The 115,343-nt window shown below is 64.8% G+C and carries 93 protein-coding genes (2 of these 93 only partly in view); 44 read left to right on the top strand and 49 right to left on the bottom strand.

The annotated features are described in order from the left end of the window. Nucleotides 1-245 carry the 5' end (the start) of a LysR substrate-binding domain-containing protein gene (locus ACFZAI_RS19185; RefSeq protein ID WP_391568436.1) on the bottom strand. It extends 655 nt beyond the left edge of the window, so 245 of the gene's 900 nt are visible here — the first part of the coding sequence; its start codon is at nt 243-245; its stop codon lies off the left edge, out of view. Between the two features lie 96 nt (nt 246-341). Here ACFZAI_RS19185 and ACFZAI_RS19180 point away from each other — a divergent pair, with 96 nt between their 5' ends. Both ACFZAI_RS19180 and ACFZAI_RS19175 read left to right on the top strand, forming a co-directional pair. Then, nucleotides 342-1,202: an alpha/beta hydrolase gene (locus ACFZAI_RS19180; RefSeq protein ID WP_391568435.1), complete on the top strand. Its 861-nt coding sequence runs from the start codon at nt 342-344 to the stop codon at nt 1,200-1,202. A 107-nt stretch (nt 1,203-1,309) separates the two neighbouring features. Continuing rightward, on the top strand, nt 1,310-2,275 hold the full coding sequence (locus ACFZAI_RS19175) for a Bug family tripartite tricarboxylate transporter substrate binding protein (protein WP_391568434.1): 966 nt from the start codon (nt 1,310-1,312) through the stop codon (nt 2,273-2,275). 185 nt (nt 2,276-2,460) lie between these two features. Here ACFZAI_RS19175 and ACFZAI_RS19170 read toward each other — a convergent pair whose 3' ends face one another. Continuing rightward, complete coding sequence (locus ACFZAI_RS19170; RefSeq protein ID WP_006217287.1) at nt 2,461-2,910, bottom strand: Lrp/AsnC family transcriptional regulator; 450 nt, start codon at nt 2,908-2,910, stop codon at nt 2,461-2,463. A gap of 130 nt (nt 2,911-3,040) precedes the next feature. On the opposite strand from ACFZAI_RS19170, the gene ACFZAI_RS19165 reads away from it, so the two are divergent. The 5 genes from ACFZAI_RS19165 to ACFZAI_RS19145 all read left to right on the top strand — a co-directional run bounded on the left by ACFZAI_RS19165 (nt 3,041) and on the right by ACFZAI_RS19145 (nt 12,807). Beyond that, nucleotides 3,041-6,547, top strand: coding sequence for an indolepyruvate ferredoxin oxidoreductase family protein (locus tag ACFZAI_RS19165; protein WP_391568433.1), 3,507 nt, complete (start codon nt 3,041-3,043; stop codon nt 6,545-6,547). 302 nt (nt 6,548-6,849) lie between these two features. After that, nucleotides 6,850-9,780, top strand: coding sequence for a ribonucleoside-diphosphate reductase subunit alpha (locus ACFZAI_RS19160; RefSeq protein WP_391568432.1), 2,931 nt, complete (start codon nt 6,850-6,852; stop codon nt 9,778-9,780). 19 nt (nt 9,781-9,799) lie between these two features. Continuing rightward, nucleotides 9,800-10,996, top strand: coding sequence for a ribonucleotide-diphosphate reductase subunit beta (locus tag ACFZAI_RS19155; protein WP_391568431.1), 1,197 nt, complete (start codon nt 9,800-9,802; stop codon nt 10,994-10,996). A gap of 347 nt (nt 10,997-11,343) precedes the next feature. Continuing rightward, complete coding sequence (locus ACFZAI_RS19150; protein ID WP_391568430.1) at nt 11,344-12,087, top strand: histone H1-like DNA-binding protein; 744 nt, start codon at nt 11,344-11,346, stop codon at nt 12,085-12,087. A gap of 159 nt (nt 12,088-12,246) precedes the next feature. Continuing rightward, complete coding sequence (locus ACFZAI_RS19145) at nt 12,247-12,807, top strand: YggT family protein (protein ID WP_391568429.1); 561 nt, start codon at nt 12,247-12,249, stop codon at nt 12,805-12,807. A 33-nt stretch (nt 12,808-12,840) separates the two neighbouring features. Here the strand turns inward: ACFZAI_RS19145 and ACFZAI_RS19140 are convergent, their stop codons facing one another. The 13 genes from ACFZAI_RS19140 to ACFZAI_RS19080 form a co-directional block, all read right to left on the bottom strand. Next, nucleotides 12,841-14,286, bottom strand: a complete 1,446-nt coding sequence (locus ACFZAI_RS19140; RefSeq protein WP_391568428.1) for a D-alanine--poly(phosphoribitol) ligase — start codon at nt 14,284-14,286, stop codon at nt 12,841-12,843. Nucleotides 14,287-14,302: 16 nt separating this feature from the next. Further along, entirely contained in the window at nt 14,303-15,430 is a 1,128-nt protein-coding gene (locus ACFZAI_RS19135) for an MBOAT family O-acyltransferase (RefSeq protein ID WP_391568427.1), read from the bottom strand. A 7-nt stretch (nt 15,431-15,437) separates the two neighbouring features. Then, entirely contained in the window at nt 15,438-15,563 is a 126-nt protein-coding gene (locus tag ACFZAI_RS19130; RefSeq protein WP_156337003.1) for a hypothetical protein, read from the bottom strand. Continuing rightward, a complete protein-coding gene (locus ACFZAI_RS19125) occupies nt 15,560-16,747 on the bottom strand; it encodes a D-alanyl-lipoteichoic acid biosynthesis protein DltD (RefSeq protein WP_391568426.1) in 1,188 nt (395 codons plus the stop codon). The genes ACFZAI_RS19130 and ACFZAI_RS19125 overlap by 4 nt, the downstream gene beginning before the upstream one ends. Then, nucleotides 16,725-16,964: an acyl carrier protein gene (locus ACFZAI_RS19120; protein ID WP_054427256.1), complete on the bottom strand. Its 240-nt coding sequence runs from the start codon at nt 16,962-16,964 to the stop codon at nt 16,725-16,727. Before ACFZAI_RS19120 ends, ACFZAI_RS19125 begins: the two co-directional genes overlap by 23 nt. A 435-nt stretch (nt 16,965-17,399) precedes the next feature. Further along, nucleotides 17,400-17,903: a glycine zipper 2TM domain-containing protein gene (locus ACFZAI_RS19115; RefSeq protein ID WP_391568425.1), complete on the bottom strand. Its 504-nt coding sequence runs from the start codon at nt 17,901-17,903 to the stop codon at nt 17,400-17,402. A gap of 205 nt (nt 17,904-18,108) precedes the next feature. Continuing rightward, nucleotides 18,109-19,050, bottom strand: coding sequence for a carbohydrate kinase family protein (locus ACFZAI_RS19110; protein WP_391568424.1), 942 nt, complete (start codon nt 19,048-19,050; stop codon nt 18,109-18,111). 12 nt (nt 19,051-19,062) lie between these two features. Continuing rightward, nucleotides 19,063-20,385, bottom strand: coding sequence for a DUF3426 domain-containing protein (locus tag ACFZAI_RS19105; protein WP_391568423.1), 1,323 nt, complete (start codon nt 20,383-20,385; stop codon nt 19,063-19,065). 26 nt (nt 20,386-20,411) lie between these two features. After that, the gene (gene prmA / locus ACFZAI_RS19100; protein WP_391568422.1) at nt 20,412-21,338 is read right to left on the bottom strand and encodes a 50S ribosomal protein L11 methyltransferase; all 927 of its coding nucleotides are present in this window, start codon (nt 21,336-21,338) and stop codon (nt 20,412-20,414) included. 138 nt (nt 21,339-21,476) lie between these two features. Beyond that, the gene (gene accC, locus ACFZAI_RS19095; protein WP_054427251.1) at nt 21,477-22,823 is read right to left on the bottom strand and encodes an acetyl-CoA carboxylase biotin carboxylase subunit; all 1,347 of its coding nucleotides are present in this window, start codon (nt 22,821-22,823) and stop codon (nt 21,477-21,479) included. A gap of 9 nt (nt 22,824-22,832) precedes the next feature. Then, nucleotides 22,833-23,288, bottom strand: a complete 456-nt coding sequence (gene accB, locus ACFZAI_RS19090) for an acetyl-CoA carboxylase biotin carboxyl carrier protein (RefSeq protein ID WP_391568421.1) — start codon at nt 23,286-23,288, stop codon at nt 22,833-22,835. Between the two features lie 87 nt (nt 23,289-23,375). Then, the gene (aroQ, locus tag ACFZAI_RS19085) at nt 23,376-23,810 is read right to left on the bottom strand and encodes a type II 3-dehydroquinate dehydratase (RefSeq protein WP_006226654.1); all 435 of its coding nucleotides are present in this window, start codon (nt 23,808-23,810) and stop codon (nt 23,376-23,378) included. 89 nt (nt 23,811-23,899) lie between these two features. Beyond that, nucleotides 23,900-24,439, bottom strand: coding sequence for a TlpA family protein disulfide reductase (locus ACFZAI_RS19080; RefSeq protein WP_391568537.1), 540 nt, complete (start codon nt 24,437-24,439; stop codon nt 23,900-23,902). 94 nt (nt 24,440-24,533) lie between these two features. Here ACFZAI_RS19080 and mpl point away from each other — a divergent pair, with 94 nt between their 5' ends. The 13 genes from mpl (at nt 24,534) to ACFZAI_RS19015 (ending at nt 42,081) form a co-directional block, all read left to right on the top strand. After that, entirely contained in the window at nt 24,534-25,904 is a 1,371-nt protein-coding gene (gene mpl, locus ACFZAI_RS19075) for a UDP-N-acetylmuramate:L-alanyl-gamma-D-glutamyl-meso-diaminopimelate ligase (protein WP_391568420.1), read from the top strand. Between the two features lie 51 nt (nt 25,905-25,955). After that, a complete protein-coding gene (locus tag ACFZAI_RS19070; protein WP_391568419.1) occupies nt 25,956-26,558 on the top strand; it encodes a YqiA/YcfP family alpha/beta fold hydrolase in 603 nt (200 codons plus the stop codon). 73 nt (nt 26,559-26,631) lie between these two features. Beyond that, nucleotides 26,632-28,542: a ribonuclease catalytic domain-containing protein gene (locus ACFZAI_RS19065; RefSeq protein ID WP_391568418.1), complete on the top strand. Its 1,911-nt coding sequence runs from the start codon at nt 26,632-26,634 to the stop codon at nt 28,540-28,542. Between the two features lie 1,222 nt (nt 28,543-29,764). Further along, nucleotides 29,765-30,436, top strand: a complete 672-nt coding sequence (locus ACFZAI_RS19060; RefSeq protein ID WP_391568417.1) for a response regulator transcription factor — start codon at nt 29,765-29,767, stop codon at nt 30,434-30,436. Further along, nucleotides 30,423-32,909, top strand: a complete 2,487-nt coding sequence (locus ACFZAI_RS19055) for an extracellular solute-binding protein (protein WP_391568416.1) — start codon at nt 30,423-30,425, stop codon at nt 32,907-32,909. The genes ACFZAI_RS19060 and ACFZAI_RS19055 overlap by 14 nt, the downstream gene beginning before the upstream one ends. Nucleotides 32,910-33,110: 201 nt before the next feature. Then, nucleotides 33,111-34,208, top strand: coding sequence for an ABC transporter substrate-binding protein (locus ACFZAI_RS19050; RefSeq protein ID WP_391568415.1), 1,098 nt, complete (start codon nt 33,111-33,113; stop codon nt 34,206-34,208). 152 nt (nt 34,209-34,360) lie between these two features. Continuing rightward, nucleotides 34,361-36,139, top strand: coding sequence for an ABC transporter permease (locus ACFZAI_RS19045; protein ID WP_391568414.1), 1,779 nt, complete (start codon nt 34,361-34,363; stop codon nt 36,137-36,139). Then, nucleotides 36,132-37,220 carry an ABC transporter ATP-binding protein gene (locus ACFZAI_RS19040; protein ID WP_391568413.1) on the top strand — a complete coding sequence of 363 codons (1,089 nt, stop codon included), beginning with the start codon at nt 36,132-36,134 and terminating at the stop codon, nt 37,218-37,220. The genes ACFZAI_RS19045 and ACFZAI_RS19040 overlap by 8 nt, the downstream gene beginning before the upstream one ends. A gap of 274 nt (nt 37,221-37,494) precedes the next feature. After that, the gene (locus ACFZAI_RS19035) at nt 37,495-38,391 is read left to right on the top strand and encodes a TonB family protein (RefSeq protein ID WP_391568412.1); all 897 of its coding nucleotides are present in this window, start codon (nt 37,495-37,497) and stop codon (nt 38,389-38,391) included. Further along, on the top strand, nt 38,388-39,251 hold the full coding sequence (aroE, locus tag ACFZAI_RS19030; RefSeq protein ID WP_391568411.1) for a shikimate dehydrogenase: 864 nt from the start codon (nt 38,388-38,390) through the stop codon (nt 39,249-39,251). The genes ACFZAI_RS19035 and aroE overlap by 4 nt, the downstream gene beginning before the upstream one ends. Before the next feature lie 5 nt (nt 39,252-39,256). After that, entirely contained in the window at nt 39,257-39,982 is a 726-nt protein-coding gene (gene mtgA, locus ACFZAI_RS19025; RefSeq protein WP_054428165.1) for a monofunctional biosynthetic peptidoglycan transglycosylase, read from the top strand. 90 nt (nt 39,983-40,072) lie between these two features. Continuing rightward, the gene (gene lptG / locus ACFZAI_RS19020) at nt 40,073-41,251 is read left to right on the top strand and encodes an LPS export ABC transporter permease LptG (RefSeq protein ID WP_391568410.1); all 1,179 of its coding nucleotides are present in this window, start codon (nt 40,073-40,075) and stop codon (nt 41,249-41,251) included. Next, nucleotides 41,248-42,081, top strand: a complete 834-nt coding sequence (locus ACFZAI_RS19015) for a symmetrical bis(5'-nucleosyl)-tetraphosphatase (protein ID WP_391568409.1) — start codon at nt 41,248-41,250, stop codon at nt 42,079-42,081. The genes lptG and ACFZAI_RS19015 overlap by 4 nt, the downstream gene beginning before the upstream one ends. 217 nt (nt 42,082-42,298) lie before the next feature. Here ACFZAI_RS19015 and ACFZAI_RS19010 read toward each other — a convergent pair whose 3' ends face one another. The 10 genes from ACFZAI_RS19010 to ACFZAI_RS18965 form a co-directional block, all read right to left on the bottom strand. Then, entirely contained in the window at nt 42,299-44,875 is a 2,577-nt protein-coding gene (locus ACFZAI_RS19010) for an EAL domain-containing protein (RefSeq protein WP_391568408.1), read from the bottom strand. A gap of 39 nt (nt 44,876-44,914) precedes the next feature. Further along, a complete protein-coding gene (gene siaD / locus ACFZAI_RS19005; protein ID WP_391568407.1) occupies nt 44,915-45,712 on the bottom strand; it encodes a biofilm regulation diguanylate cyclase SiaD in 798 nt (265 codons plus the stop codon). Continuing rightward, entirely contained in the window at nt 45,709-46,086 is a 378-nt protein-coding gene (siaC, locus tag ACFZAI_RS19000; protein WP_391568406.1) for a biofilm regulation phosphoprotein SiaC, read from the bottom strand. Before siaC ends, siaD begins: the two co-directional genes overlap by 4 nt. Before the next feature lie 41 nt (nt 46,087-46,127). Next, nucleotides 46,128-46,667 carry a biofilm regulation protein kinase SiaB gene (gene siaB / locus ACFZAI_RS18995; protein WP_391568405.1) on the bottom strand — a complete coding sequence of 180 codons (540 nt, stop codon included), beginning with the start codon at nt 46,665-46,667 and terminating at the stop codon, nt 46,128-46,130. 23 nt (nt 46,668-46,690) lie between these two features. Further along, nucleotides 46,691-48,679, bottom strand: a complete 1,989-nt coding sequence (siaA, locus tag ACFZAI_RS18990; protein ID WP_391568404.1) for a biofilm regulation protein phosphatase SiaA — start codon at nt 48,677-48,679, stop codon at nt 46,691-46,693. A gap of 232 nt (nt 48,680-48,911) precedes the next feature. Then, a complete protein-coding gene (locus ACFZAI_RS18985) occupies nt 48,912-49,616 on the bottom strand; it encodes an ABC transporter ATP-binding protein (RefSeq protein ID WP_391568403.1) in 705 nt (234 codons plus the stop codon). After that, the gene (locus ACFZAI_RS18980) at nt 49,616-50,419 is read right to left on the bottom strand and encodes an ABC transporter ATP-binding protein (protein WP_391568402.1); all 804 of its coding nucleotides are present in this window, start codon (nt 50,417-50,419) and stop codon (nt 49,616-49,618) included. The genes ACFZAI_RS18985 and ACFZAI_RS18980 overlap by 1 nt, the downstream gene beginning before the upstream one ends. Beyond that, nucleotides 50,416-51,375 (bottom strand): branched-chain amino acid ABC transporter permease, encoded by a 960-nt coding sequence (locus ACFZAI_RS18975; protein ID WP_391568401.1) that lies wholly within the window; start codon nt 51,373-51,375, stop codon nt 50,416-50,418. The genes ACFZAI_RS18980 and ACFZAI_RS18975 overlap by 4 nt, the downstream gene beginning before the upstream one ends. Beyond that, nucleotides 51,375-52,295 carry a branched-chain amino acid ABC transporter permease gene (locus ACFZAI_RS18970; RefSeq protein WP_046807392.1) on the bottom strand — a complete coding sequence of 307 codons (921 nt, stop codon included), beginning with the start codon at nt 52,293-52,295 and terminating at the stop codon, nt 51,375-51,377. The genes ACFZAI_RS18975 and ACFZAI_RS18970 overlap by 1 nt, the downstream gene beginning before the upstream one ends. Nucleotides 52,296-52,421: 126 nt before the next feature. Beyond that, a complete protein-coding gene (locus ACFZAI_RS18965) occupies nt 52,422-53,585 on the bottom strand; it encodes an ABC transporter substrate-binding protein (protein ID WP_391568400.1) in 1,164 nt (387 codons plus the stop codon). Between the two features lie 328 nt (nt 53,586-53,913). Between ACFZAI_RS18965 and ACFZAI_RS18960 the strand changes: the two genes are divergently transcribed. The 6 genes from ACFZAI_RS18960 to ACFZAI_RS18935 all read left to right on the top strand — a co-directional run bounded on the left by ACFZAI_RS18960 (nt 53,914) and on the right by ACFZAI_RS18935 (nt 59,579). Then, a complete protein-coding gene (locus ACFZAI_RS18960) occupies nt 53,914-54,408 on the top strand; it encodes a MarR family winged helix-turn-helix transcriptional regulator (protein ID WP_391568399.1) in 495 nt (164 codons plus the stop codon). Between the two features lie 62 nt (nt 54,409-54,470). After that, nucleotides 54,471-55,577, top strand: coding sequence for a hypothetical protein (locus ACFZAI_RS18955; RefSeq protein ID WP_391568398.1), 1,107 nt, complete (start codon nt 54,471-54,473; stop codon nt 55,575-55,577). A 142-nt stretch (nt 55,578-55,719) separates the two neighbouring features. After that, nucleotides 55,720-56,946, top strand: coding sequence for a bifunctional glutamate N-acetyltransferase/amino-acid acetyltransferase ArgJ (gene argJ, locus ACFZAI_RS18950; RefSeq protein WP_342067933.1), 1,227 nt, complete (start codon nt 55,720-55,722; stop codon nt 56,944-56,946). 6 nt (nt 56,947-56,952) lie between these two features. Next, nucleotides 56,953-57,819 (top strand): ATP-binding protein, encoded by an 867-nt coding sequence (locus ACFZAI_RS18945; RefSeq protein WP_054421319.1) that lies wholly within the window; start codon nt 56,953-56,955, stop codon nt 57,817-57,819. Next, nucleotides 57,812-58,774: a Nudix family hydrolase gene (locus ACFZAI_RS18940; RefSeq protein ID WP_391568397.1), complete on the top strand. Its 963-nt coding sequence runs from the start codon at nt 57,812-57,814 to the stop codon at nt 58,772-58,774. The genes ACFZAI_RS18945 and ACFZAI_RS18940 overlap by 8 nt, the downstream gene beginning before the upstream one ends. Before the next feature lie 139 nt (nt 58,775-58,913). Then, on the top strand, nt 58,914-59,579 hold the full coding sequence (locus tag ACFZAI_RS18935) for a TetR/AcrR family transcriptional regulator (protein ID WP_391568396.1): 666 nt from the start codon (nt 58,914-58,916) through the stop codon (nt 59,577-59,579). 12 nt (nt 59,580-59,591) lie between these two features. Here the strand turns inward: ACFZAI_RS18935 and ACFZAI_RS18930 are convergent, their stop codons facing one another. The 7 genes from ACFZAI_RS18930 to ACFZAI_RS18900 all read right to left on the bottom strand — a co-directional run bounded on the left by ACFZAI_RS18930 (nt 59,592) and on the right by ACFZAI_RS18900 (nt 71,189). Further along, nucleotides 59,592-61,106, bottom strand: a complete 1,515-nt coding sequence (locus ACFZAI_RS18930; protein ID WP_391568395.1) for an efflux transporter outer membrane subunit — start codon at nt 61,104-61,106, stop codon at nt 59,592-59,594. After that, nucleotides 61,103-64,216 (bottom strand): multidrug efflux RND transporter permease subunit, encoded by a 3,114-nt coding sequence (locus ACFZAI_RS18925; protein WP_391568394.1) that lies wholly within the window; start codon nt 64,214-64,216, stop codon nt 61,103-61,105. The genes ACFZAI_RS18930 and ACFZAI_RS18925 overlap by 4 nt, the downstream gene beginning before the upstream one ends. Further along, nucleotides 64,213-67,311, bottom strand: coding sequence for an MdtB/MuxB family multidrug efflux RND transporter permease subunit (locus ACFZAI_RS18920; RefSeq protein WP_391568393.1), 3,099 nt, complete (start codon nt 67,309-67,311; stop codon nt 64,213-64,215). The genes ACFZAI_RS18925 and ACFZAI_RS18920 overlap by 4 nt, the downstream gene beginning before the upstream one ends. Before the next feature lie 12 nt (nt 67,312-67,323). Beyond that, nucleotides 67,324-68,601 (bottom strand): MdtA/MuxA family multidrug efflux RND transporter periplasmic adaptor subunit, encoded by a 1,278-nt coding sequence (locus ACFZAI_RS18915; protein ID WP_391568392.1) that lies wholly within the window; start codon nt 68,599-68,601, stop codon nt 67,324-67,326. A 140-nt stretch (nt 68,602-68,741) separates the two neighbouring features. Next, the gene (gene zapD, locus ACFZAI_RS18910; protein WP_391568536.1) at nt 68,742-69,494 is read right to left on the bottom strand and encodes a cell division protein ZapD; all 753 of its coding nucleotides are present in this window, start codon (nt 69,492-69,494) and stop codon (nt 68,742-68,744) included. A gap of 71 nt (nt 69,495-69,565) precedes the next feature. Continuing rightward, entirely contained in the window at nt 69,566-70,183 is a 618-nt protein-coding gene (gene coaE / locus ACFZAI_RS18905) for a dephospho-CoA kinase (RefSeq protein ID WP_391568391.1), read from the bottom strand. Between the two features lie 148 nt (nt 70,184-70,331). Continuing rightward, nucleotides 70,332-71,189, bottom strand: a complete 858-nt coding sequence (locus ACFZAI_RS18900; RefSeq protein ID WP_391568390.1) for a prepilin peptidase — start codon at nt 71,187-71,189, stop codon at nt 70,332-70,334. Nucleotides 71,190-71,382: 193 nt separating this feature from the next. On the opposite strand from ACFZAI_RS18900, the gene ACFZAI_RS18895 reads away from it, so the two are divergent. Beyond that, nucleotides 71,383-72,150 carry a copper resistance protein NlpE N-terminal domain-containing protein gene (locus ACFZAI_RS18895; protein WP_391568389.1) on the top strand — a complete coding sequence of 256 codons (768 nt, stop codon included), beginning with the start codon at nt 71,383-71,385 and terminating at the stop codon, nt 72,148-72,150. A gap of 124 nt (nt 72,151-72,274) precedes the next feature. On the opposite strand, the gene ACFZAI_RS18890 is transcribed toward ACFZAI_RS18895, so the two are convergent. From ACFZAI_RS18890 to ACFZAI_RS18875, 4 genes are all read right to left on the bottom strand, one after another. Further along, nucleotides 72,275-72,700 (bottom strand): response regulator transcription factor, encoded by a 426-nt coding sequence (locus ACFZAI_RS18890; protein ID WP_391568388.1) that lies wholly within the window; start codon nt 72,698-72,700, stop codon nt 72,275-72,277. A 136-nt stretch (nt 72,701-72,836) separates the two neighbouring features. Next, on the bottom strand, nt 72,837-73,691 hold the full coding sequence (gene panC / locus ACFZAI_RS18885; RefSeq protein WP_391568387.1) for a pantoate--beta-alanine ligase: 855 nt from the start codon (nt 73,689-73,691) through the stop codon (nt 72,837-72,839). 36 nt (nt 73,692-73,727) lie between these two features. Next, nucleotides 73,728-74,618, bottom strand: coding sequence for a ScpA family protein (locus tag ACFZAI_RS18880; protein WP_054421308.1), 891 nt, complete (start codon nt 74,616-74,618; stop codon nt 73,728-73,730). A 16-nt stretch (nt 74,619-74,634) separates the two neighbouring features. Beyond that, on the bottom strand, nt 74,635-74,823 hold the full coding sequence (locus ACFZAI_RS18875) for a DUF3460 family protein (protein WP_046807375.1): 189 nt from the start codon (nt 74,821-74,823) through the stop codon (nt 74,635-74,637). Between the two features lie 99 nt (nt 74,824-74,922). On the opposite strand from ACFZAI_RS18875, the gene ACFZAI_RS18870 reads away from it, so the two are divergent. Continuing rightward, the gene (locus ACFZAI_RS18870) at nt 74,923-76,377 is read left to right on the top strand and encodes a DHA2 family efflux MFS transporter permease subunit (protein WP_391568386.1); all 1,455 of its coding nucleotides are present in this window, start codon (nt 74,923-74,925) and stop codon (nt 76,375-76,377) included. Continuing rightward, nucleotides 76,364-77,893 carry a glycerol kinase GlpK gene (gene glpK / locus ACFZAI_RS18865; RefSeq protein ID WP_391568385.1) on the top strand — a complete coding sequence of 510 codons (1,530 nt, stop codon included), beginning with the start codon at nt 76,364-76,366 and terminating at the stop codon, nt 77,891-77,893. Before ACFZAI_RS18870 ends, glpK begins: the two co-directional genes overlap by 14 nt. Nucleotides 77,894-78,975: 1,082 nt before the next feature. Here glpK and ACFZAI_RS18860 read toward each other — a convergent pair. Continuing rightward, nucleotides 78,976-82,587, bottom strand: coding sequence for an indolepyruvate ferredoxin oxidoreductase family protein (locus ACFZAI_RS18860; RefSeq protein WP_391568384.1), 3,612 nt, complete (start codon nt 82,585-82,587; stop codon nt 78,976-78,978). Between the two features lie 159 nt (nt 82,588-82,746). On the opposite strand from ACFZAI_RS18860, the gene mutY reads away from it, so the two are divergent. Beyond that, on the top strand, nt 82,747-83,835 hold the full coding sequence (gene mutY, locus ACFZAI_RS18855) for an A/G-specific adenine glycosylase (RefSeq protein WP_391568383.1): 1,089 nt from the start codon (nt 82,747-82,749) through the stop codon (nt 83,833-83,835). Between the two features lie 23 nt (nt 83,836-83,858). Here mutY and ACFZAI_RS18850 read toward each other — a convergent pair whose 3' ends face one another. After that, complete coding sequence (locus tag ACFZAI_RS18850) at nt 83,859-84,689, bottom strand: helix-turn-helix transcriptional regulator (RefSeq protein WP_391568382.1); 831 nt, start codon at nt 84,687-84,689, stop codon at nt 83,859-83,861. Nucleotides 84,690-84,782: 93 nt separating this feature from the next. Here ACFZAI_RS18850 and ACFZAI_RS18845 point away from each other — a divergent pair, with 93 nt between their 5' ends. After that, entirely contained in the window at nt 84,783-85,553 is a 771-nt protein-coding gene (locus ACFZAI_RS18845) for a class I SAM-dependent methyltransferase (RefSeq protein ID WP_391568381.1), read from the top strand. A gap of 57 nt (nt 85,554-85,610) precedes the next feature. Here the strand turns inward: ACFZAI_RS18845 and ACFZAI_RS18840 are convergent, their stop codons facing one another. Genes ACFZAI_RS18840 through ACFZAI_RS18825 form a run of 4 tightly spaced genes read right to left on the bottom strand, consistent with a single transcriptional unit; the run spans nt 85,611 to nt 90,161 of the window. Beyond that, nucleotides 85,611-87,140 (bottom strand): mannitol dehydrogenase family protein, encoded by a 1,530-nt coding sequence (locus ACFZAI_RS18840; protein ID WP_391568380.1) that lies wholly within the window; start codon nt 87,138-87,140, stop codon nt 85,611-85,613. Beyond that, a complete protein-coding gene (gene manD, locus ACFZAI_RS18835) occupies nt 87,128-88,339 on the bottom strand; it encodes a D-mannonate dehydratase ManD (RefSeq protein ID WP_391568379.1) in 1,212 nt (403 codons plus the stop codon). The genes ACFZAI_RS18840 and manD overlap by 13 nt, the downstream gene beginning before the upstream one ends. Nucleotides 88,340-88,355: 16 nt before the next feature. Then, nucleotides 88,356-89,393: an L-idonate 5-dehydrogenase gene (locus ACFZAI_RS18830; protein WP_391568378.1), complete on the bottom strand. Its 1,038-nt coding sequence runs from the start codon at nt 89,391-89,393 to the stop codon at nt 88,356-88,358. 30 nt (nt 89,394-89,423) lie between these two features. Further along, a complete protein-coding gene (locus tag ACFZAI_RS18825) occupies nt 89,424-90,161 on the bottom strand; it encodes a FadR/GntR family transcriptional regulator (protein ID WP_391568377.1) in 738 nt (245 codons plus the stop codon). A 185-nt stretch (nt 90,162-90,346) separates the two neighbouring features. On the opposite strand from ACFZAI_RS18825, the gene iaaH reads away from it, so the two are divergent. Further along, complete coding sequence (gene iaaH / locus ACFZAI_RS18820) at nt 90,347-91,801, top strand: indoleacetamide hydrolase (RefSeq protein ID WP_391568376.1); 1,455 nt, start codon at nt 90,347-90,349, stop codon at nt 91,799-91,801. Nucleotides 91,802-92,066: 265 nt separating this feature from the next. Here iaaH and metH read toward each other — a convergent pair whose 3' ends face one another. After that, the gene (metH, locus tag ACFZAI_RS18815) at nt 92,067-95,840 is read right to left on the bottom strand and encodes a methionine synthase (protein ID WP_391568375.1); all 3,774 of its coding nucleotides are present in this window, start codon (nt 95,838-95,840) and stop codon (nt 92,067-92,069) included. A 452-nt stretch (nt 95,841-96,292) separates the two neighbouring features. On the opposite strand from metH, the gene ACFZAI_RS18810 reads away from it, so the two are divergent. From ACFZAI_RS18810 to ACFZAI_RS18785, 6 genes are all read left to right on the top strand, one after another. Beyond that, nucleotides 96,293-98,338 (top strand): TonB-dependent receptor, encoded by a 2,046-nt coding sequence (locus ACFZAI_RS18810; protein WP_391568374.1) that lies wholly within the window; start codon nt 96,293-96,295, stop codon nt 98,336-98,338. A 52-nt stretch (nt 98,339-98,390) separates the two neighbouring features. Further along, on the top strand, nt 98,391-99,443 hold the full coding sequence (locus ACFZAI_RS18805) for a cobalamin-binding protein (protein WP_391568373.1): 1,053 nt from the start codon (nt 98,391-98,393) through the stop codon (nt 99,441-99,443). Nucleotides 99,444-99,760: 317 nt separating this feature from the next. Further along, nucleotides 99,761-100,570 carry a thiazole synthase gene (locus ACFZAI_RS18800; protein WP_391568372.1) on the top strand — a complete coding sequence of 270 codons (810 nt, stop codon included), beginning with the start codon at nt 99,761-99,763 and terminating at the stop codon, nt 100,568-100,570. After that, the gene (gene thiD, locus ACFZAI_RS18795; protein ID WP_391568371.1) at nt 100,567-101,409 is read left to right on the top strand and encodes a bifunctional hydroxymethylpyrimidine kinase/phosphomethylpyrimidine kinase; all 843 of its coding nucleotides are present in this window, start codon (nt 100,567-100,569) and stop codon (nt 101,407-101,409) included. The genes ACFZAI_RS18800 and thiD overlap by 4 nt, the downstream gene beginning before the upstream one ends. A gap of 195 nt (nt 101,410-101,604) precedes the next feature. After that, nucleotides 101,605-102,285: a protein-L-isoaspartate O-methyltransferase gene (locus ACFZAI_RS18790; protein WP_054421292.1), complete on the top strand. Its 681-nt coding sequence runs from the start codon at nt 101,605-101,607 to the stop codon at nt 102,283-102,285. Between the two features lie 80 nt (nt 102,286-102,365). After that, nucleotides 102,366-103,697 carry a TolC family outer membrane protein gene (locus ACFZAI_RS18785; protein WP_391568370.1) on the top strand — a complete coding sequence of 444 codons (1,332 nt, stop codon included), beginning with the start codon at nt 102,366-102,368 and terminating at the stop codon, nt 103,695-103,697. A gap of 7 nt (nt 103,698-103,704) precedes the next feature. Here ACFZAI_RS18785 and ACFZAI_RS18780 read toward each other — a convergent pair whose 3' ends face one another. The 6 genes from ACFZAI_RS18780 to ubiE form a co-directional block, all read right to left on the bottom strand. Further along, nucleotides 103,705-104,193: an adenylyltransferase/cytidyltransferase family protein gene (locus ACFZAI_RS18780; protein ID WP_315139681.1), complete on the bottom strand. Its 489-nt coding sequence runs from the start codon at nt 104,191-104,193 to the stop codon at nt 103,705-103,707. 66 nt (nt 104,194-104,259) lie between these two features. Next, on the bottom strand, nt 104,260-105,138 hold the full coding sequence (locus tag ACFZAI_RS18775; protein ID WP_391568369.1) for a ferritin-like domain-containing protein: 879 nt from the start codon (nt 105,136-105,138) through the stop codon (nt 104,260-104,262). Between the two features lie 181 nt (nt 105,139-105,319). Continuing rightward, nucleotides 105,320-106,873 (bottom strand): ubiquinone biosynthesis regulatory protein kinase UbiB, encoded by a 1,554-nt coding sequence (gene ubiB / locus ACFZAI_RS18770; protein ID WP_054421288.1) that lies wholly within the window; start codon nt 106,871-106,873, stop codon nt 105,320-105,322. A gap of 3 nt (nt 106,874-106,876) precedes the next feature. After that, complete coding sequence (locus ACFZAI_RS18765) at nt 106,877-107,515, bottom strand: SCP2 domain-containing protein (RefSeq protein ID WP_054421287.1); 639 nt, start codon at nt 107,513-107,515, stop codon at nt 106,877-106,879. A 188-nt stretch (nt 107,516-107,703) separates the two neighbouring features. After that, complete coding sequence (locus ACFZAI_RS18760) at nt 107,704-108,714, bottom strand: Tim44 domain-containing protein (protein WP_391568368.1); 1,011 nt, start codon at nt 108,712-108,714, stop codon at nt 107,704-107,706. Nucleotides 108,715-108,892: 178 nt separating this feature from the next. Next, the gene (gene ubiE, locus ACFZAI_RS18755) at nt 108,893-109,669 is read right to left on the bottom strand and encodes a bifunctional demethylmenaquinone methyltransferase/2-methoxy-6-polyprenyl-1,4-benzoquinol methylase UbiE (RefSeq protein WP_054421285.1); all 777 of its coding nucleotides are present in this window, start codon (nt 109,667-109,669) and stop codon (nt 108,893-108,895) included. A gap of 163 nt (nt 109,670-109,832) precedes the next feature. Between ubiE and phoB the strand changes: the two genes are divergently transcribed. The 6 genes from phoB to ACFZAI_RS18725 all read left to right on the top strand — a co-directional run. Further along, nucleotides 109,833-110,531 carry a phosphate regulon transcriptional regulator PhoB gene (gene phoB / locus ACFZAI_RS18750; protein ID WP_006227196.1) on the top strand — a complete coding sequence of 233 codons (699 nt, stop codon included), beginning with the start codon at nt 109,833-109,835 and terminating at the stop codon, nt 110,529-110,531. A 12-nt stretch (nt 110,532-110,543) separates the two neighbouring features. Beyond that, nucleotides 110,544-111,851: a phosphate regulon sensor histidine kinase PhoR gene (gene phoR / locus ACFZAI_RS18745; RefSeq protein ID WP_391568367.1), complete on the top strand. Its 1,308-nt coding sequence runs from the start codon at nt 110,544-110,546 to the stop codon at nt 111,849-111,851. Between the two features lie 57 nt (nt 111,852-111,908). Further along, on the top strand, nt 111,909-112,595 hold the full coding sequence (locus ACFZAI_RS18740) for a heavy metal response regulator transcription factor (RefSeq protein ID WP_054421283.1): 687 nt from the start codon (nt 111,909-111,911) through the stop codon (nt 112,593-112,595). Next, nucleotides 112,592-113,995, top strand: a complete 1,404-nt coding sequence (locus ACFZAI_RS18735; RefSeq protein ID WP_391568366.1) for a heavy metal sensor histidine kinase — start codon at nt 112,592-112,594, stop codon at nt 113,993-113,995. The genes ACFZAI_RS18740 and ACFZAI_RS18735 overlap by 4 nt, the downstream gene beginning before the upstream one ends. 70 nt (nt 113,996-114,065) lie before the next feature. Beyond that, nucleotides 114,066-114,563 carry a plastocyanin/azurin family copper-binding protein gene (locus ACFZAI_RS18730; RefSeq protein WP_391568365.1) on the top strand — a complete coding sequence of 166 codons (498 nt, stop codon included), beginning with the start codon at nt 114,066-114,068 and terminating at the stop codon, nt 114,561-114,563. 19 nt (nt 114,564-114,582) lie between these two features. Then, nucleotides 114,583-115,343, top strand: partial view of a copper resistance system multicopper oxidase gene (locus tag ACFZAI_RS18725; protein WP_391568364.1) — the 5' end (the start) only. The gene runs 1,039 nt beyond the window's last position; 761 of the gene's 1,800 nt are visible here — the first part of the coding sequence; the start codon lies at nt 114,583-114,585; its stop codon lies off the right edge, out of view.

The following is a 115,343-nucleotide window of genomic DNA, read 5'->3' as shown; positions in this document are numbered from 1 at the left end:
CGATCGTGATGCTCGACCAGTTCGCGCGCCAAGGGCAGGCAGTCTTGCCCGAAGCGCGTCAGCGTGTTGCGGTTGCCGCGCTCAAACAGCGGCTGGCCCAGACGTTGCTCCATTTCGCGGATGGACAGCGACAACGCCGGTTGCGAGCGAAACGCCCGAGCCGCCGCCGCACGAAAGCTGCGCAGTTCCGCCACCAGCAGAAAGTGCCGGTAATGCGTGATGGATAAATCGGGGAGCGAACGCATGCGTAATGCCAGCAAATAGTGAATTTGTAAAACTTATCAAATCATAGGAAAAATAAAGTTTTCTGATCATAGGGCGGCACTTAAGATGGCCGCAAGATGAATGCCTCTACCCCTGCCCTCGCCTCCCCGTCCGCCGCCGGACCCGCTCCCATCGACCCGCTGGATTTCAGCTTGGCCGACCGGCTGCCCGCTCGCCGCGCGGGCAGCGGCCGGCTGGTAATCGGCGCGACGCCAAAAGACGACAGACCCGGCCTGCTGTTCGTACCGGGCGCATATCACGGAGCCTGGTGCTACGCGCACTATCTGGACTACTTCGCCAAAGCAGGCCTGGCCTGCGCGGCGCTTGATGTGCGTGGCCACGGCGCGCTGCCGCAAGACGACGCCTTTCCGTCCGTGACCATCGCGGACTTGGGCCAGGACGTGGTCAGCGCGCTGGATGGGTTGGACCGCCCCACCGTTGTCGTCGGCCACAGCATGGGCGCTTTGCCCGCCCTGCTGGCCGCCCAAGTGCGGCCTGTGGCTGGCGTGGTGCTGATGGCGCCGTCGCCGCCCGGTGACCTGCCCGGCGCGCTCGGCTTGCCGCCGGTGCCGGCTGATACGCCGCGCGCCGCGCCCGCCGCAACCGAAATCCGCGCGCGCTTTCTGGCCACCACGCCCGGCCGCGATGTCAGCGCCGTGTCGCAGCGCCTGAACGCCGAAAGCCCGCAGGTGTTGAACGACCGCTATCTGCTGCGCGTGGCGATCAAGGCCGACTCGGTCAACGCCCCCGGCCTGTGCCTGGAAGCGGGCCTGGACACGCACGACCGCCATCCGCCCGGCCAGGATCAGGCGATTGCGCGCCGCTACGGGTTTTCGCATCAGGTGCTGGCCGATCAACCGCACTGCATGATGTATGCGGATCAATGGCAGGTCAGCGCCGCCGCGATTCTGGCGTGGCATCGCGCGCAATTCGGCTGAACCCATTCGATATCAAACACCGACGTCCCCACCTTCAACACCACGAATCAACAACGACAACAGCGCGCACGCCGCTTGCCGCACAAGCGCGCCATCAGGAGACAAGCATGTCCATTTCCCGCCACCTTCGTCCTGCGCTGCTTAGCGCGGGCCTGATGCTGGCTGCGTCGGCGCATGCCGCCGGCTGGCCCGAAAAACCCGTGACGATCATCGTGCCGTCTGCACCGGGCGGCGCCGCCGACCTGACCGCGCGCACCTTCGCCCAGTACCTGGGCGCGAAGACGGGCCAAACGGTGGTGGTCGAAGACCGCCCCGGCGCAGGCGGCATCGTCGGCACCAACGCGTCGAAAAATGCGGCCGCCGATGGCTACACGTTTCTGCTGTCGACGAACTCCACGCATGCCGCGAACCAGTTTCTGTACAAGAGCCTGCCGTACGACGCGCAAAAGGATTTCCGGCAAGTCGGTTTGCTAGGCACCTTTGGCACGGTAGGCGTCGTGGCCCCTGGCAGCCCGTATCGCACGGTGCCGGAACTGGTGGACTACGCCCGCGCGCATCCCGGCGAGGTCTTCTTCGGCTACTACAGCTCGTCGTCGCAAGTGCCATCTGAACTGTTCAAGCAGCGCGCGGGCGTCAACATCACCGGCGCGGCGTACAAGAACATCACGCAGATCATCACCGACCTGCGCGGCAAGCAGATCAGCTTTGCGTTCGTGGATTACCTGACGGCCATGGGCCAGATCGACGGCAAGGGCTTGATCCCCATTGCCGTGACGGGCGCGCAGCCGCATCCCGCCTGGCCCAGCGTGCCGACGATGGCGAGCTATTACCCGGATTTCGTCGTCGCAGGATGGCTGGGCTTATCGGCGCCCGCCGGCACACCCGCCGACATCGTGGAAAAGATGAACGCCCACATGCAGGCGGCCGTCAAAGACGAAGCCACCGCCAACAAACTACGCGCATTGGGTCTGACCCCGGAATCGATGGATGTGGCGCGCTTCGACGCGTTCGTGAAGGAAGACACGGCGCGCTGGAAGGAGTGGATTCGCATTTCGGGGATACAGCCCCAATAAGCTTTCCCCATCCCTCATCCCCCATCCCCCATCTCCCATCCCCCGTCGGCGTCATGCCGCCAACAAGCCGTATTCGCAAGATTGCACGCGCCCTCTATATATAGAGGGCGCGATAGTTTGCGCGAACGACGCGGGCGCGCCAATTGGCGTGAACGGCGTCGGCAAGCGCCGTTCGGTAGCGGGCGCTACAGCGGCAACCGCTGTTCGTGCTTGATTTCGCGCAGCGCGACGATGGTGCGCGTCTGGCGGATGCCCGGCATGTTGAACAGGAACCGGTGCAGGAAGCGGTCATACGCTTCGGGGCTTTCCACCAGGATCTTCAACAGAAAGTCCGAATCGCCCGTCACCGCGTAGCACTCCAGGATCTCGGGCGCGTCGCGCACCGATCGCTCGAAGTTCTCGACCGTGTTCGACGAATGCCGCTCCAGGCTGATCTGCGCAAACATGCAGCCCAGACCCACCTTGCTGCGGTCGACCTGGGCGCTATAGCCCTGAATCACCCCGCTGGCTTCCATCGCCTTCACCCGCCGCCACACCGGTGCGGCCGACAGGCCCACCTTGTCCGACAGTTGCTGCGCCGAGGCCCGGCCATCCTCTTGCAAGGCCTTGAGGATGCCGATATCGGTCTTGTCCATCGCTTTGTCTCCTGGTTTTTATCGAACACGAAATGTTCATTGCGAATTATAGGGATAGCACGATCCAAAAACGCAATAAATCGGATGCCTCGCGAACCTATCATGGTGCGAAATACCAGGAGCATTCACTATGGACGGCACTCCCGCCCCCGAACCCCAGCTGGACCTTGAATACCAGCTTGCCGACAACCTCACCCGAGAGTCCGGCCGCATCTTCCTGACGGGGACGCAAGCGCTCGTCCGCATCATGCTCACGCAGGCGCGCGTCGACCGCGAACGCGGGCTGAACACCGCCGGCTTCGTGTCGGGTTACCGGGGTTCGCCGCTGGGCGGCGTCGACATGGCGATGTGGAAGTCGAAGAAAGCGCTGGACGCCAGCAAGATCTCGTTCCTGCCCGGCATCAACGAAGACATGGCCGCCACCGCCGTCATGGGCACGCAGCAGGCTGGCGTGCGCGCCGACCGCAACGTCGATGGCGTCTTCGCCATGTGGTACGGCAAGGGTCCGGGCGTGGACCGCGCAGGCGACGCGCTGCATCACGGCAATGCCGCGGGCGCATCGCGCAATGGCGGCGTGCTGGTGGTGGTGGGCGATGACCACACCGCCGTCTCGTCGTCGATCCCGCATGCCAGCGAAGCGTCGCTGATCGGTTGGCAGATGCCGATCGTGCATCCGACGTCCATCGACGAGTACGAAACGTTCGCGCTATGGGGCTGGGCGCTGTCGCGCTATTCCGGCACCTGGGTCGCCTTCAAGGCCGTGTCCGAAACCATCGAGAGCGGCCACTCGTTCACGCCCGCCGCCGTTCAGCACTACGACATGCCCGCCGACCCGGACATGCCGCCCGAATCGCTGGAGTATTCGGCGCGCGATTTCCTGTCGCTGGCGGTTGAGACGCGCATGAATCTGCGCATGAAGGCCGTGGCTGCGTTTGCGCGCCGCCACAGCATCGACCGCCTGACCTGTCCCGCGCCCCGCGCCACCGTGGGGATCGTGACGGTGGGCAAAGCGCATCTGGACACCATGGAAGCGCTGGCGCGATTGGGCGTGGACACCGTCACCGCCAACGCACCCGTGCGCATCTACAAGCCGGGCCTGACGTGGCCGCTGGATGGCGAACGGCTGCTGGAGTTTGCGCGCGGCTTATCGCACATCCTGGTCATCGAAGAAAAGGGCGCGGTCGTCGAAAGCCAGATCAAGGACCTGTTGTTCAACCTGCCCGAGCGCCCGTCCGTCATCGGCAAGAAGGGCTTTGCCGGTGAAACAATGGTGCCGTCGGCGGGTCAACTACGGCCGTCGCTGTTGGCGCAGCCGCTGGCCGGCTGGCTGACGCGCACCGCGGGCTTGCCGCTGGCGGCGGACATGGCGGCGTTCGAATGCCAGGCCGCGCTGTCCAACGATGCCGACGGCATGCGCCGCCGCCCCTATTTCTGTTCGGGCTGTCCGCACAGCACGTCGACCAAAGTGCCCGAAGGCAGCCAGGCGCTGTCTGGCGTGGGCTGCCACTACATGGCCGCCTGGATGGACCGCGACACCGGCGGCCTGACGCAGATGGGCGGCGAAGGCGTGGACTGGATCGGCCTGTCGCGCTACACGAAGATGCCGCACATCTTCCAGAACATGGGCGAAGGCACCTACTACCACTCGGGCTATCTGGCGATCCGCCAGGCGGTCGCCGCGCGCGCCAACATCACCTACAAGATTCTGTTCAACGATGCGGTGGCGATGACGGGCGGGCAGCCTGTAGACGGGCCGATCTCGGTGCCGCAGATTTGCCAGCAGCTGCGTGGCGAAAACGTGGCGCGCATCGTCGTCACCAGCGATGAGCCTGAAAAATACCAAGGCGTGGACCTGGGTCCGAACATCAAGGTGCACCATCGCCGCGACCTGGACGCGCTGCAACGCGAGCTGCGCGAGATTCCCGGCGTGACCGTGCTGATTCACGATCAGACCTGCGCCGCCGAGAAGCGCCGCCGCCGCAAGAAGAACCAATTCCCGGACCCGGCACGCCGCATGCTGATCAATAGCGCGGTCTGCGAAGGCTGCGGCGATTGCGGCGTGCAATCGAACTGCCTGTCGGTGGTGCCGCTGGAAACGCCTTATGGCCGCAAGCGCGCCATCGACCAATCCAGCTGCAACAAGGACTATTCCTGCGCGGAAGGTTTCTGCCCGAGCTTCGTGTCCGTCATGGGCGGCAAGCCCAGGAAAAGCGCGGCGCCCAAGACCGATCAAGAACGTCTGCAACGCTTGATCGAGCAACTGCCGCTGCCGGCGGCACCGGCGCTAGACCGCCCTTACCGCCTGCTGGTTGCGGGCATGGGCGGCACCGGCGTCATCACCATCGGCGCCATCGTGTCGATGGCGGCGCATCTGGAAGGGCTGTCTGCTGCGGTGCTGGACCTGACCGGTCTGGCGCAAAAGGGCGGCACCGTCGTCAGCCACATTCGTCTGGCGCCAGCGGGCGCGTCGGCTGGCCCGGTGCGGCTGGACTGGCAACAGGCTGATGCGGCGATTCTGTGCGACCCGGTGGCCTCTGTTGCGCCGGATTCACTGGGCGCGCTGCGCCGCGGGCACACGCAAGTCACGGTCAACACGTATGTGGCGCCCGTGTCCGAGTTCACGCGCAACCCCGATGCCGCCATGCGCCCCGAAGCGCTGCTGGCCAAGATCCGCCACGCGGCGGGTGATGCCAACACGGCGGCCATCGATGCGCACGAAGCCGCGCTGGCATTGTTTGGCGACAGCATCCTGTCCAACATGTTCATGCTGGGTTATGCGTGGCAGCGTGGCGGCGTGCCGCTGTCGCAAGCCGCCATCAACCGCGCCATTGAACTGAATGGCGTGGCGGTGGCCGCCAACCGGGCCGCGTTCGACAGCGGCCGTCTGGCCGCGCATCAGCCCGACGCGCTGGACAGCGCGCTGCGTCCGCGTGCGCAAGTCGTGCAGCTGCACGTGCCCGAGACCTTCGAACGCGCCGTTGCACGCCGCGTCGCGGACCTGACCGCGTATCAAGACGCGAACTATGCCCGCGAATATCAGTCCGTGGTGGAAGCCATCGCGGCCCGCGAACGCGAACTGGCGCCCGACGCGAAGACGCCGCGGCTGGCGATGGCGGTGGCGCGCGGCCTGTTCAAGCTGATGGCCTACAAAGACGAATACGAAGTTGCGCGCCTCTACACGGGTGACGAATTCCAGGCGCAACTGAAGGGCCAGTTCGAAGGCGACTACAGCCTGCGCTTTCATATGGCGCCGCCGATATTCGCCCGCAAGGACCCGCGCACCGGCGTGCCGCGCAAGATGACGCTGGGTCCGCGCACGATGACGGCACTGAAATTGCTGACGCGCATGAAGGGCTTGCGCGGCACGTGGTTCGATCCCTTCGGCCACACCGCCGAACGCAAGATGGAACGCGCGCTCGTCAAAGAGTACCGCCAGACCATAGACCAGCTGCTTGTAGGGTTGACCCGGGACAAGCTCGCACAAGCGGCTACAATCGCCGGCCTTGCAGAAACCATCCGTGGCTACGGCCATGTGAAGGCTTCGAACGTCGAGAAGTATCGGACGGAATTGGGTCGATTGATGCAGAGCTATATGGCACCGGCCCCGCGCGACATGCCCCTGCGGAAAACCGCATAAACATTCGCTCTGAGCGGTCCTGTCCTAGGCGCGCCTTACTGGGCGCGCCTAGTGCATTTAGTAACAATCTTTTGTGAGCGTCGTCATATTCTTTTCTTGTCCCTGTAGTTCTCGATCACTAGAATTAGTGTCCAACGAGGGGTGCTACACTATATGTTGTGGTCGCCTAAGCGCTGATTCTCGTCGGCCACGCCTTTTGGACTAGCCCGTCCTAGCGTTCCGACCCCCTCTAAAAGATCCACATTCGTACCGGACATGACGTCGTCATGTCGCTATCTACGCGTTTTCGCACAGGAGCTTCCATGCAGACTACGATCGCCTCTGTGACCCGGCCTTCGGCCGTGCCGCCCTCACAAACCGATTCCCCTGCCGACGCCAATGGCGGGCAATGGGCCAGCTACAACATCATTCGCCGCAATGGCTCGGTGGTCGGGTTCGAACCCAGCAAGATCGCCATCGCCATGACCAAGGCTTTCCTGGCCGTCAACGGTGGCCAGGGCGCCGCGTCCGCCCGGGTGCGTGAACTGGTCGAGAACCTGACCAGCCAGGCTGTGAACGCCCTGGTGCGCAACCGCCCCAACGGCGGCACCTTCCATATTGAAGACATCCAAGATCAGGTCGAACTGGCGCTGATGCGCTCGGGCGAGCATGATGTTGCCCGCGCCTACGTGCTGTACCGCGAGAAGCGCACGCAAGAGCGCGCCGCCGCCGCTGCCGCCGAAGGTCAGGACAAGGCCGCTGCCGCGCCTGCCGAACACGTGCTGAACGTGACCGACGCTGGCGTGCGCCGTCCGCTGGATCTGGCTGAACTGCGCGCGACCATCGTCGCCGCCGGCGAAGGCCTGGCCGAATTCATCGATACCGAATCCATCCTGAAGGAAACGGTCAAGAACCTGTACGACGGCATCCCCGTTGACGAAGTGTTCAAGTCCGCCATCCTGTCGGCGCGCGCGCTGGTCGAAAAGGACCCGGCCTACAGCCAGGTCACTGCTCGCCTGCTGCTGCACACGATCCGCAAGGAAGTGCTGGGTGAAGAAGTCTCGCAAGACGGCATGATTGCGCGTTACGCCGAGTACTTCCCCACGTTCATCGCTCGCGGTATCGAAGGCGGCCTGCTGTCGCCCGAACTGGCCAACTACGACCTGACCCGTCTGGGCAAGGCGCTGAACGCCAAGCGCGATCTGCAATTCGGCTACCTCGGCCTGCAGACGCTGTACGACCGCTACTTCCTGCACATCCGCGGCACCCGCATCGAACTGCCGCAGGTGTTCTTCATGCGCGTGGCCATGGGCCTTGCGCTGCGCGAAGCTGACCGCGAAACGCGCGCCATCGAGTTCTACGAGATCCTGTCCTCGTTCGACTTCATGAGCTCGACGCCCACGCTGTTCAACTCGGGCACGCTGCACTCGCAGCTGTCGTCGTGCTACCTGACCACCGTCTCCGACGATCTGGAAGGCATCTACGACGCCATCAAGGAAAACGCGCTGCTGGCCAAGTACGCCGGCGGCCTGGGCAACGACTGGACCCCGGTGCGCGCGCTGCGCAGCCACATCAAGGGCACCAACGGTGAAAGCCAGGGCGTCGTCCCGTTCCTGAAGGTCGTCAACGACACCGCCGTGGCGGTGAACCAGGGCGGCAAGCGCAAGGGCGCGGTCTGCACGTATCTGGAATCGTGGCACCTGGACATCGAAGAATTCCTGGAACTGCGCAAGAACACCGGCGACGAACGCCGCCGCACGCACGACATGAACACGGCGAACTGGATTCCCGATCTGTTCATGAAGCGCGTGATGGAAGGCGGTGAGTGGACGCTGTTCTCGCCGTCCGACTGCCCCGACCTGCACGACAAGGTGGGTAAGGCTTTCGAAGAAGCCTACCTGGGCTACGAGCGTCGTGTCGCCAACGGCGAACTGACGCTCTACAAGAAGATGCCGGCGCTGACGCTGTGGCGCAAGATGCTGTCGATGCTGTTCGAAACCGGCCATCCGTGGATCACGTTCAAAGATCCGTGCAACATCCGTTCGCCGCAACAGCACGTGGGTGTGGTTCACAGCTCGAACCTGTGCACCGAGATCACGCTGAACACGAACGAATCCGAAATCGCGGTGTGCAACCTGGGTTCCGTGAACCTGGTCGCGCACATGAAGCCGGCTGCCGGCGGCGGTTTCGAGCTGGATCACGACAAGATCAAACGCACCGTCAGCATCGCGATGCGCATGCTCGACAACGTCATCGACATCAACTACTACGCCGTCGAGAAGGCCCGCAATTCCAACGCGCGCCATCGTCCGGTGGGCATGGGCATCATGGGCTTCCAGGATTGCCTGCAGATGATGCGCGTGCCGTACGCATCGCAAGCCGCTGTTGAATTCGCGGATCGTTCGATGGAAGCCGTGTGCTATCACGCGTACTTCGCATCGAGCCTGCTTGCTGAAGAGCGCGGCCGTTATCAATCGTATGAAGGTTCGTTGTGGTCGCGTGGCATCTTGCCGCAAGACACGTTGAAGATGCTGCGCGATGAGCGCGGTGGTCATGTTGAAGTTGATGAATCGAGCACGCTCGATTGGGATACGTTGCGCGCGCGCATCAAACAACATGGCATGCGCAACTCCAATTGCGTTGCAATTGCCCCAACCGCGACTATTTCCAATATCATTGGTGTATCTGCGTGCATCGAACCTACTTTCCAGAACTTGTACGTCAAATCGAATCTCTCCGGCGAGTTCACGGTCGTTAACGATTACCTCGTGCGTGACCTGAAGAAACTCGGTCTCTGGGACGAAGTCATGGTCGCCGACCTCAAGTACTTCGACGGCAGCCTGTCCCGCATCGATCGCGTACCTTCCGAACTCCGCGAACTCTACGCCACTGCGTTCGAAGTCGAACCGAGCTGGCTGGTTGAATGCGCGTCGCGCCGTCAGAAGTGGATCGATCAAGCTCAGTCGCTGAACATCTACATGTCGGGCGCATCCGGCAAGAAGCTGGATGACACCTACAAGCTGGCATGGCTGCGTGGTCTGAAGACGACGTACTACCTGCGTACCCTGGGCGCCACCAGCGCCGAGAAGTCCACGGGCCGCGGCGGCGAATTGAATGCCGTCACTGCTGGTGGCCAATCCACGGCTGCGGCTGTGGGCGCCGCACCTGTTTTGCCGGAACCCGAAGTTCTCGGGGCGGTTTGCACCATGAGGCCGGGCGACGCCGGCTTCGAAGAGTGCGAAGCCTGCCAATAACCGCCTCCGGAGAATTGAAATGATTAATTGGGAAGACGACACCATCGCAACGCAACCTGCATCCCCCGCCCCGGCGGGCGGCGTGCAGGCTGCGCCCGGCGTCCGGGCAGCGACCGGTGTATTTGGCGACACCGCCATGCCGACGCCTGCCGCGCCTGAACACGCGGCGGGCCTGAGCACGAGCGGCGCCGCAACCTCGCAACGTGTGAAGGTTGCCGACAAGCGCATCATCAACGGCGAAACCGACGTCAATCAACTTGTGCCGTTCAAGTACAAGTGGGCGTGGGAAAAGTATTTGGCCACGTGCGCCAATCACTGGATGCCGCAAGAGATCAACATGTCGCGCGACATCGCCCTTTGGAAGAACCCGAACGGGCTCACCGAGGACGAGCGCCGCATCGTCAAGCGCAACCTGGGTTTCTTCGTCACGGCCGACTCGCTGGCCGCGAACAACATCGTGTTGGGCACGTACCGCCACATCACTGCGCCTGAATGCCGCCAGTTCCTGCTGCGCCAGGCGTTCGAAGAAGCCATCCACACGCACGCTTATCAATACATCGTCGAAAGCCTGGACCTGGACGAAGCCGAGATCTTCAACGCTTACAACGAAGTTCCGTCCATCCGCGCCAAAGACGAGTTCCTGATCCCGTTCATCGACGCGATCGCGGACCCCCACTTCAAGACGGGCACGCCCGAAGCCGATCAGACGCTGTTGAAGTCGCTGATCGTTTTCGCATGCTTGATGGAAGGCTTGTTCTTCTACGTGGGCTTCACGCAGATCCTGGCGCTGGGCCGCCAGAACAAGATGACCGGCGCGGCCGAGCAGTACATGTACATCCTTCGCGATGAATCCATGCACTGCAACTTCGGCATCGACCTGATCAACACCGTCAAACTGGAAAATCCGCATCTGTGGACGCCGGAATTCCGCGAAGAAATTCGAGAACTCTTCCGCAAAGCGGTCGAACTCGAATACGCTTACGCCGAAGACACGATGCCGCGCGGCGTGTTGGGCTTGAACGCACCTATGTTCAAATCCTATCTGCGCTTCATCGCCAACCGTCGTTGCCAGCAAATCGGTATCGAACCGCTATACCCGCAGGAAGAAAATCCCTTCCCGTGGATGGCGGAAATGATCGATCTGAAAAAGGAACGCAACTTTTTTGAAACTCGCGTGATCGAATACCAAACCGGTGGCACGCTGAGCTGGGAGTAAAGCAGTACGTCATCAGGCCCGGCGCGGGCACGCTTCAGATTCACGAAGCGTTGCGTTCGCGACAGGCTTGATGACGCGCTTCCCGGTCAGGGTGTTTTCGAACACGTAGAACAAGCGGTCGGCGGCCTGTGATCAGGCTGCGACCGGCGCCATTTGAAATGGCTCGCGCCAAAGGAGCGGGGGCCATATCAAATGGCTGTGCCGAATTCATTAGCGCAAACCGTAGTAGCTGTTGCTCGCACAGAACAGCGGCATGCGCCGATGAATAGCCCGGGCACGGTTCGCCTTGTTGGCGAGTCGGGGCACGGGTTTAAGTTCTGGGACCCCTGAACCTAAGGAGCATGACCATGGCAACAGCCAAGAAAGCCGTAAAGAAAGCAGCGGTGAAGAAGCCCGCCGCCGCCAAGAAGGCAGTCGCGAAGAAGGCCGCACCGGCCAAGAAAGCCGCTGTCAAGAAGGTAGCTGTGAAGAAAGTCGCCGCCGCTAAAAAGCCGGCAGTGAAGAAGGTTGCCGCGAAGAAGCCGGCAGCCGCCAAGAAGGTTGTCGCTAAGAAAGCGGTAGCCAAGAAGGCCGTCGCCAAGAAAGCGGTAGCCAAGAAGGTTGTCGCCAAGAAGGCGGTTGCCAAGAAAGCCGTAGCCAAGAAGGCCGTCGCCAAGAAGGCGGTTGCCAAGAAGGCCGTTGCTAAGAAGGCAGTTGCCAAGAAAGCGGTAGCCAAGAAGGCCGTCGCCAAGAAAGCCGTAGCCAAGAAGGCTGTTGCTAAGAAGGCCGTCGCCAAGAAGGCTGTTGCCAAAAAGGCAGTTGCCAAGAAGGCCCCCGCTGCCAAGAAAGCCGTAGCCAAGAAGGCGCCCGCCGCCAAAAAGGCTCCTGCTGCCAAGAAGGCTGTAGCCAAGAAGGCTCCGGCTGCGAAGAAGGCTCCTGCTGCCGCCAAGCCGGCTGCTGCTGCCAAGCCCGCCGCCGCCAAGAAGCCCGCTGCGAAGAAAGCCGCTCCGAAGAAGCCCGCCACGCCGCCGTCCACGGCTGCTGCCCCGGGCGCGAAGACCGCGCTGAATCCCGCCGCGTCGTGGCCGTTCCCGACGGGTGGCCGTCCGTAATCAGGACGGTTCGAAGCGCTAGCTTCACTAGAGCCGCCCGGCTAGCCGGGCGGCTTTTTTGCGCTCATCCATTCGGACGATGCGCATGCAAAATGCGGCGGCAATAAACTTGCGCCACCATGCGACAATTGATTCCTTATTTTTTCGGTGATCGCGTCCATGCTCGGTGAAATCTTTCGCTTCCTTCTCGAAATCGTGTTCACGCTGTTTGGCGCGGCATTGATTGCCCGCGCCTGGATGCACGCGATCCGCCTGCCGCCCTTCAACCCGCTGGCGCGCGCCGTGTACCAAGCCACCAATTGGCTGGTGGGGCCGCTGCGCAAGATCATTCCCGCCGGCAACAAAATCGATTGGACGAGCCTCGTCGCCGCGTGGCTGGCCGCGTTGCTCTACATTGTGCTGATCTGGCTGGTTGCCTTGGGCGCGTTGATTCCTGCTCAGTTGCTGCCGGCCGCGATGGGCTCGGCACTGATCATGGCGATCAAGTGGGCGTTGAACCTGGTGGTGTGGCTGACGCTGATTCAGGCCGTGCTGTCTTGGGTCAACCCGATGGCGCCCATGATGCCGCTGCTGCAAGCGCTGACCGCGCCCATGCTCGACCCCATCCGCCGCCTGTTGCCGCGCACCACCATCGACTTCTCGCCGCTCGTGCTGCTGATTCTGGCGCAAGTGCTGCTGATGGTGCTGGCTAATGTCAGCCAGCGCATGATCGGTCTGTAAACGGGCGGGGCATCGCGCCCCGCACGCGTTGGGCTACGCCGGAATGCCGGCGTAGATCTCGACCAGCTTCTTGCGATCGATCTTATGGTTGTTCGACATGGGCAGCGCCGGGCAGGCCACCAGTTCGGACGGCACCATATAGGGCGGCAGGCGTTGCGCCAGCCGCTCCTTCCAACCGGCCAATGCCTCGGGCGCGAGAAAGCGCGCCGCGGCCTCCTCGGCCACTCCTGCCACAAAACCAATCAAGCGCACCGCCGTGCCATCGGGCCGGCGCAGCACCGCGCACGCGCCGCCTTCCACGCCGGGCAGACCGTGCAGCGCTTCGTCGATTTCGGCAAGCTCGATGCGATAGCCATTCAGCTTGATCTGGTCGTCCATGCGGCCACGGCAGAACAACAAGCCGCCCTCTTCCATCAGCCCGAGATCGCCCGTGCGGAATGCGCGGCGGCCGTCGTCGTAGGTGTAGAGCTTGGCTTCGTTCAGGTCGGGCCGATTCAGATAGCCCCGCATGACGTGGTCGCCCACGATGCAGATCTCGCCTTCGTCCACGATCAGCACGCTGTCGGGCTTGGCATGGCCCACCGGCAGCGGGTCGTGCGCGGCCAGCACAGCATCGGTGACTTCGATCCAGGTGGTGGCCACGGTGGCTTCCGTGGGGCCGTAGGTGTTCAGGATGACGGCGTCGGGAAAGCGCTGGCGCAGCTTCTTGGCCAGGGCCGCCGGCAAGGGCTCGCCGCAGAACAGGAACGTGCGCAGCGACGGCAATGTAGCCGGCGAAAAATCGCGGTTGGCCAATTGCTGATGCGCAAACGACGGCGTCGATACCCACACCGTCACGCCATGCTCGGCCAGACGCGGCATCCACGTGCCCGCCGCAGCGATCTGCTCGCGCGCGTTCAGCACGCAGGCGCCGCCCGAGGCCAGCGTGGCGAACACTTCGTACATCGACAAATCAAAACTGAACGGCGCCTGGTTCATGAACACCGGCGCATCGCCCAGGCCAAAACTGCCCAGCATCCAGTCGCCCAGCAGGCCGACGCTTTCGCGGCCGATCTGCACGCCCTTCGGGTCGCCGGTGCTGCCGGACGTGAACATCACATAGGCCAGGCCACGCTCGGCCAGCGTCGCGCCCTGGCCCGCCGTAAACGTGTTCGCGGCGGCATCATAGACGGCAGCCGCGCGCACGATCTCGACGATGCGGCGCAGGCGCTCGGCCGGATAGATGGTGTCAACGGGAACGAAGGGCGCGCCGATCAGCAGCGCGCCCGCCATCGCAACGAAGAACGACGCTTCCTTGTGGCCGTAGATGGCCACGGGCACATCCGGCGCCACGCCGTGCTGGCGGGCCTGGTCGGCCCAGGCCTGCGCCTCGGCGCGCAACTGCGCCCAGGTCAGGCTGCGGTCGGCGGCGGCGACGGCCAGCGCGTCGGGCGAAATATCGAGTTCAACGAACTGGAAGGACTTCAGGTCGAAACGCATGCCGAAACTCCCGGCGTCAGATGGGGCTGCGGCCGCTGAACACGTACAGCGCCAGCGCAGCCAGAATCAAGGTAAGCACACGGCCCAGGAAACGCATCACGGGATGCGCCAGGGTCGCTTGCAGCGCAGGACGCGTGCGCGAGGCGTTGATCAGCAGGTTGTGGCCCACCGAATACGCGCCGAACATCAAGCCGCTGACGATGTAGTGCAGCGACAAGCCGTTCCACACGCCCATGGCGAGCAGCGTGGCGAAGATGCCGATGTTCTGCGCGGCCATGCGATGGCGCCCGAAGAACTTGGTCTTGCTCAGCGCCTTGTAGATCGGCATGAACACAACGTCGCGCAACCACTCCGACAAGCTGATGTGCCAACGGCGCCAGAAGTCCTGCGGATTCAGCGTGGCCAGCGGGTTGCGGAAGTTGATCGGCAAGGTAAAGCCGAACAGCATGCCGATACCAATCGCCATCGTCGAGTAACCGGCGAAGTCGAAGAACAGGTAGGCGCTGTAGAGCGACGCGTTCAGCGCCACGCCCGAGAACGAATAGTCGTGCGCGTCCAGCGTGGCCAGGCCGTAACGCCAGATCAGCTCGGCCACGCCGAACTTCTGGATCACGCCCAGCATGATGAGCTCAAGCCCCGTCAGCCACGTGTTCAGGTTCACGCCTTCGTAGCCGCGCTTGAGATCCGCCTGGAAATTGCGCCAGCGGTACATCGGGCCGGCCAGCAGGGTCAGCGGGAAGAACAGGTAGATGAAGTAGTCCAGCGGCGACACGCGTTCGTTGCGTTGCGCGAACAGCAGCACGTCGATAGCGCGGAACGTGGCGAACGACAGGCCCAGCATCGCGCCCAGGTGCGATACGCCGGTCTTCACCAGCAGCAACGGCGTCATCGTGATGATTACCGCCAGCCACGTGGGAATGTAGTTGCGGCGCACGGCCCACAAGGCGCTGCCCGAAATGGCCAGCAGCGCAATGGGCTGATAGGGGCGCGCCCAGAACACCGCCATCCACACGCCCAGACAGATCACGCCGATGATGTGGCGGTAGCCGATCTGGAACGGCATGCCGAATGACCGGTATGCCAACAGGCCCAGGCCGCCACACAGGGCGCCGCCAAAAAAGCTCAAGCTTGCGAACAATTCCATGGTGCGGTCAGAACTGTTGGTATTGGAATTCGACCTTGATCGGTCCGCCGCTACCCGTGGTGGGTTGAGCCTGCAGCACGAACACCAGGATCACGCCTATGTACAAACACAGGTGCCAGAAGAAACGTTTCATCGGGAAAAGTACTCCGCAATGCCTTGGTCCGCCATCGCCCAACCGAGTTCGGCCAGATGCATGTCGTCGCGCACCATGCCGGGTTCAAACGGGATGCTGTAAAGATCCAGGCAACCCATCTGATAGCGCTGGCACATGCCGGTAATGGCGGCCACCACCGGGTCGAAACGTTCGACATCCAGAATGAGCTTGGGATTGAACGGCTGGATAACGAAGTACGCCTTCACCTTGCGCTTTTGCAGCAAGGCCATGACGCGCGACAGATCGCCCAGCTCGGTGCGGGTGATTGGGTCGACGTCGGCGAACTCGTTACGGGCTGGCGAGTACAACGGCGCCAGGTACTGCTTGTAGTAGTCGTCGCGGACGTCGTAGGGATTGTTGCCGCCCAAGCCGCGTTCCACTTCACGCGCCTCGTGCGTCAGCCGGCCCCACTGCCCTTCGTTCAAGCGCGCGGACGACGGCCACGACACAAAGCGGTGCGCCGGCACCGACAGCTTGCTGCGCGGACGATCAGGCGCGGGCTCTTTGCGGGCATGCCACCACAGCGCCAGCTTGTCCTTGAGCTCGGCCACTTGCCCGTTGGCGATCAGCCAGATCAAGCCCCAGTTGGCGTTGTCGGTGATCCAGTTCTGCATCTGCTCGCGCGTGCTGGGCTGATCCCACAGGCGGTCCCAAACCGGGCCCGTCACGTGTTCAGCGAACGCGCTGCGCGGCAACTGGCCGCCCGAGGCAAACCAGGCAGGCGACACCATGATCACCAGCCGCGTGTTTGGCGTCAGCGAATCCGCCACCGACTCCAGCACGCTGACGATGCCATAGGACTGGAACATGGCGTGGCCATAGGCCAGGGTGGGCACCTTCAGTTCATCGGGGAAGAACCGGTAAGGCACAAAGCGCAGATCATGGCTGGACAGTTCGGACGAGCCCAGCACGACCAGCGTCCCGTCGCTCAGGGCGTTGCCCAGGCGATTCAGGTTGACGTGCTGAGTACCCCAGTCCGGCCCCAGATTGGGCAGGTAGTTGTTCCTGTCGGCGGCAGCAATCGACGGGGTAGACGTAGGCGTGACGATACGGCTGAGCAGATCATCCGCTCCGCAGTACGCGCCAACCGCCAGTGCGACCGCCGTCGCGGCAGCCGCGACGTGGGACAACAACCGGGTATTACGAAGAATGGGCAGCGACATAGCCGGCAAGCGTGCGGACCGACTGAAGATGCTCTGCGATTTCGGGAGCCGGGATGCTGCAACCGTACTCCGATTCGACCGCAAGCGTGATGTCCACCGCGGCCAGGGAATCAACCAGGCCAGTGGCAATCAACTGCGTGTCGGGGGTGACTTTCTTCATGACGATCGACTCGACGATCTCGCCGATCTTGGTGTGGAGTTCTTGCTCGGTATGCATAGATAGTGCTGATTGCCTCGTCGGCAAAACATCCCCGCCCCTGGGATTCAGGTAGGTGAGGATACAGAAAAATGCTGAAACTCAACTGACCGTTCCAGCGATCCAGAACAGCCTCAGGATGCACTTGGTTACATCAAAATCGCATCGTGATGCCGATCGCAGGCGCAATCATTGCACTTCGGGCGTTGAATCGCCATGAAACTTTTGGGGTAAATCGCGAGAAAAGGCTGGCAAACGTAACGCCTGCGGGTAAATCCCGGGTGCTGCGTTGCGGCAGCGCGACAGATTTTTACGTCTTAACGGCCTGCCCTGGCCTGGCCCCTATATCCGTCCGTGCAGTTTCAGGCATGAAAAAGCCCCGGAACCGGGGCTAGTCGTGCAGCACTGCGACGTACAGGCAGTGTGTAAAAAAGCCCGCTTGCGCGGGCTTTTGCATTACATCGGGGTGACGCGAGTCGGACCCGAACCGCTGATCACCTGAACGCGCTGGCCCACGCTGACGGGCACATCGGCTTCCTGCGCCACCACACGGGTTTCGCCGTTATCCAGACGCACCGTGATTTCGTAGCCGGAATTCGTGCCAACCCTGTTCTCTACGGCGTTACCCGCCAAAGCGCCTAGGATCGCGCCGCCGACGGTAGCAATGGTGCGGCCCGTGCCGCCACCGACTGCGTTGCCTGCCACGCCGCCCAACGCACCGCCGGCCAACATGCCAACGCCGCTGGACTTGTCGTTCTGGATCACGATCGGGCGCACGCCCGTGACCGTGCCCGTACGAACGATCTGCTCGCGCTGGGCCTGGTCGTAGCTGTATACGCCACTGGATGCGCTGCGATTGGCGCAGCCGCCCAGCACAGCCATCGACGTCACAACTGCTGCGATGGCCAACCACCGGCCAGTACGCGGCGTCACCAGGGATAGAGATTTACTTTGATTCATTTGGACTCCTCGATCGAGCACTGCCGACGAACTTTGATCATACTCCGCCCAAAATGCGTGTCAGGCCCCGCTGCAACACACTGAAACTCACGGCCATAGGCGGATAACACCGTGCAAATACGGCGGCCCGAAAGCCGCCGTATTCAAAAACTTGATGTGTTCTTCGACCGCGCCGCCGCGTGGCAGTTCCCGTCTTGCTCGGGAATCAGGCGGGCAGATGGATGCCGTAGGTGGCGTGCAGCACGGCGTCGATATCCGCGCGCGACGGCTGGTGGTTCTGCGGGCCGCGCGATGCAATCTTGATAGCGCCCATGACGTTGCCCAGGCGGCAGCTGTCTTCCCAGCTCCAGCCGGAGGTCAGGCCGTACAAGAGGCCGCCGCGCTGCGCGTCACCGCAACCCGTCGGGTCCACGACCTGCGACGCGCGCACCGGCGCAATCTGGATCGTCTTGCCGCCGGTGTACAAGGTGGCGCCTTCGGCGCCGCGCGTCACGACGACGGCTTGCAGCGTGCTGGCGATATCCGCCACGCTGCGGCCCGTGCGTTGCTCGACCACGCCCGCTTCGTAATCATTGACCGTCAGCGCCTGCGCAAGCTTCAGCATGCGCTCAAGATCAGCGCCGTCGAACAGCGGCATGGCCTGGCCTAGATCGAAGATGAACGGGATGCCACGGCGATGCAGGCGCTCGGCGTGCGCGAACATGCCTTCCTTGGCGTCAGGCGCCACGATGGCCCAGGCCGCGTCCGCATCGCTCAGGTCGTTGTCTGCCGCGAACGACATGGCGCCGGGGTGGAAGGCGGTGATCTGGTTGTCATCCAGGTCAGTCGTGATGAAGCACTGCGCGGTGAACGTGTTGGGGATGACCTTGACGCGGCTGGTGTCGATACCCAGGCCCGACAGGCGCTCCATGTATTCACCCGCGTCTTCGCCAACGGTGGCCACCGGCACGGGCGCGCCGCCCAGCAGGTTCATGTTGTAGGCGATGTTGCCCGAGCAACCGCCGTATTCCTTGCGCATGCTGGGCACCAGGAACGACACGCTCAGCGATTGGATGCGGTCAGCAAGAATGTGCTCTTTGAAACGGCCTTCGAACACGGCAATCGTGTCAAACGCCATCGAACCGCACACCAGAACTGGGGTTGCCATGCTTGTCATCCTTTAAGGAAAGAACTTATCGAGTTGGTAGCCATTGACCTGCACACCGGTCACTTCAATGGGTACGGAAATCTTGAGCTCGCCTGCCGGGCCGAAGGGGCCGCGCAGTTGCTCGGGAGTCAGGTAATTTTCGGGCCGCAGCACTTTGCGCACGACCACCGTGTCCGACAAGTCGGTCAGATCGAGCACCAGCGCGGGCCAGTGCTGGGGTTTGTCGTAGCGGTTACGCAGCACCAGGTTCAGGACCAGCCGGCTGCGGCCGTCGTCGATGGCGGCGGCGCCCGTGGGCGGCTGCAAGGACGACGAAGAAATCGCAATGCGTTCCAGTCGGCGCGCGTAGCCCACCGTGCAGCCCAAAGGCTTGCACACGGTTTCAAGGACCGGCCGCATGACGGGTACGGAGTTGGCGATGTCGGTGCGATAGGCGTACAGCAGTTGCAGGCCCAGCGCGATCAGGCCCAACAGGCAGGCGTAGCCCCACAATTTGCGGAACAGGCCGCGGCGTTCCTGGCGGTCTTGATCCAGGAATTCGGGCGGCGTGCGGCCAACATCCGTGGCGCTGGAGTAACGCGTGCGCGTGTCGCCCAGCACGGGTTCGCGGCCATCGTCGGGCTCGGGTTCGTCGTCGTAGTCGGTGATGCGGATGTGATGCCCGCGGTCGTCATCGGCGTCGAGCTTGTCGTGGGAATGGCGGGTATCGGCGGCCGCGTGGCGGCGCGCGTCCCAGTCGATGACCGGTTCGGTGGCGGGTGGCGCGAAGACGGGTTCATTGCGGGAAGGGCTGGGCCGATACGCGCTGTCGTCTTCGCTTGCGTCCTCGTCGTCGGCGTCGTCTTCAGGCAGGTGCGTATCGGGTTCATCGCGCCGGCGAATCGCCTCGCGGCCGCGTAATACGGCGGGCGGAACAGCGGGGGAAACGACAGGCGCAGCCGGTGCGGGCCGAACGGGTTGCGGAGGAGGCGAAACGGCTTGGGGAGCAGGCGAAACGGGCTCATCTTCCCACGGTGCGATTTCGCGCGGTTCCGCCGATGGCCGCGACAGCGGTGGCGGCACGTATGCAGGCGGTGCAGGCGGTGCAGGCGGCGCAGCCCGCGTTGCCAGCACCGGCGCGGCCACGGCAGCCGCCGCCGCGGGCGGCGTCGCAGGCTTTGCGGCCGGCGCGGGCGGCAATGTCGTCGGGGCGCCCGACTCCGGCAGCAGGCAGGCGCGGCCGTCAAACACCGTTGAGCAGGCGCCGCAGCGCACCAGGCCATTACGGACTCGAAGCTGGTCTGGCACCACCTTGAACGAGGTGCCGCACTGGGGGCAGCGGGTAGTCAGAGCCATGTGATGCAATCCTGCCTGGGCTGCGCTCAGGCTTTCTGGCCGTGCAGGCAAACCCAGCCGTCGCGCGCACGCCAAACCGACATGGCCATCCACGGCGCATAGGCGGCGGCCACTTCTTCGGCCTGGCGTTCCAGCACGCCCGACAGCACCAGATGCCCGCCAGCCGCCACGCGGCCAGCCAGCATCGGCGCCAGCACCTTCAGCGGGTTGGACAGAATGTTGGCGACGACGACCTGGAACGTGCCATCGGTCAACGCGTCGGGCAGCATGGCTTGCAGTTCAACGCGGTTGACCTCGGCGTTATAGGCGGTGCTTTGCACGGCCTGCGCGTCGATGTCGACGGCCAGGGTCGGCCCTGCGCCCAGCTTGCGCGCGGCAATCGCCAGAATGCCGGAGCCGCAACCGTAGTCCAGCAAGGTCGCGCCCGCGGGCAGCTCGGCTTCCAGCCAGGCCAGGCACAGATGCGTCGTGGGGTGGCTGCCGGTGCCAAAAGCCAGGCCGGGGTCCAGTTCGATGTGGATGGCGCCGTCTTCGGCAGCGGCCGGGTCCAGACCCGGCACGTCGGGATTATCGCGATGCCAGCTCGGCACAATCCACAGGCGTTCAGCAATGTGGATGGGGCCGAACTGCGATTGCGTCAAACGCACCCAGTCGGCGTCCGGCACATCGCGCAGGCTCCAGCCGTCGAATACCGACGCGTCCAGCTCGCCTGCGGCGGCGGCTTCTTCCATGATCTGCGCGGGGTCGGCTCCATCAGGCAGCAGGGCGACGACGCGATTGCGGTCCCAGGCTTGCACGTCGGGCTCGGTGCCGGGCTCGCCAAACAGGGGACGCTCGACGTCGGTGCCGAAGTCGGCGTCTTCCACGGACACGGACAGCACGCCCGCTTCCAGCAGCGCATCCGACAGGGCTTCGGCCTGCGCCTCTAGGCAATGGAGCACGAGTTCACGCATGATTATTCTTCCATCTGGTCATCGGGCCGCGGCGCATGCCGCGGCCCGATGACCGTAAAACATTAAAAGGCCCCGAAGGGTTTTTGCCGTGGGCAGGCCCAAAGGCAAAAAGGGGCCGCGAGGCCCCAGGGTGGTCGGTCAGGGACGCTGAGCCAACTTGTTTTCCAGATAGTGAATGCTGGTGCCGCCTTCGATGAAGCGGGCATCTTGCAACAGCTCGCGATGCAGCGGGATGTTGGTCGAAATGCCTTCCACCACCATTTCCGACAGCGCAATGCGCATGCGTGCCAGCGCCTGGTCACGCGTGTCGCCGTACGTGATGACCTTGGCGATCATCGAATCGTAGTTCGGCGGCACGAAGTAGCCGTTGTACGCGTGCGAATCGATACGCACGCCCGGGCCACCCGGCGTGTGCCAGTTGGTGATACGGCCGGGGCTGGGCACAAAGCGGAACGGATCTTCCGCGTTGATGCGGCATTCGATCGCATGACCCTTGAACTGGATATCGCGTTGACGCAGCGTGAACTTCTCGCCGGCGGCAACCAGAATCTGCTGCTGCACCAGATCAATACCGGTGATGAGTTCGGTGACCGGGTGTTCGACCTGGATGCGGGTGTTCATTTCAATGAAATAGAACTCGCCGTTTTCAAACAGGAATTCGAACGTGCCCGCGCCGCGATAACCCATCTTGCGGCACGCGTCGGCGCAGCGGTCGCCGATGCGCTCGATGGCGCGGCGGGCGATGCCGGGAGCCGGCGCTTCTTCGATGACTTTCTGGTGACGGCGCTGCATGGAGCAGTCGCGTTCACCCAGCCAGACGGCGTTGCGGCCGCCATCGGCCAGCACCTGGATTTCCACATGGCGAGGGTTCTCGAGGAACTTCTCCATATAGACTTCCGGGTTGTTGAACGCGGCGCCCGCTTCCGAACGCGTCATGGTGACGGCGTTGAGCAGCGCGGCTTCGGTGTACACCACGCGCATGCCACGGCCACCGCCGCCGCCTGCCGCCTTGATGATGACCGGATAACCCACTTCGCGCGCAATGCGGATGATTTCCTGCGGATCTTCGGGCAACGCGCCCTCGGAACCCGGCACCACCGGCACGCCCGCTTCGATCATGGCGCGCTTGGCGCTGACCTTATCGCCCATCAGGCGAATGGTGTCAGGGCGCGGGCCGATGAAGACGAAGCCACTCTTTTCGACGCGATCGGCGAAGTCGGCATTTTCGGACAAGAACCCGTAACCCGGGTGAATTGCCTCGGAATCTGTCACTTCGGCGGCCGAAATGATGGCCGGCATGTTCAGGTAGCTATCACGTGACGGCGCGGGCCCGATGCACACGGATTCATCGGCCAGGCGCACGTACTTGGCTTCGCGGTCAGCCTCGGAGTGCACGACCACGGTTTTAATGCCCAGCTCACGGCAAGCGCGCTGAATGCGCAGGGCGATTTCGCCCCGATTGGCGATCAGGATTTTTTCGAACATTTTCAGCTATCAGCCAATGACGAACAGGGGTTGACCGTACTCGACGGGCTCACCGTTTTCGACCAGGATTTCTTTGATGACGCCGGACTTGTCGGCTTCGATTTCATTGAGCAGCTTCATGGCTTCAATGATGCACAGCGGATCGCCTTCCTTGACGGTGGCGCCCACGTCGATGAACGGGGCGGCGCCCGGGTTCGGCGAACGGTAGAACGTGCCAACCATCGGCGCCTTCACGACGTGGCCCTGGACAACCGGGGCGGCTTCGGCGGCCGGAGCGGCGGGCGCTGCGGCCTGAGCCACCGGTGCGGCGGGCACGCCAGCTTCCGGCTGGTGGTAAGCCACCGGCTGCAAGGTCTGCGAGAACTTGACGATGCGTACCTTGCCTTCGCCTTCGGTGATTTCCAGCTCGGCGATACCCGATTCAGCCACCAGGTCGATCAGGGTTTTGAGTTTTCGAAGGTCCATAGAAGCTGCTTCCCGAGATAGTGTCGACGGCGTCCCAGCGTGGGGTCCGCGCCGTATAAGATGTAAAAGCTGTGAGTTGGTGCGAGATCAGTGCCGCACTGCGTAACGCAGAGCCGCCTCGTAGCCGTCCGCGCCGAGGCCGCTGATAAGGCCTATCGCCAAATCGGACAGATAAGAGTGATGCCTGAAGGGCTCTCGCTTATACAGATTGGACAAATGTACTTCAATAAATGGGATCGCGACCCCAGCCAGCGCATCGCGAATTGCGACGCTGGTGTGCGTATAAGCCGCCGCGTTGATGATGATGAAGTCTGTGCCGTCTTGCCGGGCCGCCTGAATGCGGTCAACCAGCGCGCCTTCGTGATTGCCTTGCCAAGCAGTCAGCTTGGCGCCCAGTTCACCTGCCAGCAATTCCAGGCGCTCATTGATCTGGGGCAGCGTCAAACTGCCATAGATATGAGGTTCCCGAGTGCCGAGCAGATTCAAGTTCGGGCCATGCAATACCAGTATGTTTTGCGCCATGCGCTTGCCAATGAGTGGTTTGCCAATTGTTGGCAAAACAGCCGATAAACCAGCTTTTTACGCCAATTCCTATTATTTGTCCAACAGACTTACGCCTTCAGACCAGATAGGGTTTGGTTCAGATCATCTGGCTGAATTTCACCCAGTATCTTCCGGTTAATTCCGCCATCAGCATTGAACACGATGGTAAAAGGCAGCCCGCCGCTTGGGTTTCCAAGCTTGCGCAGGGTATCGATGGCCCCGGCGCCGATCACCCACAGCGGGTAGGAAACTTGCACTTTCTCGACAAATTTTTGTATGTTCGCTGCGGTATCGACACCGATGCCGACAAACCGCACATGCGGGTACTTTTTCTGCAACGCGTCGAGTTCAGGCATTTCCTTCACGCACGGCGCGCACCAGGTTGCCCAGAAATTGACCACCATCGGCTGGCCCTTGAAGTCGGTCAGCGAATGCATGGCGCCATTCAAATCCGGCATCTGCAATTGCATCAGCGCGGGAATGGGATCGGGCTCGCTGGGTACGGCCGGTGGCGCTGCGTTCTGGGACTTGCGTCCCATCAAGGTAAGGCCGCCCGCAACCGTGGCGGCTACGGCCACGCCGGCGGAAAGAAGTAGGCGTCGATTCATGGCGCGATCATAACCGCTGCCGCCGATTTGCGCGCAACGGGCGGCCATGGCCAGCGCGCCGCTATATATACAATGCAGGACAGGAGAATTTTCAATGCACCTGCACATTCTTGGCATCTGCGGTACGTTCATGGGCGGCTTGGCGCTGATCGCGCGCGCCGCCGGTCATAAGGTCACGGGTTGCGACGCGGGCGTGTACCCGCCGATGAGCACCCAGCTATCCGAACAGGGAATCGAGCTGATCGAAGGATTCGGCGTCGACCAGATGGCGCTCAAGCCTGACTTGTACGTGATCGGCAACGTCGTCAGCCGCGGCAACCCGCTGATGGAAGCCATTCTGGAATCCGGCGCGCGCTACGTGTCCGGCCCGCAATGGCTCGGCGACAACGTACTGCCCGGCCAGCATGTGCTGGCGGTGGCCGGCACCCACGGCAAGACCACCACCAGTTCGATGCTGGCCTGGATTCTGGAAGCCGCGGGCCTGGCGCCCAACTTCCTGATCGGCGGCGTAGCGCAAGACTTGCACGTATCCGCCCGCTACGACCCGGCGCGCCGCCCCTTTGTGATCGAGGCTGACGAATACGACACGGCGTTCTTCGACAAGCGCTCGAAGTTCGTCCATTACCGTCCCCGCACCGCCATCCTGAACAATCTGGAATACGACCACGCCGACATCTTCCCCGATCTGGCCGCCATCGAGACGCAATTCCATCACTTGGTGCGCACCATTCCCGGTTCGGGCCGCATCGTGCGCCCCACGCATTCTGATGCGCTGGACCGCGTGATTGCGCGCGGATGCTGGTCGGAAACCGTCACGTTCGGCGCCGATGGCGCCTGGCAGGCCACGGCGCCCGATGCCGACGGCGCGTTCAGCGTGCTGCGCAATGGTGTTGAAGCGGGCACGGTGCGCTGGTCGCTCTCTGGCGAACACAACCGCATGAATGCGCTGGCGGCGCTGGCCGCAGCCGAGCACGTCGGCGTGACCGTGCAAGACGGTATTGCGGCGTTGACGCGCTTTGGCGGCGTGAAGCGCCGCATGGAATTGCGCGGCACCGTCAACGGCGTCAAGGTTTACGACGATTTCGCGCACCACCCCACCGCCATCGCCACCACGCTGGAAGGCTTGCGCCGCCAAGTGGGGTCCGCGCGCATTCTGGCCGTGCTGGAGCCGCGCTCGAACACGATGAAGCTGGGCACCATGGCCGCGCGCCTGCCCGAGGCGCTTGCCGACGCCGACCTGGTGTTCTGCTTTGGCGCTCACAGCGGCAAACACGCGCTGGGCTGGAATCCGGCCGACGTACTGGCGCCTCTGGGCGATCGGGCTTCCAGTTACGATGACATCGATGCATTGGTGGCTGCCGTCACCGCCGCCGCCCGCCCGGGCGACCAGGTTCTGGTCATGAGCAACGGCGGCTTTGGCGGCATCCACGGCAAGCTGCTCAATGCGCTGGACGCGCGCGGCTAACGCAACGGCCAAACTCCAAGCCCCAGCCCACACCCACCGGACGAGCACGAAATGATTCTCTACCTGCATGGTTTTCGTTCCTCGCCGGACTCCTTCAAAGCCCGCCTGATGGCCGACACCATGGCCCAGCGCGGCTTGGCAGACGCCTGGGCCTGCCCGCAACTGCCCGCCAGCCCGCGCGAAGCGATCGACCTGGCCATGGGCATCGCCCAGCGTCAACTGGCCGGCGCCGACAGCCCCCGCGCACTGACCGTCATTGGCTCGTCGCTGGGCGGTTTCTACGCGACCTGGCTGGCCGAGCAACTGGGCTGCAAGGCGGTGCTGTTGAACCCGGCCGTGCAAGCCGCGCGCGACCTGGCGACCCAGGTCGGCGAACACCACATGTATCATTCCAACGCGCCGTTCGTCTTTCTGCCCGAATATGTGGACGAATTGGCGGCCATCCACGTCCCTCGCATCACCCAGCCTGACCGGTACTTCCTGCTGGCGGCAACCGGCGACGAGGTCTTGGATTGGCGTGAAATGCGCGATCGATACGCAGGCTGCCCCCAGCGTATCGTGCAGGGCAGCGACCACGGCTTGTCCGATTTCGAACAATGGATGCCCGAGGTGCTTGAATTCGCCCTTGGCGACAAGCAGGTTCGCCCCCAATAATCAGTACCAGACCTCAACACTCTATATAGCTGCGCAAGGCGGCGCGTGCGCGCCGCCCAGGAAGATCCCCACCATGTATGTGTTTTACGAAGACGACGGCAGCTTCAAGGCCGGCAACATCCTGTCCGAGACCGACGCCAGCCTGCAGGTGGAGTCGGAGTCGGGCAAGCGCAGCAAAATCAAGCGCGCCAATACCCTGTTCAACTTCGCCTCGCCGGAACCGGCGGCGCTGATGAGCCAGGCGGCGGCCGCTGCCGAGGCGCTGGACCTGCAATTCCTGTGGGAATGCGCGCCGCAAGAAGAATTCGACACGCCCACGCTGGCGGCCGATTATTTCGGCCACGCGCCCACGCCCGTGGAGCAGGCCGCGTTGCTGATGCGCCTGCACAGCGCGCCGGCGTACTTTCATCGCCGCGGCAAGGGCCGTTACCGCCCTGCCCCGCCCGACATCCTGGCTGCCGCCCTGGCCGCGCTGGAAAAGAAGCAGCGCCAGGCCGAGCAGCAGCAGGAATGGGTAGACGAGATGGCCGCTGGCCGTCTGCCGGAACCCATCGCGCAAGCTGCGGAGTCGTTGCTGATTCGCCCGGACAAGAACTCGCAGCAATGGAAAGCGCTGGACGCCGCATGCGCCAAGCTGGGCAAAAGCCCCGACCGCCTGCTGCTTGAGCTGGGCGCATGGCCGCACGCGCTGGCCCTGCACAAGCGCCGCTTCCTGGCGGTGAACTTCCCGCGCGGCCTGGAATTCCCCGAACTGGAACTGCCGCCGCTTGACCGCGAACTGCCGCTGTCGGACGCCGAAATCTATTCGGTGGACGATGTCACCACGACAGAAATCGACGACGCGCTGTCCGTCACGGAACTGCCCGACGGCCGCCTGCGCGTGGGCGTGCACGTGGCGGCCCCCGGCCTTACCGTGACCCGCGACAGCGAGTTCGACAAGCTGGCCCGCGCCCGCCTGTCCACGGTCTACATGCCGGGCGACAAGATCCCGATGCAGCCGGACAACGTCATCAAGGCGTTCTCGCTGGACGCCGGCCGCGAAGTGCCGGTGCTGTCGCTGTATGTGGTGGCCGACCCGGAAACGGGCGAGATCTTCGAATCCGAAACGCGTCTGGAACGTGTCGTAGTGCGCGAGAACCTGCGCCACAACATGCTGGATGCGCAGGTAACGGAAGCCAGCCTGGCGGACCCGTCGGCGGACATTCCGTACGGCCACTGGCTGCGTCCGCTGTGGAAACTGGCGCAAGCGTTGTCGGCGCAGCGCGAGAACGTGCGCGGCAAGCCCGAAAATAATTCGCGGGTGGAATACAGCTTCTATCTGGACGGCAACCCGGACGATCCGGACACGCCGGTGCGCCTGGTGCCGCGCCAGCGCAATGCGCCGCTGGACCGGATGGTGGCCGAGTACATGATTCTGGCCAACAACCAATGGGGCGGCTTGCTGAACCAGCACGGTGTGCCGGGCATCTACCGTTCGCAGCAGGCCGGCCGCGTGCGCATGAGCACGCAGGCGCTGCCGCACGAAGCTATCGGCGTGCCGCAGTACGCATGGAGCACGTCGCCGCTGCGCCGCTATGTTGACCTGGTCAACCAATGGCAACTGATCGCGGCGGTGGAACACGGGGTGTCTGCCCGGTTGGTAGCGCCGTTCAAGCCGCGCGATGCGGATTTGTTCGCGATCATCGGCGCGTTCGATGCGCAATATGCGGCGTGGGCAGAGTTCCAAAGCGCCATGGAGCGCTACTGGTGCCTGCGTTGGCTGAAGCAGCACAACATCACCCGGACGGTCGCGCACGTGCTGCGCGACGATCTGGTGCGCTTCGCGAATGCGCCGCTGGTGACTCGGGTGGGCGGCATGCCCGAGCTGGAGCGGGGAACGGCGGTAGAGATTGATATTTTGGGGATGGATGAACTGGGGCTGGAGTTGGATTGCCGATACGTGGGAGAGGTTAGTCCTGCGTTGGGGGCAGCTGACGGGGGCTGATTTTTTGGGCTCGGGGGTGGGTGGGAGCTTGGGGCTTAGGTTTGGGGCTTAGGTTGGGGGCTTGGTGGGTGATTGGCCTTCTTCTTAGGTGCTGGATTCTCGTAGGTCGCCCATCGTCGCAGTGCCCCTGCCTGCGCGCGCCCACGATTGCGGTCCGGAGCCTTCGCTCCGGACTCCCCCTTCGTCATCCTCGTCCGCCTTCGGCTCCCTTCGGATTCCCTCGGGCGCATCGAGGTTGCGCGCAGGCAGGGCCACCGCGCCGACGGGCTGCCAGTGTCTTGGGCCGTGGCGCTGCTAGGGTGTGCCTTAGTGACGAGTGCTGCGGGGCCCGCCGAGTGGCGGCCGCGCGGGCGGCCTTACTCGGCATACGCGTTGGTGGGCGTTTGGGCGGGGGTCGCTCTCGCGAATGCTGAGAATTGCTTGCTAGGGGTCCCCCACGATTTTTTTTGGGGAGGTAGAGGGGTGGCGCGCGTCCACCACTGCCTTGCGCGTGCCGACCCGTCGCGCGCCACCGCACCGGGGTTCAACGGGCGACCGTGCCTCGCGGGATGGATGAAGCGCGGCAAAGCCGTCCAGAAAAACCCGTCAAGTGCAGCCACACGCGAAGCGAACACCGCGACGACGCACCCCTACGCATTAATGCAGTCAGGCTGCATTTTTAAGCCATGAAGATTAATGCAGTCAGACTGCATTTTTCAGGGCGACAAGCCGCACTAATGCAGTCAGACTGCATTTTTAAGCTATGAATAAGAACTCGAACATCGCAGCCACACGCGAAGCGAACACCGCAACGACGCACCACCAACGCGTAAGCTCCACAAGGCCGCCCGCGCGGCCGGCATGGAGCGGGCCCCGGAAGATCTTCCACCACCCCAATCCCCGTGGCGAGAACCTCAAGAACCCTGACCGTGCCCGCTGACGTGAGATTGCAACTGACAGAGCCCGTGGTGTCGGGGGCCTGGGGTGCGCGGGGCGTCGATAAGCCCGAGGGAATCCGTAGGGAGCCGAAGGCGTACGAGGATGACGACGGGGAAGTCCGGAGCGAAGGCTCCGGACCGCAATCGTTGCCCCGCGCACCCCAGGCCCCCGACACCACGGGCGTCCCAAGAACCCAAACCCGCCTCCAGCACCAACGACCTCTCAAGAACCCAAACCCGCCCCACAAACACCACCCCCCCCGTCGTACACTCCTCGAAAAACCAAAACGACACGGAGGAACAACATGCGCATTTTGCTGGTCGAGGACAACCTTGATCTCGGCGATGCCGTGGAAAGCAAGCTGCGGTCCGCGGGCCACAGCGTGCAGTGGGTGCATGACGGGCTGGCGGCGTTGCGGTGGGGGTTGGACGAAACCTGGGATGCGCTGGTCCTGGATATCAATCTGCCTGGCAAAGACGGCTTCACCGTCATTCGGGAATTGCGCGCGGCCGGCTTGGAAGCGCCGGTGCTCGTCATGACCGCGCGAGCGGAAATTGAAGACAAGATCGACATGCTGGACCTGGGCGCGGATGACTACCTCGTCAAACCCTTTGACCTGCGCGAACTCGAAGCGCGGCTGCGCGCCCTGATGCGGCGGCCGTCGGGGCAGACCAGCAGCACCACCACCTACGGCAACCTGAGCCTGGACCTTGCCGGGCGCAGCGTCATGCTGGCGGGTGCACCGTTGGAACTGGGCCGGCGCGAATTCCGTTTGCTGGAAATCCTGTTGGGCCGCATCGGCCAAACCGTTGCCAAGGAACGGCTGATGAATCAGCTGTTTGACCTGGACGACGGCTCGCTCAATGCGCTGGAACTGTTGATATCGCGGCTGCGCAAGAAATTGGCGGGTGCGTCGATCGACATCGTCACCGTACGCGGCGTTGGCTATCAGGCCCGCAGCCATGAGCATTCCTGAAAGCGCGTCGATCCGCCGCCGCGTCTTCACGCTTGGCGTGGTGTTGCTCGCCTGCGCGCTGATCGGGCTGGTGTTCTTCCTGCGTGACTACGCGCAACGCGCCGCCGAGCAGGCGTTTGACCGGCTGCTGGCCGCATCCGCGCTGACCATCGCCGGGTCCGTGCAGATTGATGACGAAGGCGTCACCGTGGAACCGCCCGTGTCGTCGCTTGCGATGTTGTCGGGCGGCGAACGCGTGTTCTACGAAGCGCGCACCTCCAATGGCCGGCTCATTACGGGCTATGGCGACCTGGCCCCTCACCTGCCGCTGGCGCAAGCCGCCACGCCCGTGTTCGCCTATGTCATTTATCACGACGAGCCCGTGCGCGTCGCCACCGTGGGGCGGCTGGTGTCGGCCAGCCAGCATGCCGGCTGGGTGACCGTGCGGGTCGCCGAAACCTTGGGATCGCGCGAAGCCCTGGCCGACGAAATCCTGGGGCGCGGCGTGTTGCCGCTGCTGGTCGTGTCGCTGGTGGCGCTGGGCCTGTTGTGGTTCGGGGTGCAGCGGGCGTTCGCGCCGCTGGCCGTGCTGGAGCGCGAGCTGCGCACCCGCGCGCCCGAAGACCTGACGCCCGTCACCACGCCTGTGCCGCGCGAAGTGCGCCGCCTGGTCGAAGCGCTGAACGCCTTCATGCAACGCCTTTCCATCATCATGGATACCTTGAACACGCTGGTGGCCGACGCCACCCATCAAGTCCGCACGCCGCTTGCGTCGCTGCGCGCGCAAGCCGAAGTGGCGCTGGACGAAACCGACCCTAAACGGCTGCGCGAGCGTATCGGCCGCATTCATCAGAACGCCACCCACGCCAGCCAGCTGATCAACCAGCTGTTGATGGACGCCACCATCACGCACCGGCTCGGCAAAGGGCCACCCGAATCCGTCGGGGTGGCGGAAACCATCAACGAAACCCGACGCCGTATCGGCCCCGTGGAAGCCGAGCGGCTGCGCATCGACATTGCACCCGAGGTCCGCCGCGCGCGCCTGGCCGGTGACCGCGTCGCCTTGCGCGAGATGCTGCGCAATCTAGTGGATAACGCCTTGCGCTACGCGCCGGATGGCGCCGTGGATATTCAGGCTACGCCCGTGGCGGGCTTTCGCGTGGCGTTGACGGTGTCCGATCGCGGGCCAGGTATTTCGGACGATGAAAAGGAAGCCGTGCAGCAACGCTTCACGCGCGGCAAAGCCGGTGAATCTCAGCCCGGATCGGGGCTGGGCCTGGCCATCGTACGATCGGTGGCGATGGCGCATGGCGGGTCGCTATGGCTGCATGACCGCCCAGGCGGCGGCTTGTCGGCGCGCGTCATCCTGCCGCTGCAACAACAACCCGCAGGCCGCCATCTGGCGACGTGGCTGGGCGCGGCGTTCACGGCGGCGCTGCTGCTCATCACCGGGCCGCAGGATGCGCAGGCAGCAGAGCTGGACGAAATTGTCACGCGGTATCCCGCGCCGCAACCGACGTCCCGCACGCTAGTCATCGCCGGCCCCACTGACACGCCCGTGGTCGCGCCGCTGATTCAGGGCTTTCAATCTTTGCGGCCCGATGTGACGGTGGTGTATCGCGAGATCAGCAGCCGCGATCTCTACGAGGCCACCGTCGACGGCCGCCTGACCCACGTCGACGTGCTGATGAGTTCGGCATCGGACTTGCAGATCCGGCTGGCCAACGACGGGTACGCGCAAAGCTACGCGTCACCCTATGCGTCCAAGCTGCCGTCGTGGGCGGTGTGGCGCAACGAGGTCTACGGCTTCACGTTCGAACCCGCCGTCATCGTCTACAACCCCAAGCGCTTCACCGAAGCCACCGTGCCGCGGTCCCGGCAGGACTTCCTGCGTTTGCTGGAGCGCGACCAAGCCACGCTGCAAGGCCGCGTTGGCACGTACGACATCGCCGCCAGCAGCCTGGGCTACTTGCTGGCCGAGCAAGACGAGCTGGTGTCGTCCAACTTCTGGGGGCTGGCCAATGCGATGGGGCAAGTGGCCGTGCGCCTGTCGCCCACCAGCGCACAGATTCTGGACGCCATCGAAAACGATGAGCTGGACCTGGGCTACAACATCCTGGGTTCGTATGCGCTGTCGCGCCAGGCGGATGGCAGCAAGATCGGCGTGGTGTTTCCGCAGGACTACGTGCTGGTGCTGGCGCGTTCGGTGCTGATTTCACGGCGCGCGCCCAGCCCGGACCTGGCGCGCGCGCTGGTGGACTGGCTGTTATCGCCCGCCGGCCAGCAGGTGGCTTCCAGCCACGCGGCGCTGGGTTCCATCATGGAAGACACGCCGGGGCGCTGGACGTCCGAAGCCGTGCTGGCGCGCTCGCAAGGCATTGTGCAGCCGGTGGTGCTAAGCCCCGCCCTGCTGGTGGGGCTGGACCAGCGGCGGCATTCGCGCTTCGTGCAGAACTGGGTGCGGCTGGTGACGGACACGCCGAAGCGGCGGTAGGCGATGGCGGCGCGGCCCTGCACCGCAGCGGGTAGTGATAGCCGCTTGCTTGCGGCACGCCTGCGGCGCGGCCGTGCGCCCAGGGATTACCCCTAGCCGCTACCTGTCGCCATGACAGGACGACGACAGACGCCGCCTCCTAAGATGGGCGCAGGCTGGACCCAGATCCCGCTTCAGACCATTCCAATCGGAGACAAACACATGCTTGCCAAGTCCCAACTGGCGGCCGCCTGCGCCGCAGCATTCGCCATCGCCACCGGCAGCGCGTTCGCACAGGCCGTGCCGGCGGGTTATCCGGCCGACTACCAAAAGATCCTGGACGGCGCCAAGAAGGAAGGCAAGGTCGTCATTTATTCGACCACCGACACCAAGGCCGCCGGCCCCATCATCAAGGGCTTCGAAGCGTTGTACCCGGGCGTGAAGGTCGAATACAACGACATGAACAGCACCGAGCTCTACAACCGCTACATCAGCGAACAGGCGGCAGGCGGCAGCAGCGGCGACATCGTCTGGAGCTCGTCGATGGACTCGGCGCTGAAGCTGGCCACCGACTACGCCCTGCAATACAAGTCGCCTGAAATCGGCAAGCTGCCGGCCTGGGCCGTGTGGAAGGATTCGGCCTACGGCACCACGTACGAGCCGGCCGTCTTCATCTACAACAAGCGCCTGATCCCCGCCAACGAAGTGCCGACCACGCACGGCGCGCTGGCCAAGCTGATCGCCAGCCAGCCCGACAAGTTCAAGAACAAGGTCACGACCTACGACATCGAAAAGTCGGCCGTGGGTTTCATGCTGGCCGTGCAGGACAAGGCCAATGACCCCAAGTACTTCGACACGCTGAAAGACATCGCCAAGGGCGGCCTGATCGTGCAGTCGTCCACCGGCACCATGATGGAACGTGTGTCGTCGGGTGAAAACCTGATCGGCTACAACATCCTGGGTTCGTACGCCGAAACCCGCGCCAAGTCGGACCCGTCGCTGGGCGTGGCCTACCCGACCGACTACGCGCTGGTGTTGTCCCGCGTGGCGTTCATCAGCAAGAAGTCCAAGAACCGCAACGCCGCCAAGCTGTGGATGGATTACCTGCTGTCGCAAAAGGGCCAGGAAATCATGGCCAACCAGGCCGATCTGGCCTCGGTGCGTGACGACATCGAAGGCGACAACGATGTGGACGGCATGACCAAGAAACTGGGCGCTTCGCTCAAGCCGATTCCGGTCAACGAAACGCTGCTGGACTACCTGGAACAGAACAAGCGTTTGCAGTTCATCAAGGACTGGCGCGCCGCAGCGGGCAAGTAATGCCGCGCGGGTTCAGGGCGGCGCGCCTGCCCTGAACCGCCACAACGCGTAAGCGGACGGCACGGCGCCGTCCGCCTGACCGCCCCCCGGGCGGGCTCCCCCGCACCCGGGCGGCGCGACCATCGCGTCATTCTCGACAACAGGATTTCCCCATGCAGTCATTGCGCAGAAAATGGCAGTCCCTGCCGCGCGGCGTGGTGGTGCTGATTACGGCATTGGCCATCTACGTGCCGCTGTCGTTCATCATCATCCAGAGCTTTCTCTCCGCGCCTTTCTTTGCCCCGTCCAAGGTCTTCAGCCTGGACGCGTTCCGCTTCATCTTCGCGGACCCCGATTTCTACAAGGCGCTGCGAAGCGGCTTCATTCTGGCCTTCGGGCTGGCCATCATCGCCATCCCGCTGGGCGGCATGCTGGCCTTCCTGATGATCCGCACCGACCTGCCCGGCCGCCGCTGGATCGAGCCGCTGATCCTGGTGCCGGTGTTTGTGTCGCCCATGGTGCTGGGCTTTGGCTACGTCGTGGCCGCAGGCCCCGTGGGCTTCTTCTCGATCTGGGCGCAGAACATTCTGGGCTTCGTGCCCTGGAACGTGTATTCGCTGACCAGCATCGTCATCATCGCCGGCCTGACGCACGTGCCGCACGCTTACCTGTATATCTCGTCGGCGCTGCGCAGCATGGGTTCGGACGTGGAAGAAGCCGCCCGCGTCACCGGCGCCTCGCCGCTGCGCGTGATGGTGTCTGTCAGCCTGCCGATGGTGCGCCCGGCCATGCTGTACGCCACCGTGCTGCTGTTCTTCCTGGGCCTGGAAGTGTTCGGCCTGGTGCTGGTGCTGGGCGACCCGGAAGGCAACCTGGTGCTGGCCACCTACCTGTACAAGCTGACCAACAAGCTGGGCATTCCGTCGTACCACCTGATGGCGGCCGTGGCTGTGATTCTGATCTGCATGACGATTCCGCTGGTCATGCTGCAACGCCGCCTGATGCGCACCGCGAACCGCTTTGTCACCGTCAAGGGCAAGGCCTCGCGCGCACGCCCGCTGCCGCTGGGCAAGTGGCGCTGGGTGGCGGGCGCCGTCGTGGCGTTCTGGCTGCTGGTCACGATCGTGGTGCCGCTGCTGGGCGTGCTGCTGCGGGCGTTCGTGTCCAACTGGGGCATGGGCGTATCGCTGTTTGACGTGCTGTCGCTGGACGCCTTTCACACCGTCTTCGCCCAACCCAACCTGATCCGCGCCATTGTGAACTCGGTCGCCATCGGGGTGTTCGGCGGCGCGCTGGCCGTGATGTGCTACATGTTCGTGGGCCTGGCGATGCATCGCAAGCCCGACAACGTCACGCGTTTCATGGACTACAGCGTGCTAGTGCCGCGCGCCGTGCCGGGCCTGCTGGCCGGTCTGGCGTTCTTGTGGGTGTTCCTGTTTGTGCCGATGTGGCTGGACAACGCGCTGGACGTCGATGAAAACGGCTGGCTGTCGGCGCTGCCGTTCGCCGAATGGCTGCGCGAGAACTTCGTGGAATGGCTGCGCGCCATGCGCAGCACCATCTTCAGCGTGTGGCTCGCCTACACCGTGGTCTGGATGGCGTATGGCCTGCGCCTGATCTCGTCGACGCTGCTGCAAGTGGGACCGGAACTGGAAGAAGCCGCCCGCAGCGCCGGCGCGCGCCGGGGCCAGGTCACGCGCCACGTCACGGTGCCGCTGGCCAAGTACGGCCTGATCGGCTCGTGGCTGCTGATGTTCCTGATCTTCGAGCGTGAATATTCCACCGGCGTCTACCTGCTGTCGCCCGGCACGGAAACCATCGGTTCCATGCTGGTGTCGCTGTGGGCCTCGGGCGCCATCGACATCGTGGCTGCGCTTTCCTTCATCAATATCGTTCTGGTCGTGATCGGCCTGGGCATCGCCCTGCGATTCGGAGTCAAACTTCATGATTGAGCTTTCTGTAGAAGACCTGCACCTGGACTACGGCGACAACCCGGTGCTCAAGGGCGTGTCGATGCAACTGCGCCAGGGCGAAGTGGTGTCGCTGCTTGGCCCTTCGGGCAGCGGCAAGACGACCTTGCTGCGCGCCGTGGCGGGCCTGGAAGGCCCCAAGCGCGGCCGCATCACCATTGGCGACCGCATCGTCTACGACGGCGGCGCCCGCAAGGAAATTCCGGCCGAAGAACGCAACCTGGGGCTGGTGTTCCAGTCTTACGCGTTGTGGCCGCACAAGACCGTGTTTGAAAACGTGGCCTACCCGCTGAAGCTGCGCAAGGTGCCGTCGGCCGAAGTGCGCGAACGCGTGCAAGCCGTGCTGGATCAGCTGGGCCTGGGCAAGCTGGGCCAGCGCCATCCGCACGCGCTGTCCGGCGGCCAGCAACAGCGCGTGGCCATCGGCCGGGCGCTGGTGTACAGCCCGCCCGTCATCCTGCTGGACGAACCGCTGTCCAACCTCGACGCCAAGCTGCGCGAAGAAGCGCGCGCGTTCCTGCGCGAACTGATCATCCGCCTGGGGTTGTCGGCGCTGATGGTGACGCATGATCAGAGCGAAGCCATGGCCATTTCCGACCGCATCCTGCTGCTGAACAACGGCAAGATCGAACAGCAAGGCACGCCGCAGGAAATGTATGGATCGCCGTCCACGCTGTTCACGGCCGAGTTCATGGGCAGCAATAACCGGCTGGAAGGCAAGGTCACGGAAGTGCGTGACGGCCGCGCCCGTATCGAAGGCCGCGGCTGGGCGCTGTGGGGCAAGGCCGGCGAAGGCGTGTCCCAAGGCCAGGACGGCACCGCCGTGATCCGCGTTGAACAGGTGCGCCTGGCGGATGACCCCGACGGCAACCATCTGGACATGCCGCTATTGACCAGCATGTACCTGGGCGACCGCTGGGAATACCTGTTCCGCACGCCGGACGCAGACCCGGCCAACACACTGGCCCTGCGCGCCTATGGCCCCGAAGGCCGCGAGCCTGGCCCCTGCCGCCTGGCCTTGCCGGCGAGCAAGGTCTGGGTCTTTCCGCGCAAGACGGCCTGATTCGAGCCGGGCCTGATCGCCGCTCTAGCCTGATCGCAATCGCCCATCAAGCCTGATCGCCCCAGGCCTGATCCGTCCCAGGCCTGAGCGCCCTCAAGCCAGATCGTTCCTCCGGCTTAATCCCCACCCACGCCGGGCGCGCCGTACTGCGGCGCGCCCGGCCTTGATTCCTTCTGCCGCCCTTCCCGGGCGGCGAACGGCCCGCCGTCCAATAGCTGTTACAAGCCGTTGGGCGGCATGTCCGGGCAACGCCGACTCGCCTTACAATGCGTCCGTGCAACGCCCTGATTCCCCCTCCCCGCTAAGCCGTTACCTGCGGTGGCTGGGCGCTCCCGCCCAACACTACCTGCGCATCGGCATCGCAATATCGCTGTTGGTGCACGCCGGCGCGCTGGCGTGGCGCTTTGGCGCGCCCGCGCTCACCCGCCCGCCCGTCACGAGCCTGGAAGTCGTGCTGCTGAACGCCCGCAGCGAGACGCCCCCTGAAACGCCCCGGGCTCAGGCGCAGAATCAGATGACTGGCGGCGGCAACGCCGAACGCGGCATGACCACCACGCCGCTGCCCCAAACGGGCGCGTCGGCCGAGACCATCGTGCTGGAAGCCATGCGGCGCCGCCAAGTCCAGCTGGAAGCCGAACAGGCCCGCCTGATGACCCAGCTGCGTTCTGCCGAGAAAGCCGGCGCCGAGCGCCAGGCCGTCAACCCCTGGCCCGACGGCGCAGACCTTGGCCAGGATGCCCAGGATCAGGCCAGCGTCATCCAGAACGCGCAGGTCGCCGCCTTGGCCGCGCGCGTGCAGCAATACAGCGCCGAACCCCGCAAGCAGTTTGTGGCCCCATCGGCCGAAGCCTCGCGCTACGCCGCCTATCTGGATGCCTGGCGCACCCGCATTGAAGCGGTTGGCACGCAGCACTATCCCGACGAGGCGCGCGGGCGCATTTACGGGTCGCTGCGCATCACGGTGTCGGTACGCGCCGACGGCAGCATCGCCAACGTCGAAATCGACCAGCCCTCGCCGCACGCGGTGCTGAACCAGGCCGCCCGCCGCATCGTCCAGCTGGCCGCGCCCTTCCCCCCATTTCCCCCCGATATCGCCCGCGATACGGACGTGCTGGTCATCACCCGCACGTGGCATTTCGTTAACGACACCCTGGAAACACAAGCCCCATGACCGAGGCGACCCCTCTTGCCCGCTACGCCGTCATCGGCAATCCCATTGCGCACAGCCGCTCGCCTCAGATCCACGACCTGTTTTCCCGGCAAACCGGCAAACCGCTGCGCTATGAGCGCCTGCTGGCGCCGGTGGATGGCTTTGCCGACGCGGTGGCCGCCTTTGTGGCCGACGGCGGGCTGGGCTTGAATGTCACGGTGCCTTTCAAGCTGGAAGCCTACGCATTGGCAGCTGGCCGCCTGTCCACCCGCGCGCGCCTGGCGGGCGCCGTCAACACGTTGTCGTGGCGCGATGGCGCCTGGCACGGCTGCAATACCGACGGCGTTGGCCTGGTGTCCGACCTGCTGCGCTTGGGCGTGCACCTGAGCGGCGCGTCCGTGCTGCTGGTGGGCGCGGGCGGCGCGGCCCGAGGCGTGTTGCAACCCCTGGCCGAAGCCGGCTGCGCCCGCATCCACATCGTCAACCGCACCGCGGCCAAAGCGCTGGAATTGGCCGAAGCCTGGCGTGAGACCGGCGTGTCGCCGCAGACGCAAGTCACCGCAGGCGGGCTGACGGATGCCGCCACGCCCGGCGGTTGGAACCTGGTCATCAACGCCACAGCCAGCGGCCTGCAAGACGCCGCCCCCGACCTGCCCGCCGGCTTGTACGCCAACGGCGCGGCCGCCTACGACATGATGTATGGCGCCCAAGCCACCGCTTTCATGAAGCAGGCTGAAGCCGACGGCGCCGCGCTGACCGCCGACGGCCTGGGCATGCTGGTGGGCCAGGCGGCCGAAAGCTTTTTGATCTGGCACGGCGTGCGCCCCGATCCGGCCCCCGTGCTGGCGGCGCTGCGCGAGGCGCTCATGGCAGGACGCTAAGCGGCATGGCGACGCGCGGCAAGGGCCGATCCTGGTTCCGCACCATCACCGGCGTACTGATGGCGCTGGTGTGCGCGGTGCTGCTCTACCAGTTCTGGCTGTTCGCGCAGGTCGTCTGGTACAACTACCGCGACCCCGGCAGCAGCGCCATCATGCGCGAAGAGCGGTCCCGCTTGCGCGAAGGCAACCCCGGCTTCCAGCTTCAGTACGAATGGGCACCCTATGACAAAATCAGCCGCAATCTGAAGCGCGCGGTGGTGGCGTCGGAAGATTCCAACTTCACCGAACACGACGGCATCGAATGGGACGCCATCCGCAAGGCCTGGGAATACAACCAGCGCCAAGAAGAGGCGGGCCGCAGCAAGATGCGCGGCGGTTCCACCATTACGCAGCAGCTGGCGAAGAACCTGTTCCTGTCCAGTTCACGCAGCTACATCCGCAAAGGCCAGGAACTGGTGCTGACGTATATGATCGAACACGTCATGACCAAGGAACGGATACTGGAGCTGTATCTGAACGTGGCCGAATGGGGCGTCGGCGTGTTCGGCGCCCAGGCGGCGGCCAAGCACTACTACAACACTTCGGCCGCCAACCTCAGCGCCAGCCAGTCCGCCCGTCTGGCGGCCATGCTGCCCAACCCGCGCTTCTATGACAGCCACCGCAATTCCAACTACCTGAACTCCCGTGTCGGGGTGCTGACCCGCCGGATGCAGATGGTTGACATCCCCTGACACGCAAAACCGGGCATTTCCGTCCGGCCGCCTCCACCCTACCCGGCGGGATTTGTTAAGCTTTCACGTTTAGCGCTCCCCTTCCTTTTCATGCGTACCGCACGTCGCTACCTGGCCCGCGAGATCTATCGCTCTTGTGCAGTGGTCCTTATGGCCCTGCTAGGCCTTTTCACGTTCTTCGCGCTGGTGGACGACCTGGACAACGTGGGCGACAAGTTCTCCATGATGGCCCTGCTCTACATGCAGGCGCTGGCCATTCCCACCCGCTTGTACGACCTGCTGCCCATCGGGCTGTTGATCGGCGCCATTCTGGCGCTGGCGGGTCTGGCGCAACGAAACGAACTTGTCATCCTGCGCGTCTCGGGCGTGAGCGGCATGCGGCTCTTGCGGATGCTGTGGGTCGTCACCATCCCGCTGATGATCGGCGCGGCGCTGCTGTCCGAATACGTCACCCCCTGGGCCGAGATCAAAACCGGCGAAGCCAACCTGATGTTCCGCGGCAAAGCCGGCGGCGACCGCCTGAAAAGCGGCTACTGGTTCAAGGAACCGACGTCCAACGGCGGCACGCGCATCATCAATATTGCCGAACTGAAAGGCGACGGCCAGGTTGCGGGCGTCACGCTCTACGAATTCAAGAAAGACCTGACGCTGTCGGTGTTGTCCACGGCGCCCACGGGTCTCTTCGCCCATGGCGACCTGGTGCTGAAAGACGTCTCGGAAACGCGCCTGGACTCTGATGCGTCCGAAGCGCTGGCCAACGCCCGCCCGCCCAAGAACCCTCCCGCCTCGGTGGTGAAGGTGCCCGAGCGCACCATCGACACCACGCTCAGCGCCGAACGGCTCCTGGCCCGCGTGCTGACCCCGGAACGCATGTCCATCGTCACGCTGCTGGACTATGTGGAGTATTTGCGCGACAACCAACTGCAATATGGTCGACAGGTTGTCGCGCTGTGGCGCAAACTGGCGTATCCCTTCACATTGCTGGTGATGATTACCATTGCCGCGCCCATCGGACTGATGCAAACCCGCCGCGGTGGCGTGGGCGCCAAGGTCTTCATCGGCATTTTGTTGGGCGTGGGCTTCTTCATGCTGAACCAGCTGGCGCTGAACGTCGGCATGTTGGGTAAGTGGCCGCCCTGGCTGACCGCCCTGGGCCCGAACATCGGGGCCATGGCCTTGGCGCTGGCCGCCATGAGCTACATGGAATACCGCCACACCATTACCCGTATCGTCCAACAACGTTGGCCTTGGAGCAAAAGTCCCGCATGAACGGCAGTATCTGGATGATCGGCGACGTGCAGGGATGCTGCTCGCCGCTGGATCGCTTGCTGTCCCACCCTGAACTGGTCGGCGACCCGCAGTCGCGCTTCTGGTTCGCGGGGGACCTGGTCAACCGTGGCCCACAGTCGCTGGAAACCCTGCGTCGCATCATCGACCTGGGTGACCGCGCGACAACCGTGCTGGGCAACCACGACCTGCACCTGCTGGCCGCCGCAGCCGGGGTGCGCAAGCCGTCCAAATCGGACACGCTCGAAGACATTCTTCGCGCGCCGGACGCGGCCGACCTGATCAACTGGTTGCGCTTTCGCCCACTGGCGCATTTCGAGCAAGGCCACTTGTTGGTACACGCCGGCACGCTGGCCAAATGGGACGTCGCCAAGACGCTGTCACTGGCCGGCGAAGTCCAGGACGCGCTGCGCGGCCCGAACTGGCAGAAGGCGCTGCAAAAGATGTACGGCAACGAGCCGGCCACGTGGAAGGAAGACCACAAGGGCGGCAAGCGGATGCGGGTGATCATCAATGCGCTGACGCGCATCCGGCTGTGTACGCCGAACGGTCACATGGAGTTCGCAACCAAGGTTGCCCCAGGCGCCTGGCCGCAAGGCCTGGTGCCGTGGTTCGACGTCCCGAACCGCGCCACCCGCGACATCACCACCGTATTCGGCCATTGGTCAACGCTGGGCTTGCTGCAACGGCCGGACGTGATCTGCCTGGACACGGGGTGCGTGTGGGGGGGAGCGTTGACGGCGCTGAGATTGCAGGACCGGAAACTCGTACAGGTGAAGTGTTCGCAGTTTCAGAATCCGATGTCTGAGTGACTGGGGGTTGCGGCGAGTAGCGACCTTCGTAGGTCGCCATCGTCGCGGTGGCCCTGACTGGGCGCGGCCGGCATCATTTCCTGCCGCAGTCAGACTGCATTTTCCTGCCGCTGTCAGACTGCATTTTCAGCCGCGCAGGGCGCATCCAGAAAATGTAGTCTGACCCCATACGCACAATGCGCACATCGCGCACAATGCGCAGATTGACACCCGGCTGCTACGGCCTGCCGCGCAGCCATTCCTCCAGATCCTTGGCTGGCAACGGCGGCGAAAACAAGAACCCTTGACCCGCCGCGCACCCCTGCTCGATCAAGAACCGCCGCTGCTCCTCGTTCTCGACGCCCTCGGCAACCACCGGCAGACTCAAACTTTCGCCGATCCGAATCACCGCGCTCGTCAGCGCGCGCGCGGCATCATCGCTTTCCAACCCTTGGACAAAGCTTCGATCCAGCTTCAGTTCGTCCACGATCAGCCGCCGCAAGTGCCCCAGGCTGGAATACCCCGTCCCGAAGTCATCCATCGACAAGCGCACGCCTAAGCGATGCAGCTCCGCGATCGTCCGTAGCGTGCCCGCCGTGGCATCCAGCACCACGCCTTCGGTGATCTCCAGCATCAAATCCGCCGGGGCCAGACCGAACTCGGCCAGCGTTGCCGCAATCATTCTCGGCAAATTTAAATTGTGGAAATTGGTCGCCGACAGGTTCACCGACACCGACGGCACGCGCAGGCCGTTGTTGCGCCAGATCGACAGTTGCGAACATGCCTCGCGCACCGCCCAGTCGCCCAGGTCACCGATCAGCCCGCACTCTTCGGCCAGCGGCACGAAGCGCACGGGCGAAATGTCGCCCAAGGTGGGATGGCGCCAGCGGGCCAGCGCCTCTACCCCGTACAGGCTGCCGTTCTTCAAGCCCACCTGCGGCTGATAGTGCAAACGCAGCGCCTTGGCTTCCAGCGCGTCGCGCAGCGCGGCTTCCAGGGCCAGTCGCTCTTGCGCCTGGCGGTTCATCTCGGCGCTGAAGAACGAAATGCGGTTGCGGCCGGCCGTCTTCGCCTGGTACATCGCCATGTCGGCGTGGCGCAGCAGCGTATCCATATCGCGCCCGTTCTCCGGGAACACGCTGATGCCGATGCTGACCGATGGGTTCAGCGTGATGCCGCCCACCGAAAACGGCTGCGCCAGCGCCACCAGGATGTGTTCGGCGGCGGCGGTCAAGCGGCCGTGTTCGAAGTCCGGCATCAGCATCACGAACTCGTCGCCCGACAGCCGGCCCACGATGTCAGCCGGCCGCGCCAGGCGGCGCAGGCGTTGTGCCACGTCGCGCAGCAGCGCGTCGCCGATGGGATGGCCCAGCGTGTCGTTGACCTGCTTGAAGCGGTCCAGATCCAGGAACAGCACCGCCACGCGCTTGCGCTCGGGTTCGGCGCGCGCGATGGCCTGCTCGGCTTGCGCCAGCAGCAGGTTGCGGTTCGGCAGGCCCGTCAGTTCGTCGTAGAACGCCAGTTGGCGGATGCGGGCGCGGGCTTCCTCGCGCTCCAGCGCCAAGGCGCACAGATAGACGCAGACATCCACCAGGCGATGATGGAAATCATCGGGCAGACGGCGTTCGCGGAAATAGAAACAGAAGGTGCCGATCACCCGGCCGTCGCTGGACTTGATGGGCGAGGACCAGCAGGCCTTTACGTCTTCCGGCAACGGCAGGTGGCGGTAGTCGTCCCACAGCGGGTCGGTGGCGATATCCGGCACGATGACCGGGCGGCCCAGAAACGCGGACGTGCCGCAGGCGCCGGCCTGCGGGCCGATCTTCACGCCGTCCAGCGCATCGGTATAGGCGGCGGGCATGCTCGGGGCCGCCAACGGCCGCAAGTTGCCGGTGTCGTCCACGCGCAGCACGGTAGCCGCCACTTCGGGCGCCAGGCGCTCCACTTCGCGGCACACCATGTTCATGACTTCGACCACCGAAGCCTCGTTCACCATGGCTTGCAGCACGCGGCGTTGCAGCACCTCGTGCACCTTGGTGGGCGTGATGTCGGTCAGCACGTCCACGACGTTGACGAGCGTGCCGCGGTCATCGAACACGGAGTTCGCCATCACCGACACCCACAGCGGCTTGCCGCCACGGTCGTAGACCAGGACGTCCTTGTGGAACCCTTCGCGGCAGGCGATGCGGCGGTCCAGCTCTTCGCGGGTACCGCCATCGGGCCGGCCGCCAGCGAGCAGTTCGCCCAATTCCTGATTCAAGGCGTCGCCGCGTACAAAGCCCAGCATGCGCTGAAAGCCGTCGTTCACATAGACAATGCGGCCATCGCAGCCAGAGACCGCCACCGCGTTGCCGGTTTCGTTGATACCCAAGAGCAGCAGGCGAATTTCTTCCTGGCGCTCGGCGTCCGCGATGGACTTGCGCGAGATGATCGAGATGCGCGCGACGTCGCCCTCATCGTTGCGCAGCGGCAGATAGGTGGCTTCGATCCACAGCGTGCCGCCATTTTTCATGCGGTAGCGGCAGGTGCCGGAAAAATGGTCGCCATTGCGCAACCGGGTCCAGATCTGCTCGCCGCTGGCGATGCCCTTGCCTTCGTCCATGCTGTCGCACAGCATGTCGTGGCGCAGCGCCAGCGCCTCTTCGCGGGAATAACCCACGGCGGCCAGGAAATTGGCGTTGGCGTTCAGCAGCGAACCGTCGGCATCGAAGTCGAACAGCAGCAGCGCTCGATCCATCGACGTCAGATAATTGCCCGCATGCCACGCGGCGCCCTGGGGGCCCGCGCTCGAAACGCTTACATGAGTATCAAGCATAAGGGGCTCCATACCGGAATACAGCTGATCCGGTTTCATTCAGCGCTTTGGAAAGCCTAGCGCCACGCGGTCGCGTCCGTCCTGCTTGGCCAGGTACAGCGCCTGGTCAGCACGACTGAGCGTTTCCGAGAAGGTCTCTCCCAACTGGTGATGCGCCATGCCGATACTGACCGTCAACCTCAATACGTCGTCGCCCGCCGCCACCGCCAGCCCGCGCACCGCGCCGACCAGCCGGTCCATGACGCCTTGCGCCGCTTCGGGCCGCGTGTTGGGAAGCAGCACCAGAAATTCCTCGCCGCCCCAACGGCCGCACAAATCATATTCACGCAGGCTCTTGACCAGCACGCCGGCAAGTTCCACCAGCGCGCGGTCGCCCGTTTCATGGCCGAAGCGGTCATTCACCGCCTTGAAGTGGTCCACGTCCAGCATCGCCACAACAAAGCTCTCGCCGCTGCGCGCCACCCGCCCGACTTCCTGCTTGATCATTTCCATCAAGGCGCGCCGGTTCAGCAAACTGGTCAGCGGATCGCGGTTGGACGTTTCTTCCAGCGCCACATTCAGGTCGCGCATCATGCTCTGGTAGTGATCGGATATGCGCGCAATACGCGTCAAGCGCCGCAGCTGGCGGTCAAACTTGTCGTACAGGCCCAGCTCGCGCTCATGCGCCATGGTCTGATAGGCGTCCGACAGCTGAGTTACGCGTTCAATGCGCGCCATCTGCTCGGCGGTGTGCTGCCACAGCGACTCCAGCGCCTCGCGCAACGGGTGGCCGGTATAGGCCGGGTCCGCCAGCAGCGCGACGATGCGGCGATCCAGTTCGGCGGCGCCCGGTTTCATTCTCGGCCAACCACCGAGAACGGAAACGTGCAGTCTTCCTTGAATTCTTCGGCCAGTTCGCCGACGCGTTCATTGCGGCTGTCATAGAACCAGGTCACGCTGACCTGGCGGCCCTTGCCGTGGGCGGCTTCGAGCAGATCGAAGATGTCCATGACGGACTTGATGCTGCTGGTGTTCAGGTACAGCAGTTCCAATTCCAGGCTCAGCGGGGCGGAGGACCCCAGCAGGTAAGCCTCGACCCACTCGATGACCGGGCCAAACAATTCAAAGGAATTCTCGGGGTAAGAGTCGCCGCGCATCACCAGCACGCCGGTGGCGGCGTCGGCGGTGATGGCAGGCGTGGACTGCGTCCCGGGAATGTTCAACTCTTTCATCAGATACTCCGAAAATGATTCTGGAATGCGCGCGTGCGCCCTCAGATCACGACGCTCAGGCTGAAGAACGCCCGGCCCTCGCCCGCGGCGGGCGTCAGGCTGGCTTCCAGCGGAGCGCCGGCGCGGCGCGCGATGTCGATCAGCCCCAGCCCCGCGCCCGAAGCCACGCCCTGGGTGCGCGGCTTGTGCAGCTGCGCCTTGTATTCAGCCTTCAGCGCCGGCTTGTCCAGCGCGGCCAGCTCGCGAATCCGGGCGACCAGCGCATGGCCGTCCTCGGTCTTCACCAGGTTGCCCGCCGACACCACGTAGCGGCTTTCATCGCGGCGGCCGATCACCACCGTGGCCGATGCCTCGGCATCGCCATTGGCGGCGGCGTATTGGCGGATGTTCTGGATCATTTCGATATAGACCGAAAAAACGTCCATGGCCTCCGCCGGCCGTGCGTGTTCCGCGTTCAAGTAATTCTTGAGCGCGTTGCCAATTTCCTCGATCAGGCTGCGGGAGATCGGCCCGTTGAAGCACAGCAGAGTGCGGTTCTGGTTGAACCGTTCACCCAGCGCGTAGAGATCGGAGGCATTCATAGGGGGTACCGCCCGGAAAACGTTTAATCGAAACGGAAAGACAGCAGGGTGATGTCGTCACGCTGGGGACGGCCACCCTGGTACTCGGCCAGCGCTTGCGTAAATGCGGCGGCCTGTTCAGTTAACGGCTGCCGGGCGTGTCTCTTGAGCATTCCTGCAAAACGCGTGTTGCCGAACCCGAATCCGTGCTCGCCGCCCGCCTGGTCCAGGAAGCCGTCCGTCGCCAGGTAATACGTCCAGCCCGGTTCCATCTGCAAATCAATATTTTCGTAAGCGCCCGTGCGCTTGTCGCCCAATGCCCGCTTACCGCCGGGAATTTCGCGCAGCGTCTCGCCATCGCTGGCGTACAGGCTGATCTTGGCGCCCGCGTAGCGCAGGCGCCCGGCCTGGCGGTCAATATATACCAGGCCCGCGTCGGTATTCGTGGCCAGTGCGCGGGGCAGTTGCGCATCCGCAAGCATGGCGCGGATGGCGGTGTCGGTGCGGGTCAGGATGCCGGCCGGGTCGGCGGGGCCGGCCTCGGTAATGGCCAGATCGATGGCGGCGCGCGCCAGCATCGTCATCAATGCGCCCGGCACGCCGTGGCCCGCGCAGTCCATGATGCCCAACAGGCAATTGGCGCCGTCGGAACGGAATACGTAGAAGTCGCCCCCCACCACGTCGCGCGGCTTCCACAGCACGAAGTGATGCGCACCGAGCGACTGCGTCAACTGGCGGTCCGGCAGAATGGCGCGCTGGATCAGGCTGGCGTAGTCAATCGAATCACCGATCTTCTTGTGCGCGGCGGCCATGGCTCGGTTGGCGTCTTCCAGTTCCGACGTGCGTTCGCGCACCTTGCTTTCAAGTTCGGCGGTGTGTTGGCGCACCTTATCGGCCATCACGCCAAAGGCGCGGCTCAGGTCGCCGATTTCGTCCTGGCCGCCCGGCGGCAGGCGCACGTCGTAGCTGCCATCCGCGATGGCGCGGGCCGACTGCTGCAAGCGGCGCAAGGGGCGCAGCATCAAACGTTCGATGGCAAAGCCGAAGCACAGCAGCATGGCGGCGAACAACAACACCAGGCCAATCGCGGCAGGCCACAGCCAGCCCGTGTCCAGCACGCGGGCCGCCCCCAGGTCCACCAACGTGAGCACGTGCCAGTGCAATTCTGGCATGTACGCAACCGACACCAATTGGCGCGTGCCGTCCATATTGACCCAGGCGGTCTGCACCGATTGCGGGTCGGCCTGGGCTGCGTGCATGGCGGAACGCAGTTCATCGCGGCTGGGGCCGGCGTCCAGCAGGTTGAACACCTGGCCGCGCGTGCCTGCGACGCCGCCCGCGCCCGAGTTATAGGCAATCAGCGACGCATCCATATGCGCCTGGATCGCGCCGTCTTCATCCACGATGATCGGCGTTACGCCCGGCTGGCCGCTGTTGACGAATTCGCGCAGGAAGCCGCCCACATCCAGCCCGGCGCCCGTCAGGCCCACGACCTTGTCGCCGTCGCGCACCTGGGCGTTAATCCACACCTTGGTGGTCTGGAGCTTCAGGTCGGGATTGACGTTGATGTTGTATTTGGCCGGCGACTTCAGCGTGGCGTAGAACCAGCCGTCGTCGGCCGCGCTGCGGCTCAGCGTGTAGCGCGGCGTCTCGGACAGCGGCTTGTCGTCATTGAAGTAGTAGTGGCCGGACTCGGCGCTGGCGATGAAGTACGCGCGGCCCAGCAGGTCTCGGCGGTAGCCGTCGGCTTCACGGAAGAACAATTCGCGCGCGGCCGGATCGTCCTCATTGCGCAACCAGCGCCGCGTGACTTCGCTGTCGGCCAGCCGCAAGGACAAGGCCAGCTCGCGCGACACCGGCGCCAGGATGCGTTGACGGTTCAACTGCGTGAAGTTGTCGGCGAAGGCGCGCCCGAAGTGGTCGCGGACCCCGTCCAGCACCAGCCAGCCGATCACGGCAGCGGGCGCCAAAGCGACCACGCACGCCAACAACAGCGCCATCAATGATTTTTTGCGCAAACCCCATTTCGCCATGCGAAGTCTTCCCTGACAGCTTGATATGACGTGACGTGCGTACCCACCTTGGTAGGCACGTGATGGGCCCGGCGCGACAAGTGTAGAGAACAGTGGGGGCAATTGAAACAGGTGCAAACGTCTGGATGCGTTCTAGACACCTTAAGTTTCAACGCAGCAATGTAAATGCCGATTTATTGCGATTTATATCTTGTTTTTTACGCGCCTGGCCACGCACCTTGCGGCTTTATTACTACACGCCCAGATAGCGTTCCCATAGGGCGCGGTCGGCATCCAGCGACGGGGAGTCGCCGGTCCAGACCACCTTGCCGCGTTCCAGAATGACGTGCTGATCCGCCAGGCTCAGCAACCTTTCGACATATTTGTCGATGACAAGAATGGTCTGCCCCGCTTCGCGCAGTCGCGCCAGGCAGTTCCAGATTTCTTCGCGGATCTTGGGCGCCAGGCCTTCGGTGGCCTCGTCCAGAATCAGCAGGCGCGGATTGGTGACCAGCGCCCGGCCGATGGCCAGCATCTGCTGCTCGCCGCCAGACAGTTGGTTGCCCATGTTGCGCGCACGCTCGCGCAAACGGGGGAACAGGTCGAACACGCGGTCGGGCGTCCAGGGGTCGCCGATGTCGGGGTTACGCGCGGCGACGAACGCCGTCAGGTGTTCGCGCACCGTCAGGTTGGGAAAGCACTGCCGCCCTTCCGGCACGATGGCCACGCCCAGCCGCGCGATGCGGTCAGAGCTCCAGCCGCTGATGTCGTGTCCGGCGAAATGGATCTTGCCGCCGCGCAGCGGCAACTGGCCGAACAACGTGCGCAGCAGCGTCGTCTTGCCCATGCCATTGCGGCCCAGCAAGGTCACGACCTGGCCCGCCCCTATCTGCAAGTCCACGCCAAACAGCACCTGGCTGGCGCCGTAGCCGCTTTTGGCCGATTCGATGGTGAGCATCACGCGGTCTCCTCGTCGCCCAGATAGGCTTGCCGCACTTCCGGATTGGCGCGGATTTCGTCGGGCGTGCCGGTCGCGATGACGCGGCCATACACCAGCACCGACAGGCGATCAGCCAGACGGAACACCGCCTGCATATCGTGTTCCACCAGCAGCATGGCGGCGCGGCCGCGCAGCGTTTCAATCAGTTCGGTCAGGCGCACGGTTTCGTCCGGCCCCATGCCGGCCATGGGTTCGTCCAGCAGCAGCACGCTGGGGCGGGCGGCCAGCGCCAGCGCGAATTCCACCTTGCGTTGTTCACCATGCGGCAGCGTGCCGGCCGGGCGTTCGAGCAAGCTGGCGTCGATGGCGCATTCGCGCGCCAGTTCGCGCGCCTGTTCATACAGCGCAGCTTCGGCGGCGCGCGGCTTCCAGAAACGGAAGCTCGAACCCGCGTGCGCCTGCACCGCCAGCACCAGGTTGTCCAACACGTTGGACTGCTTGAAGATATTGGTGATCTGATACGAGCGCGACAGCCCTGCCGCCACGCGCTGGTGCGCGTTCATGCTGGTGACGTCGCGCCCGGCCACGGTGAGCGTGCCGGAATCGGCCGCCAGCGTGCCGGACAGCAGATGGATCAGCGTCGACTTGCCCGCGCCGTTAGGGCCGATCAAGGCGTGGATCTCGCCCGGGTTCAAGGACAGCGACACATTGTCGGTGGCGACCAGCGCGCCGAAGCGGCGCACCAGCCCCGTCGCCTGCAAGACCGGGCTAGCCGTGGAATTGCCGTTCATGGCGGCACTGCCATGCATCACTGCGCTCATGATCCCACCTTGCCCGATGCGGCGCGGCCGCCAAACCACGGGCCGAACAACCCGACCAGACCACGCGGCGCGCCAAACACCACGCACAGCAGCAACACACCCAGCGGCAGATGCCAGTATTCCGTCCATAGACGCAGCACTTCTTCCAGGGTCAGCATCACCACCGCGCCGGCCACACCGCCCCAGCGCAAGCCGATGCCGCCCACCAGCACCATGATCAGCAGGTTGGCCGACTGCGTCCAATGCATCAGGCTGGGCGAGATGAAGAGGTTATGGTTGGCCAACAGCGCGCCGGCCAAACCCGCGGCCGCCCCACTTAACGTGAAGGCCGCGAGCTTGATGCGGTAGACCGGGTAACCCATGGACTCCATGCGCGATTCATTCTCGCGGATGCCCTGCAAGGCCGTGCCAAAGCGCGACGACACGACGCGGCTGAACACCCACATCAGCAACGCAAACAGCACCAGCACCAGGTAATAGAAGCTGACGTCATTGGCCAGATCGATGCCGGGCAGCGTGGAATAGCCCGGCAGGTTCAGCCCGTCTTCCCCGCCGTATTGGCGCAGCGAAATGAAGATGTAGAACAGCATCTGCGCAAACGCCAGCGTGATCATGATGAAGTACACGCCACGGGTGCGCAGCGAGATCGCCCCGGTGATGGCCGCCAGCACGCCCGCCAGCAGCATCGCCACCGGCCAGACGATCAGCGCGGATGTGACGCCCGACATCGCCAGAATGCCCACGGCGTAGGCGCCTGCGCCAAAGAAGGCCGCGTGCCCCAGCGCCACCATGCCGCCGTAGCCCAGAATCAAATTCAGGCTGGTCGCGGCCAGCGCGTAGATCAGCACGCGGCGCACGAATGAAATGTAGAAGTCCAGGCCCAGTGCGGGCGCCACCAGCGGGAACGCCGCCAAGGCCGCCAGCAGGACCACCGTCCAGAGTGTGGTTCTCATCATCAACCCCGCGCCGGAAACAGGCCAGAGGGCCGGAACACCAGCACAGCCGCCATCAAGACATAAATGGCGATGGCGGCAAGCGTCGGGCCGACGCTGGAGGCCACCGCCGGCGAAAAGACCTGGCGCAACAACATCGGCAGAAACGCGCGCCCCGCCGTATCCACCATGCCCACCAGCAAGGCGCCCACGAACGCGCCCCGGATCGACCCGATGCCGCCGATGACGATGCACACCAGCACCAGAATCAGAATTTCTTCACCCATGCCCACTTGCACCGAGGTGATCGGGCCTAGCAGCGCGCCCGCCACGGCGGCCAGCATGGCGCCCAGCACGAACACGCCCAGGAACAGCAACGGCACGCGCACGCCCATCAGCGTGGCCATTTGGCGGTTGGACGCGCCGGCCCGCACCAGCACGCCCGCGCGGGTACGCGTCACGAACCAGTACAGCCCTGCAGCGGCGGCCACGCCGAACACGATGATCATCAGGCGGTAAGCGGGGTACAGCAAGTCTGGCAAGAGGCGCACCGGGCCTGACAACACAGCCGGCATGTTGAGCATGACGGGCGCGGGGCCCCAGATCATCTTGACCAGATCATTGGCGATAAGAATGACGGCGTAGGTGCCCAGCACCTGAGCCAGGTGGTCGCGCAGCGCCAGGCGGCGGATAAGCGTCAGTTCCAACACCACGCCAACCAGGCCGGTGGCGACGGCCGCCACCAGAACGGCGGCGGTAAATGAACCTGTGCGCTGCATGGTTTCAGCGGCGACATACGCGCCTGCCATGTAGAGCGAGCCGTGAGCCAGATTCATGATGTCCATGATGCCGAAGACCAGGGTCAGCCCGGCCGCGATCAGAAACAACATCAACCCAAACTGCAGACCGTTCAGCAATTGCTCGACGATCAGCGTAAACGTCATGAACACTTCCCCCTGCCGCGGACCTTGCGAGCGGTACGCGTGCGATTCGAACCTGCGATGGCTGGCGGCGCGGGGCGGGTAAGTCCGGCATGGCCGGACTCCCCCACGCACGCATAGCGTCTTACCTTAGAGCTTGCACTCGCCGACGTAGACGTCCTGGTACTTGTCGAACACCTTGCCCACCAGCTTGTTGGTGATGCGGCCGTTGCCGTCCTTGTCGACGACGCGCAGGTAGTAAGCCTGGATCGGATAGTGGTTCTTGCCGTAGGTGAAGCTGCCGCGCACCGACGGGTAGTCGGCTTTCTCAAGCGCCTTGATGATGGCGTCGCGGTCAGCGGCCTTGCCGCCCGCCTGCTTGACGGCGGCATCCATGGCCATGATCACGTCGTAGGCCTGGGCGGCGTACACGGACGGGTAGCGGCCGTTGTATTCCTTGCGGAAGGCGTCAACGAAGATCTTGTTCTGCGGCACGTCCAGGTCGTGCGCCCATTGCGCCGTGTTGTACATGCCCAGCATGGGGTCGCCCACGGCCTGGATCACGTCTTCGTCAGCCGAGAAGCCCGGGCCGATCAGCTTGACGTTTTGCGACAGGCCGGCGGATACGAACTGCTTGACGAAGTTGATGCCCATGCCGCCCGGCAGGAAGATGTAGACGGCGTCCGGCTTGGCGGCGCGGATCTGGGCGATTTCCGCCGCGTAGTCGATCTGGCCCAGCTTGGTGTAGACCTCGTCGCCCGGGGCGGTCTTGTAGCCGCGCTTGAAGCCCGTCAGCGCATCTTTGCCGGCCGGGTAGTCCGGGGCCATGATGAACATTTTCTTGAAGCCACGGTCGGCTGCGACCTTGCCGGCGGCTTCGTGGAAGGCGTCATTCTGGTAGGACGTGCCGAACCAGTAGTTGTTGCACTGGGCGCCAGCGAACTGGCTGGGGCCGGGGTTGTTCGACAGGTACGGCACCTTGGCGGCGAACAGCGCGGGGCCGACGGCCAGCGCCACGTTGGAACCAATGGGGCCGGTGAAGAAATCGATCTTGTCGCGCTGGATGTAGCGCGTGACCAGCTGGCGGGCCTGATCCGGGTTGCCGCCCATGTCGGTCTGCACGAATTCGGCGGGCTGCCCGCCGAGCTTGCTGCCCAATTGCTTGATGGCCAGGTTGAACCCATCGCGGGCTTCAGCGCCCAAGGCCGAGAACGGGCCCGAGATATCGTTGGCGATGCCGACTTTGACGGCGTCGGCCATGGCCACGGCCGGAACCAGTGCGGCGGCGGCGATAAGGGAAGTGATCAAACGCATGGTGGTGTGCTCCGTGCGCGAGCCCGCGCAGAGGGTGTTCTTTTTGAGGGTGCGATTCGAAAGACTTCTATGCCCGGCCTGCCGGCGCCATTGCGCCGCCGTCAAACGCGTGCGGCAAGATATTGCTTGCCACACCACAATCCCCTTGTGCAGCATAGGGAAAACTGGCGTGGTTCATAGTTTAGGTTTAAAGTATTCTTCAAAACAAGACTAGGGTTTTTACCGAAGGGTTTTCCCTCCACCTCAACGATGACCGCGTCGGATGGGTCGCCCGGTGCAACGCACGCGACAGTACCCGACATCCCGCCGAACCTCAAGAAAACCGACGATGACTGACGCTCCCGATCTGGAATCCCGCGCCGCGCCCGATGACCACCACGCGTTGCGTCTGTGGCTGCGCATGCTCACCTGCGCCAATCTCGTCGAAAGCGAGATCCGCAGCCGGCTGCGCAATGAGTTCGATACCACGCTGCCGCGCTTTGACCTGATGGCGCAATTGCAGCGCGCGCCCAAGGGCATGAAGATGGGCGAACTATCGCGCCACATGATGGTCACCAACGGCAATATCACCGGCATCACCGACCAGCTCGAAAAAGAAGGCCTGGTCGTGCGCACCAAAGTGGAATCCGACCGCCGCAGCTCGCTGATCAAGCTCACGCCCCAGGGCAAGAAGAGCTTTGCCCGCATGGCGCGTGCGCACGAATCCTGGGTCAAGTCCATGTTCGGCGACCTGCCCGAATCCACCCGCAACGCGCTGTTCCAGGCGCTGGGCGAACTCAAGCTTCAGGTGGTGGCCACCCGGTCGGAATCGGCCAAGGGCTGACGCCTGCGAAGCGACGCCCCGGGCGCTGAAATCCGCGCCCGGTTTGGCGCATAATTGCCGCCATGATTCCGGTATCTCTTCCTGGCGGTAATTTCTATGTGCTGATGGCGGCCTCGCTGGCTTGCCTGGCCACGCTGCTGACTTGGCTGGCCGTGTTGGCCACCACCCGCAGCGCCCGGCTATGGCTGGGCGACCACCGCCGCGTCGGCACCACGCTGATGACTTTCCTGGCGCTTGTCGGCGCCATCTTTCCCTATCAGCAGTTCAGCCTGTGGTTTGCCGCCCAGCGCGACGCCCAGGCCGACGCCGACCGCAAGACGACCTTGGCGCACGCGACCCGGCTGGCGGGCGTGGACATGCCGGCTGGCACCGTGCTCAGCCTGACGCGCCCCGGCGAACTGGCGTCGTTTGACCGCGCCGTCTTCCCCGAGGCGCAGCCCGCGCCCGTCCTTGGCGTGAACGCCACGCAGCTGTTCCGCTACGCCGCCACGCCCAAGCAGCCCGAAACCCTGTCCGTCGAAATCGCCCGCGACCAGGCGCAGGAAGGCTGGCTATGCGCCCATGGCCATCGGCTTGAATTCGTGATGCAGGGCGGCCAGCCTCGCTTTTCCAGCTGCCATCTGGCGATAGGCAACACGCTGGACAAGCAGCCGGTTCCTGCCGGCACCTGGCTGAAAGTCGACGAGGCCGCGCGCGGCACGCCGCTGGATACCGGCGCCAATGCCAGTGCCATTACCAATGCCAACGCCAACGCCAGCGCCAATGCCAATGCCACCGCAAACGCTACATCGCCGCGCTGGCTGCTGCGCACCGAGGGCAGCGACGCGCTCAACCTGCACCAGATGCCGCTATTGAAAGTGGACATGCGGCTGGACGCCCAGCGCCGGATGTTGAATTTTGAAGGCTTGCTGGCGCGCGAAGCGATCCTGGGCAGCATGACCTACCCGCCCGGCACGCGCGTGCTGTCCGCGCCCCCTCGCCTGCCCGGCGCGCAGCCGGGCGACCTGCTGTTTTCCCCGTCGCGGGGCCGCACCGCGCGGCGCGAGGGCGGCGAGGAAGTCTCGGCAGGCAACTCGGTGCTGCAAGCGCCGGACGGTACCGTGCGCAGTGTGTTGAGCAACCGCGAAGCGGGCGTCCTGGACGTGGCCGCCATGCGGATGGCCCCCTGATTGCCGGTGACGGCCGCGGATGCCCCCCGCTCGCCCCCTGACCCACCCCTGCCGCAAAGCGGTGGGATAATACGAAGCTTTCCCCCACCCGCCGCCTGATTTCTGGCGGCGATTCCGTCCTGCCTACTCAAGAGACGAAGTCATGGCCGTTAATTTGCAGATCCCCTCCGAGTCCGAAATTTTTCCTGTTGCCGGCGTTGAAATCGGCGTCACCGAGGCCGGCATCCGCAAAGCCAACCGGCGTGACCTGACCGTCTTCCGTCTGGCCGAAGGCACGAGCGTGGCGGGCGTGTTCACCCGCAACCGCTTCTGCGCCGCCCCGGTGCAGGTCTGCCAGGCCCATCTGGCCGCTGGCGGCCCCATCAGCGCGCTGGTCATCAACACCGGCAACGCCAATGCCGGCACCGGCGAAGAAGGCCTGAAGAAAGCCAACGACACCTGCGACGCCCTGGGCAAACTGCTGGGCGTGCCTGCCAGCCAGATCCTGCCGTTCTCCACCGGCGTCATCCTGGAGCCGCTGCCGCTTGACCGCCTGGTCGCCGGCCTGCCGGGCGCCATCGCCAACCTGGCGGCCGACCACTGGTCCAGCGCCGCCCACGGCATCATGACGACCGACACGCTGCCGAAGATTTCGTCGGCCAAGGTGCAGATCGACGGCAAGACCGTCACCTTCACCGGCATCAGCAAGGGCGCGGGCATGATCCGCCCGAACATGGCGACGATGCTCAGCTTCCTGGCCACCGATGCCGGCATCGCCCAGCCGCTGCTGCGCAAGCTGGCTGTCGAAATCGCCGATGCGTCATTCAACCGCATCACCGTGGACGGCGACACGTCCACGAATGACTCGTTCATCATCGCCGCCACCGGCAAGTCGGGCGTGACCGTCAACAGCGAATCCGACGCCGCCTACGCCGCCGTGCGCGATGCGCTGACCGCCGCCGCGCTGGAACTGGCTACGAAGATCGTGCGCGACGCCGAAGGCGCCACCAAGTTCATGACCATCCGCGTCGAAGAAGCCGGCACCACCGAAGAAGCGCTGAAGGTGGCTTATGCCGTGGCCCATTCGCCGCTGGTCAAGACCGCCTTCTTCGCGTCCGACCCCAACCTGGGCCGCATCCTGGCCGCCGTCGGCTACGCCGGCATCGATGATCTGGACGTGTCCAACATCCGCCTGTGGCTGGATGATGTGCTGGTGGCCAAGAACGGCGGGCGCAACCCCGACTACCAGGAAGCCGATGGCCAACGCGTGATGAAGCAGGCCGAGATTTCGGTGCGCATTGCGCTGGGCCGCGGCCAGGTGTCGGACACGGTCTACACCTGCGACTTCTCGCACGAGTACGTGTCGATCAACGCCGACTACCGTTCGTAATCCGCCATGAGCGCTAGCGAATTCACCACCCTTATCCAGCGCGCCGAGCGCGTGCTGGCGCAGCTTGAAGCCTTTCTGCCGCCCGCCACGCCCGAGATCGACTGGAGCGCGCACGCGTTCCGCTGGCGCAAGCGGGGCGCGCGCGGCTGGCTGGACGCGGTGCGCCACGTGGCGCGCATCGACATGGAAGACCTTCAGCACATCGAGCGCCAGAAGGCCACCATTGACCGCAACACGGTCCAGTTCCTGGAACACAAACCGGCCAACAACGTGCTGATGACCGGCGCGCGTGGCACCGGCAAGAGTTCGCTGGTGAAGGCCATGCTGGCCGCCTACGGCGAGCGCGGCCTGCGGCTGATCGAAGTCGACAAGTCCGACCTGGGCGACCTGGCCGACATCGTCGAACTCGTCGCCGCGCGCCCCGAACGCTTCATCGTCTTCTGCGACGACCTGTCGTTTGAAGAAGGCGAACCCGGCTACAAGGCGCTGAAGTCGGTGCTGGATGGTTCGGTATCGGCCTCGGGCGACAACGTGCTGATCTACGCCACGTCCAACCGGCGCCACCTGATGCCGGAATACATGAGCGAGAACTTGCAGGCCAAGCATCAGCCCGATGGCGAAATCCATCCGGGCGAGACAGTCGAAGAGAAGATCTCGCTGTCCGAGCGCTTCGGCCTGTGGCTGTCGTTCTACCCCTTCAAGCAAGACGACTATCTGGACATCGTCTACCACTGGCTGCGCGAGCTGGGCTGCCCGGAGGCGCACATCGCGCCGTCGCGCACCGAAGCGCTGCAATGGACGATCGAACGCGGTTCGCGTTCCGGCCGCGTGGCGTATCAGTTCGCACGCGATTGGGCGGCCCGCCATGTCTGAAAAAATCGTCGACGTTGCCGCCGGCCTGATCCTGCGCCCCGATGGCATGCTGCTGCTGGGCCAACGCCCCGAAGGCAAGCCGTGGTCGGGCTGGTGGGAATTGCCGGGCGGCAAGCTGGAGCCGGGCGAGACCGTGCTGCAAGCGCTGGCGCGCGAGTTGCAGGAAGAACTGGGCATCCGCGTCACGCAATCGCGTCCGTGGGTGACCTATGTACACGTCTATCCGCACACCACCGTGCGCCTGGCGTTCTGCCATGTCACAGCGTGGGAAGGCGAACCGCAAGGGCTTGAGAACCAACGCCTGGAATGGGTCGACCCCGCCAACGCGGCGTCGGTCGGCGATCTGCTTCCCGCTACCCTGCCGCCGTTGCGCTGGCTGCAACTGCCCACCACGTATGGCATCAGCTCGATCGGTTCACGCGCAGGCGTAGCCGCGTTCCTGGGCCGGTTGGACGCGGCGCTTGCGCGGGGCGTGAAGCTCGTGCAACTGCGTGAACCGCAATGGCCCGATGGTGCCGGCGCGGCATCGCTGCATGAAGTTTTTCAGCAAGTGGTGAAGCGCTGCCACGCCGCCGGCGCGCGCGTGTTGGTCAACAGCGCGCACCCCGCCGCATGGTGGAAGGAAGCCGATGGCGTGCACCTGCGCACGGCGGATGCGGCCCGTTTGCACGCACGGCCCGAATTGCCGGCTGGCGCGCTCGTTGGCGTATCCGCGCACGACAACGCGCAAGTCGTCCACGCCCGTGAAATCGGCGCCGATTTCGCCGTGCTGGGCCCGGTGCTGGACACGCCCAGCCACCCTGGCGCCGCGACGCTCGGCTGGGAAGGCTTCGTCGAGGGTAATCGCGATGCGGGCATTCCCGTATTCGCGCTGGGCGGCCAGTCCACCACCACCGTGTCGCACGCACTACGGCACGGCGCACACGGCATTGCCGGCATCCGCGGCGTGATTTGACTTGACCTGCGGGGCCGGAAGTCTGGCAAGATGTCGGATTGGCCCCGCCGCCGGCTCCTCCGGCGCCGCTCAGGGCCTGACAGCCGGGTGTCCCGCGTGACGTGGCCCCGCCGGCTCTATCGTCATGAAGGAACATGTCATGTCCCGCCGTGCGAATACCGAGCGCCAAATCCTCAATGCCCTTGAAGCCCAGATCCTGGAAACAGGCATGGGCGGAGTCGGCATCAACGCCATCGCCAAGCGCGCAGGCATCAGCAAAGAACTCATCTACCGTTATTTTGACGGCATGCCCGGCCTGATGCTGGCGTGGATGAAAGAGCAAGATTTCTGGACTCGCAACCCGGGCTTGTTGGCCGCGGATGAATCCAGCCAGCGCACGCCGGCCGATCTGATTCTGACGATGCTGCGCGCGCAGATCGAAACGCTGTCGGGCAATGAAACCCTGCGCGAAGTGCGGCGCTGGGAACTGATCGAACAGAACGACGTCACCGCCACGCTTGCCGAACGCCGCGAAAATGCCGCACGCGGCTTCATCGAGCGCGTTGACGAACTTGCGCCTGACGTAGATGTGCCCGCCGTGGTGGGCGTGATGTTGGCCGGGGTGGTGTATCTGACATTGCGCGCCAAAACCGCCACGCATTTTCTGGGCTTGCCGCTGAACCAGCCCGAAGGCTGGGCGCGCATCGACAAAGCGCTGGAATACCTGGTGGCGCACAGTTTCCCGGATGCGCTCAATGCCGAAGCGTTATCGGCATTGGAAGCGCAGCGCCAAAGCAGCGCGGCATCCGGCGAGCCCGTCGTGTGACCGGCTGCGCGTTCAGTTCACGGGGGTTGTCGTCGAGGCGGGAGCAGGCGCCGCCTCGGCTTGCTGCACTGCCGGCAGGCCATTCCAACCCCCGCCTAACGCCACAATCAAATTCACGCTGGCGATCAGCCGCGTGCCCAACAGGCTCAACGCGTTGCGCTCGCTGTTCAACGCAGTGGCATCCACCACCGCCACACTCAGATAATCCACCAGCCCGGCCTTGTACTGGTTCTGGATCAAGCGCAACGATTCGCGCGCGGACTCCAGCGCGCGGCGCTGCACGACCTGTTCGTTTTCCATGACCCGCAGCTGGATCAGATAGTCTTCGACTTCACGCAAGCCCACCAACGCGGCTTGGCGGTAGGCGGCGGCTTGCGCGTCATACGACGCGCGTGCCTGTTCGACTTGCGCCGCGCGCGCGCCGCCGTCAAAGATCGTCATCGCCAACGCAGGCCCCAGGGACCAGAAGCGCGCGGGCGCGGTCAGCAGCTCGGCGAACTGGCCGTTGCGAAAACCGCCATCGGCCGACAAGGTCAGCGACGGGAACCACGCGGCCTCGGCCACGCCGATCTGCGCATTGGCCGCCGCCGCACGGCGTTCAGCCGCCGCCACATCGGGACGGCGCTCCAGCAGTTCAGACGGCAGGCCCACCGGAATCTGCGGCAGTTGCAGCGTGAAGACGGCGGGCGGCAGGCTGAAGTGCGACGGCGCCTGCCCCATCAGCACCGCAATCGCGTGCTCGTACTGGCCACGCTGCCAGTCCAGGTCGATGGATTGGGCGCGCGTGCTTTCCACTTGCGTGCGCGCCACGGCCACATCAGCCTGGCCCGCGACGCCGACGGCGTAGCGGTTCTGCGTCAGCTGCAATGACTTTTCGTACGCCGCCACCGTGGCGTCCAGCAAGCGTTTCTGTTCATCCAGCACGCGCAGTTGCAGATAGGTCTGCACCAGCGCCGCCTGCGCGCTCAAGCGCGTGGCGGCCAGGTCGGCCAGGCTTGCCGACGCGCTGGCCTCCGACGATTCGGTGCTGCGCCGCACGCGGCCCCATACGTCCAATTCCCAACTGACGCTGCCGGTCACGGTGTACTGGTTCGACACGTTGCTGCCGTTGGACACCGACGACGACCCGTTGCCATTGCCGCTGCCCGCACGCGACATGCCAGCGCTTGCGCCCACCGTGGGGTAGAAGCCGGCACGCGCGGCGCGCACCAAACCCAGCGCCTGACGGTAATTTGCTTCGGCTTGGGCGATGGTTTGGTTTGACGTGTTCAAGCGATCGACCAGCCCATTCAACGTGGCATCGTCATAGACGAGCCACCAGGCGCCGCGGTCTGCATCGTCGCGCGGTTGCGCGCGCTTCCAGCCTTCCACCTGATCCTGGCCCTGCGCTTCTTTATAGGACGCGCCCACATCGAGCTCGGGGCGTTGGTAGTCGGGGCCAACCGCGCAGGCGCCCAACAGCGCGCACAGCGCGATCGTGGCGGCGCTGCGGGGAAAGAAGGCGTGCAAAGGCGTGATGCGGATCATGTGTGTTCTATGGAATCAGGGGCGGCGTTCCGTGTGCCGCGCCCGCGCGCGGCCCAGAGACGAAAACGGTCCAGGTAGAGATAGACCACAGGCGTGGTGTACAGCGTGAGGATCTGGCTTAGCACCAGGCCGCCCACGATGGTAATGCCCAGCGGCTGGCGCATTTCAACGCCCGCGCCGGTGGCGATCACCAGCGGCAGCGCGCCGAAAATAGCGGCCATGGTCGTCATCATGATGGGGCGAAAACGCGTCAGGCACGCCTGGAAGATGGCGTCGCGCGGAGCCATGCCCTGGTTGCGCTCGGCGTCCAGCGCAAAGTCCACCATCATGATGGCGTTCTTCTTCACGATGCCGATCAGCAGAAACACCCCGATCAGCGCAATCAGCGTGAAGTCGTAGCGCACCAGCAGCAGCGCCAGCAGCGCGCCCAAACCGGCAGATGGCAACGTCGACAGAATCGTCAGCGGATGCACAAAGCTTTCGTACAGGATGCCCAGCACGATATACATCGTGACCAACGCCGCCAGAATCAGCCAGGGCTGCTGCGCCAAGGTCTGCTGTAACGCGGCGGCGGTGCCTTGAAAGCCCGCCTGAATCTGATCCGACGGCAAGCCGATGCGCGCGACCGCGGCATCGATCGCGGCGGTAGCCTGCCCCAGCGACACGCCGGGCGCCAGGCTGAACGACACGGTATCGGCCACGAACAAGCCCTGGTGCTGCACGCTGAGCGGCGCGTTGCCGTTTTCAAGCGTGGCGAAAGACAGCAAAGGCACGCGCGCGCCTGTCGACGTAATCACCTCAACCTGCTTCAGCGATTCAATATCTTCGGCGAACTTCGGCGCCAGCCCCAGCACCACGTGGTACTGGTTCAGCGGGCCGTACATCACCGACACCTGACGCTGGCTGAACGAGTTGTTCAGCACCGTCGAAATCGTGGACATGCTGACGCCTAAGCGCGTCGCGGCCTCGCGGTCGATGACCAGATTGATCTGGCGGCCCTTGTCCTCGACGTCGGTATCCACGTCGGTGATCTCGGGTATCTTGGCCATGGCCTGCTGCACCTTCGGCATCCACGTGCGCAGCAATTGCAGGTCGCCCGACATCAGCGTGTAGTCATACGAGCCCTGGCTTTGCCGCCCGCCGATGCGGATGTCTTGCTGCGACACCAGGAACATGCGCGCCCCCGGCATGTTTTGCAGCTTGCCGCGCAGGCGGTTGATGACGACATCGGCCGACACCTTGCGTTCTTCCAGCGGCTTTAGCTGAATCTGCATGAAGCTGCTGTTGCTGCCGCCCCGCCCGCCCGCGTACCCCGTCATGCTCTGCACCGCCGGGTCGGCCAGCACGATCTTGCGCAAGGCGTTGAGCTTCGGCACCGTGGCCTGGAACGACGTGCCTTGATCCACGCGGAAAAAGCCCAGCAACTGGCCCGTGTCCTGCTGCGGGAAGAAGCCCTTGGGCACCACCATGTACAGGTAAACATTCAAGCCCACCGCCACGGCCAGAATCACCATCATCAACCGGCCGTGCGCCAGCGCCCAGCGCAGGCTGCGGCGGTAGCCATCCAGCATGGCTTCGAAGCCGCGTTCGGACAAGCGCGCCAGCCGGCCGGGCGGCTTCTGCTCTTTGGGTTCGGGCCGCAGCAAACGCGCGCACATCATCGGCGTCAAGGTCAGCGACACAACCAACGACACCATGATGGCGGCCGACAAGGTCACGGCGAATTCGCGGAACAAGCGCCCCACGACGCCGCCCATCAACAGGATGGGAATGAACACCGCCACCAGCGACAAGCTCATCGACAGCACCGTGAAGCCCACTTCACGCGAGCCGCGCAATGCCGCGCGCATCGGCGACATGCCGTTCTCGACGTGCCGCATGATGTTCTCAAGCACCACGATGGCGTCGTCCACCACAAAGCCCGTGGCCACGATCAGCGCCATCAGCGAGATCGTGTTCAGCGTGAAGCCGCACAGGTACATGATGCAGAACGTGCCAATCAGCGACACCGGCACCGCCACGCTGGGAATGATGGCCGCCCGCCACCGCCGCAGAAACAGCAGCACCACCAGCACCACCAGCCCCACGGCGATGATCAGCGTGAGCTCGGCCTCGTGCAGCGACGCCCGGATGCTGGGCGTGCGGTCTTGCGCCACCGTCATGTTCACGTCCGCCGGCATCAGCGCTTGCAGCACGGGCAACTGCGCGCGCACGGCATCCACGGCTTCGATGATGTTGGCGTCGGCCTGCCGGCGCACGATCATCAGAATGGCGTTGCGGTCGTTGTAGAAGCCGGTCTGGTACAGGTCTTCAACCGAGTCTTCCACCGTGGCCACGTCCGACACGCGCACGGGCGCGCCGTCGTTCCACGCCACAATCAGTGGCCGGTATTGCTCGGCGCGGCTCAACTGGTCGCTGACCATGATCTGCCAGTGATAGCGGTCGTTTTCCAGCACGCCCTTGGGCCGGTTCGCGTTGGCGTTGGCCAGCGTGGCGCGCAGTTGGTCCAGCGACACACCACGGTTGGCCAGCGCCCCCGGCAGCACGGTCACGCGCACCGCTGGCAGCGAGCTGCCGCCCACGGTGACTTCGCCCACCCCATCCACCTGCGCCAGCTTCTGCGCGACGATGGTGGACGCGATGTCGTACAGCTGGCCCTGGCTGAGCGTGTCAGACGTCAGCGCCAGCGTCATGATGGGCGCGTCAGACGGGTTGGACTTGTGATACGTGGGGTTGCTGCGCAGGCCGCTGGGCAACAGCGAGCGCGCCGCGTTGATGGCGGCCTGCACGTCGCGCGCCGCACCGTTGATGTCGCGCGACAAATCGAATTGCAGCGTGACTCGGGTGGACCCCTGCGAGCTGCTGGACGTCATTTCCGTCACGCCCGCAATGCTGCCCAACGACCGCTCAAGCGGCGTGGCCACACTGGATGCCATCGTTTCCGGGCTGGCGCCCGGCAGGCTGGCCGACACCGAGATCGTGGGAATGTCCACCTGCGGCAGCGGCGCCACCGGCAACAGGAAAAACGCCAGCATTCCCGCCATCACAACCGCCACGCTCAGCAGCGTGGTCGCCACTGGCCGGACGATGAAGGGCGCCGACAGGATCATGACGCGTCCCCGGCGGCCGGCTCGCGCACGCCACGCCAGCGGCGCGACATGCGGTCGAACATCAGATAGATGACCGGCGTGGTGAACAGCGTGAGCACCTGGCTGAGCAGCAGGCCGCCCACCATCACCAGGCCCAGCGGCTGGCGCAGCTCAGCGCCCGTGCCGGTGGACAGCATCAGCGGCAAGGCGCCGAACAGCGCGGCCAGCGTCGTCATCAGAATCGGGCGGAAACGCAGCAGCGCCGCTTCGTGGATGGCCGCGCGCGGGCTCAAGCCCCGCTTGCGTTCGGCGTCCAGCGCGAAGTCGATCATCATGATGGCGTTTTTCTTCACGATGCCAATCAGCAGAATGATCCCGATGATGCCGATCATGTCGAGCTCGGTCCCGCTGATCAACAGCGCCAGCAACGCGCCCACGCCGGCCGACGGCAAGGTCGACAGGATCGTGATCGGGTGGATATAGCTTTCGTACAGCACGCCCAGCACGATGTACATCGTGACCACCGCCGCCAGGATCAGCCACAACGTGCTGGTCAGCGAATTCTGGAACGCCAGCGCCGCGCCCTGGAAACGCGTTTCCACGCCGGCAGGCATGCCGATTTCGGCTTCCGCCGCGGTGATGGCCTCAACCGCATTCGACAAGGACGCGCCCGGCGCCAGGTTGAACGACACCGTCACCATCGGGAATTGGTCCAGCCGGTTCACCGCCAGCACGGTGCGGCCTTCGCTGATGTGCGCCACCGACGACAACGGCACTTGCCCGCCCGATGACGTCGGCACATGGATCTGGCCGAGCGACGACGGGTTCATCTGAAACTGCGGCTGCACTTCCAGCACCACGCGGTACTGGTTGGACTGCGTAAAGATGGTGGAGATCAGCCGCTGGCCGAAGGCGTCGTACAGCGCCTCGTCGATCACCGCGGCCGTGATGCCCAGGCGGGACGCGGCATCGCGATCAATCTCAACCCAGGTCTGCAAGCCGTCGTCTTGCAGGTCGTCGGTAACGTCCTTCAAACCCGGCACCTGGCGCAACCGGTCCACCAGCTTGGGCGTCCATTCGCTCAGCACTTTCAGGTCGGGGTTGGACAGCGTCATCTGGTATTGCGTGCGGCTGACGCGGTCTTCAATCGTCAAGTCCTGCACGGGCTGCATGTAGACGGTCAGCCCGTCTTGCTTGGCCAGCGATTCCTGCAAGCGCGCCATCACCGCGCGCAAGTTGCCGCTGCGTTCGGCTTGAGGCTTCAGCGAAATCTGCATGCGGCCGGCGCTAAGCGTGGCGTTGCTGCCATCCACCCCGATGAACGAGGACACGGCCTGCACGTCTGGGTCTTCCAGCACCAATCGCGCGGCGGCCTGCTGGCGTTCGGCCATGGCGGGGAACGAGATGGACTGCGGCGCCTGGGTAATGGCCTGGATCAGGCCGGTGTCCTGCTGCGGAAAGAAGCCTTTGGGCACGACCATATACAGCACCACCGTCAACGCGAACGTGCCCAACGCCACCAGCAGCGTCAGCGGCTGATGGCGCAGCACGACTTGCAGCATGCGGTCATAGCCGGCGATGACGCGGTCGATGAACTTGCCCGTGGCCGTGTGAAAGCGGCCGTGCTTCTGTTCCGATTCGGCGCGCAGCAAACGCGCGCACATCATGGGCGTGAGCGTCAGCGATACGACCAGCGAAATCAGGATCGACACCGCCAGCGTAATGGCAAATTCGCGGAACAAGCGGCCCACCACTTCCGTCATGAAGAGCAGCGGAATCAACACGGCAATCAGCGAGAACGTCAGAGAAATCAGCGTGAAGCCGATCTGGGACGCGCCTTTCAGCGCGGCCTGCAACGGCGTTTCGCCCTCTTCGATGTGGCGGGCGATGTTCTCGATCATGACGATGGCGTCGTCCACGACGAAGCCGGTGGCGATCGTCAGCGCCATCAGCGTCAGGTTGTTGATCGAGAAACCCGCCAAATACATGATGCCGAACGTGCCCACCAGCGACAGCGGCACCACCACACTGGGGATCAGCGTGGCGGTCAGGCTGCGCAGGAACACAAACGTCACCATGACCACCAGCGCCACGGCCAGCAGCATTTCGAACTTCACGTCTTCGACCGAATCGCGAATGGTCTGCGTGCGGTCAGACACCACGGTCACGTCCAGCGTGGCCGGCAGGGCCGCGCGCAGCTGCGGCAACAGCGTCTGGATGCGGTTGACCACGTCAATGACGTTGGCGCCCGGCTGGCGCTGGATGTTCAGCAGGATGGCGGGCTTGTCGCCCGCCCACGCCGCCTGGCGCGTGTCTTCGGCCCCTTCAACCGCGCGCGCCACGTCAGACAAGCGCAGCGGCGCGTTGTTCTTGTAGGCGATGATCAGGTCGTTGTAGTCGGTGGGCGACTTCAGCTGATCATTGGCGTTGATGGTGGTGGAGCGCTGCGGGCCGTCAAGATTGCCCTTGGGCTGGTTGACGTTGGCGCCCACGATGGCGGTGCGCAGGTCGGACAAGGCCAGCCCGTTGGCCGCCAGCGCTTGCGGATTCACCTGCACGCGCACGGCGGGGCGCTGCCCGCCCGCCACGCTTACCAAGCCCACGCCCGGAATCTGCGACAACTTCTGCGCCACCCGCGTATCGACCAGATCGCGCACCTGCGGCAAGGGCATGGTGGGCGAGGTGATGGCCAGCGTCAGCACGGCCGCATCCGCCGGGTTCACCTTGTTGTAGGTGGGCGGCACGGGCAGGTCGCTGGGCAGCAGGTTCGACGCCGCGTTGATGGCGGCCTGCACCTGCTGCTCGGCCACATCCAGCGGCAGCGTCAGGTTGAACTGCATCGTGATGACCGACGCGCCACCCGAACTGGTGGACGACATCTGGTTCAGGCCCGGCATCTGCCCGAACTGGCGTTCAAGCGGCGAGGTGACCAGCGAGGTCATGACGTCGGGGCTCGCGCCCGGATACAGCGTCACGACTTGAATCGTCGGGTAGTCCACCTCGGGCAGCGCCGATACCGGCAGCATCCGGTACGCGATGAAGCCAGCGATCAGAATAGCCACCATCGCAAGGGTGGTGGCCACGGGGCGGAGGATGAACAGACGCGACGGGCTCACGATGGTCTCGGCTTACTTGGTGGCGGGCGTGGTGCCGGCCGGCGCCCCCGCGCCCAGCGTCTTGTCACGCGTGGCGGGTATGACTTCGGCTCCGCCCACGATTTCCACCTTGGCGCCTGCGCGCAGGCGGTCGGTGCCTTCGGTGACGACCCGGTCGCCCGGCTGCAAGCCTTCGTTCACGGCCACCATGCCGTTGTTGATGGCGCCCAGCTTCACCTGCCGCACCACGATCGTGTTGTCAGGCTGCACCAGGAAGACGAACGCGCCGGCCGAGCCCTGCTGGATGGCGGCGGTGGGAATGGCGGTGACGTCTTTGCGCGTCAGCACATGCAGGCGCACGTTGACGAATTGATTCGGAAAGAGCGCGTCGTCGGCGTTGTCGAACTTGGCCTTGAGCTTTAACGTGCCCGTCGTGACGTCGATCTGGTTGTCCAGCGTTTCAAGCACGCCGGTCGCGATGCGGCGGGTGTCGGCGCGGTCATAGGCGTCAACCTTCAGCGTCTGGCCGGCCGCGATCTCGCCGCGCACTTCAGGCAACTGGGTTTCGGGCAGCGTGAACACAACCGAAATCGGCTGCGTCTGCGTGATCACGACCAGGCCATTGGTGTCGGCGCTAGACACAAGGTTGCCACGGTCCACCTGGCGCAGGCCCAGCCGGCCGCTGATCGGCGCGGTGATGCGGGCGTAATCCAGTTGCAGCTTGGCGTTGTCCACGTTGGCCTGATCGCTCTTGACGGTGCCTTCGTACTGGCGCACCAGCGCGGCTTGCGTATCGACCTGCTGCTTGGCAATGGAGTCCTGCTTGAACAGAGCCTGGTAGCGTTGCAGGTCGCGGCGCGCGTTTTCCAGCTGCGCCAAATTCTGCATCTGCGTGCCGCGCGCCTGATCCAGCGCCACTTGGAACGCGCGCGGGTCGACTTGGGCGAGCAGATCGCCGGCTTTGACTTGCTGGCCTTCCTGGAACGCCACGTCGACCAATTCGCCGCTGACGCGGCTGCGCACGGTCACGGTGTTATAGGCGGTGACGGTGCCTAGCGACTTCAGGTAGATGTCGATGTCTTGTTTGGCGGCGGTGGCCACCCGTACCGGCACGGGCAGATTGGCCATGGCAGCCATGGGAGGCCGCCCGCCTGCAGCGCGCCCGCCCGGGCCGGCCGGGCCGCCTTGCTTGGCCGAGGGCCGCAGCACCAGCCAGGCAATGCCCGCCACAACAAGCAGCAACACCACGCACACGACGATACGGCGGCGGGTCCAGCGGGAGGGCGGGGAAACAGGACGACTTTCGGACATGGAACGGTTCCGGGCACTGACGGAGGAAAGCCGTATTGTCTACTAGTCGGTCGGGATTTCTACCATCGCGAGGCCGAGTTGAAACTGGCCGCAACAGGAATCGGTCTCAAGAACGGGGGGGATAAGCGCCGGGACCCGCCCTAGGAACTACACAGCGTCATTTGAAACGCCACGTCACGCGCGACTTGCTGGGGTTTGAATTCGCCGTCTTGCGTGGAAAAACGTATCCAGATCATGTACTTATTGGCGCTGATCTCGGGAAATACCCCTTCGGTGGGGTCCACCCACACCCGCAGCAGCTGGAATTGCTTGCCGCCCAGCATCTGCTGGTAGGCGCCCTGCTCGGCGACGATATCGGTCTTGCGGCCGGACTCGCGCAGCAGACGCAAGGCCAGGGTCAGGCCGTCGTAGAGGGCGGTGAAGGGCGAGAGCCAGGCCTGCAAGTCCGCGCAGCGGGCGGCTTCGGATTTGTTCTGCCAGGCGAAATAGGAAGGCATGTCCACTTGCGTGGCGCTGCCCGGCACCGACAGGCGGCCGCGCAGGCTGGTCAGCCATTCGTTTTCGCGCAGCGACTGGCCGGTCTTGCCGGGTGCGGCCAACGCGCTGGCCACTTTTTCCAGTTCGCGCAACATGGCTTCCAGCGCGTCTTGCGCCACGCCGGGGTGGTCGCGCAACCCAACAAGCGCCATGCGCTGGCGCTCAAGGTCTTGCAGCACCGCGCCTTTGACGTCGGTGCGTTCGCACGCGTCGAGCAGATCGAACAGGGATGTGACGGCAACCTGATGTTGGCGTGAGTCTCCCTCGCGAGCAAAGAAGAACAACCTGTCGAACAGGTATTCCAATCGCAGATAAGCGCGGATGCGCTCATTGAAGGGATATTCGTAAACGATCACGCTATTTGACAGGCCCATCAGTGGTCGGCCAAGCGGCCGAGAGATTCAGGGGTGCCGGCCAAGCTTGTCGCTTACCGGCCCGTGGTGGTCGCCAGCAACAGCCAGCGGTCATGCAAGGTCTTCGCCTGCGCGCGTAATTGCTCTGGAGTCGTTGCGCCGTCGTTCGTGATGACGTCGTCCGCAGCCTCCAGGCGGCTTGCCCGCGCAGCCTGTGCCGCCATAATACGCCTGATGGCTGGCTCCGTCAGCCCGCTGCGCGACTGCACGCGCGCGACCTGTGTGTCGGGGTCGCAGTCCACTACGCAGATGCGATCCACACGCTTGCGCCAACGCGGCAAGGACTCCACCAAAAGCGGCACAACAAACACCAGATACGATCCGGTTGCGGCGGCTGCCTGACTCTTGGTTTCTTCGGTAATGGCAGGATGCAAAACCGCTTCCAAACGCAACCGGACTTGCGGGTCAGCGAACGCGCGTTCACGCATCCAATCGCGGTTCAAGGCGCCATCGGGCGTCAAGGCATCGGGGCCGAACTCGCGTTCAATCGCGGGCATGGCCGCGCCGCCCGCAGCGGTCAAGGTCCGCGCGATTTCGTCGGTGTCGACCAGCGTTGCGCCCCATTCGCCCAGCATGTCCGCCACGCGGGACTTGCCCGAGCCGATGCCGCCTGTCAGACCAATCTTGAACATGCCATTCATTCCTTTCTTGCCATCCATTGTGGCCAGCTGTTGTGGCCAGCCGTCGTGGCCAGCCGCTCTGGCTGCCCGTTCTTGGCGATGCCGCGCTTACTTGGCGCATGATCTAGCGCATGAACTAGCCCATGAACTAGTGCATGACCTAGCGCATGAATTGCCATATGCCTTGGTCACCGCCCAGCAGCAGCATCACGATACCGGCCAACGCCAGATAAGGCCCGAACGGTAAAGGCTGCCCCCGGCTGGCGCGGCCGCTTAACGTCAAGGCGCCGCCGATCACCACGCCCACCAGCGATGCGGCCAACAACAACATGGGCAGGGACTCGACGCCAAACCATGCGCCCAGCGCCGCCAGCAGTTTGAAGTCGCCATAGCCCATGCCCTCGCGCCCGGTCAGCAGACGGAACAGATGGAAGATAACCCACAAGAAAACGTATCCCGCCACCGCACCGATGACGGCCAACGGCAGCGTGGTGAACGTATCGAACAGATTGACCAGCAGGCCCGCCCACACCAGCGGCTGCGTCAGCACATCGGGCAACAGCGTGGTTTCGAAATCGATCCATGCCAGCGCCACCAGCATCGCCGACAAGCCCATGGCGAACAGCGCGATAGGCGTTGCGCCGTAGCGCCATGCACAGGCGGCGAACAAGATGCCGGTTAGCAGTTCGATGGCGGGATACCGCAAGCTGATCGCCACCCCGCAAGCCGCGCATCGGCCGCGCAGCATCAACCAGCCCACAAGCGGAAGCCTTCTCCAGCCGGTAATGGGCGCTTGGCAGGCGGGGCAATGCGACGCCGGGCGAAATAGACCATCGGGGCTGTCGGGCCGCGCCTTGCCCACCGCGTCCAGGCATTGCGCTTGCCACTCGCGTTCCATCATGCGAGGCAAGCGGTACGTCAGCACAGTCAGCCAATTGCCCACGGCCAGCCCTGCCAGCGCCGCGATGCCAATGAAAAGCCACAAGGGCATGTCGAAGACCTGATGCACGATGCTCATGCTCCGGCCGAACGGGCGCAAGCACGCGGCTCAACCCTTGGGCTGATGACCAAAAGGCAGGCGGCCAGACCACGGCCGTGTCGTAAATTGTGCATAAAGTGCTGACAACACCCAAGAGTGGCTAAGGGAACGTATCGAATCTTCGCATAAGTGCGTAAAATCGGAGACAGACTCAATTCACGGATAAGCTGCCATGACCGCCCGCGTCGATATCGTCACCCGATCCCGCAAACTCAGCGTCATGGGGCTGCTGCTGGCAGGTACCGTCTTAGGCGCCGCAGGTTGCGCCCAGCAGAAAAGCGAAGGGTATTACGACCCGCCCACCGAAAGCACGGTGACCGATGCCCAGTACCAAGGTGCGGGCGCCGGCTACCGTAGCGTCATTCGCGCGCCGTCGCAGGTGCAGATTGCCCTGAAGCCCGATGCGCGCAAGCCGCAAAACCAATCTGGACAAGCCGCCACCGGGGGCCAGACCACCGAAGACGGCCAAGCCGTGCCAGAAGGCGCGGACCATTCCAGCGCGAATGCTTCCCCCGCCCCGGCGCCTGCCGCAGCCCCCAATGCCGTCGCGCACAGCCTGGTGCCGCAACCGCAAACGTACATGGGCACGCTGCCGTGTTTCTCGCCAGCCATGCAATGCACGGCGCAGCGGGTCACGCTGACCCTGGCGCCCAATGGCCGCTGGCGCGGCCGCACGGCCTATCTGGAAAATGACCCCAACAAGGGCCCCGCCGTTACCGAGCAAGGCTGCTGGGACGCCACCGACGAGCGCCCGCCGCGCGTCATCCTGATGGACGGCAAGGGCAATGCCCGCGCTGAATTCCTGGTGGCCGCCAACAACGTGCTGCGCGTGCGTTCCATCGCCGGCCAGACGCCGAACCTGAACTACAACCTGACCCGTCAGCCGGACCTTGACCCGATTGACGAATTGGCCAAGGCCCAAGCGCCCCAGTGCCCTTGATGGCTTGACGGCCCGCCGCCAGCGATCTGGCAGCGAGGCTGAATCAGCGCCAGCCGGAACCAATATCCGCCGGGCCCGCCGAACTCCCTGTTCGGCGGGCCCGATTCTTTTGGTGCGTACACATTCAGGGATCATGGTTCTGGTCTCCTGATTCAGCGGGGTACGCGCCATATTCCGCCGACGGTTCGTGCAGCGCATGGCGGGCCATCGCCACGGGTTCGACCGGGAGCGCAGCAGGAGCAGCGGCAGCCGCAGCTCCGACTCCATCCGCCACATTGCCACCCGCGGCGTCCAATTCCACCGCATTCAGGATGGGTGATGACCCCGATCGCCCGTGGGCGCACAGCCGGCAAGCCAGTTGCATGGCGTTGCGGGCGTCGAGCTTGGCGAATATGCGGGCGCGGTGGGCTTCAGCGGTGCGCAGCGAAATACCCAGGTCGATGGCGATGACCTTGTTGGGCCGGCCTGCCGCGACCAGGCCGACGATTTCTCTTTCGCGAGGCGTCAGCGCGGACAGAACCGATTCAAGATCGTGACGGGGAACTTGCATGGGCGACTCATTTTTGCAATGTAGGATTACAAGAAGTCTGCCCGCGCCCCTAAAACGGCGGAAGCTAGCAATTCTGTCAGGGTCGGGCCGCCGCAGTGGCCGCAAGCCCCGCGCGCGCCCCGCCCTGCACCAGCTATCAGGCCGTGTAGACCAGTTCCAGATTGTCGATCAAGCGCGTGGCGCCCAGCTTTGCAGCCGCCAGCACCACCACGGGTTCGCCGGCTTGCAAGTCGGCGGCCTCGGGGCGTTTCAGGTCACGTTGACGGCGCAGCGCCACGTAGTCCACCTTCCAGCCGCGCTGGGTCAGCTGTGCAGCGGCGTCGCGTTCCAGGGCCAGCGCGTCGCGCTCGCCTTGCGCCAACCGATGGCCGATGTTTTGCAGCGCGGCATACAGCGCCGGCGCCTCGGCGCGTTCGCCGTCGGTCAGATAGCGGTTGCGCGACGACAGCGCCAGGCCGTCATCGGCGCGCACGGTCTCGTGCGCCAGCACTTCCACGGGCAGCTGGAACTGGCGGCACATGTTGCGCACCACCATCAGCTGCTGATAGTCCTTCTTGCCGAACACGGCCACGCGCGGCTGCACACAAGAGAACAGCTTCAACACCACCGTGCTGACGCCTTCGAAGAAACCGGGGCGGAACTCGCCTTCCAGGATGTCGCCCAGATCGTCAGGCGGCTGGACGCGGAAGTTCTGCGGTTCGGGATACATCTCGCGCTCGTTCGGCGCGAACAGCACGTAAACGTCGCGCGCCTGCTCCAGCTTTTCGATGTCGGCCGCCAGCGTGCGCGGGTACTGGTCGAAGTCTTCGTTGGGCCCGAATTGCAGGCGGTTCACGAAGATGCTGGCCACCACGGGGTCGCCGTGCTGGCGCGCCAGCTTCATCAGTGACAGGTGGCCTTCGTGCAGGTTGCCCATCGTAGGCACGAACGACACGCGGTTCTGTCCGCGCAGGTGATCGCGCAATTCCTGGATGGTGTGTACGACTTTCAAGGGGACTCTCCGGGGTTGGGGGCAGCCCGGTCAGGATCAGGCCGCGACCGCCGCCACGCTGGTATAGGCCAGGCGCACGTAGATGGGCGCATAGGGCTCGGCCTGCGTGATCTCAAGCAGGGATTCACGGGCCAGCTCCAGCATGGCGATGAAATGCACAACGACGACCGCCGCGGGCGCGCCTTCGCGGACGCGCTCCATGAACAGGTCGCCGAATTCCATGAAGCGCACATCGTTCAGGCGCCGCAGGATATGCGTCATGTGATCGCGCACGGACAGCTGTTCGCGCGTGATGTGGTGATGCTGGTTCAGCTTGGCCCGCTTCATGATGTCGGCCCACGCCTGGCGCAGGTCGTCCACGCTGACTTCGGGCATCATGCGCTCAACGCTGAGATCGGCCACCGCCTGGCTGCTGACGAAGTCGCGGCCCAGCTGCGGCAGCTTGTCCAGCTTCTGGGCGGCCAGCTTCATCTGTTCGTATTCGAGCAGGCGGCGCACCAGTTCAGCGCGGGGATCTTCGGGCTCTTCGCCGGTGTCGGTCTTTTTCACCGGCAGCAGCATGCGCGATTTGATCTCGATCAGCATGGCGGCCATCAGCAGATATTCGGCCGCCAGCTCCAGATTGGTGATGCGGATCTGGTCCACATAAGACAGGTACTGCCGCGTGACATCCGCCATCGGGATGTCCAGAACGTTGAAGTTCTGCTTGCGGATCAGGTACAGCAGCAGGTCCAGCGGCCCTTCAAACGCCTCGAGGAAGATTTCCAGCGCGTCCGGCGGAATGTAAAGATCCGTCGGCATCTGGAACAGCGGCTCGCCGTACAGGCGCGCGAACGCCACGCTATCGACGGTGTCAGGCGTGCTGTCCACAGGCGGCGCCACCAGCTTGGCTAACGCCTCGCCAGGAACTGAAGGGTTTTGGGACATGTCTGCCGCAATGCGATCAGTCTGCCGAATACACGTAGGGCTTTTGCGGCACGCGGGCGGCGCGGAAGCCTTCCAGCAGCTCCGGATCTTGCGGTTTATCCCAAAGACGGGCGCGGCCTTCGCGCTGGCGTTCTTCCGTGCCAGGGTGCGACTGCTTGAAGTCTTTCAGGAAAAGGGTGATCTCGGATTCGTAGTTGGTCGCCATGGCACCAATTTCAGTAGGTTGCAGATCTGAGGAGTTTACTTCACGCGGGGCCAATCCCCCGGCGTTACAATCGTCAGGCATCCAACGCCCCCTCCCGCCATGTCAGCCGAATCCGCAGCAGCCGCCAATCCCGCTCCGCCCTCAACTCCGGACGCGGTGCGTGCGGCTCGAATGATCCCCTTTATTGTGGGCTGTGCGCTGTTCATGCAGATGCTGGACGCCACCGTCGTGGCTACCGCCCTGCCGGCCATGGCCCGCGCGCTGGGGTCCACCCCCGTGCGGCTGAATGTGGCCATTACGTCCTACCTGTTATCAGTGGCCGTTTTCGTGCCGGTCAGCGGCTGGGCGGCCGACCGCTACGGCGCCCGCCGGGTGTTCGTGGCCGCGATCGGCCTGTTCACGCTCAGCTCGGTCGCCTGCGCCATCTCACAAGACCTGCCCCAGCTTGTCGTCGCCCGGGTCATCCAGGGGATGGCGGGCGCGATGATGGTGCCGGTGGGACGCATCATTCTGCTGCGCACGGTGCCCAAGCAGGACTTGCTCAAAGCCATGTCGTTTTTGTCCATCCCGGCCCTGCTTGGGCCGGTGATCGGGCCGCCGCTGGGCGGCTTCATGGTGACGTACATGTCGTGGCACTGGATTTTCCTGATCAACATCCCCATCGGCGTGCTGGGCATTGCGCTGGTGCTGCGCTACGTGGCCGAGATCAAGGAAGAGACTGCCCCGCGCCTGGACTGGCTGGGCTTTCTGCTTAGCGCCGTCTGCCTGGCGGCGCTGGTCAGCGGTTTCGAGGCGATTGGCCGTGACGTCATGCCGCTGCCGATGCTGCTGGGCCTGATCGCCGTGGGCGCGGCCTGCGGCTTTCTGTATGCGTGGCACGCCCGGCGCATTGAACATCCCATCATCGACTTGTCGCTGATGCGTATTCCCACCTTCGCCATTTCCACGCTGGGCGGCAATCTGTGCCGCTTCGCCGTGGGCGCCACCCCGTTCTTGCTGGCCATGCTGCTGCAAGTGGGCTTTGGCCTGACCCCGTTTTCGGCCGGGCTGATCACGTTCGCCAGCGCCGCGGGCGCGCTGCTGATGAAGTTCGTGGCAACGCCCATCGTGCGCCACTTCGGATTTCGCCGCGTGCTGACCGTGAACGCGCTGCTGACGGGCGTGTTCATCATGGTGTGCGCCACGTTCACGCCCGCTACGCCGGTGTGGCTGATGATCGCGATTTTGCTCGTGGGCGGCTTCTTCCGGTCGTTGCAGTTCACGGGGGTAAATACGCTAACCTATGCCGATATTCCCCCGGCCAAAATGAGCCGCGCCAGCAGCTTTGCCGCCATGGCGCAGCAGCTGGGCATCAGTCTGGGCGTGGGGGTGGCCGCGGTTACGCTGAACGTCAGCATGACCCTGCGCGGCGCCGAGACGCTTGCGGTCAGCGACGTCGTCGCCGGCTTCATCGTCATCGGCCTGATGTGCACGGCCTCGATCTTCTCCTTTAGACGCCTTGAGCCGCTGGCCGGGGCACACCTGAACGGCGCCAAACAAAGTGACGACGAATGAATTTGTCCTAGCCCTGGACCAGGGCACGACCAGCTCCCGAGCCATCGTATTCGACCGCGAAGGCGTGGTGCGCGGCGTCGGCCAGCGTGAATTCCGCCAGCACTATCCGCGTCCGGGCTGGGTGGAACATGACGCAAGCGAGATCTGGCACAGCCAGCTGGACGTGGCGCGCGAAGCGCTGCGCAATGCCGCGGCAACCGCCGCAGACATCGCCGCCATCGGCATCACCAACCAGCGCGAAACCACGTTGATCTGGGAGCGCTCGACGGGCCGCCCGCTGGCGCGCGCCATCGTCTGGCAAGACCGCCGTACCGCGCCGATGTGCGATCAGCTGCGGCAGGACGGCCATGCGGATTTCCTGCAATCGCGCACGGGGCTGGTGCTGGATGCTTATTTCTCAGGCACGAAGCTCGCCTGGCTGCTGGACCACGTGCCCGGCGCGCGCCAGATGGCCGAGCGCGGCGAACTGGCGTTCGGCACCGTCGACACCTGGCTGATCTGGCAACTGACCGGCGGCGCGGTGCACAGTACCGACCCGAGCAACGCCTCGCGCACGATGCTGTTCGACCTGCACACGCAAGACTGGAACGACGAGATCCTGGCCTTGCTGAAGATTCCCCGCAGCGTACTGCCGCAGATCGCGCCCAGCAGCGCGGTGGTGGGCAACGCGCTGCCGGAATGGCTGGGCGGTTCGATTCCGATCGCGGGCGTGGCCGGCGACCAGCAGGCCGCCACCTTCGGCCAGGCCTGCTTCACGCCGGGCATGGCGAAGAACACCTACGGCACCGGCTGCTTCATGCTGATGAACGTGGGCGATAAACCCGTGCAATCGAAAAACCATTTGTTGTCGACGGTGGGCTGGGGCTTGCCTTTGCCTGGCGCCGACAGCTGGACGCCGACGTACATGCTGGAAGGCGGCGTGTTCGTGGCGGGCGCCGCGGTGCAATGGCTGCGCGACGGCTTGGGGATCATTCAACGTTCTGAAGAGATCGAATCCCTGGCCGCAAGCGTGTCGGACACCGATGACGTGTTCATGGTGCCGGCCTTCGCCGGCTTGGGCGCGCCGCACTGGGACCCGTACGCGCGCGGCACGTTGGTCGGCCTGACGCGCGGCACCACGCGCGCCCACATCGCACGCGCCACGCTGGAATCCATTGCGCTGCAAAGCGCCGAACTGCTGACCTGCATGAACGGCGACAGCGGCATCGCTCTGACCGAACTACGGGTCGACGGCGGCGCCGCCCGCAACGACCTGCTGATGCAAATGCAGGCGGACCTGCTGGGCGTGCCAGTGGTGCGTCCGCGCGTGTCGGAGTCGACGGCGTTGGGGGCTGCTGGATTGGCGGGGCTGGCGGTGGGGTTCTGGTCTGGACTGGATGAATTCGCGTCGAAGTGGCAGGCGGAACGGACGTTCGAGCCGGGATGGCCGGAGTCGGTTCGTGCGGCGCGGATGAAACGGTGGAGACAGGCGGTGGAGTTGTCTAAGGGGTGGGCTGGGGGGAGTGGGAAGGGGTAGTTTTTTGGGGTGTGTAGTTGGGGGTGTGTAGTTGGGGGTGTGTAGTTGGGGGTGTGTAGTTGGGGCGGTCGAAGATCTTCGTAGGTCGCCCATCGGCGCAGTGGCCCTGACTGCGCGCGCCCACGATTGCGGTCCGGAGCCTTCGCTCCGGACTCCCCCTTCGTCATCTTCGTCACCCGCCTTCGGCGGGTTCCTTCAGATTCCCTCGGGCGCATCGAGGTTGCGCGCAGTCAGGGCCACCGCGCCGACGGGCTGCCGCCGTCTTGGCATGACGCGCTGCTAGGACGTGCCTTAGTGACGAGTGCTGCGGGGCCCGCCGAGTGGCGGCCGCGCGGGCGGCCTTACTCGGCATACGCATCTGTGGGCGTTTGGGCGGGGGTCGCTCTCGCGCAATTTAAGAATTGTTTGCTAAGGGTCCCCCACGATTTTGGGGGGAGGTAGAGGGGTGGCGCGCGTCCACCACTGCCTTGCGCGTGCCGACCCGTCGCGCGCCACCGCACCGGGGTTCAACGGGCGACCGTGCCTCGCGGGACGGATGAAGCGCGGCAACGCCGTCCAGAAAAACCCGTCAAGTGCAGCCACACGCGAAGCGAACACCGCGACGACGCACCACTACGCATTAATGCAGTCAGACTGCATTTTTAAGCCATGAAGATTAATGCAGTCAGACTGCATTTTTCAGGGCGGCAAGCCGTGAAGAAGAACTCGAACATCGCAGCCACACGCGAAGCGAGTTCCGCAACGACGCACCACCAACGCGTAAGCTCCAAAAGGCCGCCCGCGCGGCCGGCATGGAGCGGGCCCCGCAAGATCTTCCACCACTCAAATACTCGTGGCGAGAACCCTAAGAAAACAAATCGCCCCAGCTGACGTCAGATTGCAGCTAACAGAGCCCGTGGTGCCGGGGGCCTGGGGTGCGCGGGGCGTCGATAAGCCCGAGGGAATCTGAAGGAACCCGCCGAAGGCGGGTGACGAAGATGACGACGGGGCAGTCCGGAGCGAAGGCTCCGGACCGCAATCGTTGCCCCGCGCACCCCAGGCCCCCGGCACCACGGGCGTCTCAAGAACTCAACAACACGAAATCAAGCCGCCCTAACCCCAATAGCCACCACCCTCGCACTAAATTCCTTCAGCAACTCCTCCCGCACCTTCCCCGCCCTCTCCATCGCCGCTTCCTTCACGTGCCCATATCCTCGAATCTCCTCCGGCACACTCGCTAACGCCACGGCCCGATCCAGATTTCCGCGATTCAGTTTCGATAAGATCGCCGTCATCGTCTCCCGGTATTCGCGGATCAGCTCACGCTCCGCGCGCCGTTCCGCCGTATACCCGAAAACGTCAAGCTTCGTCCCCCGCAAGCGCCGCCACTTCGCAAGCATGCCGAACACTCGCAACATCCCCGGCCCATAGCTGCGTTTGATCAGATGCCCCTGCTTGTCGCGCCGCGCGAACAGCGGCGGGGCCAGGTGGAAGTGCAGCTTCCAGTCGCCTTCGAATTGCGCGCTCACCTTCTTCACGAATTCGCCGTCTGAATACAGGCGTGCGACTTCGTACTCGTCCTTGTAGGCCATCAGCTTGAAGTAGTAACGCGCGACCGCGATCGCCAATCGGTTTGTACCGGTGGCCTCGTGCTCGGCGTGCGCCACCTTGTCGACCAGATCCGTGTATTGCTTTGCATACGCCTCGTTCTGGTACTGCGTCAGAAACGCCTTGCGCACCGCCACGATCTGGGCCAATTGTCCGGCGGGTTTTTTCAGTTCGGTCACGGGGCTGGCCGTGCGTGGGCGTTTGATTTCGATGATGTCTTCGGGCGGCGCAATCGGCATGCCGCCGTTGGCCAACACGCGCGCCACATCGGCCATGTCGTGCGCGGCGCGGCGGCCCCAGGCGAAGGCGGCGATGTTGCTTGCGACTTGCTGGCCGTTCAACTCAATCGCGCGCAACAGCGCCGCTTGCGACAGCGGAATCCAGCCCTTTTGATAGGCGTATCCCATCATCAACGGGTTCGCGTAGATGGCGTCGCCCAGCAACACCACCGCCATCGCCGCGGCGTCCACCATGTGCAAGTTTTCCTTGCCGCAGGCTGCTTGCAGATCGGCCGTCAGGTTGGCGCCCGGCAAGGTCCAGTCGGGGTTGGACACGAATGCGGCGGTGGGTGCGTTGTCGCGATTCAAGAGCGCGTGGGTGCGGCCCGGGCGCAGCCGCGCCATGCTTTCGGCGCTGGTGGCCACCACCAGGTCGCCCGCCAGCAGCAAGTCGGCCTCGCCCATCGCCACGCGCGTATTCATCAGGTCGTCGGGCGACTTCGCCAGCACCACATGCGAATACACCGCCCCGCCCTTCTGCGCCAAGCCAGCCATGTCCAGCACCGAACAGCCCTTGCCTTCCAGATGCGCCGCCATGCCCAGCAACTGGCCGATGGTGACCACGCCCGTGCCGCCCACGCCCGCGATGAAGACGCCGTACGGTTCATCCAACGCACGCTCGCGCGGCGGCGGCACGCCTTCGTCGATCACGCCTTCCTGCGACAAGGCTTTGGGCTTTTTCAGTTTGCCGCCCTCGACCGTGACGAAGCTGGGGCAAAAGCCCTTCAAACAGGAAAAGTCCTTGTTGCAGCTGGATTGATTGATCGTGCGCTTGCGGCCGAACTCGGTTTCCAATGGCTCGACCGACAAGCAATGCGACTTCTGCGAACAATCGCCGCAGCCTTCGCACACGCGTTCGTTGATGACGACGCGGCGCGCAGGGTCTGGGTAGGCGGCGCGCTTGCGGCGGCGGCGCTTCTCGGTGGCGCAGGTCTGGTCATAGATCAGCACGGACACGCCGGGGTGTTCGCGCAGGTCGCGCATGACGGCGTCAAGTTCGTCGCGGTGCATCACCGGCACGCCTGGCGCCAGGCCGGACAGGCTCTTGTACTTGTCGGGCTCGTCTGTCACGACGATGATTTTCTCGATGCCCTCGGCCGCCATCTGCCGGCTGATCATCGGTACGCTGATGGGGCCGTCCACGGGCTGCCCGCCGGTCATGGCGACGGCATCGTTGAACAGAATCTTGTACGTGATCGGCACCTTGGCCGCGACCGCCGCGCGGATGGCCAGCAGGCCCGAATGGAAATACGTGCCGTCGCCCAGGTTGGCGAAGACGTGCTTTTCTTCGGTGAACGGCGCCTGGCCTACCCACGGCACGCCCTCGCCGCCCATCTGGGTATAGACCTCGGTGTTGCGGTCCATCCAGCGCACCATGTAGTGGCAGCCGATGCCCGCCATGCCGCGCGAACCCTCGGGCAGACGCGTCGACGTATTGTGCGGACAGCCCGAGCAGAACCACGGCTTGCGTTCTTCCACCACGCGCGGCCGCGCCAGCAACTGTTCACGCCCGCGGATGAATTCCAGCCGCGCCTCGATGCCCGCGCGCACCTCGGCGGGCAGTTCAAAGCGCAGCAAACGCGACGCGATGGCTTTCGCCACCATCGCGGGCGAAAACTCGTAGTGCGCGGGCAGCAGCCAGTTGCCCTGCGGCACCGACCATTCGCCGCCATCCTTGTCATCGAACTTGCCCGCCACGCGCGGAATCTTCTTGCCGCTGCCGATCCAGCTGAACAGCTCTTCCTTCAGCTGGTACTCCAGCACCTGGCGTTTTTCTTCGACCACCAAAATCTCGTCCAGCCCCTCGGCAAACTGCTGCATGCCGGTGGATTCCAGCGGCCAGACCATGCCCACTTTGAAGATACGCAGGCCGATGCGCCGGCATACGTCTTCCGACAAGCCCAGGTCGGACAGCGCCTGGCGCGTGTCCAAATACGCCTTGCCCGACGTCATGATGCCAAACCGCGCATCGCGTTCAGGCACGTGCCACAGCTCACGGTTGAGCTTGTTCGCGCGGGCGTAAGCCAGCGCGGCGTAAAGCTTGTAGTCGAGCAGGCGCGCTTCTTGTTGCAGCGGCGTGTCGGGAATCCGGATGTTCAAGCCGTCGGGCGGCATCAGAAAATCTTCGGGCAGGGCAATGCGCACACGATGGGGGTCCACATCCACCGAGGCCGACACTTCCACAATGTCGGTGATGCATTTCATGCCGACCCACACGCCCGCGTATCGGCTCATGGCCCAGCCGTGCAAGCCGTAGTCCAGCACCTCTTGGACGCTGGCCGGAAACAGCGCCGGGATCATACAGGCCTTCAGGATGTGGTCGCTTTGGTGCGGCAAGGTCGACGACTTGGCGGGATGGTCGTCGCCCGCCACCACCAGCACGCCGCCGTGGCGCGACGTGCCTGCCGCGTTGGCATGCTTGAAGACGTCGCCGCAACGGTCCACGCCCGGGCCCTTGCCGTACCACATGCCAAAGACGCCGTCGTACTTCGCGCCCGGAAACAAGTTGACCTGCTGCGAGCCCCAGACGGCAGTGGCGGCCAGGTCTTCGTTGATGCCGGGCTGGAACTCAACGTGATGGGCCTTCAGGTACTTGGCCGCCTTCCACATGTTCTGGTCGACCCCGCCCAACGGCGACCCCCGGTACCCCGACACAAAGCCCGCCGTGTTCAAGCCCGCGCGTGCATCACGCACCCGCTGCATCATGGGCAGGCGGACCAGGGCGTGGATACCGCTCATCCAGGCGCGGCCGGATTCCAGCGTGTACTTGTCGTCAAGTTGGACGGATTCAAGCGCCGCGCGCAATGCGGGCGTAAGGGGGGCATTCATGTCGACTCCAAGATCCTGGATGCCCCCACCAGCTTCGCGTCGCGCGCTTGGGCGCACGCGGGCCAACAAGGGCCGTGAAAGTGAAGTGATGCGCTCGCGCGCCTAGGTCTGCCAGTTGTAACCGCTTGCCCCCACCCCGGGCAATAGGGCGATGCGATAATGTGCGCCATGGAATTCGCCCCTCGAATCGTCGCCTGGCAGCGCCAGCATGGCCGCCACGATCTGCCCTGGCAAAACACACGTGACCCGTATCGGATCTGGCTGTCCGAGATCATGTTGCAGCAGACGCAAGTGGCCACCGTCATCCCGTATTACGAACGCTTCCTGCAACGCTTTCCGGACGTAGCCGCGCTGGCCGCCGCCGCCCAGGAAGACGTGATGCCGTACTGGGCTGGCCTGGGCTACTACGCGCGCGCCCGCAACCTGCATCGCTGCGCGCAGGAAATCGCGCGCGACTGGAACGGCCGCTTCCCGCCCACCGCCGAAGCCATCGCCACCCTGCCCGGCATCGGGCGATCCACCGCCGCAGCCATTGCCGCATTCGCTTATGGCGAGCGGTCTCCCATCCTGGATGGCAACGTCAAACGCGTGTTCACCCGCCACTTCGGCATTGCCGGCGACCCGTCCAAGCGCGATGTTGAAACGCGGCTATGGGCGCTGGCCGACGCGCAGGTCGACGCCGCGCCGGGCCTGGACATGGCGGCCTACACGCAAGGGTTGATGGACTTGGGCGCCACGCTTTGCACGCGCGGCAAACCGGCTTGCGACAAATGCCCGGTGGCCGACAGCTGCGTCGCCCGCCGCGAAGGCCGCCAGGCCGAACTGCCCACGCCCAAAGTCCGCAAGGCGATTCCGGAACGCGAGACCTGTATGCTCGTGCTCCAACACCAGGGCGCTTTCCTGTTGCAGCAACGGCCCGAGCCCGGCATCTGGGGCGGGTTGTGGAGCCTGCCTGAATTCGACGTCGCGGGTGACCCCGACGCCGCCTCGCGCGCGCTGGGCCTGGAACCCGAACAACGCTTCGAACTCGCGGCTTTCGCCCACACCTTCACGCACTACCGCTTGCACATCCGGCCTTGGCTGGTGCCTGTGCGCGCAGCCGGTTTGCGCGAATCGGCATTGCCTGAACGATGGGTGCATGCGGACAAGCTGGCGACGATGGCGCTGCCCGCACCGGTAAAGAAATTGCTGCAAGGCCTGGTGGATGCCGGCATGCAAGACAGCCTGTTCTCGTCAGGCAAGCCCTGACACGCACGCGGGCCGGGGCGCGATCACGCCTCGGCTTGCACCGCCCCGCTTAACAACATCACCAGCTTCAGATCCGGGTGCGTCGCCAGCCGGAACGTGATCTGCTGAAACGCCAGCTTGCCGTCGCGCGGATGCTGAAATTCCCGCAATCCGCCTTCACGCTCCACCACGGCATGGCGCGTCCACCAGTGGGCGAAGACGGCGCTTTGGCGGTTTAGCGTATCCAGCAAGCCCAGCACGGCGGCCTCGTCCAGATGCGCGCCCGCGTCGGCGCGGAATTCCGCCACCACCCGGCGCGCGCGCTGGTCCCAGTCCACCACCAGATCACGCGCGGCGGGGTCCATGAAGATGTAGCGCAACAGGTTCGGTTCGGGGTCGCGCGTGGGCCAATCGTCGAACAGGTCGCGCAGTGGCTCGTTGTAGGCCAGCACGTTCCAGGCGCGGTCCAGCACATAGGCGGGCGCGTTGATCGCGTTCACGCATTCTTGCAAGGGGCCGGGCGTGCCGCCCGCATCGTCGCGCGCATGTTGAGGGTCGGCGCAGTCGGCAAGATCAAAAAGATAAGCGCGTTCGGCGCGCGCCAGTTGCAGCACGCCCGCAATGCGCGACCACACCGACGGCGACACAGACACTTCCCGCCCCTGCTCGATCCACGTGTACCAGGTGACGCTGATGCCGCACAGTTGCGCGACCTCTTCGCGGCGCAGGCCCGGCGTGCGGCGGCGCATGCCTTCGGGCAGCCCGGCCATCTGCGGCGTGATGCGGGAACGGGCGCTGCGCACAAATTCGCCCAATGCCTGACGGCGCAAGGGCGAACCGTCTTGGCTGGCGGCGCCATGGGGGGAAGTAGTCATACCAGGATAAGCAATGGGCTTGTACGTGTATAAGGGTGGGCCTATCTTAGCGCCTGCACCTGACTATTCGCACAACGCTCTCAAAGGACCTTCATGACCGCCACCTCCCACGACGCCGCCGTCGACCGCCAGTTCAGCCCGCGCGCCACGGCCTACCTGACCAGCGCCGTCCACGCCCAAGGCGAAGACCTGCTGCAAATGGCAGGCGTCGCCCGCCAGCACCCCGATGCGCGGGTGCTGGACTTGGGCTGTGGTGGCGGCCACGTGAGCTTTCACGTGGCGCCCGAAGTGAAGCACGTCACCGCCTATGACCTGTCGCAGCAGATGCTGGACGTGGTGGCGGGCGAAGCCGCCAAGCGCGGCCTGAACAATCTGGACACCCGTCAGGGCAAGGCCGAGTACCTGCCGTTTGCCGATGGCGAGTTCGACCTGGTGATGTCGCGCTATTCCACGCACCACTGGCAAGATGCCGGCCGCGGCCTGCGCGAAGCGTTCCGTGTGCTCAAGCCGGGCGGCATCGCCGTGTTTGCAGATGTGGTGTCGCCGGGTGAACCGTTGCTGGACACCTGGTTGCAAACCATCGAAGTGTTGCGCGACACCTCGCACGTGCGCGACTACTCGGTAGCCGAATGGACCCGCATGCTGACCGAGGCCGGCTTCACGCTGCAAGGCTTGTCCCCGCGCCGCCTGCCGCTGGAATTCCAGACCTGGGTCACGCGCATGCGCACACCCGACACGCTGGTGGCCGCGCTGCGCCATATGTTCGGCATTGCGCCTGACGTGGTGCGCGCGCACTTCGACGTGAAGGAAGACAGCTCTTTCACCAGCGACACCGCGACCATCGTGGTGAAGAAGCCGGGCTGATTCACGCCCGCGCTAGGCGATGTCAGGCGTGAGCGCCTGACCGACTACCAATGCGGCTCACGCCAGCGCACCGCTCACCCCCTGGCTGCGTAGCGCATGCGCCGCTTGCGACACCGCCCGTACAAAACGCGGGTCTGCGCCCAGGTCGCCAAACACCGCCGCCAGGCCGGTCAGCGTTTCCGTCCAGGCCAGCATGGCCGTCTGCCCCGTGCCGCTGCATTCAGCGGCACGTTCCGCTTGCGCATAGCAATGCGCCAATTCGGCGGCCATCGGGTCCTGGATGTCGTAGCGTAGCCCTGCCTCATCAACGCCGCGCAGGAAATGCAGCCACGCAGCCACCGCCAAGGCCAGCTTGCCAATCGGCAAGTCCGCCGCTAACCGTGCCCGCACGGTGTCCAACAGGCGCTGCGGCAGCTTCTGCGAACCGTCCATCGCAATCTGCCGGGTTTGGTGTTTCAACGCCGGGTTCTCAAAGCGCTTCAATAGCCTTTGCTGATAGCGTGCCAGGTCCAGGCCCGGCAGCGGGGGCAGCGTCGGCACGATTTCATCCTGCATCAGCGCCGCCAGATAGGCTTTCAACGCAGGCTGTGCCATCGCTTCGTCCACCGTTGCCCAGCCCGCCATCACCGACAAATACGCCAGCGCCGAATGCGCCCCGTTGACGGTGCGCAGCTTCAAGGTTTCAAACGGCGCGGCCTCGTCCACAAAGCGCGCGCCACCCGCAGTCCAGTCCGGGCGGCCGGCCGCGAACTGATCTTCCACCACCCATTCCAGATACGGCTCGCCCAACACCGGCCAGGCGTCGTCCATGCCCAGCGCTTGCGCCACGTCGCGCCGGTCGCTATCGGTCGTGCGCGGCACGATGCGGTCAACCATCGAACACGGGAACGCGCACAACGTTTCGATCCACGTCGCCAGCGCGGGGTCCACCTGTCGCGCAAACGCCAGCACCATGCCGCGCAACAAATGCCCGTTGCTGGGCAGGTTGTCCAGCGACATCAGCGTGATCGGGCCACGTCCCGCCGCGCGTCGCTGTTGCAATCCCCACACCAGAAAGCCGATGGTGCTGCGCGGCAACAGCGGTTGCGCAAGGTCGTGCACGATGTCGGGGTGTTGCAGGTTCAAGCGACCGCTGGCCGGGTCGTGACAATAGCCTTTTTCAGTCACGGTCACGCTGACGATGCGCGTGTCCGCATGCGCAATGCGCGCCAGCACTGCCTGCGGATCTTCCGGCGCAACCAGCATTTCAAGCATGCAGCCTATGACCGTGGCCTGCTGTTGCTCGCGGCCGGCCGCGTCGGCGCTGCGCAGCGCCAAGGTGTACAGGCCCGCTTGCGGCGCCAGCGCATCGCGCGTGTCGGCCTGCCGCAAGGACACGCCGCAAATACCCCAGGCCAGGTCCGCACCCGCATGCAACGCGGCGTCGTTGACCGCTGCAAGATGCGCGCGCGCGAACGCGCCCAGGCCCAGGTGCACGATACCCACGCGCAAGGCGCTACGGTCGTACCTGGGCCGCGCCACGGCGGCGGGCAACAAGGCAAGCCGCGCAGGCGTCAGGCGCGCGGCATCGGCCGCTACCAGTTCCATAGCGTGCCGTCCTGCTGCAAGCGGTTGACCGGCAGGTAAGCGCGCTTGTACGGGTACTTGGCGGCCAGCTTTTCATCAATGTCGACACCGTGGCCGGGCACATCGCCCGGGTACAGCATGCCTTGGTCAAACGTATACGCATGCGGGAAGACGGCGTCGGTTTCTTCGGTGTGGCGCATATATTCCTGGATGCCGAAGTTAGGCACCCACAAATCAAAATGCAGCGCCGCGCCCATGCACACGGGCGACAGGTCGGTCGCGCCGTGACAACCCGTGCGTACCTGATACAGCGACGCCAAATCCGCAATGCGGCGTAGATGCGTGATGCCGCCCGCGTGTACGACGGTGGTTCGGATGTAGTCGATCAGCTGGTTCTGCACCAGGTCCTTGCAGTCCCAAATGGAATTGAAGATCTCGCCCACGGCCAGCGGCGTGGTCGTGTGCTGCCGGATCAGGCGGAAGGCATCCTGGTTTTCGGCCGGCGTGGCGTCTTCCATCCAGAACAGGTTGTAGGGTTCCAGCGACTTGCCCAGGCGACCGGCTTCGATCGGCGTCAGGCGATGGTGCACGTCGTGCAGCAGATGGTGCTCGAAACCCAGCTTGTCGCGGATACGGTCGAAGAGTTGCGGCGTGTGCCGCAGGTACTTTTCGGTCGACCAGTCGTGTTCGCTGGGCAAGTCGGCATCGGCCGGTTCATAGAACAGATTGCCGCGCCCCACGCCATAGACTTTGTCCAGACCCGGCACCCCGCTTTGCGCGCGTATGGCGCGGTAGCCCATGTCGGCATAGCGCAGCACTTCATCCACGGTGTGTTCGATGTCGGACCCGTTGGCGTGGCCATAGACCATGACGCCGCTGCGGCTCTTGCCGCCCAGCAGCTGGTACAGCGGCAGGCCGGCCGCCTTGGCCTTCAAGTCCCACAGCGCAGTGTCCACGGCGGCAATCGCTGTCATGGTGACCGGCCCGCGCCGCCAGTACGCGCCCTTGTACAGGTACTGCCAGATGTCTTCGATCTGATGCGCATCGCGCCCGATCAGGCAGGGAACGACGTGTTCGGTCAGGTATGCCGACACGGCCAGCTCGCGCCCGTTCAGCGTGGCGTCGCCAATGCCGGTTAGGCCCTGATCGGTTTCAATTTTCAGGGTTACGAAATTGCGGCCCGGCGAACAGACAATCACGCGTGCGTTCGTAATTTTCATCGTGGGTTTCCGTGGTTCAGAACGTCACCATCACTTTCATGGCCTGATGGCGGTCGGCCGCAAGCGCAAACGCATCATGCACGTTCGCCACCGGCACGGCGGCCGTCAATAAGGGCGATACGTCCAGCAGGCCGCGGCTTAAATAATCCACGGCCCACGCGTATTCATCGACAAAACGAAAGCTGCCGATGACGGACAAACTCTTCACCATGATCTGGTTGAACGGACACCCGTCGTTGCTGCCGCTCAAGGTGCCCACGGTGACGATGACGCCGCGCGGGCGCGTCACGCGGATGGCGTTGGCCAGCCCCGCGTAATGGCCCGACGCTTCGAAGCACACGTCAATCGTCCCCTTGCCCGCCGCCAGCGCATCGATGGCGCCGGGGTCTGCCGCCACATTGATCGTGCGCGTTGCGCCGACGCGCGTGCAGGTGGCGAGCGTTTCGTCCACGATGTCCACCACCGTCACCTGACTGGCTCCAGCCAGGCGCGCCGCCATCAGGATCAATGCGCCGATTGGCCCCGCGCCCACCACCATGACCGACTTGCCCAGCAAGCTTCCCGCGCTGCGCACGGCGTGCAGCGCCACGGCCAATGGTTCGCCAAATGCGGCGAGTTCGAAAGACAAACTGTCCGGCACGGGCAGGCATTGCTTTTCCTGCACCACTACCTGTTCGCGCATCGCGCCCTGCATGTGCGGATAGCGGCTGGCGCTGCCGAAGAAATGCACGGCCTCGCAATGATTCGAATCGCCCTGGCGGCAGTAGCGGCACACGCCGCAGGTGCGCGCGGGGTCCAGCGCCACGCGGTCACCGGGCTTGACGGCCGTCACTTGCGAGCCCACTTCCAGCACTTGGCCGGACGCTTCGTGGCCCGGCGTCAGCGGTTCACGGATAACGAAATCGCCCACGCGGCCGTGGCGGTAGTAATGCAGGTCAGACCCGCAGATGCCCACCGCCTTGATGCCCACCCGCACCTGGGCCGGCCCCAAGGGTTCTGGCGTCTGTTCGTCCAGGCGCAGATCGTCCGCGCCATGAATTGCGCAATTCAGCATGCTTGCCCGCCCACGTTAAGTGTTGCCGCGCTATCGCCACCCCTGCGCGAATTCGCCGATCACGCGCTCAAGATGCGCGCGCATCGCCTGCCTGGCGGCGTGGGCATCGCCCGCCACCAGCGCACTGAAGATGCGCTGATGGTCTTCCTGCGACGCCTGCCGCAATGCCTGTGTATGGAAATGCTGTTCGATCTTGTCCCAGATAGGGCCACGCGCCTGATCCCACATCGACGTCACCGTGGCCAGCAGCACGCTGTTGCCGGTGGACTGTGCGATATACAGATGAAACCGGCGGTCGGCCGCTTCGTTGGCGGACTTGTCGCTAACCTGGTCGCGCATCGTCGTCAGCGCTTCGAATATGCGGTCAAGATCGGCATCGGTGCGGGTGGTGGCGGCCAGCGCCGCGATCTCGGATTCAATCAGCGAACGCGCCCGCAGCAGTTCGAACGGGCCTGCGCCGGCTTCCTGCGCCACGGGCAGCCGGGCCACGCCGGGCTTGGGTTCGCAGACATAGATGCCGGACCCGCCGCGCACTTCCACCACCCCTTGAAGCTCCAGCGCGATGATGGCTTCGCGCAGCGCGGTGCGGCTGACCTCGAAGCGTTCGGCCAACGCGCGCTCGGCCGGCAAGCGCCCGCCCACGGCGAATTCGCCTTGCGCCACCAGGGCCTGGATCTGCGCGGCCAGTCTGACATAGGCGCGGTCGGGCGCGGTCTTGATAGCGGGTTCGTCGGCGGCGGGGGAGGATTGGGGCAGCAGTTGCAGCATCGTCGCAAAGCCAAATTGGTTAGACCAAATCGTATTTGGTTCACCAATTTTCACCATCATGGTTTACCACTATCAGGGCGACGGGGTATCTCCTGTCACTTGCGGTCACCCCGCTCGACAGCCCCGGCAAAAACCCTGTATAGATGGCGGTCCCCCTTTGCCAGCGCACACGAAAAGGAAGCGTCATGCACGAAGCGTCTGAACAGACATTGCCCACGGATCTCACCGTCACCGAAGCCGCGGCCCTGATCGTCGATGGCCGGCTGACCAGCGTGGCGCTGACCGAAGCCTGCCTGGACCGCATCGACGCGCAACAAAAACTCAACGCATTCATCACCGTAGACCGCGCGGGCGCGCTGGCTCAGGCCCGCGCTTACGATGCCGCACGCGCCCAAGGCGGCGATGCCTATGCCCCGCTGGGCGGCGTGCCCATCGCCATCAAAGACAACATCCACGTGGCTGGCCTGCCCAACACGGCCGGCACACCCGCGTTGAAGCATTTCCGTCCGGCACTGGATGCGCCCGTCGTGCAGCGCCTGCGCGCCGCCGGCGCCATCATCATCGGCAAGACCAACATGCACGAACTGGCGTTTGGCGTGTCGGGCTACAACACCGCGTTTCCCGGCCCGCAGGGCGACGGCACGCGCAACGCTTACGACAGCACCCGCATTGCGGGCGGCTCGTCATCGGGCAGCGGCGCGGCGGTGGGCGCCCGCCTGACGCCCGCCGCGCTGGGCACGGACACGGGCGCATCGGTGCGCCTGCCCGCCGCCGTCAATGGCGCAGTGGGTTTCCGCCCATCGGTGGGCCGGTACGACGGCTCGGGCATCACGCCGATTTCGCACACGCGTGACACCCCTGGCCCCATCGCCAACAGCATGCAAGACATCGTGCTGCTGGACGGCATTCTTGCCGGCGACGCGCAACCCTTGCGCGCCTTGCCCGCCGCGCAGGTGCGCCTGGGGCTGGCTCGCTATTTCTGGACGGATCTGGCCCCGCAGGTGCGCGACGTCATGGACGCCGCGCTGGCCAAACTGCGCGCGGCAGGGGTGCAGCTGATTGATATCGACATGCCTGACCTGCCCGCCGCCAACGCGGCCGTTGGCATGCCGCTGTGCCTGTACGAGCAAAAGCCCGATCTCACCGCCTATCTGCAACGCTACAACGTGGGCGTGAGCTTTGAAGAGGTGGTGGCGCAAATCTCCAGCCCCGACGTCAAAGCCATCTTCGATGGCCTGATCGTGCCGGGCGTGCTGCCGACGCCTGATGGGCAAGTTTTGGCGCTGCAACCGCTCTACGAACGCGTTATCGCCGAGCAGCGTGACGAACTGATCAACGTCTACCGGCGTGCGTTCCAGGCGCACAACCTGGACGGCCTGTTGTTTCCGACGCTGCCGATCCTGCCGATGGCGGCCACCCCCGAGGCCAGCAGCTTCGAGAGCTTCAGCCGTCTGGCCCGCAACGTGGACCCCGGCAGCAACGCCGGCCTGCCTGGCTTGAGCGTGCCGGCGGGCTTGTCAGAAGAAGGCTTGCCAGTGGGATTGGAGGTCGATGGCCTGCCAGGCGCCGACCGCAAGGTGCTGGAAATTGGCGTGATGCTAGAAGGCGTGCTGGGGCGCATGGCGCCGCCATCCCTCTGACCTGAAGCGAACCGGTCTGACACGGGTAGAAAAAGGCCGAGGCCCACGCTTACGTGCGCGAGTGGCCCCGGCCTGCCGTCACCGGCCCTTGTGTGGCGGGCTTGCGACGGCTTTCCCAAACGGCTCATAGCGGCCGCTCAGACCGATCGAGATGCGGTCCCCTGCCGGATGGGCCTGCCGGTCAAACGATTGGGGGCCAGCCCGACTTGCTCGGACTGGCCCCCAATCAATATGTAAGAACCGCAGGATCAACGGATCGTGTTCATCACCCCAAATTGGGCGCCAACGTCCGTTTCAGGTCTTCAATGCTGCGGCCGCTGCGCTTGGCGTAGTCTTCAAGCTGGTCTTCGCCGATCACGCCCACGTTGAAGTATTGCGAGTCGGGGTGGCTGAAGTAGAAGCCGGACACGCTGGAGGCCGGGAACATGGCGTAGCTGTCGGTGAGCATCATGCCGATGTCGCTGCCGTCCAGCACGCGGAACATGTCGGTCTTGACCACGTGCTCCGGGCAGGCCGGGTAGCCGGGCGCGGGGCGGATGCCCACGTACTTCTCGGCAATCATGTCTTCGTTCGTCAGCGCCTCGTCGGGCGCGTAGCCCCACAAGTCCTGGCGCACGCGGGCGTGCAGGCATTCGGCGAAGCCTTCGGCCAGGCGGTCAGCCAGCGACTTCAACATGATGCTGGAATAGTCATCCAGCGCCTTCTCGAATTCCGCTTCCTTTTTCTCGATGCCGATGCCCGCCGTGACGGCGAACATGCCGATGTAATCCAGCTTGCCGGACGACTTGGGCGCAATGAAGTCCGACAACGACTTGTTGCTGACGCCTTCGCGCTTGGCGCCCTGCTGGCGCAGGTTGCGATACGTGAACAGCACTTCGCTGCGCGTTTCGTCCTTGTAGATTTCGATGTCTTCGTCGTTGACGCTGTTGGCCGGGTAGAAGCCCACGACGCCGTTGGCGGTGAGCCAGCGGCCTTCGACGATGCGCTTCATCATGGCCAGGCCGTCGGCGTAGACCTTGCGCGCCTGTTCGCCCACCACCTTGTCATCCAGGATGGCCGGGAACGGGCCGAACAGGCTCCACGTCTGAAAGAACGGACCCCAGTCCACGTACTTCACGATCTCGGCCAGGTCGTAGCTCTTGAACGTGCGGCGGCCGATGAACTTCGGGCGCGGCGGCGTGTAGTTGTCCCAATCGATGACGGGACGCGAGGCGCGCGCGTCCGCCAGCGGCAGGATGGGCGTGGCCTTGCGGTTGGCGTGACGGCGGCGCACGTCTTCGTATTCCTGCGCCAGTTCGGCCAGGTACGTCTCGGATTGGTCCGACATCAGATTCGTGGCGACCCCCACCGAGCGGCTGGCGTCCGGCACGTAGATGACCGGGCCGTCGTAGTTGGGCGCGATCTTCACGGCGGTGTGCACGCGGCTGGTCGTGGCCCCGCCAATCATCAGCGGCAGCTTGCGGCTGCGGAAGTAGTCGTCGCGCTGCATTTCGCTGGCCACGTACGCCATCTCTTCGAGGCTGGGCGTGATCAGGCCGGACAAGCCGACGATGTCGGCGTTTTCTTCCTTGGCCTTTTCCAGGATCTGCGCGCAGGGCACCATCACGCCCATGTTCACGACTTCGAAGTTATTGCACTGCAAGACCACCGACACGATGTTCTTGCCGATGTCGTGCACATCGCCCTTGACGGTGGCGATGACGATCTTGCCCTTGGCGCGCACGTCGCCGCCCGCCGCCGCGATCTGGCGTTTTTCTTCTTCGATGAAGGGAATCAGGTGGGCCACGGCCTGCTTCATCACGCGCGCCGACTTCACCACCTGCGGCAGGAACATCTTGCCTTCGCCGAACAGGTCGCCCACGACGTTCATGCCGTCCATCAGCGGGCCTTCGATGACCTCAATCGGGCGGCCGCCGCGGTTGGCGATCTTCTGGCGCACTTCTTCAGTGTCTTCGACGATGAAGGCGGTAATGCCGTGGACCAGCGCGTGCGACAGGCGCTGCTCGACTTCCGCCTTGCGCCACGTCAGGTCTTCTTCGCGCTTGGCGCCAGAGCCCTTCACGCTGTCGGCAAACTGCACCAGGCGTTCGGTGGGGGTGCGTTCGTCGTCGGGTTCCGTCTTGCCCACAGGGTTGGGGCGGTCCAGCACCACGTCTTCGACCAGATCGCGCAGCTTGGGGTCCAGGTCGGCGTAAACGCCGAGCTGGCCGGCGTTGACGATGCCCATCGTCATGCCTTCCTTGACCGCGTAATACAGGAACACGGTGTGGATGGCTTCGCGCATGGGCTCGTTGCCGCGGAACGAGAAGCTGACGTTCGACACGCCGCCCGAAATGCGGGCGTGGGGCAGGTTGTCGCGAATCCAGCGGGTGCCTTCGATGAAGTCCACCGCATAGTGGTTGTGTTCGTCGATGCCGGTGGCGACCGCGAAGACGTTCGGGTCGAAGATGATGTCTTCCGGCGGGAAACCCTCTTCTTCGACCAGAATCTTGTAGGCGCGGCCGCAGATTTCCTTGCGGCGTTCCAGCGTGTCGGCCTGGCCCAATTCATCAAATGCCATGACGACCACGGCCGCGCCGTAGCGGCGGCAAAGGCGGGCGTGATGACGAAACGGCTCGATCCCTTCCTTCATGGAAATGGAGTTCACCACCGCCTTGCCCTGCACGCACTTCAAGCCGGTTTCGATGACTTCCCACTTCGAGCTGTCGATCATGACCGGCACGCGGGCGATGTCGGGCTCGGACGCGATCAGGTTCAGGAAGCGGTGCATGCACGCCACCGAATCCAACATGGCTTCATCCATGTTGATGTCGATGATCTGCGCGCCGTTTTCAACCTGCTGGCGGGCCACGGCCAGCGCTTCGTCGTACTTTTCTTCGCGGATCAGGCGGGCGAACATCTTGCTGCCCGTCACGTTGGTGCGTTCGCCCACGTTCACGTACAGCGTGTCTTCGTCGATGTTCAGCGGTTCCAGGCCCGACAGGCGCGTCTTGACCGGGATGTCAGGCACAACGCGCGGCGTCAGCGACGTGACCTTGTCCGCAATGGCGCGGATGTGATCAGGCGTGGTGCCGCAGCACCCGCCCGACATGTTCACCAGCCCAGCGCGGGCGAATTCCTCAAGCAGCGCCGACGTGTCGGCCGGCGTTTCGTCAAAGCCGGTTTCGGCCATCGGGTTTGGCAGGCCGGCGTTGGGGTAGACGCAGACGTACGTGTCGCAGATTTTGGACAGTTCGGCCACGTAGGGGCGCATCAGCGCCGCGCCCAGCGCGCAGTTCAGGCCGATGGTGACCGGGCGCGCGTGGCGCACCGAGTTCCAGAACGCTTCCACCGTCTGGCCCGACAGGATGCGGCCCGACGCGTCGGTGACGGTGCCCGAGATCATCACGGGCAGGCGGATGCCGCGCGTCTCGAACACTTCTTCGGTGGCGAAGATGGCGGCCTTGGCGTTCAGCGTGTCGAAGATGGTTTCGATCAGGACGATGTCGATGCCGCCATCCAGCAGGCCGTTCAACTGCTCGATATAGGCCACGCGCAATTCGTCGAACGTGACGTTGCGCGCGCCGGGGTCGTTCACGTCGGGCGAGATCGACGCCGTCTTGGGCTGGGGGCCCAGGGCGCCGGCCACAAAGCGCGGCTTGTCCGGCGTGCTGTAGGCGTCACAGGCTTCGCGCGCCAATTGCGCCGACACCAGGTTCAGTTCGTAGGCCAGTTCCGGCAGGTCGTAGTCGCCCTGCGCGATGGTGGTGGCGCCGAAGGTGTTGGTCTCGATGACGTCAGCGCCCGCTTCCAGGTACTGGCGGTGGATTTCCGAGATGACGTCCGGGCGCACCAGCGACAACAGCTCGTTATTGCCCTTGACGTCTTTGCCGTGGCCGGCGAAACGCTCGCCGCGGAAGTCGGCCTCGCCCAGTTTGTAGCGCTGGATCATGGTGCCCATGGCGCCGTCCAGAATCAGGATGCGCTTGCCCAGCAGGCGGGCGAATTCACCGCCTTGGGTATAGGCTTCGGGCGGGTACGGCAAACGGGGATACGACACGGGCAGGTCCAGATGAAGGTGGCCAACGGCGGCGCAATGTGGCTAAAAAGCGAAAAACGCCGAAAAAACAAGCCCTGATCGTAACAAAATGGGCTGTCTCGCGCCCTCGGGTGATACAGTTTCGGCCCCGAACCGGTGCTTTCGGCGCATCTTGCTGGCAAGAACACAACACTTGCTAGCCGCGTGCGAAAGGTAAACGGGAAACAGGAAGACGCCCGCCAGGGCCGCCGCGCCGCCCACAAGGCGGCCGCACACGTCCGGCGTCCAGCCTGTGCTGCCCCCGCAACGGTCCCCATGCGCGCTTTGCGCCCATGGCAGCCCGATACCGGCCAGTTCGATCGCCAGGAAGTTCATGCAATGCCGCCAGGCCGCTCACGGCCCGCCGCGGCGCGTGGGCGTCCTCCCCATCGTGAATGACCTGCGGGGTCGCGGGTCGCATCGAGGTTACGTAGATGAAAGCCCGCTCCATCCGGCGTTACGCCGGCGCCCTGCTCTGTTCCGCCCCGGCCATCGCCGCCGCTCAGCAAGCTGCCTCCCCCGCCCCCGAACTCGATACGGTCACCGTCACCGCCCAGCGCGTGCCGACTGACGGCCGCACGCTGCCGGTATCCATTTCGGTGATCACGGCCGAAGACATCGCCGCCAGCAGCGCCCGCACCATGCAGGACCTGCTGTCGACCCAGTCCGGTATCAACCTGATCAACACCAGCAGCTCGAGCGACAACGCGATCGTCGACCTGCGCGGCTTCGGCATTACCGGCGCCAGCAACACGCTGATCTTGATTGACGGCGTGAAGCAGAACACGAATGACCTGTCGGCCCCCAGCCTGGGCGTGGTGCCGCTGGACCAGGTGGAACGGATTGAAATCGTGCGCGGCAGCGGCTCCGTGCAATACGGCGGCGGCACGACCGGCGGCGTAATCAACATCATCACCAAGTCCGATTTCTCGAAAGAGCCGGTCACGGCCCGCGCCACGGCCACGTTCGGCAGCTACGGCCTGCGCCAGTACGACGCCGCGGTCGCCATGAACAACGAGAAGGTCGGCATTGACGCGTACATGCAGTCGCTGCACTCCGACGGCTACCGCGACCACAGCGGCGAGCGCCGCGAAGGTGGCGGCGGCGGCATCACCCTGCGCCACAGCGACGGCTCGATCCGCCTGTATGGCCGCACCACCACGCAAAAGCTGGAGCTGCCCGGCCCGCGCCTGATCAGCCCGTCGACCGGCGTGAACGAATTCCAGGACGACCCGCGCGGTTCGAAGAACGACGTCGACTACGTCAAGACCACGACCACCACCTTCGGCCTGCAAGTCGAGCAGGCCATTGGCGCAGGCACCTTGTACGCCGACCTGTCGACCCGCGAAAAGAAGCTGAACGGCCTGTCGTATGACGGTTTCGGCGACACGCTGCGCGACCAGAAGCTGGAAGAGAACATCGCCAGCGTGCGCTATCGCCTGCCGATCAACGGCGGCCACAGCATCGTCTTCGGCGCTGACGCGCAAGAATCCAAGACCACCGCTGACCAGAACGCCTATTACGATTTCGAACCGTCGAAGTGGCAGTCGCGCCAGCATCAGTACGGCCTGTTTGCCGAAGGCCAGATCCGCGCCACCGACAGCACCACCGTCACCGCCGGCGTGCGCCGCCAGTACGCGTCGGACGACCTGGACGTGCTGAGCGGTTCGGGCACCGCGTCCGACCGCAGCAACCACCTGACCGCCTGGCAGCTGGGCGTGCGCCAGGACCTGTCCGCCGGCTTTGGCCTGTACGGCAAGGTTGGCCGCAGCTTCCGCCTGCCCAATGCCGACGAACTGCTGTCGGTGCAACAGCCGCTGGCCCCGCAGACGTCCACTGACAAGGAAATCGGCGTGACGTGGCAAGGCGCCGCCAGCAGCGCCCGCCTGTCGTACTTCCGCTATGACCTGACCAACGAAATCCAGTACAACCCGCTGGCCGACGGCATGTGGGGCCCGGGCACCGGCGCCAACACCAACCTGGACCCGACCCGCCGCCAAGGCATCGAACTGGAAGGCCGCACCGCCCTTTCCAGCAGCGTCACGCTGGATGCGAACCTGACCTGGATGGAAGCACAATTCCGCTCGGGCACCTACGCGGGCGTGGACCTGGCGGGCAAGACCGTGCCGCTGGCGCCCAAGTGGCTGGCCAACGCCGGCGTGACCTGGCGCCCCACCGATGCGTTCCTGTGGAACGTGTCGGCGCAGTACGTGGGCAAGTCGCGCATGGACAACGACCAGGCCAACCAGTTTGATAAAGAGCTGGACGCCTACGTGCTGTTCAACACGAAGGTCGCGTACAAGTTCACGCGCAACATCGAAGGCGCCATCGGCGTGAACAACATCTTTGATCGCCAGTACGCCACTTACGGCATCCGTGGCGGCAACGCGTCGTTCGAAATGCTGGGCCCCGTCGCCAACTACAACCTGTACCCCGCGCCGGGCCGCAATTTCTACGCGTCGCTCACGTTGCGCTATTGATCGCGGACATCCGATATAGTCGGCGTTCTTCGCTGACGATATCGGCCCTTGCATGACTGACTCGCGCGCTTTTCCACGCATCGCCCCGGGGCTATTGATTGCCCTGGGTGCGCTGCTGGCAGGCCCTGCGGCCGCGGACGCTGGCCAGACGCCGCGGGAAGCGCAGTCTGGTCTGAGTTCGCAGTCTGGTCAAAGTTCGCAGCCTGGCCAGAGTCCGCAGCCTGGTCTGAGTTCGGAGCCTGGTCTGAGTTCGCAGCAGCAGCAGCAGCAGCAGAACCAGCAACGTCCCCACGCGAAAATCCAGGTCCAGGACGACCAAGGCCACACGGTCTTGCTGGCCGCCCCCGCGCGCCGCGCCGTCACCCTGGCCCCTCACGCGACCGAACTGGTCTACGCCGCTGGCGCAGGCGGCTTTGTTGTTGCCACCATCCGCGGCAGCGACTACCCCGCCGCCGCCCGCCAATTGCCCGTTATCGGCGACGGCACGCAGCCCGACGCCGAGCGCGTGGCCGGCGTGCGCCCCGACTTGCTGATCGCCTGGCAGCCCACCGCCGCAGAGCCCCTGGTGCGCGTCATGGACAAGCTTGGCGTGCCGGTTTTCTACAGCGACCCGCTGACGCTCGCCGCCATTCCTGACGCCGTCGAACGCATGGGCGTGCTGTTCGGCACTGAGGCAGCAGCGCAGCCGGCGGCGCAATCCTTACGCGACCGCCTGGCCGCCCTGAGCGCGCGCTATGCCGGCCGGCGCCCCGTGCGTGTTTTCGTGCAGGCCGGGCTGGACCCGATCTACACCCTGAACAACAGCAGCATCGTCAGCGACGCGCTGCGCCTGTGCGGCGGCATCAATGTGTTTGGCCTGGCGCCTGTCGTCGCCCCACAGGTCACGCTGGAAAATGTGCTGGCCGCCCGGCCGGAAGCGGTGCTGGCGGGCGTGAGCCGGCCCGAAGACACGGCCAAGAATCTGGCCGCCTGGCAGGCGCTGGGGCTGCCCGCCGCCCGCGCCGGCCATGTGTACGGCGTGGACGCCGACGCGCTGTACCGCCCGGGTCCGCGCCTGATCGACGCCGCGGAAGCGATCTGCGCCGACCTGGACCGCTTGCGCTGAGCGGAAGCAATCTGCGCCGGCCGGGATCGCCTGCCCTGAGCAGAAGCAATCTGCACCCGCCTGGACCGCTTGCGCTGAGCGGAACAGGCTTCGCTGCCCAGGACTGGCTGCGCTGACGTATCGCCCTTGTCGCCCGTATCGCCCCCGCATCACCCGTACCGCCTGTATCGCCCGTATCGCCCGCGATCTGCAAATAGTGGAACGCGCCATTTCACCGGCCGCGCCTGCCGCAGGGCATCGTGCTTTATGATTCGCATAGCAAAATCAGTCAGCCTCCGCGGGCTCCGCGCTTGCGCTCCCGCCCTTTGAACACCGCCATGACCACACAAGACACCCTCACCATCGCCGGGCGCGCCTATTCGTCGCGCCTGCTCGTCGGCACCGGCAAGTACAAGGACTTCGAAGAGACCCGCGCGGCGCTGGACGCCAGCGGCACCGAGATCGTCACGGTTGCCATCCGCCGCACCAACATCGGCCAGAACGCGGGCGAACCGAACCTGCTGGACTACGTCCCGCCGTCCAAATTCACGCTGCTGCCCAACACCGCCGGCTGCTACACCGCCGACGACGCGGTGCGCACCCTGCGCCTGGCGCGCGAGCTGCTCGACGGCCATGAGCTCGTCAAGCTGGAAGTGCTGGGCGACCCGCACACGTTGTTCCCGAACATGCCCGAAACCCTGAAGGCCACCAAGACGCTGGTCGACGAAGGGTTCAAGGTCATGGTCTATTGCACCGACGACCCCATCCAGTGCCGCATGCTGGAAGACATGGGCGCCGTGGCCGTGATGCCGCTGGCATCGCTGATTGGCTCGGGCATGGGCATCCTGAACCCCTGGAACCTGCGTTTGATCATCGACCAGGCCCGCGTGCCGGTCGTGGTGGACGCGGGCGTGGGCACCGCTTCTGACGCCGCCATCGCCATGGAACTGGGCTGCGACGCCGTGCTGATGAATACCGCCATCGCCGCCGCGCGCGACCCGATCCTGATGGCCAGCGCCATGAAGAAGGGCGTGGAATCCGGCCGCGAAGCCTTCCTGGCTGGCCGCATGCCCAAGAAGCTGTACAGCGGCGCGCCCAGCTCGCCCACCGAAGGGCTGATCACCGCCGGCCCGGGCGCGGCGAAATGAGTTCGCGCCAACAGGACGGCAACGCCCGTCCCATTCCCAATGCGCTCACCATCGCCGGCGTCGACCCGTCCGGCGGCGCGGGCATTCTGGCCGACGTCAAGGCCATGAGCGCGCTGGGCGCCTACGGCTGCGCCATCATTGCGGCGCTGACCGCCCAGAACACCCAAGGCGTCACCGGCATCTCGGCCGTGCCGCCCGCGTTCGTGGGCCTGCAAATCGACACGCTGTTCGCGGATGTGCGCATCGACGCCGTCAAGATCGGCATGCTGGGCCAGTACCCGGTCATTGAAGTCGTGGCCGAAAAGCTGGCCAAGTGGACCCCGGCCCATGTAGTGCTGGACCCGGTCATGGTCGCCAAAAGCGGCGACCTGCTGCTTGAGAACGACGCCGTGGGCGCGATGCGTGAAGCGCTGCTGCCGCAGTGCACGATGCTGACGCCCAACCTGCCCGAAGCCGGCGTGCTGCTGGAAGAGCGGCCGGTTGAGACCGTCAAGGAAATGCGCCGCGTGGCCGAGCGCCTGCGCAACAAGCTGGCGCATTCGGGCGAACGCTGGGTGCTGGTCAAGGGCGGCCACCTGCCCGGCAACGAGACCATCGACCTGCTGCACGACGGCGACCGCATGATCGAACTGCCCGGCCACCGCATCGAAACCGCCAACACGCACGGCACGGGCTGCACGCTGTCGGCGGCGCTGGCTGCGTTGCTGCCGCAAATCGGGGACGTGCCCGAGGCCGCGCGCCGCGCCAAGGCCTATCTGACCGAAGCCATCCGCCACGCCGAACGGCTGTCGGTCGGGTCTGGCCATGGCCCCGTCCACCACTTCCACGCGTGGTGGTGAACGCTGCCGTCTTTGGCTAGACGCGGGTGAACTGTGCACGTGAATCGCGGCGCTCTACGGAGCGCCGCGGTCATTTCCGGCCCGCAAATCAGACCCATTCCCGCCGTTGAAACATCTGCCGAATGGAGCCGCCGTCACAGGACGCTACGAATCGGTACAATGGCCGGCTGATTCCTCTGTTTTTTCCTGACCGTCATGAACGCTTCGACCCTGCCCGACGTAGAACAAGCCCGCTTCAATATGGTGGAACAGCAGATCCGCCCGTGGGACGTCCTGGACGCCAACGTGCTGCAAGCGCTGTTCGATGTGCGCCGCGAACAGTTCGTTCCGCCGGCCCTGCGCGCCCTGGCGTTTTCCGACCTGGAACTGCCGCTGGAAATCAACGCGGTCAATACGCGTCAGACCATGCTGGCCCCCAAGGTTGAAGCCCGCCTGGCGCAAGAACTGCAACTGACCAAGTCCGACTGCGTGCTGGAAATCGGCACCGGCTCCGGCTATCAGGCCGCGCTGCTGGGCTATCTGGCCCAACAAGTCACCTCGGTCGAAATCGACAGCCGCCTGGTGACGTTCGCGCAGCAAAACCTGCAAATGAACAACGTCACAAACGTCAAGGTCGAAACCGGCGACGCCCGCAATGGCTGGGGCTCCACCGAATACGACGCCATCCTGGTGACGGGTTCGGTGCCGGTTGTGCCCGACGCGCTCAAGTACCAGCTGCGCGTGGGCGGCCGCCTGGTCGTGATCGTGGGCCAGGCCCCCGTCATGACCGCCTGTCGCATCACCCGCACCACCGCTGCCAGTTTCGAAACGGTGAACCTGTTCGAAACCGTGGTCAAGCCGCTGCGCGGCGCCACGGTATCCCAGTTCAAGTTCTAAACCCCTAGCTTGCCGCCCCGCGCCTGCCCCCGCCGGGGCGTGGCGCATCGACGGGGCGGCCCGGCGTATCGTTGAAAATCATGCGCGTCCGATTGCTTACGGCTTTACTGGTTTTTACCTGCGCCGCAAGCGTCGGCCCGTCGCCCGCCTTTGCGCAGAACCTGATCCAGGTCTGGCAAGCCGCCCTGGGCAATGACCCGACCTACGCCGCCGCCCGCGCCAACTACCGCGCGGGGCTGGAAAAAGAGCCGCAAGCGCGCGCGCTGCTACTGCCGCTGATTTCCGCCGAAGCTGGCGGCGCTTACCAGGAAACCCGCAGCACCCGCGGGCTGGGTGTGGCCTACAGCGGCGGGCGCGGCGTGTGGGATCTGGCGCTGACCCAGCCTCTGTTCGATTGGGGCCGTTGGCAGAACTACGAGCAATCCAAGCTCATCGTGGCCGACGTCGAAGTGCAATTGCAGCAGTCCTACCAGGACCTGCTGCTGCGCGTCGCTGACGCCTACTTCAACGTGCTCTATGCGCAAGACACGCTGACCGCCACCGAGGCCGAAAAGGCCGCCGTTGCCGGGCAGCTGGAGTCCGCCAAGCGCAATTTCGAGCTGGGCAATTCCACCGTCACCGACACCTACGAGGCGCAGGCGCGCTACGACCTGGTGGTGGCGCAGGAACTGCGGTTGCAGAACGACCTGGACGTGCGCCGCGATGAGCTCGCCAAAATCATCGGCAAGCAGCCGGGCGCATTGGCGGAACTGCCGTATGGCGTGCAGCTGCCGTCGCCCCAACCCGCCCGCGTGGCTGACTGGAGCACGCAGGCTGAATCCTCCAGCCTGGAAGTGCTGCGCGCGCAATTGCTGACCCGCATCGCGGGCCGTGAAATCCAGATCGCCAAAAGCGGCCACTACCCCAGCCTGAACCTGCGCGCCACCAGCGGCAGCGCCAGCGACGCCGTCATGCGCAATGCCGCGCCGGGCAAGCCCATCGACAACACGATCGGCGTGGTGCTGTCGATTCCGCTGTATTCAGGTGGCGGCGTGTCGTCGCAAGTGACCGAGAAGGTGCAGCTGGAACAGAAGGCCCGCTACGACTTTGAAACTGCACGGCGCCAAGCCGTCCAGGCCGCGCGCCAGTACTACACCGGCGTCACCAGCGGGCTGGCGCGCATCCAGGCCTTGGAAGCGGGCGAAAAATCCAGCCGCGCGGCTGTGGAAGCCAACCGCACCGGCTACGAAGTGGGCGTGCGCATCAACCTGGACGTGCTGAACGCGCAGCAGCAGCTGTATGCGACGCAGCGCGATCTGGCGCTGGCGCGCTACAGCACGGTGCTGTCAGGGCTGCGTTTGAAAGCCACCAGCGGCATTCTGGCGGAAACGGATCTGGAAGCGATCAACCGGCTGCTGCGGGAACCGCGTTGAACGCCCGTCAGGCGCCCTGAATCTTCTTCACCAGCGCCGTTGTTGACCGTTCGAATTCAAACGGAATCGCCACTGCGCGGCCGCCCCAGGTTTTGACCAGCGCGGTCTCGGGCAGCTTTTCCATGTCGTAGTCGCCACCCTTGACGATCAGATCGGGCTTGAGCTCGCCGATCAGCGCTTCGGGCGTGTCTTCGTGGAATGACGTGACGACGGTGACAAAGCCCAGCGCGGCCAGCAGCGCGGCGCGGTCTTCCATGCGGTTCAGCGGGCGCTCGGCCCCTTTGCCCAGGCGGCGCACCGATTCGTCGGTGTTCACCGCCACCACCAGCGTCGCGCCCAATTGCGCGGCCTGATCCAGGTAGGTCGCGTGCCCGCGGTGCAGGATATCGAACACGCCATTGGTAAACACCAGCGGCCGCGGCAAGCGGCCAGCAGCGACGGCGGCGACGCATTCATCGCGGGAAAGGACTTTGGATTCAAAACGGGCGGCGGACATGCGGCGATTATATCCGCCCGTCCGCCGCCCGATGGCAGCCTGATAGCCGCCAATAACGCCTGAAACTCAGGCGCCGCCCAGGACGATCTTCTTTTCCTTGGGAACGATCAGCGCCGTCATTTCCTTGCGGTAACGGTTCAGGTCCTTCACCGTTTCGAAGCTGCGGTCCATCAGCTTGGACAAGATGTGCAGAATGCGCGAGGCGACCTTCTGCTCCCAGATGCCGTCAAAGCGGATCTGGGTGTCCAGCCAATGCTCCAGCCAGCCCGGCTCGGGCAGACGCGACTGCACCGTGTCGTTCGGGAACAAGTCCTTGTTCACGTGCAGGTTGGTCGGGTGCAGCGCCTGCTGCGTGCGGCCGGCCGAGGCCATCAGCACGCCAATCTTCGAGAACGCCAGGCGAGCTTGCTCGCTGGTGTCCTGGCCACGGTCATGCAGCGCGCGGCGCATGTATTGCAGGTAGGCGCCGGCGTGGCGGGCTTCGTCCTGCGCAACCGTTTTGTAGATGGCCTTGATGACGGGTTCCGTGTGCCATTCGGCGGCGCGGCGGTACCAGTGATTCAGGCGGATTTCGCCGCAGAAGTGCAGCATCAGCGTTTCCAGTTCGGGCGCCGCGTCGAATTCAAAGCGCACGTTGTGCAGCTCTTCTTCGGTGGGCACGAGATCCGGGCGGAAACGGCGCAGATACTCAATCAACACCAGCGAATGCTTTTGTTCCTCGAAGAACCACACCGACATGAATGCGCAGAAATCGCTGTCGCCGCGGTTGTCGCGCAGGAACATTTCTGTGGCCGGCAGGGCCGCCCATTCCGTGATGGCGTTCATCTTGATCGTGTGAGCCTGCTCGTCCGAGAGCTTGCTGCGATCGAAATCCCCCCAGGGGATGTCGTGCGCCATGTTCCAGCGCACGGCTTCCATGGTCTTGAAGAGTTCAGGATAAAGCATGGGTCTGCCCTTGTATTCGTCCCGCTTGTGGGGCGATAGAAATTAATGAATGGCGCGCGCGTCTCTTCGGCGTGACGCTGCATTCATCCACCGCAGCGCTATTTTTCGCCGTCTCCCGCGAAGCTATGATGACCGTTTCATGAATGAAACATGACAAGGTTCGTCTAGATCATCGCGCCGCCTACCGGGTCAAGGCCCATATTGCGACCCCGATCGCAAGAGCCAGCACCCCAACCAGCGCTGCAACCAGCCGGTTGTTCTGTTCCTGCGCCCGCCGCAGATGAATCATTTCGGCCAGCAGCGCGGGCGAAACGTTCGGGCGGCTCAGGTGGTCATGGACCAGCCTGGGCAAAGCGGGCAGCATTTGCGACCACTGCACCGCTTCTTTTTCCAGGCTTTGCCGCAGGCCCTTGAGTCCGACACGCTGGCGCATCCAACGTTCCAGATAGGGCTTGGCGGTCTTCCAGAGATCCAGGTTGGGATCGAGCTGTCGGCCCAACCCCTCGACGTTCAACAACGTCTTTTGCAGCAGCACCAGCTGCGGCTGGATCTCTACATTGAACCGGCGCGAGGTCTGGAACAGGCGGAGCAACACTTGCCCCAGCGAGATCTCGGACAACGGCCGGTCAAAGTACGGTTCGCAAACGGCGCGCACGGCGCCTTCAAGCTCTTCTTCGCGCGTGTCGGCAGGCACCCAGCCTGACTCGATGTGCAGTTGCGCCACACGCCGGTAATCGCGGTGGAAGAAGGCCAGGAAATTCTGCGCCAGGTAATTTTTGTCGAACTCGGACAGCGAACCCACGATGCCGAAGTCCAGCGCGATATAGCTGCCTAGCGTGCCAGGGCGGTCTGACACGTAGATGTTGCCCGGGTGCATGTCGGCGTGGAAGAAGCCGTCGGTGAACACCTGCGTGAAGAAGATTTCGACGCCCGTGCGCGCCAGCGTCGGGATGTCGATGCCGGCTTCGCGCATGCGTTCAACCTGGCCCACCGGCATGCCGTACATGCGCTGCATGGTGAACACGGTGGACGCCGTGTATTCCCAGATGACCTCAGGCACGATCAGCATGTCGCCGCGGCCCGATTCCGGGCCGAAGTTGCGGCGCAGCTGGCTGCAATTGGACGCTTCGCGCACCAGATCCAGCTCGTCGTGCAGGTACTTGTCGAATTCGGCGACCACTTCGCGCGGCTTCAGGCGGCGGCCATCGTCGCCCAGACGCTCGATGATGCGCGCCACGATCTTCAAGAGCGACAGGTCTTTTTCGATGATGCTCAGCATCCCCGGACGCAGCACCTTGACCGCCACTTCGCGGCCATCATGCAGCACGGCGAAGTGGACCTGGGCGATGGAGGCGGATGCCACCGGGTCCACGTCGAACTGCGCGAACAGTTTTTCGGGCGGCGCACCGAGGGCGGCCTCGATGCAGGCGGCGGCCTGCGCGGACGGGAACGGCGGCACGCGGTCTTGCAGCAGCGCGAGCTCGTTGGCGATGTCGGCGGGGATCAGGTCGCGGCGGGTGGAAAGCACCTGCCCGAACTTCACGAAGATGGGGCCCAGCGATTCCAGGGCCATCCGCAGGCGCTGCCCGCGCGGCTGGCGCGGACGCGTGCCCAGGCGGATGACGCGCAGCAGGCAAGTGGCCAGCGGATGGTTCAGACTGGAGAGCACGAGCTCATCCAGGCCATAGCGCAAGGAAACAACGATGATGCGAAGCAGGCGCAGCAGGGGAAACATGGATCAGGCGCCCCGCTTTGCGCTGGCCGAAGCCAGACGGGTTTGCAGGGCGGTGGCCGAACGCGTCAGCGCGTCGGTGCGAGCGTTCAGCTCGGCTAAATCCAGGCGCCATTGTTCCAGCGCGGGGCGGCCCACCAGCACGCCGCTTTCTTCGGCCAGATATTCCGATACGTTTTCCGCCAGGCGCGTGCCCACGGTGCGCGCGCCATTGGCCGCGGCCCGCGCGCCGCCCACGATGCGCAGGGCGGCGATATCGCCCACCACGCGGGCCAACGCGTCTTCGGGGTCGGGACGCAGCTGCTTGGACAGGTCAGCCACCACTTGGGCCAGCGCAGCGTCGCCCGAGATATGCGTGGCTTCGGCGAAGTCAGGGGTTTCGCGGTCAGCGCCCAGGCGCGGCAGCGGCAGCTTTTCAGGAGCCACGGTCAGCGTCACGTCGGGCACGACGGCAGGGTCAGCCTGGGCCGCGAGGCCTTCGCTATCGATCGTCAGGCCCAGCGTGAAACCGCCCAGGGCGAAGCGCACGGTCTTGCCGGCATGCCGCGCCAGACGCTCGCGCGCCCAGTCCTCGCGCCGCAACAGGGCGTTGAGCGCGCTTACAGCCAACCGCGAGGGAGTGGGCAGGAACGAAAAAGGCAGCATGACGGTCTGCAACACCGCGGGGCGGGGTTGCCGGAATTGGTGGGTAAATCGGGAGTGTAACGGGTTAGATGGGCGCGTGTTTAGCGCGAAAGGCACAAGGAAAAACCGGCCCTTGTGGGGCCGGTTCAAGCGGATGCCTTTCGGGCATCCGGCAACGGAGGACAGAGGCAGTCCCGGCCAGCCAGCGTTTAGCTGGCCAGATCCACCGGAATCTGCTGAATGCCAGCCAACAGCCAGCCGCCATTGGCAGGCTTGAACAGGTTCCAGACTTCTTCGAAGCGGAAGGCTTCGGTGCCGGGGGCCTCACGCAGCATGCCAGAGAAGCGCACGCTGGCCAGGTGGCCGTCGGACACGGTCTCGATGCCCAGCATTTCGGCGTTCAGCAGGACCACTTCGGTCTTGTTGGGGGCCGCGCCGCGCTCAGCCAGTTGCGGCTTGAGTTCGGTGATCAGGTCATCGGTCAGGAAGTCGCGCAGGCCATCGGTGCTGCCGCTGTCCCACACTGCCTGGATGCGAACGAACTGCTCCTTGGCTTGCTTCAGGAAGTTGGGCGTGTCGAAATCACCCGGCACGAACCAGTTGTTGTCTTCACCTGCCTTGGGCAGCACAGCCGGCGGCGCGACCGGTGCGGCGGCCACGGGTGCGGCGGCAGCGGCGGGCGCGGCGGCGGCCGGCTTCAGGGCTTCACGCCACATCGGCTGCGGCTGCTGGCCCGGTGCGTTGTTGGCGCCATTGAAAGCACCTTGCGTGGCCGTACGCGGACCCGCGCCACGCAGGCGGCGGATGATGAACATGACGGCGAAGACAACGGCGGCGATCAGCAGCGCGGAACCCAGGAATTCAGCGAAGGCGCCCGACAGGCCCATGCTGGACAGCAAGGCGGCGATGCCCAGGCCAGCGGCGATGCCTGCGATGGGGCCAAGCCAACGCGACGCGCCGCTCTTGGCGGCGGCGCCCGCGGCGCCAGCCGTGGCTGCGCCAGCGGCTGCCGGCGCGGCGGTGGCGCCCGCGGTGTTGTTCGCGGCGGCCGGCGGCGTGGTCGCCTGGCGCTGCTGGGTGACATTGGAGGATTGGCGGCCGACGCTGCTGCCGCCGCCTGCACGACGGGCTTCAGCGTCAAACGACGCCGTCACCAACGCCGCGCCGGAAACGGCGATGAGCGCCGCGGCGACAAACCGCGAAAGACAGAATTTGGTCATAGAGTTTGCTCCCTCGTACTCGCGCCCCCGCTGCCCCGAGCAGCTGGAAGCCCCACGGACAGCGGGACCTAAACGCGACTTTTCTTACAGTAATCTGAACGTCGTAAGAATAACGGACAAGACGCCGCCCCACAAGTTCCCCGTGGGGTGAAGAAATATCCTATGGACAGGCCGTGTTTCAGCCCAGGCGCACGCCTTCGTGCAGCGCGGCGATGCCGGCAGTCAGGTTGAAATACTGAACCCGTTCCAGGCCGGCGGTGCGCAGCATGTCGGCCAGCGTTTCCTGGTCGGGATGCATGCGGATGGATTCCGCCAGATAACGGTAGCTGGCCTCGTCCTTGGCGACCTTCTTGCCCAGCCAGGGCAGCACGTTGAAGGAATACCAGTCGTAGGCGGGCGCCAGGGGCTTGGCCACGCGCGAGAATTCCAGCACCAGCAGCTTGCCGCCCGGCTTCAGGACGCGGGTCATTTCGGCCAGCGCGCGGTCTTTGTGCGTCATGTTGCGCAGGCCGAAAGCCACGCTGACGCGGTCGAAATAACCGGTGGGGAACGGCAGGCGCTCGGCGTCGCACACGGCGGTGGGCACCAGGAGGCCGGCGTCGGTGAGGCGGTCGCGGCCCACGCGCAGCATGGAATCGTTGATGTCGGTCAGCCAGACCTCGCCGGTCGGGCCTGCGCGCTTGGCGAAGGCCTTGGCCAGGTCGCCCGTGCCGCCGGCGATGTCCAGTACCTTCATGCCGGGGCGGATGGCGGCGCGGCCAATGGTGAAGGCTTTCCAGACGCGGTGCAGGCCGGCCGACATGAAATCGTTCATGACGTCGTAGCGCTGGGCGACCGAATGGAAGACTTCAGCAACCTTGCGGGCTTTTTCGCCTTCCGGCACCGTTTGGAAGCCAAAATGCGTGGATTGGGCGTTGGAGTCGGCGGAATGTTGCGATTCGGAGGGGTTTTGCATGGTGAATTCCCGATATATCCTGGCAATGGTAGCCTATCGGCCACGCGCTGGCGGGCAGAGAACCTTCCCCGTAAGCACCCTGCGGTCACATACCTGAAATATTGCGGCCATACTATCGCAATGTTCGCGCCGCGCCGGCGCTCAGAAGTGTGCCAAATTCGCCATGTCCAGCACCATCCTCGTCGTCGAAGACGAACCCGCAATCCAGGAACTGATCGCCGTCAACCTGTCCTTCGCGGGGCATAAAGTGCTGCGCGCGTTCGACGCCGACCAGGCCCAGACGCTGATTCGCGCCGAACTCCCCGATCTGATCCTGCTGGATTGGATGTTGCCCGGCACGTCCGGCCTGGCCATGGCGCGCAAGCTGCGCAACGACGAGCGCACCCGCGCCGTCCCGGTCATCATGCTGACCGCCAAGGGCTCCGAGCAAGACAAGGTAGACGGCCTGGAAGCCGGCGCCGACGACTACATCACCAAGCCCTTTTCGCCGAAAGAGCTCATGGCCCGCATCAAGGCCGTGCTGCGCCGCCGCGCGCCCCAGCTGACCGATGACGTCATCGACGTGGGCGGCCTGAAGCTGGACCCGGTGACGCACCGCTTGTCGGGCAACAGCCAGTCTTTGCAGATCGGCCCCACCGAGTTCCGTCTGCTGCACTTCTTCATGACCCACCCCGAGCGCGTGTTCTCGCGTTCGCAACTGCTGGATCAGGTCTGGGGCGACCACGTGTTCGTGGAAGAGCGCACCGTTGACGTCCACATCCGCCGCCTGCGCAAGGCGTTGGAACCCAGCGGCCACGATGCGCACGTTGAAACCGTGCGCGGCAGCGGATACCGGTTTACGGCACAGCTTCCGACGCGGTAAAACTCCCGCACGATGATCTGGCTGCGCACTCTTTTCCTGGTCGCCCTGTGGGCGGTGATTTCACTACTGGCGCAATGGCTCATAGGTGATCCATTCGGCTGGATCGTGTTTTGCGCCGCGCTCGCCGCCATGCTGCTCTGGCGCAGCTGGCGCCTGACGCTGGTTTCCCACTGGGCCAATCACCCGGACACCTCTCCTCCCGCCTCCGTCGGGCCTTGGGACGACATTCTCGCCCCGCTCTACCGCTACACCCGCGCCCGCGCGCGCGAACTGGCCGAAACCCGCGACACCATGCAAGGCATGCTGGCCGCCGCCCAGGCGCTGCCGGACGGCGCGGTCACGATGAATGAAGACTTCCAGATCGACTGGTGCAACCGCATGGCGCGCCAGCATCTGGGCCTGCGCCTGCCGGCCGACCGTGGCCACAATCTGCTGAACCTGCTGCGCGCGCCGGAATTCGTGGAATACGCGCACCGCTCGTCCTGGCCCGACCCGATTCTGGTGCGCCTGGGCCAGCAAGGCCAGGAACGGCTGATGATGATGCAGCTGACGTCCTACGCCAGCAATCAGCGCCTGCTCATCACGCGCGACGTCACGCAGATTGAACGCCTGGAAACCACGCGCCGCGATTTCGTGGCCAACGTCTCGCACGAGCTGCGCACGCCGCTGACCGTGCTGGCGGGCTTTCTGGAAACGCTGCGCGACATGCCGGCCGATGCCTTGCCCGAAGAACAGCGCGCGCAGTACATCGACATGATGCATGAGCAGGCCCAGCGCATGCAGGCCATCGTCGAAGACCTGCTGACCTTGTCCACGCTGGAATCGTCGCCGGGCAGCGACCCGCGCGCGATCAACATGAGCGCGCTGCTGCAAAAAGCTCGCCAGCAGATCGAAGCGTTGTCGGGCGGACGTCATGTGCTGGAATGGCACATCGACGAAACGCTGGACGTGCTTGGCGCCGAGACCGAGCTGACCTCGGCGCTGTCGAACCTGCTGACCAACGCCGTGCGCTACACGCCCGACGGCGGCACGATCACCGTGCGCTGGGAACGCGAGCCCGATGGCGGCGCGCGCTACAGCGTGCAGGACACCGGCATCGGCATCCCCGCCCGCCACCTGCCGCGCCTGACCGAACGTTTCTACCGCGTGGACCGCGGGCGTTCGCGCGCTGTGGGCGGCACGGGCCTGGGCCTGGCGATCACCAAGCACATCGCCATGCGCCACGATGCCGAATTGCTCATCACGAGCGAGCCCGGCAAAGGCAGCGTGTTCGCGCTGCGCTTCCCCTTCGAACGTATCGCCATCGACGAACCGGCCTGACCGGTTTGCTCGTACCACCCGCGCCGCAGCGCCGGCGCGGGTGGTAAATTTCCGGCCATGCGCATCCTGGTCATCGAAGACGAACCCAAACTGGCCGACTACCTCAAGAAGGGGCTGTCGGAACAGAGCCATATCGTGGATCTGGCGCGCGACGGCGTCGACGGCCTGCATCTGGCGCTGGAAGGCGCGTACGACCTGATCGTGCTGGATGTGATGCTGCCCGGCGTGGACGGCTTCGGCATCCTGGCGTCGGTTCGCGCACAAAAAGACACCCCCATCCTGATGCTGACCGCGCGCGACGCCGTGGAAGACCGCGTGCGCGGCCTGGAAGGCGGCGCCGACGATTACCTGGTCAAGCCCTTTGCGTTTTCCGAACTGCTGGCCCGCGTGCAGGCGCTGCTGCGCCGGGGCCGCACGCAGGAACCCACGCTGCTGCGCCTGGCCGATCTGGAGCTGGACCTGGCCCGCCGCCGCGCCCAGCGGGGCGGACGCCGCCTGGACCTGACCGCCAAGGAATTCAACCTGCTGGCCCTGCTGCTGCGCCGCCAGGGCCAGGTGCTGTCTCGCACCACGCTGGCCGAACAGGTGTGGGACATGAACTTCGATAGCGACACCAATGTCATCGACGTCGCCGTGCGCCGCCTGCGCGGCAAGCTGGACGACCCGTTCGACGCCAAGCTGCTGCACACCGTGCGCGGCATGGGCTATGTGCTGGAGTCGCGCCCCGAGCCCAAACCGGCATGAAGCCGCCGCGCATGCGTTCGATGCAGGCGCGGCTGACGCTGCTGCTGGGCGCCATTGCACTGCTGGTATCCAGCCTGGCCGGGGCGACGTTGTTCTGGGCGCTCAAGCGCGAAGTCGAACGCCAGGAGATCACCGAGGTCAGCGGCAAGCTGGAATTGATCGACCACCTGATCGACATGCAGAACAGCGCCAGCGGCCTGCACGACCTGGCCGCCACGTTTGACGAAATGCGAGCCGGCCAAGGCCAGTTGGGCATCTGGATCGTGGACGCGCAGGGGCACGCCGTGTACGGCGGCCCCGCCCCCGAAACGCTCGGCACGGGCGGCGACGGCAGGCAAGTGGTGCTGCAAACCGCCGATGGCGGGCGCATGCGCGGCTTGCGCGTGGCCATGAACGACCGCATCCTGCCGGGCGCCGAACTGACCGTGGCCGTCAGCACGCGCACCAGCTCGCAGTTTCTGTACGCCTATGGCACCGCGCTGGTGTTGATCTGCGCGCTATGGGTGGGTGCAACCGTCGTGCTGGCCGCCTGGGCCGTGCGCCGCAGCATGGCGCCCACGCGCCGGCTGTCGGAGCAGGCGGCGCGCATCCAGCCCGACAATCTGGCGCGCCGTCTGCCGCTGGAAGACACCGACCGCGAACTGCACGACCTGGTGCGGTCGTTTAACCGCACGCTGGAACGGCTGCAATCGGCGTATCAGCAAATGGAAGGGTTCAACGCCGACGTGGCGCATGAACTGCGCACGCCGCTTGCCACGCTGATCAACGGCACGCAGGTGATGCTGTCATCCCCGCGCGACGCCGCCGAATTGCGCGACGCGCTGGAATCGAATCTGGAAGAGCTTGAAGACCTGAAGACGCTGGTCAACGACATGTTGTTCCTGGCGCGCGCGGACCGCGGGGAACGGGCGGCGGACCTGGCGCCGGTGTCGCTCGCGGCCGAGGCCCGGCGCGTGGCGGAATACTACGAAGCGACGCTGGAAGCCCAGGGCGTGCATTTGCGCTGCGAGGGCGACGCAACGGTCGCCGCCAACCCGGGGCTGGTGCGCCGCGCCTTGGCCAATTTGATCTCCAACGCCATCAAGGCTACGCCCGCCGGCCGCGAAATCGTGCTGACGTGTTCAGCGTCGGCGGCAGGCGCGCGGGTGCAAGTGCGCAACCCGGGCACGCCCATTCCCGCCGCCGACCTGCCCCGCATCTTCGACCGCTTCTTCCGGTCCGGCCAACCCCGCGCGCCGCGCAGCGAAGGGCATGGGCTGGGGCTGGCCATCGTGCGCGCCATCGCCCTTATGCATGGCGGCGATGTGGACGCGGTGTCGGATGCGTCTGGCACGGTGGTGGGCATCACGTTGCGCGGGCCTGAGCCTGGCCCGCGCCCGCCCAACATTACAAAACCGTAATCCAGGCGACAGAATCGGGTCACCCCGGTTTTCCTACAGTGTCATCACGGTCACTCCTGTAAGGATTTTCGTGAAAGACGCTCTGATTCGCCTTAGCCAGGCTGCTGCCCTGGCCCTGCTGTTCACCGCCACCGCGCAGGCCGCAGGCGGCCACGATGGCCACAACATGTCGTCCATGGCCATGCCGGCCGCAACGGCGCCCATCGGCAAGCCGGGCGACGCCGCCCGCGCCACGCGCACCATCAGTATCGACATGAACGACGCCATGCGCTTCACGCCCGACCGCATCGAGGTCAAGGCCGGCGAAACCGTGCGCATCAATGTGCGCAATGTCGGCAAGATTCGGCACGAGCTGGTGCTAGGCACCGACGCGGATCTGAAAGCGCACTACGACATGATGATGAAGGACCCTGGCATGCGCCACGAGGAAGCCAACGCGGTGTCGCTGGAGGCGGGCAAGACTGGGCAGATCGTCTGGCGCTTCGACAAGGCGGGCACGGTGTCCTTCGGCTGCCTGGAACCCGGGCATTATTCGGCTGGCATGAAGGGAGCCGTGTCGGTGCTGTGACGCCCGGCACCGTCTTCCTATGCGCACACTTCCCCCTCTTGCCCGCCGGCGATTCGTACAGGGCCTGGCTGCCGGCGGCGCGCTGGCGGCGCTTGGCGGCTGGCGCGCGGCGCTGGCGCAATCGCACCCTGCCCCCACCGCCGAATTGCGCGGCACCGAGTTCCATCTTGAGATCGGTGAAACGCCGGTCAACTTCACGGGCGCGGCGCGCGTGGCCACCACCGTCAACGGCCAGGTGCCCGCGCCGCTTCTGCGCTGGCGCGAAGGCGACACGGTCACGCTGCACGTCACCAACCGGCTGCGCGAGCAGACGTCGATTCATTGGCACGGTATTTTGCTGCCGTCCAACATGGATGGCGTGCCGGGCCTGAGCTTTGACGGCATCGACCCCGGCCAGACCTTCTCCTACCGTTTCGACGTGCGCCAAAGCGGCACGTACTGGTATCACAGCCATTCGGGCTTTCAGGAACAGACGGGCCTGTACGGCGCGATTGTCATCGACCCGCGCCGTCGCGACCCCATCGCGTCTGACCGCGACTACACGGTGCTGCTGTCCGACTGGACAGACGAAGATCCCATGCGGCTTTTCAACAAGCTGAAGGTGATGCCCGACTACTACAACGGCATTCAGCCCAGCGTGCAAAGCCTGCGCGCCGACGCCGCCAGCCGCGGCTGGCGCGCCGCGCTGTCTGAACGCCTGATGTGGGAACAGATGCGCATGAACCCGTCGGACCTGGCCGATGTGTCGGGCGCCACCTACACCTTCCTGACCAACGGCGC

This window comes from Achromobacter sp. NPDC008082, from assembly GCF_042957345.1.
Lineage (GTDB): Bacteria > Pseudomonadota > Gammaproteobacteria > Burkholderiales > Burkholderiaceae_B > Achromobacter > Achromobacter kerstersii_A.
Note: the sequence above shows the minus strand (reverse complement) of the source record. Positions and strands in the feature narration are given on the sequence as shown.

Coding starts and splice junctions, on each gene's coding strand:
- ACFZAI_RS19145 (WP_391568429.1), top strand. CDS start 12,247: ATGCTCGGTGAAATCTTTCGCTTCCTTCTCGAAATCGTGTTCACGCTG.
- ACFZAI_RS18890 (WP_391568388.1), bottom strand. CDS start 72,700: ATGCAAGTTCCCCGTCACGATCTTGAATCGGTTCTGTCCGCGCTGACG.
- ACFZAI_RS19080 (WP_391568537.1), bottom strand. CDS start 24,439: ATGAATCGACGCCTACTTCTTTCCGCCGGCGTGGCCGTAGCCGCCACG.
- prmA (WP_391568422.1), bottom strand. CDS start 21,338: ATGCGTGAACTCGTGCTCCATTGCCTAGAGGCGCAGGCCGAAGCCCTG.
- ACFZAI_RS18980 (WP_391568402.1), bottom strand. CDS start 50,419: ATGAGCGCAGTGATGCATGGCAGTGCCGCCATGAACGGCAATTCCACG.
- ACFZAI_RS18810 (WP_391568374.1), top strand. CDS start 96,293: ATGAAAGCCCGCTCCATCCGGCGTTACGCCGGCGCCCTGCTCTGTTCC.
- ubiE (WP_054421285.1), bottom strand. CDS start 109,669: ATGCAAAACCCCTCCGAATCGCAACATTCCGCCGACTCCAACGCCCAA.
- ACFZAI_RS18860 (WP_391568384.1), bottom strand. CDS start 82,587: ATGAATGCCCCCCTTACGCCCGCATTGCGCGCGGCGCTTGAATCCGTC.
- ACFZAI_RS18845 (WP_391568381.1), top strand. CDS start 84,783: ATGACCGCCACCTCCCACGACGCCGCCGTCGACCGCCAGTTCAGCCCG.
- manD (WP_391568379.1), bottom strand. CDS start 88,339: ATGAAAATTACGAACGCACGCGTGATTGTCTGTTCGCCGGGCCGCAAT.
- ACFZAI_RS18880 (WP_054421308.1), bottom strand. CDS start 74,618: ATGTCCCAAAACCCTTCAGTTCCTGGCGAGGCGTTAGCCAAGCTGGTG.
- ACFZAI_RS18975 (WP_391568401.1), bottom strand. CDS start 51,375: ATGATGAGAACCACACTCTGGACGGTGGTCCTGCTGGCGGCCTTGGCG.
- ACFZAI_RS18900 (WP_391568390.1), bottom strand. CDS start 71,189: ATGAGCATCGTGCATCAGGTCTTCGACATGCCCTTGTGGCTTTTCATT.
- ACFZAI_RS18790 (WP_054421292.1), top strand. CDS start 101,605: ATGAACGCTTCGACCCTGCCCGACGTAGAACAAGCCCGCTTCAATATG.
- ACFZAI_RS19180 (WP_391568435.1), top strand. CDS start 342: ATGAATGCCTCTACCCCTGCCCTCGCCTCCCCGTCCGCCGCCGGACCC.
- accC (WP_054427251.1), bottom strand. CDS start 22,823: ATGTTCGAAAAAATCCTGATCGCCAATCGGGGCGAAATCGCCCTGCGC.
- phoB (WP_006227196.1), top strand. CDS start 109,833: ATGTCCAGCACCATCCTCGTCGTCGAAGACGAACCCGCAATCCAGGAA.
- ACFZAI_RS18840 (WP_391568380.1), bottom strand. CDS start 87,140: ATGGAACTGGTAGCGGCCGATGCCGCGCGCCTGACGCCTGCGCGGCTT.
- ACFZAI_RS19045 (WP_391568414.1), top strand. CDS start 34,361: ATGCAGTCATTGCGCAGAAAATGGCAGTCCCTGCCGCGCGGCGTGGTG.
- ACFZAI_RS18800 (WP_391568372.1), top strand. CDS start 99,761: ATGACCACACAAGACACCCTCACCATCGCCGGGCGCGCCTATTCGTCG.
- ACFZAI_RS19140 (WP_391568428.1), bottom strand. CDS start 14,286: ATGCGTTTCGACCTGAAGTCCTTCCAGTTCGTTGAACTCGATATTTCG.
- mutY (WP_391568383.1), top strand. CDS start 82,747: ATGTGCGCCATGGAATTCGCCCCTCGAATCGTCGCCTGGCAGCGCCAG.
- ACFZAI_RS18985 (WP_391568403.1), bottom strand. CDS start 49,616: ATGCTCACCATCGAATCGGCCAAAAGCGGCTACGGCGCCAGCCAGGTG.
- ACFZAI_RS19010 (WP_391568408.1), bottom strand. CDS start 44,875: ATGCTTGATACTCATGTAAGCGTTTCGAGCGCGGGCCCCCAGGGCGCC.
- ACFZAI_RS19115 (WP_391568425.1), bottom strand. CDS start 17,903: ATGAATCAAAGTAAATCTCTATCCCTGGTGACGCCGCGTACTGGCCGG.
- lptG (WP_391568410.1), top strand. CDS start 40,073: ATGCGTACCGCACGTCGCTACCTGGCCCGCGAGATCTATCGCTCTTGT.
- ACFZAI_RS18830 (WP_391568378.1), bottom strand. CDS start 89,393: ATGCTGAATTGCGCAATTCATGGCGCGGACGATCTGCGCCTGGACGAA.
- ACFZAI_RS19155 (WP_391568431.1), top strand. CDS start 9,800: ATGATTAATTGGGAAGACGACACCATCGCAACGCAACCTGCATCCCCC.
- accB (WP_391568421.1), bottom strand. CDS start 23,288: ATGGACCTTCGAAAACTCAAAACCCTGATCGACCTGGTGGCTGAATCG.
- ACFZAI_RS18965 (WP_391568400.1), bottom strand. CDS start 53,585: ATGCGTTTGATCACTTCCCTTATCGCCGCCGCCGCACTGGTTCCGGCC.
- ACFZAI_RS19160 (WP_391568432.1), top strand. CDS start 6,850: ATGCAGACTACGATCGCCTCTGTGACCCGGCCTTCGGCCGTGCCGCCC.
- siaD (WP_391568407.1), bottom strand. CDS start 45,712: ATGAAACCGGGCGCCGCCGAACTGGATCGCCGCATCGTCGCGCTGCTG.
- aroQ (WP_006226654.1), bottom strand. CDS start 23,810: ATGGCGCAAAACATACTGGTATTGCATGGCCCGAACTTGAATCTGCTC.
- ACFZAI_RS19125 (WP_391568426.1), bottom strand. CDS start 16,747: ATGTCGCTGCCCATTCTTCGTAATACCCGGTTGTTGTCCCACGTCGCG.
- ACFZAI_RS19060 (WP_391568417.1), top strand. CDS start 29,765: ATGCGCATTTTGCTGGTCGAGGACAACCTTGATCTCGGCGATGCCGTG.
- ACFZAI_RS19015 (WP_391568409.1), top strand. CDS start 41,248: ATGAACGGCAGTATCTGGATGATCGGCGACGTGCAGGGATGCTGCTCG.
- ACFZAI_RS19110 (WP_391568424.1), bottom strand. CDS start 19,050: ATGGCAACCCCAGTTCTGGTGTGCGGTTCGATGGCGTTTGACACGATT.
- ACFZAI_RS19040 (WP_391568413.1), top strand. CDS start 36,132: ATGATTGAGCTTTCTGTAGAAGACCTGCACCTGGACTACGGCGACAAC.
- phoR (WP_391568367.1), top strand. CDS start 110,544: ATGATCTGGCTGCGCACTCTTTTCCTGGTCGCCCTGTGGGCGGTGATT.
- coaE (WP_391568391.1), bottom strand. CDS start 70,183: ATGTTCAAGATTGGTCTGACAGGCGGCATCGGCTCGGGCAAGTCCCGC.
- thiD (WP_391568371.1), top strand. CDS start 100,567: ATGAGTTCGCGCCAACAGGACGGCAACGCCCGTCCCATTCCCAATGCG.
- siaA (WP_391568404.1), bottom strand. CDS start 48,679: ATGGCGAAATGGGGTTTGCGCAAAAAATCATTGATGGCGCTGTTGTTG.
- ACFZAI_RS18850 (WP_391568382.1), bottom strand. CDS start 84,689: ATGACTACTTCCCCCCATGGCGCCGCCAGCCAAGACGGTTCGCCCTTG.
- ACFZAI_RS18895 (WP_391568389.1), top strand. CDS start 71,383: ATGACCGCCCGCGTCGATATCGTCACCCGATCCCGCAAACTCAGCGTC.
- ACFZAI_RS18955 (WP_391568398.1), top strand. CDS start 54,471: ATGATTCCGGTATCTCTTCCTGGCGGTAATTTCTATGTGCTGATGGCG.
- argJ (WP_342067933.1), top strand. CDS start 55,720: ATGGCCGTTAATTTGCAGATCCCCTCCGAGTCCGAAATTTTTCCTGTT.
- ACFZAI_RS18960 (WP_391568399.1), top strand. CDS start 53,914: ATGACTGACGCTCCCGATCTGGAATCCCGCGCCGCGCCCGATGACCAC.
- ACFZAI_RS18915 (WP_391568392.1), bottom strand. CDS start 68,601: ATGTCCGAAAGTCGTCCTGTTTCCCCGCCCTCCCGCTGGACCCGCCGC.
- mtgA (WP_054428165.1), top strand. CDS start 39,257: ATGGCGACGCGCGGCAAGGGCCGATCCTGGTTCCGCACCATCACCGGC.
- ACFZAI_RS18870 (WP_391568386.1), top strand. CDS start 74,923: ATGTCAGCCGAATCCGCAGCAGCCGCCAATCCCGCTCCGCCCTCAACT.
- ACFZAI_RS18945 (WP_054421319.1), top strand. CDS start 56,953: ATGAGCGCTAGCGAATTCACCACCCTTATCCAGCGCGCCGAGCGCGTG.
- ACFZAI_RS18970 (WP_046807392.1), bottom strand. CDS start 52,295: ATGACGTTTACGCTGATCGTCGAGCAATTGCTGAACGGTCTGCAGTTT.
- ACFZAI_RS19070 (WP_391568419.1), top strand. CDS start 25,956: ATGATTCTCTACCTGCATGGTTTTCGTTCCTCGCCGGACTCCTTCAAA.
- ACFZAI_RS19135 (WP_391568427.1), bottom strand. CDS start 15,430: ATGGAATTGTTCGCAAGCTTGAGCTTTTTTGGCGGCGCCCTGTGTGGC.
- ACFZAI_RS19170 (WP_006217287.1), bottom strand. CDS start 2,910: ATGGACAAGACCGATATCGGCATCCTCAAGGCCTTGCAAGAGGATGGC.
- ACFZAI_RS18875 (WP_046807375.1), bottom strand. CDS start 74,823: ATGGCGACCAACTACGAATCCGAGATCACCCTTTTCCTGAAAGACTTC.
- ACFZAI_RS18805 (WP_391568373.1), top strand. CDS start 98,391: ATGACTGACTCGCGCGCTTTTCCACGCATCGCCCCGGGGCTATTGATT.
- ACFZAI_RS19150 (WP_391568430.1), top strand. CDS start 11,344: ATGGCAACAGCCAAGAAAGCCGTAAAGAAAGCAGCGGTGAAGAAGCCC.
- ACFZAI_RS18775 (WP_391568369.1), bottom strand. CDS start 105,138: ATGCTTTATCCTGAACTCTTCAAGACCATGGAAGCCGTGCGCTGGAAC.
- ACFZAI_RS18925 (WP_391568394.1), bottom strand. CDS start 64,216: ATGATCCTGTCGGCGCCCTTCATCGTCCGGCCAGTGGCGACCACGCTG.
- ACFZAI_RS19105 (WP_391568423.1), bottom strand. CDS start 20,385: ATGGCTCTGACTACCCGCTGCCCCCAGTGCGGCACCTCGTTCAAGGTG.
- ACFZAI_RS18765 (WP_054421287.1), bottom strand. CDS start 107,515: ATGCTGCCTTTTTCGTTCCTGCCCACTCCCTCGCGGTTGGCTGTAAGC.
- ACFZAI_RS18780 (WP_315139681.1), bottom strand. CDS start 104,193: ATGTCCGCCGCCCGTTTTGAATCCAAAGTCCTTTCCCGCGATGAATGC.
- ACFZAI_RS18825 (WP_391568377.1), bottom strand. CDS start 90,161: ATGCTGCAACTGCTGCCCCAATCCTCCCCCGCCGCCGACGAACCCGCT.
- ACFZAI_RS18740 (WP_054421283.1), top strand. CDS start 111,909: ATGCGCATCCTGGTCATCGAAGACGAACCCAAACTGGCCGACTACCTC.
- ACFZAI_RS18785 (WP_391568370.1), top strand. CDS start 102,366: ATGCGCGTCCGATTGCTTACGGCTTTACTGGTTTTTACCTGCGCCGCA.
- ACFZAI_RS18935 (WP_391568396.1), top strand. CDS start 58,914: ATGTCCCGCCGTGCGAATACCGAGCGCCAAATCCTCAATGCCCTTGAA.
- ACFZAI_RS19130 (WP_156337003.1), bottom strand. CDS start 15,563: ATGAAACGTTTCTTCTGGCACCTGTGTTTGTACATAGGCGTGATCCTG.
- mpl (WP_391568420.1), top strand. CDS start 24,534: ATGCACCTGCACATTCTTGGCATCTGCGGTACGTTCATGGGCGGCTTG.
- ACFZAI_RS18930 (WP_391568395.1), bottom strand. CDS start 61,106: ATGATCCGCATCACGCCTTTGCACGCCTTCTTTCCCCGCAGCGCCGCC.
- ACFZAI_RS19050 (WP_391568415.1), top strand. CDS start 33,111: ATGCTTGCCAAGTCCCAACTGGCGGCCGCCTGCGCCGCAGCATTCGCC.
- siaC (WP_391568406.1), bottom strand. CDS start 46,086: ATGAAAGAGTTGAACATTCCCGGGACGCAGTCCACGCCTGCCATCACC.
- aroE (WP_391568411.1), top strand. CDS start 38,388: ATGACCGAGGCGACCCCTCTTGCCCGCTACGCCGTCATCGGCAATCCC.
- ACFZAI_RS19120 (WP_054427256.1), bottom strand. CDS start 16,964: ATGCATACCGAGCAAGAACTCCACACCAAGATCGGCGAGATCGTCGAG.
- ACFZAI_RS19065 (WP_391568418.1), top strand. CDS start 26,632: ATGTATGTGTTTTACGAAGACGACGGCAGCTTCAAGGCCGGCAACATC.
- ubiB (WP_054421288.1), bottom strand. CDS start 106,873: ATGTTTCCCCTGCTGCGCCTGCTTCGCATCATCGTTGTTTCCTTGCGC.
- ACFZAI_RS19165 (WP_391568433.1), top strand. CDS start 3,041: ATGGACGGCACTCCCGCCCCCGAACCCCAGCTGGACCTTGAATACCAG.
- ACFZAI_RS18760 (WP_391568368.1), bottom strand. CDS start 108,714: ATGACCAAATTCTGTCTTTCGCGGTTTGTCGCCGCGGCGCTCATCGCC.
- ACFZAI_RS19055 (WP_391568416.1), top strand. CDS start 30,423: ATGAGCATTCCTGAAAGCGCGTCGATCCGCCGCCGCGTCTTCACGCTT.
- ACFZAI_RS18940 (WP_391568397.1), top strand. CDS start 57,812: ATGTCTGAAAAAATCGTCGACGTTGCCGCCGGCCTGATCCTGCGCCCC.
- ACFZAI_RS19175 (WP_391568434.1), top strand. CDS start 1,310: ATGTCCATTTCCCGCCACCTTCGTCCTGCGCTGCTTAGCGCGGGCCTG.
- iaaH (WP_391568376.1), top strand. CDS start 90,347: ATGCACGAAGCGTCTGAACAGACATTGCCCACGGATCTCACCGTCACC.
- ACFZAI_RS18735 (WP_391568366.1), top strand. CDS start 112,592: ATGAAGCCGCCGCGCATGCGTTCGATGCAGGCGCGGCTGACGCTGCTG.
- siaB (WP_391568405.1), bottom strand. CDS start 46,667: ATGAATGCCTCCGATCTCTACGCGCTGGGTGAACGGTTCAACCAGAAC.